Origin of the sequence: Epibacterium sp. MM17-32, from assembly GCF_022348205.1 — a bacterium.
Lineage (GTDB): Bacteria > Pseudomonadota > Alphaproteobacteria > Rhodobacterales > Rhodobacteraceae > Epibacterium.
In genome coordinates, this window is record NZ_JAKRFC010000005.1 from 1 (window position 1) to 112,053 (window position 112,053).

The 112,053-nt window shown below is 61.2% G+C and carries 112 protein-coding genes (1 of these 112 only partly in view); 65 read left to right on the forward strand and 47 right to left on the reverse strand.

All coding sequences use genetic code 11. The features are described from left to right. Positions 1-221: 221 nt before the first annotated feature. Entirely contained in the window at positions 222-1,526 is a 1,305-nt protein-coding gene (gene guaD, locus MHM88_RS09630) for a guanine deaminase (RefSeq protein ID WP_239363677.1), read from the reverse strand. Between the two features lie 123 nt (positions 1,527-1,649). Next, positions 1,650-2,909, reverse strand: a complete 1,260-nt coding sequence (locus MHM88_RS09635) for a urate hydroxylase PuuD (RefSeq protein WP_239363678.1) — start codon at positions 2,907-2,909, stop codon at positions 1,650-1,652. Between the two features lie 109 nt (positions 2,910-3,018). On the opposite strand from MHM88_RS09635, the gene MHM88_RS09640 reads away from it, so the two are divergent. Further along, positions 3,019-3,933, forward strand: coding sequence for a LysR family transcriptional regulator (locus MHM88_RS09640; protein WP_239363679.1), 915 nt, complete (start codon positions 3,019-3,021; stop codon positions 3,931-3,933). A gap of 62 nt (positions 3,934-3,995) precedes the next feature. On the opposite strand, the gene uraH is transcribed toward MHM88_RS09640, so the two are convergent. Then, on the reverse strand, positions 3,996-4,352 hold the full coding sequence (uraH, locus tag MHM88_RS09645; protein ID WP_239363692.1) for a hydroxyisourate hydrolase: 357 nt from the start codon (positions 4,350-4,352) through the stop codon (positions 3,996-3,998). A gap of 199 nt (positions 4,353-4,551) precedes the next feature. Here uraH and puuE point away from each other — a divergent pair, with 199 nt between their 5' ends. The 3 genes from puuE to MHM88_RS09660 all read left to right on the forward strand — a co-directional run bounded on the left by puuE (position 4,552) and on the right by MHM88_RS09660 (position 7,988). Further along, the gene (gene puuE / locus MHM88_RS09650; RefSeq protein WP_239363706.1) at positions 4,552-5,967 is read left to right on the forward strand and encodes an allantoinase PuuE; all 1,416 of its coding nucleotides are present in this window, start codon (positions 4,552-4,554) and stop codon (positions 5,965-5,967) included. Continuing rightward, positions 5,964-6,470 carry an ureidoglycolate lyase gene (locus MHM88_RS09655; RefSeq protein ID WP_239363709.1) on the forward strand — a complete coding sequence of 169 codons (507 nt, stop codon included), beginning with the start codon at positions 5,964-5,966 and terminating at the stop codon, positions 6,468-6,470. The genes puuE and MHM88_RS09655 overlap by 4 nt, the downstream gene beginning before the upstream one ends. Before the next feature lie 78 nt (positions 6,471-6,548). Next, the gene (locus MHM88_RS09660; RefSeq protein ID WP_239363716.1) at positions 6,549-7,988 is read left to right on the forward strand and encodes a uracil-xanthine permease family protein; all 1,440 of its coding nucleotides are present in this window, start codon (positions 6,549-6,551) and stop codon (positions 7,986-7,988) included. A 68-nt stretch (positions 7,989-8,056) separates the two neighbouring features. Here MHM88_RS09660 and MHM88_RS09665 read toward each other — a convergent pair whose 3' ends face one another. Continuing rightward, on the reverse strand, positions 8,057-8,887 hold the full coding sequence (locus tag MHM88_RS09665; RefSeq protein ID WP_239363718.1) for a bifunctional allantoicase/(S)-ureidoglycine aminohydrolase: 831 nt from the start codon (positions 8,885-8,887) through the stop codon (positions 8,057-8,059). A 185-nt stretch (positions 8,888-9,072) separates the two neighbouring features. Between MHM88_RS09665 and MHM88_RS09670 the strand changes: the two genes are divergently transcribed. After that, complete coding sequence (locus MHM88_RS09670) at positions 9,073-10,341, forward strand: glycerate kinase (protein WP_239363726.1); 1,269 nt, start codon at positions 9,073-9,075, stop codon at positions 10,339-10,341. On the opposite strand, the gene hpaR is transcribed toward MHM88_RS09670, so the two are convergent. Next, entirely contained in the window at positions 10,338-10,772 is a 435-nt protein-coding gene (hpaR, locus tag MHM88_RS09675; protein ID WP_239363729.1) for a homoprotocatechuate degradation operon regulator HpaR, read from the reverse strand. The two genes, MHM88_RS09670 and hpaR, sit on opposite strands and share 4 nt — an antisense overlap. Positions 10,773-10,900: 128 nt before the next feature. Between hpaR and MHM88_RS09680 the strand changes: the two genes are divergently transcribed. The 7 genes from MHM88_RS09680 (at position 10,901) to MHM88_RS09710 (ending at position 17,844) form a co-directional block, all read left to right on the forward strand. After that, complete coding sequence (locus MHM88_RS09680; protein ID WP_239363731.1) at positions 10,901-11,296, forward strand: 5-carboxymethyl-2-hydroxymuconate Delta-isomerase; 396 nt, start codon at positions 10,901-10,903, stop codon at positions 11,294-11,296. Further along, positions 11,293-12,804 (forward strand): 5-carboxymethyl-2-hydroxymuconate semialdehyde dehydrogenase, encoded by a 1,512-nt coding sequence (hpaE, locus tag MHM88_RS09685; protein WP_239363738.1) that lies wholly within the window; start codon positions 11,293-11,295, stop codon positions 12,802-12,804. The genes MHM88_RS09680 and hpaE overlap by 4 nt, the downstream gene beginning before the upstream one ends. Before the next feature lie 98 nt (positions 12,805-12,902). Beyond that, positions 12,903-13,883, forward strand: a complete 981-nt coding sequence (gene hpaD, locus MHM88_RS09690) for a 3,4-dihydroxyphenylacetate 2,3-dioxygenase (protein WP_239363741.1) — start codon at positions 12,903-12,905, stop codon at positions 13,881-13,883. A 102-nt stretch (positions 13,884-13,985) separates the two neighbouring features. Continuing rightward, positions 13,986-15,398, forward strand: coding sequence for a pyridoxal-dependent decarboxylase (locus MHM88_RS09695; RefSeq protein ID WP_239363756.1), 1,413 nt, complete (start codon positions 13,986-13,988; stop codon positions 15,396-15,398). Then, positions 15,398-16,255, forward strand: a complete 858-nt coding sequence (locus MHM88_RS09700) for a fumarylacetoacetate hydrolase family protein (RefSeq protein ID WP_239363759.1) — start codon at positions 15,398-15,400, stop codon at positions 16,253-16,255. The genes MHM88_RS09695 and MHM88_RS09700 overlap by 1 nt, the downstream gene beginning before the upstream one ends. Continuing rightward, positions 16,252-17,052: a 2-oxo-hept-4-ene-1,7-dioate hydratase gene (gene hpaH, locus MHM88_RS09705; protein ID WP_239363762.1), complete on the forward strand. Its 801-nt coding sequence runs from the start codon at positions 16,252-16,254 to the stop codon at positions 17,050-17,052. Before MHM88_RS09700 ends, hpaH begins: the two co-directional genes overlap by 4 nt. 12 nt (positions 17,053-17,064) lie before the next feature. After that, on the forward strand, positions 17,065-17,844 hold the full coding sequence (locus MHM88_RS09710; RefSeq protein WP_239363764.1) for an aldolase/citrate lyase family protein: 780 nt from the start codon (positions 17,065-17,067) through the stop codon (positions 17,842-17,844). An 81-nt stretch (positions 17,845-17,925) separates the two neighbouring features. Here MHM88_RS09710 and MHM88_RS09715 read toward each other — a convergent pair whose 3' ends face one another. The 4 genes from MHM88_RS09715 to MHM88_RS09730 all read right to left on the reverse strand — a co-directional run bounded on the left by MHM88_RS09715 (position 17,926) and on the right by MHM88_RS09730 (position 21,223). Further along, positions 17,926-18,249, reverse strand: coding sequence for a hypothetical protein (locus tag MHM88_RS09715; protein WP_239322082.1), 324 nt, complete (start codon positions 18,247-18,249; stop codon positions 17,926-17,928). 131 nt (positions 18,250-18,380) lie between these two features. Continuing rightward, a complete protein-coding gene (locus MHM88_RS09720; protein ID WP_239363766.1) occupies positions 18,381-19,715 on the reverse strand; it encodes a DUF4139 domain-containing protein in 1,335 nt (444 codons plus the stop codon). Further along, complete coding sequence (locus MHM88_RS09725; protein WP_239363768.1) at positions 19,691-20,035, reverse strand: DUF4140 domain-containing protein; 345 nt, start codon at positions 20,033-20,035, stop codon at positions 19,691-19,693. Before MHM88_RS09725 ends, MHM88_RS09720 begins: the two co-directional genes overlap by 25 nt. A gap of 165 nt (positions 20,036-20,200) precedes the next feature. Further along, positions 20,201-21,223 carry an aspartate-semialdehyde dehydrogenase gene (locus tag MHM88_RS09730; protein ID WP_239322084.1) on the reverse strand — a complete coding sequence of 341 codons (1,023 nt, stop codon included), beginning with the start codon at positions 21,221-21,223 and terminating at the stop codon, positions 20,201-20,203. A 308-nt stretch (positions 21,224-21,531) separates the two neighbouring features. On the opposite strand from MHM88_RS09730, the gene MHM88_RS09735 reads away from it, so the two are divergent. After that, positions 21,532-22,680, forward strand: coding sequence for a DUF3095 domain-containing protein (locus tag MHM88_RS09735; RefSeq protein ID WP_370687479.1), 1,149 nt, complete (start codon positions 21,532-21,534; stop codon positions 22,678-22,680). 99 nt (positions 22,681-22,779) lie between these two features. On the opposite strand, the gene MHM88_RS09740 is transcribed toward MHM88_RS09735, so the two are convergent. Next, a complete protein-coding gene (locus MHM88_RS09740; RefSeq protein WP_239322086.1) occupies positions 22,780-23,430 on the reverse strand; it encodes a carbonic anhydrase in 651 nt (216 codons plus the stop codon). Positions 23,431-23,626: 196 nt separating this feature from the next. Between MHM88_RS09740 and MHM88_RS09745 the strand changes: the two genes are divergently transcribed. From MHM88_RS09745 to MHM88_RS09755, 3 genes are all read left to right on the forward strand, one after another. Then, complete coding sequence (locus tag MHM88_RS09745; RefSeq protein ID WP_239322087.1) at positions 23,627-23,965, forward strand: hypothetical protein; 339 nt, start codon at positions 23,627-23,629, stop codon at positions 23,963-23,965. 131 nt (positions 23,966-24,096) lie between these two features. Next, complete coding sequence (locus tag MHM88_RS09750) at positions 24,097-25,515, forward strand: M17 family metallopeptidase (protein WP_239363774.1); 1,419 nt, start codon at positions 24,097-24,099, stop codon at positions 25,513-25,515. After that, positions 25,512-26,252, forward strand: coding sequence for an NlpC/P60 family protein (locus MHM88_RS09755; protein WP_239363776.1), 741 nt, complete (start codon positions 25,512-25,514; stop codon positions 26,250-26,252). Before MHM88_RS09750 ends, MHM88_RS09755 begins: the two co-directional genes overlap by 4 nt. A gap of 166 nt (positions 26,253-26,418) precedes the next feature. Here MHM88_RS09755 and MHM88_RS09760 read toward each other — a convergent pair whose 3' ends face one another. The 3 genes from MHM88_RS09760 to MHM88_RS09770 all read right to left on the reverse strand — a co-directional run bounded on the left by MHM88_RS09760 (position 26,419) and on the right by MHM88_RS09770 (position 28,211). Further along, on the reverse strand, positions 26,419-26,763 hold the full coding sequence (locus MHM88_RS09760) for a DUF2794 domain-containing protein (RefSeq protein ID WP_168593746.1): 345 nt from the start codon (positions 26,761-26,763) through the stop codon (positions 26,419-26,421). Between the two features lie 31 nt (positions 26,764-26,794). Then, complete coding sequence (locus MHM88_RS09765) at positions 26,795-27,508, reverse strand: helix-turn-helix transcriptional regulator (protein ID WP_239363779.1); 714 nt, start codon at positions 27,506-27,508, stop codon at positions 26,795-26,797. An 85-nt stretch (positions 27,509-27,593) separates the two neighbouring features. Then, a complete protein-coding gene (locus tag MHM88_RS09770; protein WP_239363782.1) occupies positions 27,594-28,211 on the reverse strand; it encodes a TetR/AcrR family transcriptional regulator in 618 nt (205 codons plus the stop codon). 237 nt (positions 28,212-28,448) lie between these two features. On the opposite strand from MHM88_RS09770, the gene MHM88_RS09775 reads away from it, so the two are divergent. From MHM88_RS09775 to MHM88_RS09790, 4 genes are all read left to right on the forward strand, one after another. Beyond that, complete coding sequence (locus MHM88_RS09775; RefSeq protein WP_239363794.1) at positions 28,449-29,381, forward strand: AEC family transporter; 933 nt, start codon at positions 28,449-28,451, stop codon at positions 29,379-29,381. A gap of 243 nt (positions 29,382-29,624) precedes the next feature. Then, a complete protein-coding gene (gene fghA / locus MHM88_RS09780; RefSeq protein WP_239364531.1) occupies positions 29,625-30,458 on the forward strand; it encodes an S-formylglutathione hydrolase in 834 nt (277 codons plus the stop codon). Between the two features lie 4 nt (positions 30,459-30,462). After that, entirely contained in the window at positions 30,463-31,977 is a 1,515-nt protein-coding gene (sthA, locus tag MHM88_RS09785) for a Si-specific NAD(P)(+) transhydrogenase (RefSeq protein WP_239363795.1), read from the forward strand. After that, positions 31,974-32,426, forward strand: coding sequence for a YaiI/YqxD family protein (locus MHM88_RS09790; protein WP_239363796.1), 453 nt, complete (start codon positions 31,974-31,976; stop codon positions 32,424-32,426). Before sthA ends, MHM88_RS09790 begins: the two co-directional genes overlap by 4 nt. A gap of 187 nt (positions 32,427-32,613) precedes the next feature. On the opposite strand, the gene gyrB is transcribed toward MHM88_RS09790, so the two are convergent. Then, positions 32,614-35,031, reverse strand: coding sequence for a DNA topoisomerase (ATP-hydrolyzing) subunit B (gene gyrB, locus MHM88_RS09795; RefSeq protein WP_239363797.1), 2,418 nt, complete (start codon positions 35,029-35,031; stop codon positions 32,614-32,616). Between the two features lie 84 nt (positions 35,032-35,115). Beyond that, positions 35,116-35,709 (reverse strand): NAD(P)H-dependent oxidoreductase, encoded by a 594-nt coding sequence (locus tag MHM88_RS09800; protein ID WP_239363798.1) that lies wholly within the window; start codon positions 35,707-35,709, stop codon positions 35,116-35,118. Positions 35,710-35,823: 114 nt separating this feature from the next. On the opposite strand from MHM88_RS09800, the gene MHM88_RS09805 reads away from it, so the two are divergent. Further along, positions 35,824-36,411, forward strand: coding sequence for a TetR/AcrR family transcriptional regulator (locus MHM88_RS09805; protein ID WP_239363799.1), 588 nt, complete (start codon positions 35,824-35,826; stop codon positions 36,409-36,411). Here the strand turns inward: MHM88_RS09805 and MHM88_RS09810 are convergent. The 7 genes from MHM88_RS09810 to mutM form a co-directional block, all read right to left on the reverse strand. Next, positions 36,404-37,024 carry a LysE family translocator gene (locus MHM88_RS09810; protein WP_239363807.1) on the reverse strand — a complete coding sequence of 207 codons (621 nt, stop codon included), beginning with the start codon at positions 37,022-37,024 and terminating at the stop codon, positions 36,404-36,406. The two genes, MHM88_RS09805 and MHM88_RS09810, sit on opposite strands and share 8 nt — an antisense overlap. Beyond that, on the reverse strand, positions 37,021-38,118 hold the full coding sequence (gene recF / locus MHM88_RS09815; RefSeq protein WP_239363810.1) for a DNA replication/repair protein RecF: 1,098 nt from the start codon (positions 38,116-38,118) through the stop codon (positions 37,021-37,023). Before recF ends, MHM88_RS09810 begins: the two co-directional genes overlap by 4 nt. Positions 38,119-38,185: 67 nt before the next feature. Continuing rightward, positions 38,186-39,307 (reverse strand): DNA polymerase III subunit beta, encoded by a 1,122-nt coding sequence (gene dnaN / locus MHM88_RS09820; RefSeq protein ID WP_239363817.1) that lies wholly within the window; start codon positions 39,305-39,307, stop codon positions 38,186-38,188. A 282-nt stretch (positions 39,308-39,589) separates the two neighbouring features. Continuing rightward, the gene (gene dnaA / locus MHM88_RS09825; RefSeq protein WP_239363829.1) at positions 39,590-41,002 is read right to left on the reverse strand and encodes a chromosomal replication initiator protein DnaA; all 1,413 of its coding nucleotides are present in this window, start codon (positions 41,000-41,002) and stop codon (positions 39,590-39,592) included. Positions 41,003-41,598: 596 nt separating this feature from the next. Beyond that, positions 41,599-41,862: a 30S ribosomal protein S20 gene (gene rpsT / locus MHM88_RS09830; protein ID WP_239322101.1), complete on the reverse strand. Its 264-nt coding sequence runs from the start codon at positions 41,860-41,862 to the stop codon at positions 41,599-41,601. A gap of 288 nt (positions 41,863-42,150) precedes the next feature. Beyond that, positions 42,151-42,927, reverse strand: coding sequence for an enoyl-CoA hydratase (locus tag MHM88_RS09835; protein ID WP_239322102.1), 777 nt, complete (start codon positions 42,925-42,927; stop codon positions 42,151-42,153). A 66-nt stretch (positions 42,928-42,993) separates the two neighbouring features. Beyond that, the gene (mutM, locus tag MHM88_RS09840; RefSeq protein ID WP_239363832.1) at positions 42,994-43,845 is read right to left on the reverse strand and encodes a bifunctional DNA-formamidopyrimidine glycosylase/DNA-(apurinic or apyrimidinic site) lyase; all 852 of its coding nucleotides are present in this window, start codon (positions 43,843-43,845) and stop codon (positions 42,994-42,996) included. An 86-nt stretch (positions 43,846-43,931) separates the two neighbouring features. Between mutM and ubiE the strand changes: the two genes are divergently transcribed. Next, a complete protein-coding gene (gene ubiE, locus MHM88_RS09845) occupies positions 43,932-44,684 on the forward strand; it encodes a bifunctional demethylmenaquinone methyltransferase/2-methoxy-6-polyprenyl-1,4-benzoquinol methylase UbiE (protein WP_239322104.1) in 753 nt (250 codons plus the stop codon). A gap of 3 nt (positions 44,685-44,687) precedes the next feature. After that, on the forward strand, positions 44,688-46,214 hold the full coding sequence (ubiB, locus tag MHM88_RS09850) for a 2-polyprenylphenol 6-hydroxylase (protein WP_239363836.1): 1,527 nt from the start codon (positions 44,688-44,690) through the stop codon (positions 46,212-46,214). Positions 46,215-46,324: 110 nt separating this feature from the next. Here the strand turns inward: ubiB and MHM88_RS09855 are convergent, their stop codons facing one another. After that, complete coding sequence (locus tag MHM88_RS09855; protein ID WP_239363841.1) at positions 46,325-47,500, reverse strand: acetyl-CoA C-acyltransferase family protein; 1,176 nt, start codon at positions 47,498-47,500, stop codon at positions 46,325-46,327. Between the two features lie 108 nt (positions 47,501-47,608). Here MHM88_RS09855 and MHM88_RS09860 point away from each other — a divergent pair, with 108 nt between their 5' ends. From MHM88_RS09860 to tdh, 3 genes are all read left to right on the forward strand, one after another. Then, the gene (locus MHM88_RS09860) at positions 47,609-48,175 is read left to right on the forward strand and encodes a helix-turn-helix domain-containing protein (RefSeq protein ID WP_065333564.1); all 567 of its coding nucleotides are present in this window, start codon (positions 47,609-47,611) and stop codon (positions 48,173-48,175) included. A gap of 164 nt (positions 48,176-48,339) precedes the next feature. Next, positions 48,340-49,524, forward strand: coding sequence for a glycine C-acetyltransferase (locus tag MHM88_RS09865; protein WP_239363842.1), 1,185 nt, complete (start codon positions 48,340-48,342; stop codon positions 49,522-49,524). Between the two features lie 16 nt (positions 49,525-49,540). Then, the gene (gene tdh, locus MHM88_RS09870) at positions 49,541-50,572 is read left to right on the forward strand and encodes an L-threonine 3-dehydrogenase (RefSeq protein ID WP_239364534.1); all 1,032 of its coding nucleotides are present in this window, start codon (positions 49,541-49,543) and stop codon (positions 50,570-50,572) included. A gap of 228 nt (positions 50,573-50,800) precedes the next feature. Here tdh and MHM88_RS09875 read toward each other — a convergent pair whose 3' ends face one another. Further along, the gene (locus MHM88_RS09875; RefSeq protein WP_239363843.1) at positions 50,801-51,535 is read right to left on the reverse strand and encodes a metallophosphoesterase family protein; all 735 of its coding nucleotides are present in this window, start codon (positions 51,533-51,535) and stop codon (positions 50,801-50,803) included. Positions 51,536-51,676: 141 nt separating this feature from the next. Here MHM88_RS09875 and MHM88_RS09880 point away from each other — a divergent pair, with 141 nt between their 5' ends. After that, positions 51,677-52,045, forward strand: coding sequence for a hypothetical protein (locus MHM88_RS09880; RefSeq protein WP_239363845.1), 369 nt, complete (start codon positions 51,677-51,679; stop codon positions 52,043-52,045). A 67-nt stretch (positions 52,046-52,112) separates the two neighbouring features. On the opposite strand, the gene serA is transcribed toward MHM88_RS09880, so the two are convergent. Next, positions 52,113-53,708, reverse strand: a complete 1,596-nt coding sequence (serA, locus tag MHM88_RS09885; RefSeq protein ID WP_239363848.1) for a phosphoglycerate dehydrogenase — start codon at positions 53,706-53,708, stop codon at positions 52,113-52,115. A gap of 93 nt (positions 53,709-53,801) precedes the next feature. Next, positions 53,802-54,947 carry a phosphoserine transaminase gene (locus tag MHM88_RS09890; protein WP_239363851.1) on the reverse strand — a complete coding sequence of 382 codons (1,146 nt, stop codon included), beginning with the start codon at positions 54,945-54,947 and terminating at the stop codon, positions 53,802-53,804. 235 nt (positions 54,948-55,182) lie between these two features. Between MHM88_RS09890 and serB the strand changes: the two genes are divergently transcribed. Both serB and MHM88_RS09900 read left to right on the forward strand, forming a co-directional pair. Then, on the forward strand, positions 55,183-56,058 hold the full coding sequence (gene serB / locus MHM88_RS09895) for a phosphoserine phosphatase SerB (protein ID WP_239363854.1): 876 nt from the start codon (positions 55,183-55,185) through the stop codon (positions 56,056-56,058). Between the two features lie 4 nt (positions 56,059-56,062). Next, a complete protein-coding gene (locus tag MHM88_RS09900) occupies positions 56,063-56,821 on the forward strand; it encodes a TSUP family transporter (protein WP_239322113.1) in 759 nt (252 codons plus the stop codon). Positions 56,822-56,839: 18 nt separating this feature from the next. Here the strand turns inward: MHM88_RS09900 and MHM88_RS09905 are convergent, their stop codons facing one another. Then, positions 56,840-57,847 (reverse strand): asparaginase, encoded by a 1,008-nt coding sequence (locus MHM88_RS09905; protein WP_239363856.1) that lies wholly within the window; start codon positions 57,845-57,847, stop codon positions 56,840-56,842. Positions 57,848-58,074: 227 nt separating this feature from the next. Between MHM88_RS09905 and MHM88_RS09910 the strand changes: the two genes are divergently transcribed. From MHM88_RS09910 to MHM88_RS09925, 4 genes are all read left to right on the forward strand, one after another. Beyond that, positions 58,075-58,608, forward strand: a complete 534-nt coding sequence (locus MHM88_RS09910) for an invasion associated locus B family protein (protein WP_239322115.1) — start codon at positions 58,075-58,077, stop codon at positions 58,606-58,608. A gap of 222 nt (positions 58,609-58,830) precedes the next feature. After that, entirely contained in the window at positions 58,831-60,024 is a 1,194-nt protein-coding gene (gene rlmN / locus MHM88_RS09915; protein WP_239363869.1) for a 23S rRNA (adenine(2503)-C(2))-methyltransferase RlmN, read from the forward strand. Between the two features lie 171 nt (positions 60,025-60,195). Then, positions 60,196-60,351, forward strand: coding sequence for a hypothetical protein (locus tag MHM88_RS09920; protein ID WP_239363872.1), 156 nt, complete (start codon positions 60,196-60,198; stop codon positions 60,349-60,351). 154 nt (positions 60,352-60,505) lie between these two features. Next, the gene (locus tag MHM88_RS09925; RefSeq protein WP_239322118.1) at positions 60,506-60,709 is read left to right on the forward strand and encodes a hypothetical protein; all 204 of its coding nucleotides are present in this window, start codon (positions 60,506-60,508) and stop codon (positions 60,707-60,709) included. Positions 60,710-60,915: 206 nt separating this feature from the next. On the opposite strand, the gene MHM88_RS09930 is transcribed toward MHM88_RS09925, so the two are convergent. Then, positions 60,916-61,764, reverse strand: coding sequence for a TIGR00730 family Rossman fold protein (locus tag MHM88_RS09930; RefSeq protein WP_239322119.1), 849 nt, complete (start codon positions 61,762-61,764; stop codon positions 60,916-60,918). 210 nt (positions 61,765-61,974) lie between these two features. On the opposite strand from MHM88_RS09930, the gene MHM88_RS09935 reads away from it, so the two are divergent. The 4 genes from MHM88_RS09935 to MHM88_RS09950 all read left to right on the forward strand — a co-directional run bounded on the left by MHM88_RS09935 (position 61,975) and on the right by MHM88_RS09950 (position 65,092). After that, positions 61,975-62,928 carry a threonine/serine dehydratase gene (locus MHM88_RS09935; protein WP_239363874.1) on the forward strand — a complete coding sequence of 318 codons (954 nt, stop codon included), beginning with the start codon at positions 61,975-61,977 and terminating at the stop codon, positions 62,926-62,928. A gap of 48 nt (positions 62,929-62,976) precedes the next feature. Beyond that, on the forward strand, positions 62,977-63,576 hold the full coding sequence (locus MHM88_RS09940; RefSeq protein ID WP_239363876.1) for a GntR family transcriptional regulator: 600 nt from the start codon (positions 62,977-62,979) through the stop codon (positions 63,574-63,576). 121 nt (positions 63,577-63,697) lie between these two features. After that, a complete protein-coding gene (gene dapD / locus MHM88_RS09945) occupies positions 63,698-64,525 on the forward strand; it encodes a 2,3,4,5-tetrahydropyridine-2,6-dicarboxylate N-succinyltransferase (RefSeq protein ID WP_239363878.1) in 828 nt (275 codons plus the stop codon). A 171-nt stretch (positions 64,526-64,696) separates the two neighbouring features. Then, positions 64,697-65,092 carry a glyoxalase/bleomycin resistance/extradiol dioxygenase family protein gene (locus tag MHM88_RS09950; RefSeq protein ID WP_239322123.1) on the forward strand — a complete coding sequence of 132 codons (396 nt, stop codon included), beginning with the start codon at positions 64,697-64,699 and terminating at the stop codon, positions 65,090-65,092. A 77-nt stretch (positions 65,093-65,169) separates the two neighbouring features. Here MHM88_RS09950 and hutU read toward each other — a convergent pair whose 3' ends face one another. From hutU to hutI, 4 genes are read right to left on the reverse strand one after another with little or no spacing between them, the layout of a single operon-like run. Next, positions 65,170-66,852, reverse strand: a complete 1,683-nt coding sequence (hutU, locus tag MHM88_RS09955) for a urocanate hydratase (protein ID WP_065321445.1) — start codon at positions 66,850-66,852, stop codon at positions 65,170-65,172. Further along, positions 66,849-67,625: an N-formylglutamate deformylase gene (gene hutG / locus MHM88_RS09960; RefSeq protein ID WP_239363886.1), complete on the reverse strand. Its 777-nt coding sequence runs from the start codon at positions 67,623-67,625 to the stop codon at positions 66,849-66,851. The genes hutU and hutG overlap by 4 nt, the downstream gene beginning before the upstream one ends. Next, entirely contained in the window at positions 67,622-69,145 is a 1,524-nt protein-coding gene (gene hutH, locus MHM88_RS09965; protein WP_239363888.1) for a histidine ammonia-lyase, read from the reverse strand. The genes hutG and hutH overlap by 4 nt, the downstream gene beginning before the upstream one ends. Next, positions 69,142-70,359, reverse strand: a complete 1,218-nt coding sequence (hutI, locus tag MHM88_RS09970; protein WP_239363890.1) for an imidazolonepropionase — start codon at positions 70,357-70,359, stop codon at positions 69,142-69,144. Before hutI ends, hutH begins: the two co-directional genes overlap by 4 nt. Before the next feature lie 76 nt (positions 70,360-70,435). On the opposite strand from hutI, the gene MHM88_RS09975 reads away from it, so the two are divergent. Then, complete coding sequence (locus MHM88_RS09975; protein WP_239363892.1) at positions 70,436-71,800, forward strand: formimidoylglutamate deiminase; 1,365 nt, start codon at positions 70,436-70,438, stop codon at positions 71,798-71,800. Here the strand turns inward: MHM88_RS09975 and MHM88_RS09980 are convergent. Then, positions 71,775-72,305, reverse strand: coding sequence for a HutD family protein (locus MHM88_RS09980; RefSeq protein WP_239363895.1), 531 nt, complete (start codon positions 72,303-72,305; stop codon positions 71,775-71,777). The genes MHM88_RS09975 and MHM88_RS09980 overlap by 26 nt on opposite strands. A gap of 37 nt (positions 72,306-72,342) precedes the next feature. Here MHM88_RS09980 and MHM88_RS09985 point away from each other — a divergent pair, with 37 nt between their 5' ends. Then, entirely contained in the window at positions 72,343-73,086 is a 744-nt protein-coding gene (locus MHM88_RS09985) for a GntR family transcriptional regulator (protein ID WP_239363898.1), read from the forward strand. Here the strand turns inward: MHM88_RS09985 and MHM88_RS09990 are convergent. Then, positions 73,080-74,660: a choice-of-anchor L domain-containing protein gene (locus MHM88_RS09990; RefSeq protein ID WP_239363901.1), complete on the reverse strand. Its 1,581-nt coding sequence runs from the start codon at positions 74,658-74,660 to the stop codon at positions 73,080-73,082. The two genes, MHM88_RS09985 and MHM88_RS09990, sit on opposite strands and share 7 nt — an antisense overlap. Positions 74,661-74,824: 164 nt before the next feature. Between MHM88_RS09990 and MHM88_RS09995 the strand changes: the two genes are divergently transcribed. Beyond that, positions 74,825-75,190 carry a hypothetical protein gene (locus tag MHM88_RS09995; RefSeq protein WP_239322132.1) on the forward strand — a complete coding sequence of 122 codons (366 nt, stop codon included), beginning with the start codon at positions 74,825-74,827 and terminating at the stop codon, positions 75,188-75,190. Between the two features lie 42 nt (positions 75,191-75,232). On the opposite strand, the gene MHM88_RS10000 is transcribed toward MHM88_RS09995, so the two are convergent. Both MHM88_RS10000 and MHM88_RS10005 read right to left on the reverse strand, forming a co-directional pair. Then, complete coding sequence (locus MHM88_RS10000) at positions 75,233-76,300, reverse strand: transporter substrate-binding domain-containing protein (RefSeq protein ID WP_239363903.1); 1,068 nt, start codon at positions 76,298-76,300, stop codon at positions 75,233-75,235. 70 nt (positions 76,301-76,370) lie between these two features. After that, a complete protein-coding gene (locus MHM88_RS10005) occupies positions 76,371-77,468 on the reverse strand; it encodes a Hint domain-containing protein (RefSeq protein ID WP_239363905.1) in 1,098 nt (365 codons plus the stop codon). A gap of 473 nt (positions 77,469-77,941) precedes the next feature. Here MHM88_RS10005 and dapE point away from each other — a divergent pair, with 473 nt between their 5' ends. From dapE to rnr, 3 genes are all read left to right on the forward strand, one after another. Next, positions 77,942-79,087, forward strand: a complete 1,146-nt coding sequence (gene dapE, locus MHM88_RS10010; protein WP_239363910.1) for a succinyl-diaminopimelate desuccinylase — start codon at positions 77,942-77,944, stop codon at positions 79,085-79,087. Beyond that, a complete protein-coding gene (locus MHM88_RS10015; protein ID WP_239363919.1) occupies positions 79,084-79,506 on the forward strand; it encodes a GNAT family N-acetyltransferase in 423 nt (140 codons plus the stop codon). Before dapE ends, MHM88_RS10015 begins: the two co-directional genes overlap by 4 nt. 106 nt (positions 79,507-79,612) lie before the next feature. Next, a complete protein-coding gene (rnr, locus tag MHM88_RS10020) occupies positions 79,613-81,898 on the forward strand; it encodes a ribonuclease R (RefSeq protein WP_239363927.1) in 2,286 nt (761 codons plus the stop codon). 187 nt (positions 81,899-82,085) lie between these two features. Here rnr and MHM88_RS10025 read toward each other — a convergent pair whose 3' ends face one another. After that, positions 82,086-82,799 (reverse strand): glutathione S-transferase family protein, encoded by a 714-nt coding sequence (locus tag MHM88_RS10025; protein WP_239363929.1) that lies wholly within the window; start codon positions 82,797-82,799, stop codon positions 82,086-82,088. A gap of 86 nt (positions 82,800-82,885) precedes the next feature. Here MHM88_RS10025 and MHM88_RS10030 point away from each other — a divergent pair, with 86 nt between their 5' ends. Continuing rightward, a complete protein-coding gene (locus tag MHM88_RS10030) occupies positions 82,886-83,578 on the forward strand; it encodes a YafY family protein (RefSeq protein WP_239363932.1) in 693 nt (230 codons plus the stop codon). A gap of 118 nt (positions 83,579-83,696) precedes the next feature. Continuing rightward, positions 83,697-85,064, forward strand: coding sequence for a lytic murein transglycosylase (locus tag MHM88_RS10035; protein WP_239363934.1), 1,368 nt, complete (start codon positions 83,697-83,699; stop codon positions 85,062-85,064). 85 nt (positions 85,065-85,149) lie between these two features. On the opposite strand, the gene MHM88_RS10040 is transcribed toward MHM88_RS10035, so the two are convergent. The 6 genes from MHM88_RS10040 to MHM88_RS10065 form a co-directional block, all read right to left on the reverse strand. Next, a complete protein-coding gene (locus tag MHM88_RS10040; RefSeq protein WP_239322141.1) occupies positions 85,150-86,325 on the reverse strand; it encodes an ABC transporter permease in 1,176 nt (391 codons plus the stop codon). A gap of 5 nt (positions 86,326-86,330) precedes the next feature. Next, on the reverse strand, positions 86,331-88,010 hold the full coding sequence (locus tag MHM88_RS10045) for an ABC transporter permease (protein ID WP_239363936.1): 1,680 nt from the start codon (positions 88,008-88,010) through the stop codon (positions 86,331-86,333). 139 nt (positions 88,011-88,149) lie between these two features. Then, on the reverse strand, positions 88,150-89,253 hold the full coding sequence (locus MHM88_RS10050) for an extracellular solute-binding protein (protein WP_239322143.1): 1,104 nt from the start codon (positions 89,251-89,253) through the stop codon (positions 88,150-88,152). A gap of 96 nt (positions 89,254-89,349) precedes the next feature. Continuing rightward, positions 89,350-90,450, reverse strand: a complete 1,101-nt coding sequence (locus MHM88_RS10055; RefSeq protein ID WP_239322144.1) for an ABC transporter ATP-binding protein — start codon at positions 90,448-90,450, stop codon at positions 89,350-89,352. Positions 90,451-90,764: 314 nt separating this feature from the next. Continuing rightward, positions 90,765-92,162, reverse strand: a complete 1,398-nt coding sequence (locus MHM88_RS10060) for an aspartate aminotransferase family protein (RefSeq protein ID WP_239363942.1) — start codon at positions 92,160-92,162, stop codon at positions 90,765-90,767. 65 nt (positions 92,163-92,227) lie between these two features. After that, positions 92,228-92,974 carry a GntR family transcriptional regulator gene (locus MHM88_RS10065; protein WP_239322146.1) on the reverse strand — a complete coding sequence of 249 codons (747 nt, stop codon included), beginning with the start codon at positions 92,972-92,974 and terminating at the stop codon, positions 92,228-92,230. Positions 92,975-93,060: 86 nt separating this feature from the next. Between MHM88_RS10065 and MHM88_RS10070 the strand changes: the two genes are divergently transcribed. From MHM88_RS10070 to MHM88_RS10090, 5 genes are all read left to right on the forward strand, one after another. Then, positions 93,061-94,146 carry a polyamine ABC transporter substrate-binding protein gene (locus tag MHM88_RS10070; RefSeq protein ID WP_239363945.1) on the forward strand — a complete coding sequence of 362 codons (1,086 nt, stop codon included), beginning with the start codon at positions 93,061-93,063 and terminating at the stop codon, positions 94,144-94,146. A 102-nt stretch (positions 94,147-94,248) separates the two neighbouring features. After that, the gene (locus MHM88_RS10075) at positions 94,249-95,376 is read left to right on the forward strand and encodes an ABC transporter ATP-binding protein (RefSeq protein ID WP_239363947.1); all 1,128 of its coding nucleotides are present in this window, start codon (positions 94,249-94,251) and stop codon (positions 95,374-95,376) included. Further along, positions 95,376-96,257: an ABC transporter permease subunit gene (locus MHM88_RS10080; RefSeq protein ID WP_239363949.1), complete on the forward strand. Its 882-nt coding sequence runs from the start codon at positions 95,376-95,378 to the stop codon at positions 96,255-96,257. Before MHM88_RS10075 ends, MHM88_RS10080 begins: the two co-directional genes overlap by 1 nt. After that, positions 96,254-97,072 carry an ABC transporter permease gene (locus tag MHM88_RS10085; RefSeq protein WP_239322150.1) on the forward strand — a complete coding sequence of 273 codons (819 nt, stop codon included), beginning with the start codon at positions 96,254-96,256 and terminating at the stop codon, positions 97,070-97,072. Before MHM88_RS10080 ends, MHM88_RS10085 begins: the two co-directional genes overlap by 4 nt. Further along, a complete protein-coding gene (locus tag MHM88_RS10090; protein WP_239363952.1) occupies positions 97,069-98,376 on the forward strand; it encodes an FAD-binding oxidoreductase in 1,308 nt (435 codons plus the stop codon). Before MHM88_RS10085 ends, MHM88_RS10090 begins: the two co-directional genes overlap by 4 nt. On the opposite strand, the gene MHM88_RS10095 is transcribed toward MHM88_RS10090, so the two are convergent. Genes MHM88_RS10095 through MHM88_RS10105 form a run of 3 tightly spaced genes read right to left on the reverse strand, consistent with a single transcriptional unit; the run spans position 98,349 to position 100,931 of the window. After that, the gene (locus MHM88_RS10095) at positions 98,349-99,233 is read right to left on the reverse strand and encodes a phosphotransferase family protein (protein WP_239363960.1); all 885 of its coding nucleotides are present in this window, start codon (positions 99,231-99,233) and stop codon (positions 98,349-98,351) included. The genes MHM88_RS10090 and MHM88_RS10095 overlap by 28 nt on opposite strands. A gap of 23 nt (positions 99,234-99,256) precedes the next feature. Further along, positions 99,257-99,955, reverse strand: coding sequence for a flagellar hook capping FlgD N-terminal domain-containing protein (locus tag MHM88_RS10100; RefSeq protein ID WP_239363962.1), 699 nt, complete (start codon positions 99,953-99,955; stop codon positions 99,257-99,259). A gap of 4 nt (positions 99,956-99,959) precedes the next feature. Further along, positions 99,960-100,931 (reverse strand): flagellar hook-length control protein FliK, encoded by a 972-nt coding sequence (locus tag MHM88_RS10105; RefSeq protein ID WP_239363964.1) that lies wholly within the window; start codon positions 100,929-100,931, stop codon positions 99,960-99,962. Positions 100,932-101,708: 777 nt separating this feature from the next. Between MHM88_RS10105 and MHM88_RS10110 the strand changes: the two genes are divergently transcribed. The 6 genes from MHM88_RS10110 (at position 101,709) to MHM88_RS10135 (ending at position 106,239) form a co-directional block, all read left to right on the forward strand. Further along, complete coding sequence (locus MHM88_RS10110) at positions 101,709-101,999, forward strand: rod-binding protein (RefSeq protein ID WP_239322155.1); 291 nt, start codon at positions 101,709-101,711, stop codon at positions 101,997-101,999. Next, a complete protein-coding gene (gene flgN / locus MHM88_RS10115) occupies positions 101,996-102,364 on the forward strand; it encodes a flagellar export chaperone FlgN (protein ID WP_239363967.1) in 369 nt (122 codons plus the stop codon). Before MHM88_RS10110 ends, flgN begins: the two co-directional genes overlap by 4 nt. A 215-nt stretch (positions 102,365-102,579) precedes the next feature. Next, positions 102,580-103,428, forward strand: coding sequence for a flagellin (locus MHM88_RS10120; RefSeq protein WP_239363976.1), 849 nt, complete (start codon positions 102,580-102,582; stop codon positions 103,426-103,428). Positions 103,429-103,511: 83 nt separating this feature from the next. After that, a complete protein-coding gene (gene flaF / locus MHM88_RS10125; protein WP_239322158.1) occupies positions 103,512-103,883 on the forward strand; it encodes a flagellar biosynthesis regulator FlaF in 372 nt (123 codons plus the stop codon). 2 nt (positions 103,884-103,885) lie between these two features. Then, on the forward strand, positions 103,886-104,290 hold the full coding sequence (gene flbT, locus MHM88_RS10130) for a flagellar biosynthesis repressor FlbT (protein ID WP_126136029.1): 405 nt from the start codon (positions 103,886-103,888) through the stop codon (positions 104,288-104,290). After that, positions 104,287-106,239, forward strand: coding sequence for a DUF1217 domain-containing protein (locus MHM88_RS10135; RefSeq protein WP_239363983.1), 1,953 nt, complete (start codon positions 104,287-104,289; stop codon positions 106,237-106,239). The genes flbT and MHM88_RS10135 overlap by 4 nt, the downstream gene beginning before the upstream one ends. A gap of 283 nt (positions 106,240-106,522) precedes the next feature. Here the strand turns inward: MHM88_RS10135 and MHM88_RS10140 are convergent, their stop codons facing one another. Further along, entirely contained in the window at positions 106,523-107,851 is a 1,329-nt protein-coding gene (locus MHM88_RS10140) for a FliI/YscN family ATPase (protein WP_239363986.1), read from the reverse strand. Between the two features lie 88 nt (positions 107,852-107,939). On the opposite strand from MHM88_RS10140, the gene MHM88_RS10145 reads away from it, so the two are divergent. The 9 genes in view from MHM88_RS10145 to MHM88_RS10185 are tightly spaced (at most 23 nt apart) and all read left to right on the forward strand, a layout consistent with a single transcriptional unit that may run on beyond the window. After that, on the forward strand, positions 107,940-108,329 hold the full coding sequence (locus tag MHM88_RS10145; RefSeq protein WP_239322161.1) for a FlgB family protein: 390 nt from the start codon (positions 107,940-107,942) through the stop codon (positions 108,327-108,329). 17 nt (positions 108,330-108,346) lie between these two features. Beyond that, a complete protein-coding gene (gene flgC, locus MHM88_RS10150) occupies positions 108,347-108,739 on the forward strand; it encodes a flagellar basal body rod protein FlgC (protein ID WP_239363989.1) in 393 nt (130 codons plus the stop codon). Between the two features lie 23 nt (positions 108,740-108,762). Beyond that, a complete protein-coding gene (gene fliE / locus MHM88_RS10155; RefSeq protein ID WP_239322163.1) occupies positions 108,763-109,059 on the forward strand; it encodes a flagellar hook-basal body complex protein FliE in 297 nt (98 codons plus the stop codon). Positions 109,060-109,062: 3 nt separating this feature from the next. Continuing rightward, positions 109,063-109,332 carry a flagellar biosynthetic protein FliQ gene (locus MHM88_RS10160; protein ID WP_239322164.1) on the forward strand — a complete coding sequence of 90 codons (270 nt, stop codon included), beginning with the start codon at positions 109,063-109,065 and terminating at the stop codon, positions 109,330-109,332. 3 nt (positions 109,333-109,335) lie between these two features. Beyond that, positions 109,336-110,052, forward strand: coding sequence for a flagellar hook-basal body complex protein (locus tag MHM88_RS10165; RefSeq protein WP_239322165.1), 717 nt, complete (start codon positions 109,336-109,338; stop codon positions 110,050-110,052). A 9-nt stretch (positions 110,053-110,061) separates the two neighbouring features. Then, positions 110,062-110,847 carry a flagellar basal-body rod protein FlgG gene (gene flgG / locus MHM88_RS10170; RefSeq protein WP_239322166.1) on the forward strand — a complete coding sequence of 262 codons (786 nt, stop codon included), beginning with the start codon at positions 110,062-110,064 and terminating at the stop codon, positions 110,845-110,847. Then, entirely contained in the window at positions 110,848-111,264 is a 417-nt protein-coding gene (gene flgA, locus MHM88_RS10175) for a flagellar basal body P-ring formation chaperone FlgA (RefSeq protein ID WP_239322167.1), read from the forward strand. Then, positions 111,264-112,001 (forward strand): flagellar basal body L-ring protein FlgH, encoded by a 738-nt coding sequence (gene flgH, locus MHM88_RS10180; protein ID WP_239322168.1) that lies wholly within the window; start codon positions 111,264-111,266, stop codon positions 111,999-112,001. The genes flgA and flgH overlap by 1 nt, the downstream gene beginning before the upstream one ends. Positions 112,002-112,013: 12 nt before the next feature. Next, positions 112,014-112,053, forward strand: the 5' end (the start) of a protein-coding gene (locus MHM88_RS10185; protein ID WP_239363991.1) for a flagellar basal body-associated protein FliL. It continues 485 nt past the right edge of the window; the window shows 40 of its 525 coding nt (coding positions 1-40); its start codon is at positions 112,014-112,016; its stop codon lies beyond the right edge, outside the window.

Genomic DNA, 112,053 nt, shown 5'->3' on the forward strand with positions numbered 1-112,053 from the left:
CCCGCACCACAAAACCTCAAACCAACCTCCCCCTCACACCCAAATCCCAAACCCAAACCCCTTATCCACAATCAAACCAAACTTACCCACAGACTCGGCGGCGGAAACAAATCGGAATCGCGTCCGAGACTCCCGACACGAATCCACCACCCCTCAAAAGAAACAGGCGCAGAGGGAAAACCCACCGCGCCCGTCGCATTCCATAAATACCTTGCTGGACGTCAGCTCCGTGGTTTCATCGCCTCGCCCGCCACATAGGTTTCTGCCACGGCCCGATCATCGCCGAGCATCTGCAGGATGAACAGCTCTTCGCTCAGCGAGGTGGCCGCCTCTGCCCTGAGTGCCATTGCCGGGGTGGCTTTTGCATTCAGCACTACGATGTCGGCCTCCGTTCCAGCATCCAAGGTGCCGATCTGATCGACCTGCCCCAGCACCTCAGCATTGCCACGGGTGATCCAGTGGAAGGCGCGCAGCGGGTGCAGCTTCTGGTTCTGCAACTGGAGGATCTTGTAGCCCTCGTTTAGAGTCTGCAGCATCGAATAGCTGGTGCCCGCGCCAATATCGGTGGCGATGCCATTAAGGATGCCCTTGGCGCGCAGGCCCGCATCATCGAACAGACCGCTGCCGAGGAACAGATTGGACGTCGGGCAGAACACCGGTTTGCCCCCGGTTGCGGTCAGAAGCTCAATCTCGCGCGGCTCCAGATGGATCGCATGCCCCAGCAGGGTCTTATCGCTCACAAGCCCGTAGCGTTCATAGATGCCAAGGTAGTCCGGCGCCTCTGAATAGAGGTTGAGGGTAAAGTCGATCTCGTCGCGGTTCTCAGACAGATGGGTCTGCACATAGGCGTCGGGGTGTTCTGCAACCAAGGCCCCGGCGGCCTCCAGTTGCGCGGGCGTTGAGGTAATCGCGAACCGAGGCGAAATCGCGTATGATGCCCGCCCCTTGCCGTGCCAGCGCTCGATCAGCGCCTTGGTCTCGTCATAGCCCTGCTGCGCCGTATCAGTCAGCCCCTCGGGTGCGTTGCGGTCCATCATCACCTTGCCGCCGATCATCCGCATATTGCGGCGGGCGGCTTCGGCGAAATAGGCGTCGGCCGAGGTGGGGTGCACGGAACAGAAGGCGACTGCCGTGGTGGTGCCATGACCCAAGATCAGATCGAAGAACCCGCGGGCCATCCGTTCCGCGTGCGCAGGGTCTGCAAACTGCACCTCCGCAGGGAATGTATAGGTGTTGAGCCAATCTAGGAGCTGTTCACCCCAGGAGGCGACCACCTGCACCTGTGGGAAATGCAGATGCAGATCGATAAAGCCGGGCATCAGGAGATGCGGGCGATGATCCACCACCTCTGCCTCGGGGGCTTGCGCAGAAACCGCGCTGTAGTCCCCATGTGCGGTGATAACGCCATCCTGGATCAGGAGAGCGCCGTCCTCGAGATAGCGATAGGCGGCGGTATCCTCGGGGCCAGCGGGTTCGGACAGGAAGCTCAGCGTGCGGCCACGCAGGATCTTGGCGGGAGAAGACATCGGTTAGCCTTTCACGAATAACAGGGTCGGAGGCCCCGCAGCCACGGCGCCGGTCGGAATGGGATAGGTCGGAGTGGTGAGTCGTCTGAGGGTGGACAGGCAGCCTAGGGGACCGGCTGGCTGTCAGTTGCCGGCCAGATAAAAGGGCAGCTCTGCCGCACCATCGGCATACCATTTGCGGATCAGCGCGCGCTCTTCCTCTTCCATATAGGTCACATTGGCGGGCGGCATTGCGTGGGTCGCGCCAGCCTGCAAGTAGATCTGACGCGCATATTTCGCCACATCCGCAGGGGTCTCCAGCAGCACGTTCTTGGGCGCGCGACGGATGCCCTCATAGTAGGGTTCGCGCGCATGGCACATGGCACAGCGCCCGGGCACCGTGCTCATGATGTCTTCGAAGTGCTCCGAGCCGGCAAAGGCCAGCTCGGTTTGGGTCAGCTCTCGTGCCTCGGAGTCCTCATAGGTGTCCTGCATCAGCGGCGCCTGGCTCAGCGCCATGATGGCAATGAACAACAGGATGGTCACGGGCCAGGTCCAGGTCGGATTGCCGGTGCCGGCGTGGCAGGTGTTGAAGTAATGACGGATCGTCACCCCCATCAGGAACACCAGCGCCGCGATCAGCCAGTTATACTCGGTGGCAAAGGCCAGCGGGTAGTGGTTGGACAGCATCAGGAAGATCACCGGCAAGGTCAGATAGTTGTTATGGGTCGAGCGCAGCTTGGCGATCTTGCCATACTTTGCATCCGGCGTGCGGCCTTCCTGCAGGTCTTTCACCACGATGCGCTGGTTCGGCATGATGATGAAGAACACATTGGCCGTCATGATGGTGGCGGTAAAGGCCCCCAGATGCAGCATCACGGCGCGTCCCGTGAAGATCTGATTATACCCATAGCCCATGGCCACCAGCAGCACGAACAGCAGCACCATCAGCAGCGTCGGCTTCTCGCCCAAGGGCGATTTGCACAGGAAATCATAGACCAGCCAGCCCACGCTGAGCGATGCGCCCGAAATCAGGATGCCCTGCCACAGGGCCAGATCGGCCTTTGACGCGTCGATCAGATAGAGCTCGCCGCCCGCCCAATAGACGATCATCAACAGGCCAGCGCCAGAGAGCCAAGTGGCGTAACTCTCCCATTTGAACCAGATCAGATGGTCCGGCATGTTTGCGGGCGCCACCAGATATTTCTGGATGTGGTAAAAGCCACCGCCATGCACCTGCCATTCTTCGCCATGGGCACCGACCGGCAAATGCGGCACCTTCCGCAACCCGAGATCCAGCGCCACAAAATAGAAGGACGATCCGATCCAGGCGATGGCGGTGATGACGTGTAGCCAGCGGACAGCAAAGCCCAGCCAGTCCCACATGATGACAAGCTCTTCCATAGCTCACTCCTTGCGCGTTTGCCCTGACCCTAGGCGAGCGGGTTATTTTCGTGTATCAGGAAAAAATTCCAAGCTGCTTCAAACATAAGCTAACAATGAAATCCCCGTCATGGCCTATCTGAACAATATCCGCACTTTCGTCCGCGTCTATGAGCTCGGCAATATGTCCGCCGCAGCGCGGGACATGCGCATTTCTGCCGCCGTGGCCTCGTCGCGGATTTCTCAGCTCGAAGAACACCTGAAAGTGCGCCTGTTCCAGCGCACCACGCGGCTGCTGCACCCCACGGAGCAGGGCCAGCTGTTCTATCATGGCGCGGTCAAGATCCTGGAAGCGGTCGAAGAGGCGGAGGCCGACATCTCCAATGTGACGCAAACCCCGCGTGGCACGCTCTATGTGGCAGCCCCGCTGGGATTGGGGCAGCGGCTGATCGCACCGGCGGTGCCGCAGTTCAATGCCGCCTACCCGCTCATCAATATCCGTCTGCGCCTGTCGGATCGCAAACTCGACCTCGCCGCCGAGGGTCTCGATGCGGCGTTCTTTCTGGGATTGCCCGAAGATTCCAATCTGAAGATTCGCAAGATCACCGATTGTCCGCGGGTGCTCTGCGCCTCGCCTGCCTATATCGCAGAGCGCGGCATGCCCGGCACAAGCGCCGAGCTGAAGACCGACGCCCATGATTGCCTCAACCTGCGCTATCCGGGTGCTCCGGAATTTCAATGGCCCCTGCATGGCCCGGATGGCATCCGCCGCATTGCCGTCACGGGTCCGTTTGAATCCGATCACGGCGATGTCCTGACCCAATGGGCGCTGGATGGCCACGGCATTATCCTCAAGCCGGTGTTCGAGATCTCTGAACATCTCGCTGCGGGGACGCTGGTGCCGGTGCTACCGGACGAGCCCCCTGCCACCATTCAGATGGCCTGCCTTTACATGCACCGCCGCCATCAGGACCCCAAGGTGCGGCTGTTCCTCGACTTCATGGTGGACCACATCCTGGCGTCCCTTCCGAGTGATGCGGCCTGAAACATGAACAAGGGGCGGCGCCTCCCGGCCCGCCCCTTCATCTTTTACCAAATACCTATTGGTCAGCTGCCCCGATAGGTGGAGTAGCCATAGGGCGACAGCAACAGCGGCACGTGATAGTGAGCGTCCGCATCACTCATGCCGAACCGGATCGGCACTTGATCCAGAAACAGCGGATCCTCCCCCGGCTGGCCTGTCTCGCGCAGATAGTCGCCGCAGAAGAAGATCAATTCATAGGTTCCAGTCTTGAACGTGTCTGTCGGCAAAATCGGGCTATCGGTGCGCCCATCGGCATTTGTCACCGTTTCGGCGATCTTCTTGTGGGAATTGCCCGTCACCCGATAAAGCGCGATCTTGATGCCCTGAGCCGGGCAGCCTCGCGCGGTGTCCAGAACATGTGTGGTCAGATATCCGGTCATCTCTCGCCTCTCTTGTCCGGCATCACAGGATCGCCCCGTTGCCAGTCATCTCTCGCTGAATTTGCCACTATATTGCGCGGGCCCGCCTTAGGATGCACGCAGAACCATCAAACAGCACTTTCAAAAATTGTGGTAAAGCCCCGCGCCCACTTTCAATGTATAACACGTAAACCACTTGCAAAGACCCGGAGACCGACACGTGACACGCTACCCTCGTGACATGCGTGGATATGGGGCGCATGCCCCCCATCCCGCCTGGCCCAATGACGCAAAGATCGCTGTGCAATTCGTGCTGAACTACGAAGAGGGCGGCGAAAACTGCACCCTGCATGGCGATGCGGCCTCCGAGGCCTTTCTCTCCGACATCCCCGGCGCGGCACAATGGCAGGGCCAGCGCCACTGGAATATGGAATCGATCTATGAATATGGCGCGCGCGCAGGCTTCTGGCGTCTGCACCGCCTGTTCACCGGCGCGGGCATCCCGTTGACCATCTATGGCGTCGCCACCGCCCTTGCCCGCAGTCCCGAACAGGTGCAAGCGATGAAGGACGCGGACTGGGAAATCGCCTCCCACGGCCTCAAATGGGTCGAACACAAGGACATGCCCGAGGATGAAGAGCGCTCCTCCATCAAGGAGGCGATCCGCCTGCATACCGAGGTGGTCGGAGACCGTCCGCGCGGCTGGTACACCGGTCGTTGCAGCGCCAACACCGTGCGTCTGGTCGCCGAAGAAGGCGGCTTTGATTATATCTCAGATACTTATGATGACGACCTGCCCTATTGGCTCGAAGTGGGCGACCGCGATCAGCTGATCATTCCCTACACGCTTGAGGCCAACGATATGCGCTTTGCCACGGCCCCCGGCTGGGTCACCGGCGAGGATTTCGGCAGCTATCTGACCGACGCCTTTGATGCGCTTTATGCCGAAGGCGACGCAGGCGCGCCCAAGATGATGACCATCGGCTTGCATTGCCGTCTGGTGGGGCGTCCGGGCAAAATCGCCGCGCTCAAACGCTTTATCGATCATATCCAGAGCCACGAGGGCGTCTGGTGCCCGCGCCGCCTGGAGATCGCTGAACATTGGGCCAGCACCCATCCCCATCAGCGTCGCACTCGTCCCAGCCAAATGGACCGCGAGACATTTGTGGCCACATATGGGTCGATCTTTGAACATTCCCCCTGGATTGCGGATCGCGCCTTTGACCTCGAACTTGGCCCGGCGCATGACTGCGCGGCGGGTGTGCACAACGCGCTCTGCCGCATGTTCCGCACCGCAAGCGAGGAAGAGCGCCTCGGCGTGCTGACAGCGCACCCCGATCTTGCGGGCAAACTCGCCGCCGCCGGTCGCCTGACAGCCGAGAGCACCTCGGAACAGGCCAGCGCCGGGCTGGACATGCTGACCGACGAGGAGCGCGAGACCTTCACCGCGATGAACAACGCCTATGTGGAGAAACACGGCTTCCCCTTCATCATCGCGGTGCGCGACCACGACAAGGCCTCGATCATGGCGGCGTTCCAGCGCCGCATCGACAATGACCGCACCACGGAATTTGCCGAGGCCTGCAAACAGGTCGAACGCATCGCCCAGTTCCGCCTGATGGACCTCCTGCCATGACCCGAGAGCTGCGCGCCCGCCCGCTGACTGCTGCCGCATTTGCCGCCTTTGGCGATGTGCTGGAGCCAAAGCCAGAGGCCGACAAGATTATCAATCAGGGCAAATGCGGGCGGCATCACGACCTTGCGCTGCTGGACTTTGCGGATGGCCGCGCAGGCATCAGCCTTTTTGACGCCGAAGCCCGCCACCTGCCCTACCGGGTGGAGCTGGTCGAACGGCACCCGTCCGGCAGCCAAGCCTTCGTCCCCCTCAACGGCGTTCCGATGATCGTGATCGTCGCCCCCGATGCGGGCGGCGCTCCCGGCACACCCCAAGCCTTTCTCAGCCAGCCGGGCCAGTCGATCAACCTGCACCGCGGGGTCTGGCATGGCGTCCTCGCGCCCTTTGAAGCGCCGGGTAAATACATCGTCGTCGACCGGATCGGCGACGGCGCAAACCTCGAAGAACACTGGTTCGATGATCCCTGGATCGTCACCGAGGTCTTATCGCACGCGGAGGGCTGACCTCCGTCCCAGCCACTGCGATTCATCCCGGCCCACCAAACGAGGCCGGAAGTGTCGCCAACCAACAGGGAACTGAAAATGTCTGATACGTCTATCGGGACGCCGGAGCAGCTCCGCGATCCCGACTACATGCCCCCATTGGGCAAAGCCATCCCGCTGGGCATCCAGCACGTGCTGGCGATGTTCGTCTCCAACGTGACGCCGGCGATCATCGTTGCCGGAGCGGCGGGTTTTGGGTTCGGATCGAACTCCCCCGACTTTCCGGAACTCCTCTACCTGATCCAGATGTCGATGCTCTTTGCCGGTATCGCCACATTGATGCAGACGCTGACACTGGGTCCAGTGGGCGCACGGCTCCCGATCGTACAGGGCACCTCCTTTGCCTTTCTACCGATCATGATCCCGCTGGTGGCGGGCAAAGGCGTCGATGCCCTTGCCGCGCTCTTTGGCGGGGTGCTGATTGGCGGCTTGTTCCATGCCTGCCTCGGCCTTGTCATCGGCAAGATCCGCTTTGCCCTGCCGCCGCTGGTGACCGGCCTTGTGGTCACAATGATCGGCCTCGCGCTGGTCAAAGTCGGCATCCAGTATGCCGCAGGTGGCGTTCCGGCCATCGGCACGCCGGAATACGGGTCACTGCTGAACTGGTCGGCGGCGCTGGTGGTGATTCTGGTGACGCTGGGGCTGAAGTTCTTCACCCGCGGCATGCTGTCGGTCTCCGCCGTGCTGCTCGGGCTCATCGCCGGGTATATCTACGCGCTCATGGTCGGCATGCTGAGCGTGGATTCGATCACCGGCAGCTGGGGCAATGCCGCCGCTTTTGCACTGCCGCAGCCGTTCAAATACGGGTTCGAGTTCTCCTTCGCTGCCATCCTGGGCTTCTGCCTGATGGCCTTTGTCTCTGCCGTTGAAACCGTGGGCGATGTCTCGGGCATCACCAAAGGCGGCGCGGGGCGCGAAGCCACCGATACCGAAATCGAAGGCGCGATTTATGCCGACGGGTTTGGCTCTGCCCTCGCCGGCGCCTTTGGCGCTATGCCCAACACCTCCTTCAGCCAGAACGTCGGCCTGATCGCCATGACCGGCGTCATGAGCCGCCACGTGGTGACCTGCGGCGCAATCTTCCTGATCGTCTGCGGCCTCATCCCCAAGGTTGGCGCGCTGATCCGCACCGTCCCGATCGAAGTGCTCGGCGGTGGGGTCATCGTGATGTTTGGCATGGTGGTCGCCGCCGGGATCTCGATCCTGTCGGATGTGGACTGGAACCGGCGCAATATGGTGATCTTTGCGATCTCGCTGTCCATCGGACTCGGTTTGCAACTTGAACCTGCCGCCTTGCAGCACATGCCGGACACCGCGCGGATCCTGCTGACCAGTGGCCTGTTGCCCGCCGCAGTGATCTCCATCACGTTGAACCTTCTGCTCCCCGACGACCTGACGGATGAGAGCACGGAAGAGGTTTCCGGTGGCCTCTCGGGTCACTCCAAAGGCTCGCTCGGGACCTCGCGCGACGCCCACTGACGGGCACCAGAATAACGCAAAAGGGCCGCATCACGCGGCCCTTTTTCCGTTTGATAACCTGCCTGCCCTCAGCGCAATGGCGCAAGCGGCATGTGGCGGTTCACATCCTTATAGAGCAGATAGCGGAACTTGCCCGGCCCACCCGCATAACAGGCCTGCGGGCAGAAGGCGCGCAGCCACATGTAGTCACCGGCCTCGACCTCGACCCAGTCCTGGTTGAGCCGGTAAACCGCCTTGCCCTCCAGCACATAGAGCCCGTGCTCCATCACATGGGTCTCGGCAAAGGGAATGACCGCGCCCGGCTCAAAGGTGACGATGGTCACATGCATGTCGTGGCGCAGATCCTCGGGATCGACAAAGCGCGAGGTCGCCCATTTGCCCTCGGTCCCCGGCATCGCCGTTGGTGTCACCTCCTGTTCGTTGGTGACAAAGGCCTGCGGCATGTCGAGCCCGTCAACCGCCTGATACGCCTTCCTGATCCAGTGAAACCGCACCGGCGCATCATTGGTGTTGGTCAGCTTCCACTCCGCCGATGGCGGCAGGAACGCATAGCCGCCCGCGCCCATTTCATGCGCCTGACCGTCGATGGTCAGCACCATCTGCCCCTCGACCACAAACAGGACCGCCTCAACCCCGGCCTCGGTTTCCGGCCGCTCGGAGCCACCACCGGGCAGCACTTCGGCAATGTAATGGGAAAAGGTCTCGGCAAAGCCGGACAGCGGTCGCGCGATCACCCAAAACCGAGATTTGCCCCAGAATGGCATCAGGCTACAGACGATATCGCTGTTGGTGCCCTTCGGGATCACCGCATAAGCCTCGGTGAACATGGCCCGGTCCGTCAGGAGCTGGGTCTGCGGTGGCAGCCCGCCATGGGGCGCATAATAGGTGGGTTTTGTCATCACATCGCCTTCTTGAAATCTCTCGCCCCATCAAACCGCGCCGCTGCGCTCAGGCCAATCCTTATGATGCTCCCAAAAGCATGAAGGATTATAAGGCTGCATTTGAAAGCCCGCGGCATTGACCCGGCCCGCTTGCTGTCGCCAGAATGCACCCAGCCGCCTTTCCGGGAACCAGGACCACTCCGATGCCACAAAGCCTGCAAGACACCGCGCTGGAGCTGTTCCGCTGCGCCATTGACCGCGCCGATCCTGCCGCCGCCGTGCAGGCCCAACTTAGCGCACAGCCACTTGCCCCGCTTGCGCCCGGTGGCCGTCGTATCGTGATTGCGGTGGGCAAAGCCGCTGTTCCGATGATGCGTGCGGCGCTTGCCACCCTGGCCGATGCGCGGTCCGAGGCGCTCGTCATCACCAACCCCGAAAACCGCGCAGACGTGCCCGGGGCCGAGGTCATCGCCGGCGCGCATCCCGTCCCGGATCAGACCAGTGCGGAGGCGGGGGCGCGGGTGCTCGACCTGCTCGAAGACCTCGGCGCGCAGGATCACGTCCTGATGCTGATCTCCGGCGGGGGGTCCGCCCTGATGGTGGCCCCTGCCCCCGGCCTGACCCTCGCGGACAAGGCGCGTGTGAATGAGGTTCTGCTGGCCTCGGGCCTCGACATCAACCGGATGAACCTGATCCGCCAGTCCCTCTCGGACCTCAAAGGCGGCGGTCTCTGCCGCGCCGCCGCCCCGGCCCGCGTCACCGCTTTCATTCTGTCAGATGTCATTGGCGACGATCTGCGCGCCATTGCCTCTGGCCCCACGGTTGCCCCCTTGGGCAGCAGAGGTGACGCCCGCGCCTTGCTGCAGTCCGAGGGTCTCTGGAACCAGCTCCCCGCTGCGGTTCAGGCGCATCTCAACACCCCGGAGGACAGCGCCAAAACACCCCCCGCACAGAATGTCCTGATCGGCTCCAATCGTTTCAGCCTGGAGGCGATGCGCTACCGGGCCAAGGCTGCAGGCTGGCATGTCCCCGATCTGGTGGATGATCTCACCGGCGATGTGTCGGACGCCGCCCAGCGCATTCTCGATGTTGCAACATCCACCACCACAGACCGCCCCACCGCGTATCTATTTGGCGGTGAGACCACGGTGCGCCTGACTGGAACGGGGCGCGGCGGGCGCAATCAGGAACTTGCGCTGAGGATCGCGCAGGCCACAGATAGGCTTCCGGGCGAGTGGGTCTTTCTTTCAGGCGGCACTGATGGGCGCGACGGGCCCACGGATGCGGCCGGTGGCCTTGTCACGCCGCAAACATGGGGGGCGATCACCAACTCAGGTGCCGATCCGGCGGCGCTCTTGACGAATAACGACAGCTACGCCGCCCTCAACGCCGCAGATGCTTTGGTAACTGTTGGCGGCACCGGCACCAATGTCGCCGATGTGCAGATCCTGCTGATGCGGCCCACTGCCTAGAGATCGAGCCCGTTGAGCTTGCGCAACAGATCCAGCAGCGCCTCGTAATCCTCTGCGCCCATCTTCTCGCGCGTGCGCTCGATCAGGGCGAGGCTGGCATCGATGTTCTCCTCGATCACCTGCATGCCAGACCCGGTCAGGGTAATCACCTGCCGCCGCCGGTCGGTCTCGTCCCGCGCCCGATCAATCAGACCCTTTTCCTGCAGCTTTTGCAAAATCCGCGTCAGACTCGGCAACAACAGGCAGGCCTGATCGGCAATCTGCGTCGGGTCGATCGGGCCACTTTCCTGCACCACCCGCAACACGCGCCATTGTTGTTCGGTCAGATCCTGGCCGTTCAACAACTGTCGCACCGGCCCCATCACCCGTTCGCGCGCGCGCAACAAGGCAATAGGCAAAGATCGGTCGGTTCTGGGCAATGCATGTGTCATGCAGACCTGTATCGCCGCCAAACCCTGCCTTGGCAATCACTTATCAAAGTTAAGTATTTTTCGCCGCACCCGTTGACAGGGATGCCGCACAAACATAACATGTTAAGCAGTTTGGGAGGAGGACCCGAATGCCCCATATCACCTTGGACTACGCGCCCCGGCTGGCGCAGCTTATCGACATGCAAGGCCTGTGCGACCACATCCGCCGCGCCGCCATCGACACCGGTATTCTGCCCATGGCGGGTGTGCGAGTGCGCGCCTTTGCCGCCGACTATGTCAGCATCGCCGATGGCAACCCCGACCACATGTATCTTGATCTCTCGGTGCGCCTGCGCGGCGGTCGCCCGCTTGGGGCCCGCAAGGCCGCCACCCAACAGATCTTTGACGCCGCCCGCGCCTTTCTCGCGCCTGCGATGGAAACCCACCCCATCGCGCTGTCGCTGGAGATGCGCGACATCGACCCCGAGCTTTCCCCGAAATGCGGCACCATCCGCGACCATCTGAGCACAGGAGACCCCGCATGAGCGACCTCGCCTCCAACCTCGACAAACTCGCAGGTTTTCTTGAAAAACACCGGGCATCCGGCATCACCAACCTGATCAACGGCGAGGCCCGCCCCGCCGCCTCTGGCCAAACGTTTGAAACGACCTCGCCTGTCGACGAAAGCGTGATCTGCTCGGTTGCCCGCGGTGGGTCCGAGGACATAGATGCAGCCGCAAAGGCCGCCAAAGCCGCCTTCCCCGCGTGGCGCGACCTGCCAGCGACCGAACGCAAGGCGATCCTGCACCGCATCGCCGACGGCATTGTGGAGCGGGCCGAGGAAATTGCGCTCTGTGAATGCTGGGATACCGGTCAGGCGCTGCGCTTCATGTCCAAGGCCGCCCTGCGCGGTGCTGAGAATTTCCGTTTCTTTGCCGACCGTGCGCTCTCGGCCCGCGATGGCCAGATGCTGCCCTCGCCCACGCTGATGAACGTCACCACCCGCGTGCCCATCGGCCCCGTCGGTGTCATCACGCCGTGGAACACGCCCTTTATGCTCTCGACGTGGAAGATCGCGCCCGCCCTCGCCGCAGGCTGCACCGTGGTCCATAAACCGGCAGAGTTCTCGCCGCTCACCGCCCGCATCCTTGCCGAGATTGCCCATGACGCGGGCTTGCCTGCGGGGGTCTGGAACCTCGTCAATGGCTTGGGCGAAGAGGCCGGCAAGGCGCTCACCGAACATCCTGACATCAAGGCCATCGCCTTTGTCGGCGAGAGCAAAACCGGCTCGATGATCATGGCTCAAGGCGCGCCGACCCTGAAACGGGTGCATTTTGAACTTGGCGGCAAAAACCCGGTGGTGGTCTTTGACGACGCCGATCTGGACCGCGCGCTCGATGCCGCGATCTTCATGATCTATTCTCTGAACGGCGAACGCTGCACCTCTTCCTCGCGCCTGCTCATTCAGAACAGCATTGCCGAGGAATTTGAGACCAAACTGATCCAACGCGTAAACAGCATCAAGGTCGGCCACCCGCTTGATCCCAAAACCGAGGTCGGCCCCCTCATCCACAAGGTCCATTTCGACAAGGTGACCTCCTATTTCGACATCGCGCGGCAGGACGGCGCAACCGTCGCCGCAGGCGGCAGCCGCCACGGCGACACCGGCTGGTTTGTGACGCCCACGCTCTTCACCGGGGCCACCAATCAGATGACCATCGCCCGCGAGGAAATCTTCGGCCCGGTCCTCACCGCCATCCGCTTCACCGACGAGGAAGAGGCGCTGAACATCGCCAATGACACCCAATACGGCCTCACCGCCTATGTCTGGACCAACGATGTGACCCGCGCCATGCGCTTCACCAACCAGCTTGAGGCCGGGATGATTTGGGTGAATTCGGAAAACGTCCGCCACCTGCCCACGCCTTTTGGTGGTGTCAAAGCATCCGGCATCGGGCGCGACGGCGGCGACTGGAGCTTTGAGTTCTACATGGAACAAAAGCACATCGGCTTTGCCACCGGGCACCACAAGATTCCCCGCCTCGGCGCCTGAGGCCTTCAGATTCTCCCAAATATTCCGGGGAGCGCGAGGGGCAGAGCCCCTCGTATGTCGCCCTAACATTCGGCCTGTCCATTCGGAGGAGACCCGACATGCCCATTCCCGCAGCAAACCTCTATCCGCCCTTCAACATCACCCGCCTCAGCCATGTTGAATATGGCGTCACCGACCTTGCCGCCTCGCGCGCCTTCTACGTCGACATCCTCGGCTTGCAAGTGACCCACGAAGACCAGAGCCGCGTCTATCTGCGCGCGATGGAGGAACGCGGCCATCACTGCATCATCCTGCGCCAATCCGACACGGCGGGTGTCTCCTGCCTCGGCTTCAAACTTTTTGATACCCCCGAACTCGATAAGGCCGCCGCCTTCTTTGAGGGCAAGGGCCTGCCGGTGGAGTGGATCGAACGCCCCTTCATGGGGCCCAGCTTCCGCACCCGCGATCCATGGGGTGTGCCGCTGGAGTTTTACGTCAAGATGGATCGCCTGCCCCCGATCCATCAGCAGTACAGGCTCTATAATGGCGTCAAACCCCTGCGCATCGACCACTTCAACATGTTCTCGGCCAATGTCGACGAGGCCATCGCCTTTTATGGCGAGATGGGTTTTCGCGTCACTGAATATACCGAGGATGACGAGTCCGGCCGCGTCTGGGCGGCCTGGATGCACCGCAAAGGCGGCGTGCATGATGTGGCCTTCACCAATGGAACCGGCCCGCGTCTGCACCACACCGCCTTTTGGGTGCCAACCCCGCTCAACATCATCGACCTCCTCGATCTGATGTCGACCACCGGCTATGTCGCCAATATCGAACGCGGCCCCGGTCGCCACGGTATTTCCAACGCGTTTTTCCTTTATGTGCGCGACCCTGACGGCCACCGGATTGAGATTTATTGCTCGGACTATCAGACCTGCGACGCGGATCTGGAGCCGATCAAATGGTCCCTCACCGACCCGCAGCGCCAGACCCTCTGGGGCGCACCCGCACCGCGCAGTTGGTTCGAAGAAGGCTCGCTGTTTGACGGTGCAGAAATCCGCGAAAGTGACCTCAAAGCGCAGCCGATCATCGCGCCGTAACACACCAGAGGGCGGCGCCTGACCTTGGGGAGGCGTGAAGCGCCTTCCCGGGGGGAAGGTCAGGCGCTGTCCGTGCCTTCGGCACGAACAATGGAGCATTACATGAACTGGACCGATTTCGCATCCTGGGGCCGCAAGGTCGCCGATTGGGCGCAAGACTATCACCTCACCGTGGGCGAACGCCCGGTGCGCGCGCAGACCAAACCCGGCGATATGCTGAACGCCCTGCCCGAAACCCCGCCGGAACACGGCGAGGGCATGGAGGCGATCTTTGCCGATTTTGAGGAAAAGGTGATGCCCGGTATCACCCATTGGCAGCACCCGCGCTTCTTTGCCTATTTCGCCTCCAATGCCGCCGCGCCCTCGGTACTGGCGGAATTCCTGACCTCTGCCATCGCCCCGCAATGTATGCTCTGGCAGACCTCTCCGGCGGCGACCGAGATGGAGACGCGGATGATGGACTGGCTGCGCCAATCCCTTGGCTTGCCGAGCGAATTTCGCGGCGTCATTCAGGACAGCGCCTCCTCCGCCACCCTTGCCGCCGTCCTGACCATGCGGGAACGCGCGCTCAATTGGCAGGGCAATCAACAGGGGCTCGCGGGTCAGCCGACCTTGCGGATCTATTGCTCGGCAGAGGTGCACACGTCGGTGGACCGCGCCATCTGGGTTGCGGGCATCGGTCAGGCCAACCTCGTGCGCGTACCAATCAAAGGCGACTGGCGCGGCATGGACCCCGCCGCCCTTGACGCCGCCATTGAGGCCGACAAGGCCGCAGGCCTTCACCCCGCTGGGGTCATTCTCTGCGTCGGCGGTACCGGCACCGGCGCCACGGACCCCATCGCGGACTGCATCAAAGTGGCGCAAAACCACGGGCTTTACACCCATGTGGACGCGGCATGGGCGGGTTCCGCGATGATCTGCCCGGAGTTTCGCACCTATTGGCCGGGCATTGAGGGGGCGGACAGCATCGTCTTTAATCCGCATAAATGGCTCGGCGCGCAGTTTGATTGCTCGGCACATTTTCTGCGCAATGCAGACGATCTGGTGCGCACCCTCGCCATCAGCCCGGAATACCTCAAAACTCACGGCCACGACGGCATCATCAACTATTCGGAATGGTCTGTACCCTTGGGCCGCCGCTTCCGCGCGCTGAAGATCTGGTTCCTGATCCGCACCTACGGCATTGAAGGATTGCGACAACGTATCCGCAATCACGTTGCATGGTCGCGCCAACTTCACGACGCGCTTGCGCAAGAGCCGGATTTTGAAATCGTCACCCCGCCGATGTGGTCGCTCTGGACCTTCCGCTTTGCGCCTGATGGGGCCACGGACCTTGATGCGCTGAACCTTGAGCTGGTCAACAGGATCAACGACGACGGTCGCATTTACCTCACCCAGACCCGCGTTGATGGCGCGCTGGTGATCCGGTTTCAGGCGGGCGCGTTTGAAACAACCGAGGCTGACATCATGCGCGCCCATGATGTGATCACAGAACTTGCACGAGGACTGACCTGATGCGTTTTGCCACCTACACCGCCGCCACTGAAACCTTCTATGGCGTCATCACCGACGCAGGCGCAATCGCCCTCTCGCCAGAGTTCCCTGAGTGGCCCACCTTACGGGAGGTCATTGAAAACAAGGGCCTCCACACCCTCGCCCAAGCTGCGCAGGGGCGGGATGTGACCCATCCACTCGACCAGATCACCTATCAGATCCCGGTGCCCCGCCCGGAAAAGATCATCTGCGTCGGCGTCAACTTCCCCAATCGCAACGAAGAATATAAGGACGGACAAGACGCCCCGCCGAACATGTCGCTGTTTCCACGATTTGCGCGCAGCTTTACCGGGGCGGACCGTCCCCTGATCCGCCCGCCGGAGAGCCTGCAACTGGATTACGAGGGCGAGATCGCCATTGTCATCGGCAAGGGCGGGCGCCGCATCTCTGAGGCAGACGCATATGACCATATTGCCGCGATAACCCTCTGTAATGAAGGCACAATCCGCGACTGGGTGCGCCATGCCAAATTCAACGTGACGCAGGGCAAGAACTGGGACAGCTCCGGTGCCATCGGCCCGTGGCTGGTGCCCTTCACCGCGCCAGCGCAGCTTGATGACGTGCGGATCACCACCAAGGTCAATGGCGAGCTGCGCCAGGATGATCGCACCTCCCGGATGTTGTTCCCGATCCGCCGTCAGATCGCCTATATCTCCACCTTCACCACGCTGGTTCCGGGCGACATCATCGTCACCGGCACCCCTACCGGCGCAGGCGCACGGTTTGATCCGCCAAAGTTTCTCAAACCCGGCGACGTGATCGAGGTCGAGGGCGAAGGCATCGGCATTTTGCGCAACACCGTGGAGGATGAGGCATGACCCCGGATCAACACGCCGAGGCCGCCGCCCAGCTGCTGCGCGCCGAGGAGACAGGTCAGCAATGCGGGCTCTTGTCGCTCGCCTATCCGGGCATGACACTGGATGACGCCTATGCGGTGCAAAAGGCGCTGGTGGCGCAGAAACTGGCGCAAGGTCGCCGTAAAATCGGCTGGAAGATCGGCCTCACCAGCCGCGCCATGCAGCAGGCGCTGAATATCACCACGCCGGACTCGGGTGTGCTCCTCGATGATATGGTGTTTGAGAATGCCAGCACCGTGCCAGAGGGGCGTTTTATCCAACCCCGCGTCGAGGCCGAGATCGCCTTTGTGATGAAATCCCCGCTTGCGGGCCGCGATTGCACCCGCGATGACATCCTGAAAGCCACCGACTATGTGGCCCCGTCGCTGGAGATCCTCGACACCCGCATCCTGCGCGCCGATCCCGCCACGGGGCAGGCGCGGATCATCACCGACACCATCAGCGACAACGCCGCCAATGCGGGCATTGTGATGGGCGCAAACAGGCACGCGGTCGACGCCTTTGATCTGCGCCGCGTCGGTGCGATCCTGAAACGCGATGGCGTGGTGGAGGAAACCGGGCTGGGTGCAGGCGTGCTGGACGATCCGGTCACCTCCGTGTTGTGGTTGGCGCGGCGCATGGCGGACTATGGACAACAGATCGAGGCGGGCGATATCGTCCTGTCGGGATCGTTCATCCGCCCTGTTGAGTGCCCGCCCGGAACCCAGATACACGCCGATTTTGCCGCTTTCGGCACGGTCGAGATTTCATTTGAATAAAAGAGGTTAGACATGGCCGCGCCGAAAAACCACTTCAAACAGGCCCTCGCCGAGGGCCAGCGTCAGATCGGCTGCTGGTGCAGTTTCGGCGAGGCGATCACCACCGAATTGATGGGCACTGCGGGGTTTGACTGGCTGGTGATCGACGGCGAACATGCGCCCAATGACATCCGCTCGATCCGCGACCAGTTGCTGGCGCTCGCGACCTCCAGCGCCGAAGCGGTGGTGCGGGTGCCGATCGGCGAGACATGGATCATCAAACAGGTACTGGATGCCGGCGCGCAGACCGTGCTGGTGCCGATGGTGGAAACCGCGGATCAGGCCGCCGAACTGGTGCGCGCCTGTCGTTATCCGCCCGAGGGCACACGCGGTGTCGGCGCCGCCGGAGCGCGCGCCACCCGCTTTGGCGGCACGCCGGAGTATATTCAGACCGCAGACGCGCAGATCTGCCTGTTGTTGCAGGTGGAAAACCGCATCGGCATCGAGAACCTCGATGCCATCCTCGCGGTCGAGGGGGTCGACGGGATCTTTATCGGCCCGGCGGATCTGTCCACCGACATGGGCCATCAGGGCAACTCCGCCCATCCGGAGGTCCGCGCGGTGATCGCCGACGCCATCACAAGGATCAAGGCCGCGGGCAAGGCGCCCGGCATTCTTGGCGTTACCGAAGAGGCGACGCAGGCCTATGCAGACATGGGCGCGAAGTTCCTCGCGGTCGGGATCGATGTGGTCTTGCTGGCACAGAGCGCACGCGCGCTGGCATCAAGATGGTCAGCGCACGGCACCGACTGAAGCAAGGTCTCTGCCAATGCGAACAACCCGCCGTTCCGCTTGCCCAAGGGAACGGCGGGTTCGTTTCATCGGGCAGCGGCTTCAATGCATTTGAGGCAGACCGCCGAAACGTTTCTCCAGCTCCACGCGCGGGTGACCCAGCAAACCGAAGGTACAGATCTCCACCCGGCTTTGCAGATCCACCAGACGCAGACGCCCGGCACGCGGTTTCATGTCAAACCCCTTGCCGCGCAGCATCTCGCGCAGAGTCGGCCAGCTGTCCGCCTTGGTCATGGGCTCGCTGAGATTGGCCCGCAGAAGCATCATCGATTCCGAGTCCAGACGCGCCCGCGTGCTTGCACATCCCCACGCGGTCTGCCCGTAGGCGAGGTCCTCGTTTTCGGTGGTCCGATCATCATAACTCATGGTTCACCCTCCAATCCACTCTGGTTCAAGGGTACCTGTATGAGAGGCGAAATTGGGGCACTCTATTGGTTCCTTCGCGGCCCAAAGGTACAGTTTTCTATACTCTTGAAAGATCGCGCACCCCGCATGCGCTACCGCAGAACCTTGCCTTCGGGCCAATCCAAACGGGTATTGAGCGTGATGATCCGAACCGATCCGGGCTGCATCTCCAGGTCCCACGCAAGGATGCCGCGCTGTTTGTCGACGTTTTCTTCTGAGGGCGTGGGGCTGGCAGACCATGTGATTTCCAGATCCTCCTGTTCGCTGAACGGCACCAGATCAAGCACCCGCACCGGCCAGACCTGACCGGTGAGGTTTTCCACCTCGATCTCCGCCACGGTGTCGCGCTGGTTGCTGCGCGAAATCACGCCGCGCCCGCCTTCGCTCTGATCCAGAAGATCCCGTTTGATGCGCAAGCCATCAATGGGGCCAAAGCCCAGATCCCGCTCGGCCTCGGGGGGCAGCCCCTCGAAATACCCGGACCCGATCAACTCTCCGTCGACAAGAAAGCGGCTGTTGGCGCTGGCGAGCAACTCCTCGCCGCTGGTGTTCGCAACGCGCGCGATGCGAAACGCGGTGGGATCGCGGCGCGGCACCGCCCGGGCGGAGACCTCTGCGCTCAGGGTGACAGCCGGAAGATTTAGATAGGCCAATTCCGCCCCCGAGCGCAGGCTGACAGGCGCATCAAAGCTGTAAGAAACCCCCGCCTCGCTGGCGACGACACCAAGAGAGGCGCCACGGGTCTCGGCAGCACTCGGGGCCTCGATGAGGGGCTCGGCAAGGTTGCCCATTTCGCTCTCGAGGGCCATGTCGGCTGTGAACCGCTGCTTGGCCTGTTGTTCGTCCTCGATCCAGCGCCGATTGGGGCGCAAGTCATGCGGATTGATCCGCTGATCCGGGGTCGAGGTAGAGACCCGCAGTGCCACATCCACCCAGTCCTCGCCGGTGGCCTGCTGGATCATCACATCCCGGCGCAAGGTAACCTGCGGCCTCACCCCTGTTTCCAGATTGAACTCGTAAGACGGCCCCCATGACACCGCATCATTGGGGTAGCTGAGGCTGAGCGGCACCGTCACCTCCTCATCCGCCTCGACATCCAGTGCGAGGAACATCTGTTCTTCATCCTGCTGCGACAGCGCCTGAAGCTCTGCCTGTGCACGGGCCAGATCTGTTTCCAGATCCTTCATTTGGCGCTGAAACCCGCGCCCCTGCGCTTTGGCCCGCAAAATAGTCTCGCGCGCCTCGGCGGTTTCCTCGCGCACCGTGCTCACCAGCGCGCGAAGCTGATCGGGATCGGGCAGTGCCGCCCCCTCGCCCCGCTTAAGCGCATTGAGAAAGGCGATCGCCGCCTCTGCCCCTTCGGCCGCCAGTCGCGCCTCCTCCGAGGTCCGGCGCAGCGCGTCTATCTGGTCCTCGATTTCTGCCACGCGCGCCTCAGCCGCCCTTGCTCGGGCGTTGAAGCGTCTTCCAGGACCGGGAAGCTCTCACGCAGATAAAGCCCGATCCGGCGCACGCCGGGATGGCTGACCCGAAGGCTCTCGATCTCATCCACGAAAGGCATGCCGCTAATCACGATCCGGTGGCGGCCTGCGGGCAGCGTGACTTCGGCGGTACGGGTAATCAATGCCTCGCTGGGATAGACGGTCACCGCGCTGACGCGGCTGGTGGCGGAAAAGGTCTCCGCCAATGCGGTCGTGGACAGCAGGGCCGCAGCCCCAACAAGGACAGAAGAGAGAACAAAGCGCATCAAAATCACCAAGCTGACAATAGGATGCGGCGAGCGTCTTCTGCGCAGGACAAAAAAGCAAGAGGCGCCCCCGTGGGACGCCTCTCGATGATCGGATATTGGCCGATGGAAGGTAGTCACCGTCCGGCCGATAGGTCGGGCGCTGTCCTTCTTTCTAGCTGGCGATCAGCCCTTCTTCAGAACCTCACGGCCCAAGAGCTCGGCGATCTGTACCGCGTTCAGCGCGGCCCCTTTGCGCAGGTTGTCAGAGACACACCACAGGTTCAGACCGTTATCCAGCGTCGAGTCCTGACGGATACGGCTGATGAAGGTGGCAAAATCACCAACGCATTCTTTCGGCGTCACGTAGCCGCCGTCTTCGCGCTTGTCGATCACCATGATGCCCGGTGCCTCGCGCAGAATGTCGCGGGCCTCGTCTTCATCAAGGAAGTCCTCGGTTTCGATGTTGATCGCCTCAGAGTGGCCCACAAACACCGGCACGCGCACACAGGTCGCAGTCAGCTTGATCGACGGGTCGATGATCTTCTTGGTTTCCGCGACCATCTTCCACTCTTCCTTGGTGGAGCCATCGTCGAGGAAGACATCGATATGCGGGATCACGTTGAACGCGATGTCCTTAGGGTAGACCTTGCGCTCGTAATCATCGGTCGGGTTGTAATGCGCCTTGGTCTGATCCCAGAGCTCGTCAATGGCGTCCTTGCCGGAGCCGGAGACCGACTGATAGGTCGACACCACGACGCGTTTGATCTTGGCGCGGTCATGCAGCGGCTTCAGCGCCACAACCATCTGCGCGGTCGAGCAGTTGGGGTTGGCGATGATGTTTTTCTTGGAATAGCCGTGCACGGCCTCCGGGTTCACCTCGGGCACGATCAGCGGGATGTCCGGATCGTAGCGATAGAGCGACGAATTGTCGATCACGACGCAACCGGCCTCTGCAGCCTTGGGCGCGTATTTCTTGGTCGCGTCAGAGCCAATAGCAAACAGCGCCATGTCCCAGCCGGTGAAATCGAAGGTGTCGAGATCCTGGGTCTTCAATGTCTTGTCGCCGAATGTGACCTCAGTGCCCAGCGAGCGACGGGACGCCAGAACGGCAACCTCATCCACCGGGAACTGGCGCTCGGCCAGGATGTTCAGCATTTCACGGCCCACGTTGCCCGTGGCGCCGGCGACAACGACGCGATAACCCATGTTTGTTTCTCCAATATTGTCCGGCCTCATGACCGGCTCGCGGTGTGATATAGTTTCTGCGCCTGCATTGAAAGGCGCGATTCAGCAACAAACGCGTTCAAGGCGTGAATTGTTCCCCTGTTTCTGGCGAATTATCCGGTATCTTGACGCTCATCGCCGCAAGATTGGAAATACCACACGGATATGGTGCGTCCACAGCCTGTCACGGCTGCGCGAGTCCCCCTTGTCGCATGCCCCGGATGCTGCATCTATCACGCAGGCCCCCGCCGCGGGGATGCGCCGCCCGTATTGGAGACCGCCCCAAGATGATGATCGAGGATCCGTTCTACGCTCAGCTTCCAAAGGTGCGCACCTTTGCCAATCTGACCCGCGGGGATCGCTTTGCACCACTGCCTCACGACTGGGTCGTGGGGTGCTGCGACATCGTGGATTCGACAGGGCTGCTGGCGCAGGGGCACTACAAGACCGTCAATATGGTGGGGGCCTCCTCCATCGCTGCGCTGATGAATGCCTTTGACCACGCGCCGTTTCCCTTTGTGTTTGGCGGCGATGGCACCTCTTTTGCGCTGCCGCCGCAGTTCGCGGACGTTGCCCGGCAAGAGCTTGCCAAACTGCGCGCCTGGGTGGCGCAGGAATTTGCGGTCGAATTGCGCGCGGCGCTCTTGCCCGTAGCGGAGGTTCGTCGCGCCGGCCGTGACGTGCGGGTGGCCCGCTTTGCCGCGTCCGAGCATCTGGACTATGCAATGTTCGAGGGCGGCGGGTTGGCCTGGCTTGAAGAGCAAATGAAAGCGGGCCGTTTTGAAATCGCCCCGGCAGACCCGGTTCAATCCCCAGATCTGACAGGGCTGTCTTGCCGCTGGAACAGCGTGCCCGCGGTCCATGGCCAGATCCTGTCGCTGCTGGTTCTGCCCCATCCCGACGCCTCGGCAGAAGAGTTCGACGCATTGGTGACAGAAATCCTGTCCGAGGTCGCCGGATCGGAACGCGCAGGCCACCCGCTGCCGGAAACCGGGCCCGACATGCAGTTCCCGCCCCCCGGCTTGCGCGTGGAGGCGCGATTGTCGCGCCGCAATACACCTGCAATTTTCAGAACAGTCTCGCTGTTTTTCCAATCCGCCTTTGCGGCGCTGATGTTCCTGCGCAAACGCCCGACCGGCGGGTTTGATCCAACGCACTATCGCAACACGATCACCGCCAATGCAGATTTCCGCAAGTTTGATGACGGGTTGAAGATGACACTGGATTGCAGTGACGAGACCCGTATGGCACTCGAAGCACTGCTGATCCAGGCGCAGGCCAAGCGTATCGCCCGCTACGGGCTGCACGCGCAGGACGAGGCCCTTGTGACCTGCATCGTTCCCTCGCCCATGCAGGACGATCACATGCATTTCGTTGATGGCGCCTCAGGCGGCTATGCGCAAGCGGCCCAAATGCTGAAGGCGGCGAAGCAGACCTGACCTTCTGCAGCCGCAGCCCCCCCCGCCCGCGCCCGGGTCGGGGCTTTGCGCTGTCCGGAATCGGGGATATCCGGGGCCGTCAGCGGGTCGCTTGTCCTCTCAAACCGGGTGAAAGGTGCTCGATTTCGGGTCGTAGCACTCCAGCCCGCCTTCGCCGATGTCGGTCCAGAGCCCATGCAGGCTCAGCTCGCCGGACTTCACCGCGCTCTCGATAAACGGGAAGGTCATCAGGTTTTCAAGGCTGGCCACAACCGCCTGACGCTCAAACTGACGCGCCTGCTCCTGCTCATCCACGATGTCCTCCACCGCGGTAAAGCGCGGCTTCAGAATGTCCATCCAGCGCCCGACAAAGCTGGTCTTTTCCTCCAGCGCCGGTGCGTGCCCCTTGCACATGTCGATACAGCCCTGAACGCCACCACATTGCGAATGGCCCAGCACGATCAGATGCGCCACCTTCAGCACCGTCACCGCATATTCGACCGTGGCCGAGGTGCCGTGGTGGTCGCCATCGGGCGCATAGGGCGGCACCAGATTGGCAATATTGCGGTGGATGAAGAACTCGCCCTGATCCGCCCCGAAGATCGAGGTCACATGCACCCGGCTGTCACAGCAGGAAATCACCATGGCACGCGGGCGCTGGCCCTCCTTGGCCAGGCGGCGATACCAGCCCTGGTTCTCCTCGTAGGCGGTCGCTTTCCAGCCATGGTAACGGGTTACCAGATAGTTCGGCAGGGGCTTTGCATAGTCCATGTCATACACCTCGGATTATCGACTGTCGGGTGTGATAACCGCAATTCACACCAAATTCGAGAGATATACGTTTCGGATCGAAACCTTTTGACAACCAGTGCGGCGCAGATTGGGCCTATGCCGTGGGGGCATACCGAATACGGGGTGAATAGTGGTGGCTAACATACTTACAGTCAATCATAGGGAAAACGTCCACTTGGACCCGCAAAAGCTGACTGATCTTTATTCACAGCTTGGCGAGACAAGTGCCGAGGACGTCGTCTGCCGCGCCATCGAGGAACTTGCTGTGCGCCTGACGCATTGCGAGCGCCTGTGGCGCCAGAGCGACGTGGACAACCTGCGCAAGAGCGCGCGCTCGCTGATCGCGATCTCGGAACAGATCGGCATGATGGCCATGGCCAATATCGCACGCGATGTGACCAACGCCATTGATGCCGAAGATTCTCCGGCGGTGGCAGCAACGCTGTTCCGCCTGATCCGCGTTGGCGAAAGCTCGCTGACGGCGGTCTGGGAACAACACGACCTTTCGGTCTGACGGACTCGCCGCCAGCGCGGCGCATCCATGTGGGTTTTGAGTACGGCCCGGTTGGGCTTGCGGCGGCGGCTGCGACGGATACTCTGGTGGCAAGAGGTGATAGACCCAAGCCATACCAAGAGGACCTGTCCATGCAGCCCCATTTTGCCGTGCCCAATCTGGCCGTTCCAACCTTTGCCCCCGCCTCCGACGCGGGGCTTCCCCTGCACATCGTCACTGAACGCACACTGGACGCCTGGCTGGCGAAACAGGACGGCACCACTGCAGGCTGGGCGCGCTCCATGGGCTTTGCCGGCGCATGGGGCCAGGTTGTGGTGCTGCCGGGTGCAGATGGCACCATCCGCGGCGCATTGATCGGTGCAGGCACGCCCAAAACCCGCCAGCGCCAGCGATTCCTTTTGGCCGCAGCCGCTGCAAAACTGCCCGAAGGCACCTATGCGCTGGCCTCGGATCTGCCCGCGGATCTGTCGGCAGAGGTCGAATGCTTTGGCTGGTTGATGGCGCAATATGCCTTTGATCGCTATGCAAAAACCACCGGAGCCAAGGCCCGCCTGATCGCCCCCGACGGCGTTGATGCCGCTCGCGTGGAGGCGATGGCCGCAGGCGAAACCTTCACCCGCACGCTGATCAACACCCCCGCCGAGGACATGGGACCGGCAGAGTTGCAGCAGGCCGTCGAATCGCTGGCCGAGGTGCACGGAGCCACCGTGAGCACTGTGATCGGCGAGGATTTGCTGGCGCAGAACTTCCCGCTCATTCACACCGTGGGCCGCGCCGCGAACCGCGCGCCGCGCCTGATCGACATGCGCTGGGGCAACGAGGGGCCGACGCTGACGCTGGTGGGCAAGGGCGTGTGTTTCGACACCGGTGGTCTGAACCTCAAACCCGGTGCCAGCATGGCGCTTATGAAAAAAGACATGGGCGGCTCTGCAAATGTGCTGGGCTTGGCGCATATGATCATGGCGACCGGTCTCAGACTGCAATTGCGGGTGCTGATCCCGGCGGTCGAAAACGCCGTCTCTGGCCCTGCCTTCCGCCCCGGTGATATATTCACCTCCCGCAAGGGGCTGACGGTTGAGGTCAACAACACCGATGCCGAGGGCCGTCTGGTGCTGGCCGATGCGCTGGCGCTGGCTCAGGAAGACACTCCCGATCTGCTGATTTCCATGGCGACCCTGACCGGAGCGGCACGGGTGGCTGTCGGCGCAGACATTGCCCCGTTTTTTACCGACCGCGAGGGCGATGCGGTGACACTTGCAAGCAACGCACAGGACGCGGCAGATCCGGTCTGGCGGCTGCCGTTTCATGACCCCTACGAGGCGATGATCGAGCCCGGTATTGCCGATCTGGACAATGCCCCAGCGGGGGGATTTGCCGGGGCGATCACCGCCGCTTTGTTCCTGCGCCGCTTTGCCGGTGATGCGCGCTACATGCATTTCGACGTCTTTGGCTGGAGCCCCTCCAGCCTGCCCGCACGGCCCAAAGGCGGCGTTGGTCAAGGCACCCGCGCCTTGTTTCAGGCCCTACCAGAAATGCTGGGGCTGTCATGACCCGCACCCGCATCTCCCGCCCCGTTGCAGACCTGTGCAAAGCGCCGAATGGCGCGCGCGACCGGCAATTGCTGATGGGCGATCACGCCGAGATCCTGTCGCGTCAGGACGGCTGGTGCCACCTGCGCGCCGAAAAGGATGGCTACACGGGTTGGGTCGCCGAAGATCATCTGGCAGACCCGCTTGCCATGACCCATTGGGTCAGCGCTCCCGCCACCCATGCCTATACGCGCGCGGATCTGAAATCGCCGGAGCTGACCTCGCTCAGCCTTGGCAGTCAGCTGGCGGTTCGGGGCACAGAGGCGCGTTTTGCCCAAACAGATCAGGGGTTTGTGCCGCTGGTTCATCTGACCCCGCTGGACACGCGCGCGCCTGATCCGGTGGCAGTCGCCGAAACGCTCTTGGGTACGCCTTATCTTTGGGGGGGCAATAGCCGCTTTGGCATTGATTGTTCCGGTCTGGTGCAACTGTCCTGCCATGCCTGCGGTATCGACTGCCCCGGCGACAGCGGCCCGCAGGAGGCGTCTTTGGGCAGGCTTTTACCAGAAGGCAGCCCATATGAGCGGGGGGACCTCTTGTTCTGGAAGGGCCATGTGGGGTGGGTGCGCGACCCGCTGACGTTGCTGCATGCCAATGCCCATACAATGGCGGTCACGCTGGAGCCCCTTCAGGCCGCCATCACCCGCATTTTAGAACAGGGTGACGGGCCGGTAACGGCCCATAAACGCTTGGGCTGAACCGCCCTTAATGCATGGCTGGCGAAAACCTCGCAATTAAGAGACGGTCGGATCGCGCAAGCGATCCGATCCGGGCCGGGGCCGCGCGGGGCCAGAGGCCCCGCGCGGCCCCGGCCATCCCCCACAAAACCCGTGAACTGCGGCGCAACCGCCGTTTAATCCACTGCTATTCCACGGCGCGGATCAATTTGCGCTCCAGAACCCGAAGCACTGTTTTGAGATCATTGCCGCGTTTCAGGATCTGGCCATCCATCCCGACAACCGAATATTGCCCCTGCCGAGTGCGCAGCTTGGGGCGTTTCTCAATCCGATAAAGCGGGTTCTCAGCGGTGCGGCGAAATACGGAAAACACGGCCATTTCGCGCAGATGCGACAGGCCGTAGTCACGCCATTCCCCGGCGGCAACCATGCGACCATAAAGCGACATGATCACGGAGAGTTCGCTCCGGTGGAAAACGATCTGCTCAGGCGGTGGCGAAGGCGGGAAAGCCCCGGTGCTCTGTTGGTTCATCCTTCTAAGGTCCGCGCATTTGCGCTGCAAATCAAGCCTCTTCGCAGCTTTTGAGACCTGAGAGCCCCGCAAGTGCGCTGCCAAGGCCTAGCCGCTCCTCCAGGGCGCGGTGCCCCGGTGTGGTCACCTCCAGCCCACGTCCGCGCAGCGGACGCCGCAGCCATCCCGCCTCCAGCGCATGGGTCAAGATCTGCCGCCCCATGGGACCGGCGATATGCAAACGCCGCTCTGTCCAGTCCATACAGGGCCGTGCAAAGGGCGCGCGCGTAACACGGTCTGGCAGGCACACGCCCAACCCCGCCCAGATCTCGCCCGCAACAGGATGAAAGCCGCCGCCTTCTTCGCGCAGATGACCGCGCGCGATCAGCGCATCGGTCATCGCCACCGCAAGCGGTCCCGCGAGGTGATCATAACAGCTGCGCACCTGCGCCAGCCCACCTGCCTTGCGCCGCTGCGCCCGGTAAAGGCTGTCCATCGGCGCAATCGCCGCGAGCTGTTCCAGCGCCTGCGCGACCTCCGGTCCGGACAGGCGATGAAACACACAGCGCCCGCGTTTTTCTGCCACCACGAGACCCGCATCCTGCAACAGACGCAAATGCGCCGACGCGGTCTGCGGCGTGACCCCGGCGGCGCCGGCCAGTTCCTTATTGGTGAAGGAGCGCCCCTCCATCAGCTCGCAGAGCATCCGGGTGCGACTGGCATCCGCGATGGCCTGCCCGATGATATCAAAACGTGGTGTTGCCATGGGATCACCCTAGCGCTGCTGCAGGGAGTTGCCCACGACAAACACTTCGCCCAGCGCCGAAGTCTCAGCGCGCGGGATCGTTCCGTCAGACCCCGTAGCGGGCGAGGAACATGTCGACGGTGGCGTCCGCGACGCGGTGAATTTCAGCCTCCGCAACGCTGTCGCGCAGGTTAAAGATCATCCGCGGGAACAGATCGGTGCGCAGCAAGGCCGCCCATTGCTCGGTTGCCATATCGAAATCCTCGATCTGCAATTCGCCCCGTGCGGTGGCAGTGCGCAGATAAGATTTGAGCTTTTCGCGCTCGACCTGCGGGCCGCTGGCAAAGAACTCCCGCCCCAGATCGGGGAAGCGTTCGGTCTCGGCCACACAGATGCGATAGATCTTCTGGCCCACGTCAGACAGGATCACCGACAGGATATGGCGTGCCACCAGCGTCAGCACCTGACGCGGGCTGGAGCCTTCGGGAAAGTCCTGTTGCTGGGTGGCATGTCGGGCACATTCATTGCGCGCCACTTCCATAAACAACAAGCGTTTATCGGGGAAATAGCTATATAGGGTCGCCTTGGAAACACCGGCTTCGCGGGCAATATCGTCAACACTGGCGCCTTCAAACCCGTCAGCCAAAAAGACCTTGCGAGCCCCATCCAGCACCTGATCAAACTTCCGCCCCCTGCGCACGACAGCTGCGCTCTGGTTCGTCACTCTTTCCATCCTCCTCCCGCGCAACCGGGGCCGTCCCTTGCCCCCTTTGACTGCGCTAGCCCTAACGTCTGGCACTCCACCTGCCCAAAGGGCTTTTTCAAGCCCCTGTGGCGGACTGCAGTTTTTCAGCCATACCGTACCCGACAGCAGCAGGAAAGCGACAGTCGCGTGATCGCCCTGAAACCTGAAAGCAAAAACTCTTTTTCTTCTGGTCAACTCAGGTTACCAATTTCCGCGATGGCCGAGATTTTCTTTCGCACACTTCCGTTCTTTGCAATCATCGGCCTTGGCTATTGGGCAGGGCGCACCCGGTTTTTCACCGATGAGGCGACAGCCTATCTTACGAAATTCGTGTTCTTCTTTCCGCTCTCGGCGATGATCTTTCGCTTTGCCGCGAACCTGTCTGTTGCAGAGATTTTCGACCCCAATCTGATCATCGGCTATCTGGCGGGCACGCTTGGCGTCTATCTGGTGGCGACCGTGGTGGCGATGCTGCGGCGGCAGGATATATCGACCGCCGCGGTCGAGGCCCAATGCGCGGCGATCGGCAACGTGGGCTTTCTTGGCATCCCGATGATGGTGATCCTCTTTGGAGAGGGGGCTGTCGGACCGATGATGCTGGTGCTGGCGGTGGATCTGGTGGTGTTTTCCTCACTGATCGTGGTGCTGATCAACGCTCATCGCGGCGCGGGGCTGAGCCTTGCAACGCTGCGACTGGTGGGCGTGGGGCTGCTGAAAAACCCGATGATCCTGTCGATTGTGGCCGGTCTTGCATGGTCCGCAGGGCAGGTGCCGATCCCGACGCCGATGAATGATTTCCTGGCTATTTTGGGAGGGGCAGCCACCCCCGGTGCGCTGTTTGCGATTGGCGCATCACTGGCTTCCAAATCCGCGGAACGGGTGGAGGTCGCAGGCTGGCTGTCGTTTGCCAAACTGGTATTGCACCCCTTGGGCGTATCAGCGGGGGTGCTGTGGTTGATGCCGGTTACGCCCTTTTCTGCGGCGGCGGCGATTTCTGCGGCGTCGCTGCCGGTGGCGGGCAATGTTTATATGCTGGCGCAACACTATGGCGTTGCACCGCAACGGGCCTCGGCAGCGATCCTGATTTCGACCGTGGTGTCGATCATGACGGTGCCCTTTGTCATCGCTTGGGCGAATACGCTGTTATAACGCCACAGAGGACAGCCCCCGACCTCGGGTGGGGGTGAAGCCCCCTCCCTTGGGGGAGGTCGGGGCTGTCCGACCTATCGGCCGGACGCACTTTATCGCACATCGGAAAAGCGATCTTTAGCCAATTACAAGCTTCTCTGGCGCAAAAACGGGCCGAGGCGACGTGCCAGCACTGGATTAATTCGCCCTGCCCCGTTAGCGATGAGCCAACACCGAATTATGGAGGTCTCGATGGCAACTTCGATGGAAACCCTGGTCGAGAACCGGGCCTTTGGCGGCACACAGGGCGTCTACCGCCACGCCAGTTCAGCCGCCAACTGCGACATGACCTTTGGCCTGTTCCTGCCGGAAGACGCCAAGGACGGCCCGGTGCCGCTGCTGTGGTATCTTTCCGGCCTCACCTGCACCCATGAAAACGCCATGACAAAGGCCGGCGCGCAGGCGTGGTGCGCCGAGCAAGGCATCGCCATGGTGTTTCCCGATACCTCCCCACGCGGCGAAGGCGTCGCGAATGACGAGGCCTATGATCTGGGACAGGGTGCGGGATTTTACGTCAACGCCACCCAGGATCCATGGGCGCCGCATTTCCAGATGTGGGATTATGTGGCCGAAGAACTGCCCGCGCTCTTGGGCGAGCGGTTCAACCTCGACATGTCCCGTCAGGCCATCACCGGCCATTCCATGGGCGGTCACGGCGCGTTGACGCTGGCGATGAACCTGCCGGGGCGCTACCGGTCGGTGTCCGCCTTTGCGCCGATCTGCAACCCCACCAACAGCGACTGGGGCCGCAAACAGCTCAGCGCCTACCTCGGTGCGGATGAAAGCCTCTGGGCCAAACATGACGCGTCCCTCTTGATGCGCGATGTGGGCTTTGATGGCCCCGTTCTGATCGACACCGGCACGGCGGATCAATTTGGCGACTTGCTGAAAACCGAAGCGCTCGCCAGTGCCATCGCGGAACGCCGTCAGGAGGCCACCTTGCGGATGCAGAATGGCTATGACCACAGCTACTTCTTTGTCTCCACCTTCATGGAGGAGCATGTCTCCTTCCACGCAGACGCCCTCTACCGGGAGTAACACCATGACCGAGACCCCTTCCAAGTTCGACTATGACCTGATCGTCATCGGCTCCGGCCCCTCTGGCCGCACCGCCGCCATTCAGGCCGCCAAGCTCAAGCGCCGGGTGCTGGTGATTGACCGCAAGGATCGCCTGGGCGGGGTCTCTGTTCATACCGGCACGGTGCCCTCCAAGACCCTGCGGGAAACCGTGCTGAACCTCACCGGCTGGCGCGAGCGCAGTTTTTATGGTCGCGCCTACCGGGTGAAGGATCAGATCAAGGCCGAAGACCTGAAGGCGCGGCTGCATATGACGCTCGATCACGAGGTCGACGTGCTGGAACATCAGTTCAACCGCAACCACGTCGATATGCTGGCGGGCATGGCGCATTTCACCGGCCCAAATGAGGTCGAGGTGGAAGTCGAGGCGGGCGACACCACCCGTGTCACCGGCGAGAAATTCCTGATCGCCACCGGCACCCGCACCTATCGCCCCGATACCGTGCCCTTTAATGGCAAGACCGTGGTGGATGGTGACGAGTTTCTGGAAATGGCGGAAATCCCGCGCTCGCTGATCGTCGTGGGGGCAGGCGTCATTGGCGTGGAATATGCCACCATGTTTTCGGCGCTGGATGTGCGCGTCACCCTGATCGAGCCACGCGACAGCTTCCTTGATTTCATCGACCAGCGGCTGATCGAGGAATTCACCCACCAGATCCGCGAAAACGGCGTCGATCTGCGGCTTGGCTCTGCGATCGAGAGCATCGAGGATGAAGGCAGCCATATCGAGGTGACGCTGGAAAACGGCCGCCATGTGCGCGGCGAGATGCTGCTGTTTGCCGCCGGGCGCATGGGCAATACCGACCGGCTGAACCTCAAGGCCGTGGGGCTGGAGACCGATCATCGCGGCCGTCTCGAGGTGGAGCGCAAGACCTATCAGACCAAAGTGTCCCATATCTACGCCACCGGCGATGTGATCGGCCATCCGTCGCTGGCCTCCACCTCGCTGCAGCAGGGCCGCGTTGCGGCCTGTCATGCGATGGATGTGCCCACCGTGCCCGAGAGCCCGTGGTTCCCCTATGGCATCTACTCGGTGCCGGAAATGTCCACCTGTGGGATGTCCGAAGAAGAGCTGAAAGAGCGCGGCGTCCCGTATGAGGTCGGCATCGCGCGGTTTCGCGAAACCTCGCGCGGGCACATCATGGGGCTGGAGCACGGCATGCTGAAGATGCTGTTTTCGCTCAAGACCCGCCGGGTGCTGGGTGTGCAGATCGTCGGCGAAGGCGCGACTGAGCTTATTCACATCGCCCAGGCGGTGCTGAACCTCAAAGGTACGGTGGATTACTTCGTCCAGAACACCTTCAACTATCCGACGTTGGCCGAGGCCTATAAGATCGCCGGGCTTGATGCCTTCAACCGGATGCCAATCCCGGATGAATACAAGGACCTGCGCGCGCCCTCCAAGGCCAAGAAAGCCCCGGCAAAGAAGGCAGAGGCGACAAAAGACGCCCCCGCCAAAAAGGACAAGGCAGCAGAGTGAGCGCGCTATACATCGACGCCGATGCCTGCCCGGTCAAAGCCGAGGCCGAGCGGGTCGCCACCCGCCACAAATGGCGCATGTTTGTGGTCTCCAACGGGGGCCTCAGGCCCTCGCAAAACCCGCTGGTGGAAAACGTCATCGTCGATGCAGGCGCGGATGTGGCCGACATGTGGATCGCCGAACGCTGCGGGCCGGGCGATGTGGTGGTGACGGGAGACATCCCGCTGGCCGCCAAATGCATTGTGGCCGGCGCACGGGTGCTGCGCCACAATGGCGAGCGCTTTACCGAGGCCAATATCGGCCAGCAACTGGCGATGCGCGATCTGATGACCGATTTGCGTGCCGCCAACCCTTTGGGGATGCAGGGCGGCGGCAAAGGGTTCTCGAAGGCGGATCGGTCGCGGTTCCTCGACTCGCTGGAGCGGGAGATCCGGGCTGCAAAAAGGTAACCCGGCTCAGGCCAACGCCCCCGGCATCAGTCGCGGGACCGTCAATCCCGCAGCCGGGCTGCACTCTGCGCCTCAAGTGTCGCAGAGCATACGTTTCTCGGACATTCCGTCTACTTTCGCGCAGGACCAAGCGAAACGCGCACAACGGAGCGGGGATCGCGCAATTGCATGCGCGATCCTGTAAGCACTAGAAGTCGAGGTTTTCGACGCTCAGCGCGTTTTTCTGGATGAACTCGCGGCGCGGCTCCACGATGTCGCCCATCAGTTTGGTGAACAGATCATCCGCTTCGATCATGTCATCCACGCGCACCTGCAGCAGGGTCCGGGCATCCGGGTCCAGGGTGGTTTCCCACAGCTGATCCGGGTTCATCTCGCCCAGACCTTTGTAGCGCTGCAAGGTCAGCCCCTTCTCGCCTTCTTCCAGGATAGCCTTGAGCAGGTCGAGCGGGCCATAGATGGCCTGCTGGCGATCCTTGCGGTGCAGCACGGCAGGTGTGCCATAAATCTCTTGCAGGGATTTGGTGAAGCTGCCGGTCTTGCGCGCCTCACCGGATCGCAGCATCGGGCCGTCCAGAGTCCGCACCTCTTCCACACCGCGCAGGATACGCGCCAGGCGGATACCGTGATCCTGCGTGATCCGTCCCTGCCAGCCACGCTCGTATTCCAGCGCAATCAGGTCAAGGCGACTTGCCACCTTGTCAGCGACACCTTGCAGGTCGCTGTCCACCGCACCAGGGACAAACGCCCCCGCGATCGCGGCCTGTTCGAGAATATGGCGCGGATAATGGGTCGGGAACGCATCCAACAGACGCTTCAGACGGCGCGCCTCGTCCACCACACGGGTGAGATCCTGACCAGCGATTTCAGAACCGTCGCCGAGACGCAGGATCGCACCATCAACCCCCTGGCTGATGAGGTAATCCTCCATCGCGGCCTGATCCTTCAGATAGACCTCGGACTTGCCGCGGCTCACCTTGTAGAGCGGTGGCTGCGCGATGTAGAGATACCCGCCTTCGATCAGCTCCGGCATCTGGCGGTAGAAGAACGTCAACAGCAGCGTCCGGATGTGCGCGCCATCGACGTCCGCGTCGGTCATGATGACGATCTTGTGGTAACGCAGCTTTTCGATATTGAATTCATCGCGACCGATACCGGTGCCAAGCGCCATTACCAAGTTGCCGATCTCCTGACTGGAGAGCATCCGGTCAAACCGGGCGCGCTCCACGTTCAGGATCTTGCCTTTCAAGGGCAGAATAGCCTGGGTCTGACGGTCACGTCCGGTTTGCGCAGAGCCACCCGCAGAGTCCCCCTCGACGAGGAAGACTTCGGTCTTCGAGGGGTCTTTCTCGGAACAATCCTTGAGCTTGCCGGCGAGGAAGTTCACGTCCATCGCAGTTTTGCGGCGGGTGAGTTCACGCGCTTTGCGAGCAGCTTCGCGGGCCAGGGCGGCCTCGATGATCTTGCCGACCACCTGTTTGGCGACATTGGGGTTTTCTTCGAACCATTCCGCGAGCTTTTCGCCCATCAGGCTCTCGACCACCGGGCGCACCTCGGAGGACACAAGCTTGTCCTTGGTCTGAGAGGAGAATTTCGGATCCGGCACTTTCACCGACAGCACGCAGGTCAGACCTTCGCGGGCATCATCGCCGGTGAAGGAGACCTTTTCCTTTTTGGCGATGCCAGAGGATTGCGCATAGCTGTTGATGGTCCGGGTCAGCGCCCCCCGAAAACCCGCCACATGGGTGCCGCCATCGCGCTGGGGGATGTTGTTGGTAAAGGGCAGCACGGTCTCGTGGTAGCTGTCGTTCCACCACATGGCGATCTCGACACCGATGTCGTCCTTTTCGCCCTTGATGTAGATCGGCGCGTCCATCACCGGGGTCTTGGAGCGGTCGAGGTATTTGACAAACTCGTTGACGCCACCCTCGTAGAACAGCTCGCTCTCGAGCCGCTCAGCCGGGCGTTCATCCGCCACGACAATACGCACGCCAGAGTTCAGGAACGCGAGTTCCCGCAGGCGTTTTTCCAGCGTCTCGAAAGAGTATTCGAGGTTGGAGAAGGTGTCGGTCGACGCAAGGAAGCGCACCTCGGTGCCGGTGCGATCACCGCAGTCGCCCACAACGGTCAGATGTTTCACGGTATCACCGCGCTCAAAGCGGGCAACGTGTTCCTTGCCATTGCGCCAGATGCGCAGCTCCAGCCAATCAGAGAGCGCGTTCACAACCGAAACACCAACGCCGTGCAGACCACCGGACACCTTGTAGGAGTTGCTGTCGAACTTCCCGCCCGCGTGCAGCTGGGTCATGATGACCTCGGCCGCGGAAACGCCCTCTTCGGCGTGAATATCGACAGGGATACCGCGGCCATTGTCGCTTACAGAGACGCTGGAATCGGCGTGGATCGTGACCGTGACGCGGTCCGCATGCCCGGCCAGTGCCTCGTCGATACCGTTGTCCACCACCTCATAGACCATATGGTGCAGACCGGAGCCGTCGTCGGTGTCGCCGATGTACATTCCGGGCCGTTTGCGCACGGCCTCCAACCCCTTGAGAACCTTGATGGAATCTGCGCCATATTCTGCCGGAGTTTGCTCGTTTTCGGACATTCACGCCTTCCTATTCTTAACTGTCGATTTTATACGCGTTCCAGGGCGGGATGTCACGCGCAAGCCCCCTTTTTTCTTAGGGAATCATGCGGCTCGCTCTCCCAGTCTTGAAGCTTTCTGACACCAGGCCGCCACGGTCGAAGCGACCGGGTGCGAAGCGGGCGCAAAAGACGTGAAACGGGTGGGCCGGACCCCCACAAACCCGAGTATCTGGCGCGACAGGATCTTCTTGACCGCGTTGCTGTAAAACAGCCGCAGGAACACCGCGGGCGTGTCGGAGGTCAGCAGGACCCGGGCCGTCTTCCCCGTCAGCATCGGCGCCGGCAAACCCAGCATCGAGGTGTTGCGCGTGTCAAAGGTGCGGCCCGGCAGCAAGGCCCGGTCAAACACGCCCTTGAGCTTTGCCGGAAGCGCGCCCCACCACAGCGGCGTCGTGAGCACCACATGTTCGGCCCACTCCAGATCCGTCAGGAAAGCCTCCAGATCTGGTTCGAGGGGTTTGTAGTTATGGTATCCGCCAATGCCATAATCCATGTCGAATTCCATGGCAGAGAGGTCATGGTAGCGCACATCGTGGCCAGCGCCCTTCGCGGCATCGCGATAGGCTTCTGCCAGTGTCTTGTTGAGGGATTCTTTGCCAGGGTGGCCGTTCAGTATGATGATCTTTCGTGTGGACATGAGGTCCTCCGCATTGCTAAATGTGACTTCGGTCATTTTATTGACTGAAAATTCGACCACGGTCAATTTAATAATTGACCGTGGTCACAATATTTAGCCGGGGGAGCATCACACATGTCACGCGCGCCGCAGAAACGTCGTTTGGAAACAAGGGCGAAGCTACTGTCCGTTGCGGAAGACATTATCAACGCCAACGGTGTCTCCGCGTTGCGGGTCGAGGATGTTGTCGCTGGTGCCGGGGTCGCCAAGGGGACGTTCTTTTCCCATTTCGGCGACAAGGACGGGCTGCTGGCGGTGATTCTGGGGGCCCGCGTGATGCAACACATCGAGACCATGGAAGCCGCGCCAGAGCCCCGGACGCCACAAGAGATCGCGCACCGTCTTGCGCCGTTGTTGGATTTCATTGCCCAGGACAGAATGATCTTCGATCTGTTGCTGCGCTACTCCGGCACCACTGGAGCCGAGGTGGACGAGGTGGTCACGCAGGGTTTTATGCGCCAGATCGCCCTGTTTGCAGGCTGGATTGCCCGGATGCAGGCCGCCGGCACCCTGCCCGCCCACTCCAGTCCGGAGATACTGGCCGAAGGCATCCAGGCCTTTTTGAACCACGTGCTTGCAACGGGGTTCTGCATGGAACATGGCGACATGCCCCCCCCTGCCGAAGCGCTTGTGCCCTATCTGGAGCAGTGGCTGCTCAGGTAAAGGGAATGATGCAGGCAAACGCGATCAACAGGTAGCCAGCCCCTAGGTTCATGCGCCTCAGTGCGGTGGGGGACGACAACAGCAGCCGCACACGGCTGACACAGCCAGCCAAGATGACATTCCCGATCAACGGCACCGCCATCGACACCGCGACAATCGCCGCGATGTCCTGTGCTGTTGTCGCGGTCAGATCAAAGAACCCCGGCAAGATCCCCATGTAGAACAGCGCCGCTTTCGGGTTGCCCAGAATAACGATGACCCCGGCGACAAACCCCGCCCAGCGCCCCGGTCTGGTCAACTGGCGATTGGCGGCAATCGGCTGCCCTGCGCTGCGGATCGTACTGATCCCCATCACGAGGAACATCACCACCGCCACCCCTTTCAAAACCACCGCGATCAGTTCTGACGCCGCAGAGATGGAACTGACCCCGACAACCGCAATCAGCGGCCAGAAGACGTCGCCAACCGCGACGCCGAATGCCAGCGGCCAGCCCGCGTGAAACCCGCCCGCCATGGAGCGCGCCACCAGTGCAAGCCAGACCGGCCCCGGCGTCAGGAACAGAACAAATACAGCGCTGGCATATATGGCGAGATCCCAGATGGTCAGCGTCATTCCTGAATCACTTCGCTTGTCCCATCCTGATCGGTGACCTTCAGATGCTGTGCCCGTTGACCCAGTTCCTGAAACAGTTCCGGACCGGTTCCCGTCATCCAGGCCTGCGTGCCAAGCGCGCAAATCTCGTCATAGAGTGCGGCGCGACGCCCCGCATCCAGATGCGCTGCCACCTCATCCAGCAGGAGGATCGGTGCAGCCCCTTCCTCGGCTAGCAACGCCCGTGCATTGGCAAGGATCAGCGACACCAGAAGCGCCTTTTGCTCACCTGTAGAGCAGTCCTTTGCGGGCAGACCCTTGGCCGCATAGGCCCCCATCAGGTCACTGCGATGCGGCCCCACCAACGTCCGCCCGACTGACAAGTCCCGCATGCGCCCTGCATCCAGCGCGGCACGCAACGCATCGGCGCTCGCGGGCATCTCACCCTCGGCCTGGATCAGCTTTAAATCGGCCACCGGAAAAGCGGTTTCCGCCTCTGCCTGCGCCGCGACCAACCGGTCTACCGCATCGACGCGGGCCTGATGGATGCGAAACCCGGCCTCCGCCATCTGCCCTTCCAGCACGCGGTACCATGCAGCATCGCGCACATTGTCCTTGAGCAGGCGATTGCGTTCGCGCATGGCCTTCTCATAGGTCAGCGTCGCCTCGGCATGGTCAGGGTCAAAACTGAGCGCAATCCGATCCAGGAACCGCCGCCGGCCCTCGGCGCCCTCAATCCACAGACGATCCATCGCCGGAATCAACCAGACCACGCGCGCGATGCGCCCCAAGGCGACCTGACTGGCGGCTTTGTTGTCGATCTTCACCTGACGGGCATTGCCCGCCTCCGAGGAGGTCTCGACCTCAACGGCCTGGCCGCGGGCCTGTAGCACCCCCTTCAGCTTCCAGCCCAGAGCTTCGGGTTGGCGCGCCATATCCGCAGCCGACGCCCGCCGCATTCCGCGTCCCGGCGAAAACAGCGACACCGCTTCAAGGATATTGGTCTTGCCCGCACCATTGTCGCCGTGGATCGCAACAGGGCGCGCATCCAAATGCAAATCCGCCCGCAGATGCGAGCGGAAATGAGACATGAACAGGGACGTCAGTGCCAGCACGGGCCTTCATCTTTTCCAAAATACCTCCGCCGGAGGCCGGGCCGTCAGGCCCGTTCCAACCGATGCGTCAGACGCGCATCGGCATGACCACATAGACTGCGCTCTCGTCGCTGCCTTCGCGCATCAATGTCGGATCGCCAGAGGAGTTGAACATGAACACGGCGTTTTCGCGGTCCACCTGATTGGCGATCTCAAGGAGGTACTTAGCGTTAAAACCAATCTCCAGCCGCTCGTCGCTATAAGCTACAGCAAGCTCTTCTTCTGCGGCACCGCTATCGGGGGCGTTCACCGACAGGACCAGGCGGTCCTCGTCCAGCTGCAGCTTCACCGCGCGGGAGCGTTCCGAAGACACCGTCGCAACCCGATCCACCGCCTTGGCGAACTCGCTCGCATCAACTTCGAGACGGCGGGTGTTGCCGACCGGAATAACGCGAGTGTAGTCGGGGAATGTGCCGTCGATGACCTTCGAGGTCAGGGTAATGTTCGGCGTCGCAAAGCGCACCTTGGTTTCGGAGACGGACACAGCGATATCCATCTCGTCATCATCCAGAAGCTTGCGCAGCTCGCCCACGGTCTTGCGCGGCACGATGACGCCGGGCATATCCTCTGCCCCCATCGGCAGGTCCGCATCAATGCGCGCCAGACGGTGTCCATCGGTCGCCACACAGCGCAGAGCCTTACCACCGCTCTCGCCTGTGGCCACATGCATGTAGACACCGTTCAGGTAATACCGCGTCTCCTCGGTGGAAATCGCGAACTTCGACTTGTCAAACAAGCGTCGCAGCATCGCTGCGTTGGCGGTGAAGTTGGAGTGATACTCCGACGTGGCCATCACCGGGAAATCCTCGCGCGGCAGCGTCGCCAGCGAGAAGTTCGACCGGCCGGCCTCTACCGTCAGGCGACCAGTGGCCGCATCCGCAGTCAGGGTGACCAATGCGCCATCCGGCAGCTTGCGCACAATTTCATGCAGGGTGGTGGCTGCGACGGTGGTGGCTCCGGCACGCTCCACCTGTGCGGGCGCCTTGTCGACCACCTCGATATCGAGGTCGGTGGCGCGGAACATCACATCGCTGCCCTCGGCCTCGATAAGAACATTTGCGAGGATCGGAATGGTGTTGCGGCGCTCAACCACCGACTGCGCCTGCGCCACAGCCTTCAGAAGCGTTGCGCGTTCAATGCTGATCTTCATTTCCCTCTATCCTCTTCGGCTGGCAGTCTTTGGAAACATGTGGTTCGAGCGGAGCGGCAGATTAACGCCCTGACCCTTCAACACAAGGTTTTTATTGATTTCTCCAAGGGATTGCGGCGGGGGTCAAGAGCAGAGAGCCACGCCACCACCGAAAGTCGTAAATCCCCTTGGGGATGCGTCTGATTTGCCGCGTCCCAAACAAAGACGGCCCCGGTGGGCATTCCGGGGCCGTGATCTCCTGACAGGCAAAGTTGAGGCGCAGCCTGTCGATATATGGCGACCTTACGCCTCGAGCGCGCGCCGCAGCATTTCGACGTCTTCGGCGATCTGCCCGTCGATGGTCTTCAGCTCTTCGATGCGACGCACCCCGTGCATCACGGTGGTATGGTCACGCCCTCCGAACCGACGGCCGATTTCCGGCAGCGAGCGACTGGTCAGCTGCTTGCACAGATACATCGCCACCTGACGCGGCCGCGCGTAAGACCGCAGACGCTTGGGTCCGATGATGTCGGACATGCGGATGTTGTAATACTCCGAGACCTTGCGCTGGATTTCCTCCACCGTGATCTTGCGCTCGGAGGCACGCAACACATCCGCCAGACAATCCTGGGTCAGATCCATGTCGATCTCGCGCCCCACGAGCGAGGCAAAAGCGAACAATCGGGTCAGCGCGCCTTCAAGCACCCGCACATTGGTCGAGATGCGATGCGCAAGCAGCTCCAGCACACCATCGGCGATTTTCAGATCCGGGTAGTTCTTGCGGTTCTGCTGCACTTTGGTCTGAAGAATGCCCAGACGCAGCTCATAATCGGTGGGATGCAGATCCACCACCAGGCCGCATTGCAGGCGGGATTTCACACGATCCTCAAGATCCTTGATCTCGCCGGGGGCGCGATCCGCGGAAATGATGATCTGCTTGTTCTGATCCACCAGCGCATTGAAGGTGTGGAAGAACTCTTCTTGGGTGGAATCCTTGCCGGCGATGAACTGAACGTCATCCACCATCAGCACGTCCACGGAACGGAACAGGTGTTTGAAGTCCATCATCTTGCGCTCGCGCAGGGCCTGCACAAAGCGATACATGAACTGCTCTGCCGACAGGTAGAGAACGTTCAGGTCCGGATTGCGCTCTTTCAGCTCCCAGGCGATCGCATGCATCAGGTGCGTTTTACCAAGACCCACGCCGCCATAGAGCACCAGCGGATTGAAGGTCACGGGTCCGCCCTCGGCAACGCGGCGCGCGGCCGCATGGGCAAGCTCGTTGGGCTTGCCGACGACAAAGCTGTCGAACGTGAAGCGCGGATCCAGAGGCGCGGCTTGCAGGTCTTCCAGGGGCGATTTCACAGCGACAGCCCCCTCCTGCGACCCACCTTGGTCCACCACCGGCGCAGACACGGGCGCTGGCGCTTCAATGGCTTCGGTTACGGACGGTTGCACCGGCCGAGTCGGAGAATTGGCAGCGACCTTGAACGCGAGGCGCTGAACGGGTTCACCCGACATGTTGAATTCATGCAGGATCAAATCCGCAAAGTTCTGGCTGACATAGTTGCCCATGAAGTTCGTGGGCACGTGAAAGGTGGCAACCCCACCGTCAACCTGATCCAGCTCAAGCGGCTCAATCCATGTTGTAAAGTTGTTCTGCCCGACCGTCTTTAGCAAACGTTTTCTTAGTAGACCCCATGTGTCCTCTGTCATGCTGCGCCTCACGCATCCTGTGTTATGGCCGGATTTTCGGCCTATCGTTTCGTCCCAGTCTGACTGTTCCCTTCAGAACAATCCGGTGGCGATCGGGCACAGAAAGAACGCCGCCAGCCTGCAAGCAAACTGGCCTTCACGTGTTTCGAAAACCGAAAACAACGTTGTAAAACGCGCGGCAACACACAAAAGTCCGCGACGAAAAAACGCTCGCCCTTTATTCGCTGTGATGGGACAGATGCCAAAAGCACGGTATCGGCCAAAGACGCCGATAGAATACCGTTGCCAGTGCCACGCGCAGCGCGCGGATCACCGGCCATAACAACCCTAATGCCCGTTAGGATTGTTGCGAGCAGCCTGTCCCCCCAGCGAATGAATCGCTGGAACAGTGGTAGCAATTTCCGGCGTGGAGCGGCAACGAAACTATGATGTTGACTCGGGCTTCCCCGGCAAAGAATCTCTGCGACTCGACGGAAGTGACCGAAATCCTTCAAACAAAAAAGCACCGCCTCTGGCGGTGCTTTTTATGTTGAAATCCGGATAGAGCTCGCTAGCGCTGTGCCCCCGGAATCGCCTGTCACAAAGCCTGCTGTGGCTTATGCCAGCGCCTTCACACGCGCGGACAGACGGGAGATTTTACGGGACGCCGTGTTCTTGTGGTACACCCCTTTGGTGACACCGCGCATCAGCTCGGGCTGCGCCGCGCGCAGAGCTGCGGTTGCGGCTTCCTTGTCGCCGGATGCGATGGCTTCTTCGACTTTACGCAGGTAGGTGCGGATGCGCGAACGACGAGCTTTGTTGATGGCAAAGCGCTTTTCGTTCTGACGTGCGCGCTTCTTGGCCTGAGGAGTATTTGCCATGATATGGTGACCTTATGTTCGGGTTCATTGTATTCAAGTATGGCGAATGCCAGCCGAACCCGGATCGGATCACCGGTCGTGATTCTAGCCTGAGCGGGCTGCACGCGCATGTATGACGGCGGTCGATACTGGATTCGCGCACAAAGCGCAAGCCACCATTGCCCCAGGACCCGACAACCGCCACCCCTCAACAAAAAAGCGGGCCCAAAGCCCGCTTTCCCGATGCGCCAGACGTGACGCGAATTGATGTGGTCACAGCAAACGCAGCGACGCGCAGCTGGCCGCGTGTTACTTGTCGCGGAATTGCGCTTCGCGCTTTTCAAGGAACGCCGACATGCCTTCTTTCTGATCTTCAGTTGCAAACATGGAATGAAAGACCCGGCGTTCAAACAGCATGCCCTCGCTCAAGGGCAGCTCATAGGCGCGATTGACCGACTCCTTGACCCCCATCGACGTCAGAACCGATTTCTCTGCGATCTTCTGGGCCGCGCCCATCGCCTCGTCCATCAGCTTTTTCGCCGGCACCACGCGCGAGACCAGACCGGCGCGCTCTGCCTCTTCGGCAGTCATGAAACGACCCGTCAGGTTCATGTCCATGGACTTCGACTTGCCGACAAACCGCGTCAGACGCTGGGTGCCGCCCATACCGGCCACAACACCAAGGTTGATTTCCGGCTGACCGAACTTGGCGGTGTCGGCCGCGATGATGAAGTCGCACATCATTGCCACTTCGCACCCGCCGCCAAGCGCATAGCCAGAGACCGCCGCAATAATCGGTTTGCGCACCGCCGAGATCCGGTCATTTGCATCGGCAAAGAGGTTGGTGGTGAAGACGTCCACAAAGCTCATCTCCGACATCTCCTTGATGTCGGCGCCGGCAGCAAACGCCTTTTCCGAGCCGGTCAGCACGATACAGCGCACCTTGTCGCTGGCGTCCGCTTCTTCCAAAGCGGCACACAACTCGCCCAGAAGGACAGAATTGAGCGCGTTCAACGCTTCAGGCCGGTTCATCTTGATGAGGCAGACGTGGTCCTGAGTATCGACGTTGATCGTCTCATAGGCCATGGCAATTCGCTTTCGGTTGTTGCTCCTGAACCATCAGTCCTTATCACGGCGGTTCGCTCTTTCAAGCTATCTTTGGCACTTGCCACAGTAGAAGGACGACCGCCCCGACTGGGTGATTCTGCTTACGATACCGCCACACTCGGCACGGCGACAGGGGTGGCCCTCGCGCCCGTAAACATCAAAGGTATGCTGAAAATATCCAAGCTCTCCATTGGCTTGGCGAAAATCCTTCAGCGAGGATCCCCCCGCCGCGATGGCATCCTGCAAGACCTCGCGGATGATCGGGACCAGGGTTGCGACGCGCGCGGCGCTGATCCGGCCCGTTTCGCGACGTGGCGAAATTCCGGCACGGAACAAGGCTTCGCAGACGTATATATTCCCAAGACCTGCGATGATTCCCTGATCGAGCAGCGCTGATTTCACCGGCGTCCGGCGCCCTTTGAACGCAGCAATCAGGTGCTGCTCGTGAAAATCGTTGCCCAGCGGTTCCGGCCCCAATACCGCGAGCAGCTTGTGCGTCTCCGCCGTTGCGGTCTCCAGCAGGTCCATCGCGCCGAAGCGGCGCGGATCGTTGAAGGTAACACGGGCGCCGTTGTCCATGTGGAACACCACATGGTCGTGTTTCTCCTGCGCTGGGTGGTCGTGCACGAATTGCCCCAGGGGATCGCCCGAAACGGTCATCCGCCCGGACATGCCGAGATGGATCAAAAGCGTCTCGCCGCTATCAAGATCCGCAAGGATGTACTTTGACCGCCGCCGCATCGACATGACACGCCGCCCCGACAGACGCTCCGCCATCCGGTCCGGGAACGGCCAGCGCAGATCGGGGCGGTTCACATCCGCGCGCGCGATCACGGCGCCTTCCATCGAAGGGCGCAGGCCGCGCATCACCGTCTCGACCTCGGGCAATTCAGGCATTAGAGGACTCCCCTGACAGAAGGGCGCATTGTGCCGCCCCGTGAGCGCTCTATAACAAGGGCGAAACTGCGAGGACGACAAGGCCCATGACCGAGAAATCTGACAGCACCACCCATTTCGGCTTTCAATCCGTGCCGGAGCACGAAAAGGCAGGCCGGGTGCAGGGGGTCTTCAACTCCGTCGCCTCGAAATACGACATCATGAACGATGTGATGAGCGTCGGTATCCACCGGATCTGGAAGGATGCGATGATGGACTGGCTGGCCCCGCGCCCCGGTCAACGCCTGCTGGATGTGGCGGGTGGCACCGGCGATATTTCGTTTCGCTTTCTGAAACGCGCGGGCTACGGACACTCCACCGTGCTCGACCTCACCCGGCCGATGCTGGAAGAGGGGCGCAAGCGGGCCGAGGCCGCGCAGATGGCCGACAGTCTGGATTGGGTCACCGGCGACGCCATGGCGCTGCCGTTCAAGGACAACACATTCGACGTCTACACCATTTCTTTCGGCATCCGGAATGTGACCCGCCCGCAAGAGGCTCTGAACGAAGCCTTCCGCGTGCTGAAACCCGGTGGCCGCCTGATGGTGCTGGAGTTCAGCCAGCTGCCGAACGACGGGATGCAAAAGCTCTATGATCTTTATAGTTTCAACGTCATTCCCCGTATGGGTCAGGTGATCGCCGGCGATTACGACAGCTATCAGTATCTGGTGGAATCGATCCGCAACTTCCCGGACCAGGACACGTTCCTCGGGATGGTGAAACAGGCTGGATTTGAAAACGCCAAATACCGAAACCTGTCGATGGGCATTGCCGCTCTGCATTCGGGCTGGAAGATCTGATCGATGCGCGGACCTCACAACATCATTCGCCTGATCCGAACAGGCGCCACCTTCGTGCGGACCGGAGCCATGAATGTGGTGCTTGATGCCTTTGACGCGCCTGCGCCCCTGCGCATGGTGGCCTATACCCTCGGCTGGCCGTTCCAGTGGCTTGGCTACAAGGGCGACCCATCCATGCCGCCGGCAACCCGCGCGATCACCGCATTGGGACCTGCCTACATAAAATTCGGTCAGGTGCTCTCAACCCGCCCCGACGTGGTGGGCGAGGATATGGCGCGGCAGTTGCGCGTCTTGCAGGACAAGCTGCCTCCGTTCCCCCGCGAAGTCGCCATGGATGAGGTCGCCAAGGAACTGGGCCAATCCGTGGACGAGATTTTCTCGGAGTTTTCCGAGCCGATCGCCGCTGCCTCCATTGCGCAGGTCCATCATGCCAAGCTTGCTGAAACCGGCCAGGACGTCGCCGTCAAGGTGCTCCGCCCGGGTGTCGAACGCGCCTTTCGCAAGGACGTGGACGCCTTCTATTTCGCCGCCCGCATCGCAGAACTGTTCGCACCCGGCGCCAAACGCCTGCGCCCCATGGATGTCATCACCCATTTTGATGGCGTTGTCCGTGGCGAATTGGACCTGCGCCTTGAAAGTGCGGCCGCCTCAGAGTTCGCGGACAACACCTCCAATGACGCGGGTTTCCAACTTCCGCCAGTGCTGTGGAATTACTCTGCCCGCCGGGTGATGACGCTGGGCTGGGCCGACGGGTTGCCGATCGGCGACAATGACGCGCTGGATGCCGCAGGCCACGACCGGCACGCGCTGGGTCAACGGGTCTTGTCGCTGTTCCTGAACCATGCGCTGCGCGATGGCTATTTCCATGCTGACATGCACCAGGGCAATATGAAGGTCGCCGCCAATGGCGACATCATTGCCTATGACTTTGGCATCATGGGCCATATCGACCTTTATACCCGCCGGGTCTATGCCGAGATCCTCTATGGTTTCATCAAACGCGACTATAAACGCGTGGCCGAAGTCCATTTCGAGGCAGGCTACGTGCCTGCCACGCAGGATGTCGACGAGTTCGCCCGCGCATTGCGGGCCGTTGGAGAGCCGATCTTTGGCATGGACGCCACGCATATCTCCATGGGGCGGCTCTTGAACTACCTCTTTGAGGTGACAGAGCGTTTTGGCATGGAAACCCGTACCGAGTTGATCCTGTTGCAGCGCACCATGGTGGTGGTCGAAGGCGTCGCCCGCTCGCTTGATCCGCGCATCAACATATGGGACGTCGCAAAACCGGTGGTGGAGGACTACATCAAATCCTCGATCGGCCCCCGCGCTATCGCGTCCGATCTGGGCAAGACTGCGCTGGTCTTGGCCCGCTTTGGCCCGCGTCTGCCGACGTTGGTGGAACGCGCCCTGATCGCGCAGGCGCAGGAACCTGAAGATACCTCAGCCCGTCGCCCATGGAAACGTGCCGCAGCCGCAGGCGCGACCGTTGGTGTCCTCGCCACTCTCATCATCACGCATCTGGCGTAACAAGGCGTAACAAAAAGGGGGCCGACGATCTCAGCCCCCTCTTCCAACCTAAATATCCTGGGATGAATGCGCGCCAGCGCAGAGGGGCAACGCCCCTCCGCCCGATCAGGTCAAAGACGCTCGATTGCCAGTGCAATCCCCTGACCACCACCGATACACATGGTGATGATCGCCCGGCGACCGCCCGTGCGTTCCAGCTCATACAGCGCTTTCACGGTGATGATGGCTCCGGTTGCACCTACCGGATGCCCCAATGCGATCGCACCGCCATTGGGGTTCACCTTGGCGGCGTCCAGTCCGAGTGCCTTGTTCACCGCCAGTGCCTGTGCTGCAAAGGCCTCGTTTGACTCGATCAGGTCGAAATCCCCGACTGTCATATCGATGCGCTTCAACAGCTGCTCCACCGCCGGAATCGGACCAACGCCCATGACCTCTGGCCGTACGCCCGCATGGGCATACCCCAGAACGCGTGCCTTGGGTTTCAGACCGGCCTTTTCCGCCGCCTCACCGGTTGCCAGCACCAGTGCCGCCGCGCCATCGTTGATCCCCGACGCATTGCCCGCCGTGACACGGCCCTCCTTCTGAAACACCGGGCGCAGGCCTGCGAGCGCTTCCAGCGAGGTCGCCTTGGGATGCTCATCCACTTCAAACGGCACCATATCGCGTTTGACCTTCACCTCGACCGGTACGATCTGGCTTTGGAAATAGCCTGCCTCAATCGCCGCTGCGGCGCGGGTCTGGCTGGCCATGGCAAATGCGTCCATCTGTTCACGGGTGATCTCATGCTCGTCCGCGACATTCTCTGCCGTCACCCCCATATGGCCGGTCCCAAAGGGGCAATTGAGCGCGCCCAGCATCATGTCGAGCGATTTCACATCGCCCATTTTCTGCCCCCAGCGGGTCGAGGGCGTAATGAAAGGACTGCGCGACATGTTCTCGGCACCGCCGGTAAGTGCAAACTCCGCGTCGCCCAGCATCAAGGCCTGAATGCCCGAGACAATCGCTTGCGCGCCCGATCCACACAGCCGGTTCACATTCATCGCCGGTGTGGTCTCGGGAATACCTGCCTGCATCGCGGCCACCCGCGACAAATACATGTCGCGCGGCTCGGTGTTGATGACATGGCCGTAGACCACGGTGCCGATTTGAGCAGGCTCTACGCCGGAACGCTCCATTGCTGCCTTGGCCACCGTCGCGCCCAGATCGATCGGCGCAGTTTGCGCCAATGCGCCACCAAAGGTGCCGATCGCCGTGCGTGCGCCGTCCAGAATCACGATATCCGTCATGTCTCACTCCTCATGTCCATTTGCGCTAGTATGCACCCGCAGCATAAACCTGTCCCGCAGGACGTCCCGTCATTGACAGGCACTGCGGCGCGCGCCACTACTTCCGCCATGACGGACACGACAGACGATATCCTGACCCTTTTGCCCGCCCGCCTGAAAGAGGCACGCCGGGCGCAAGGGTTGAGCCTGGAAGCGGTGGCGAACCTTTCCGGGGTCAGCCGCTCAATGGTGAGCCAAATCGAACGGGGGGAGAGCTCTCCCACGATTGCTACGCTGTGGAACCTTACCCGCGCACTTCAGGTGGATTTCGCCGGCCTGCTGGAAGCCAGCGAGACGGTGGACCGCATCGATGTCCTGCGCGCGCGGGATGTGCCGGTGATCGACAGCAAGGCCGCGCAATGCACCATCGCCATCCTGTCTCCGCCCGAAGATGTCGGCGGTCATGAGGTCTATGACATCAGCTTTGCTGCCGGAGGCGCCTTGATCAGCCAACCACACACGCCCGGCACGCGGGAACAACTGACGGTGCTCGAAGGAACGGTTGTCTTGACCTCCGGTACGGCGGAGGATCGCCTCTCGCCAGGAGATACCGCCCGCTATGCGGCCGATGTTTCGCACGCGATTGCCGCCCCGGACGGCGCTGCGCGTGTATTCCTGATTGTGAAGAACAGTTGAAGGGCGCGGCTCCTCTTGGCCTCTCGGCCAATTCACCCCGGGATATTTTCGGTGAGAAGGTCAGAATTCCGTGATTGCGGATTTTTTTCCGCAAAGCTGAAATTCCACCTTTACGGACACATGTCCACTATGACAGACTTCGGGAAACAACCGGAGTCGTGCTCATGTCCAATGCTTTTCTCAGCCACATCAGCGAAGCCCTGACGCAGATCGAAGCGGACGGTCTTTACAAGCGCGAACGAATGATCACCTCGCCCCAGGCGGGCGAGATCCACGTGGGCGACCGCGCGGTCATCAACCTCTGTGCCAACAACTATCTTGGCCTGGCCGATCATCCAGATCTGATTGCCGCTGCAAAGGCTGTGATGGACGACAAGGGCTATGGAATGGCCTCGGTCCGTTTCATCTGCGGCACGCAGGATCTGCACCGCGCGCTGGAGCAGCGCATTGCAAAATTCCTGGGCAAGGACGATTCGATCCTGTTTGCCGCCTGTTTTGACGCCAATGGCGGACTGTTCGAACCCTTGCTTGGGCCGGAGGATGCGATTGTCTCCGACAGTCTGAACCACGCTTCGATCATCGACGGCATCCGCCTCTGCAAGGCCCAGCGCTACCGCTACGCCAACAACGACATGGCGGATCTGGAGGCCAAGCTGAAAGACGCCCGCGCAGCCGGTGCACGCCACATCATGGTGGCCACCGATGGCGTGTTCTCCATGGATGGCTATCTGGCCAACCTGCCTGCAATCCGAGAGATAGCCGACCGTTATGATGCGGTGGTTATGGTCGATGACTGTCATGCGACGGGGTTCATGGGGCAGCATGGGGCCGGTACGCCGGATCATTTTGGCGTCGACGTCGACATCCTGACCGGCACGCTGGGCAAGGCGCTGGGCGGTGCGATCGGCGGCTATATCGCCGGACCGCAGCCGGTGATTGACCTGCTGCGTCAGCGCGCACGGCCCTATCTGTTCTCGAACTCGTTGCCGCCTGCGGTCGTGGCGGCGGGCCTGGAAGCGATCCGTCTGGTTGAAGAGGGCGAGGATCTCCGCAAGCAGCTGTTCGAGAATGCCAAATTCTGGCGTGAGGGCCTGACCGAACTGGGGTTCGACCTGCTGCCCGGTGAACACCCGATCATCCCGGTGATGCTGGGAGATGCCAAGCTCGCACAAGCCATGGCGGCCAGGCTCTTTGACGAAGGCGTCTATGTCTCCGGCTTCTTCTTTCCCGTCGTGCCCAAGGGCCAGGCCCGCATCCGCACCCAGATGAATGCCGCCCTGACCCGTGAGGAATTGACCCGAGCCCTCGGCGCGTTTGAGCGTGCGGGCAAAGCCTGTGGAGTGATCTGACATGCTGCCCAACACAATGAAAGCCCTTGAAAAATCCAAACCCGAAGAGGGTCTCTGGATGGTGCAGGCGCCGGTACCGGACATCGGGCCGGATGATGTGCTGATCAAGGTCAACAAAACCGGCATTTGCGGCACCGACATTCACATCTGGAACTGGGACGACTGGGCCGCACATACCGTGCCCGTGCCGATGATCACCGGCCATGAATTTGCAGGCGAGATCGTGGAGCTGGGGCGGAACGTGACCGGGCTCTCGGTCGGGCAGCGGTGTTCGGGCGAGGGGCATCTGATCGGTACCGAGAGCCGTCAGTCACGTTCCGGCAAGTTTCACCTGGATCCCGGCACGCGCGGGATCGGGGTCAACGAGCAAGGCGCATTTGCGCAATATCTGCGCCTTCCCGCGTTTAATGTGGTGCCCCTGCCCGACGACATTCCAGACGAAATCGGCGCGATCCTCGACCCGCTGGGTAATGCCGTGCACACCGCGCTGAGCTTTGATCTTCTGGGAGAAGATGTGCTGATCACCGGCGCTGGCCCCATCGGCATCATGGCAGCAGCCGTCGCCCGCCACGCCGGGGCGCGACATGTGGTCATCACCGATGTGAACGCTGACCGTCTGGCCTTGGCGGAACAGGTCGCACGGGTGCGTACCGTCAACGTGGCCAAGGAAGACCTGAATGACGTAAAGCACGAGCTGGGTCTGAAAGAAGGCTTTGACGTCGGGCTTGAGATGTCCGGCAACCAGCAGGCGCTGGACCAAATGGTTGAGGCCCTGGTGATGGGTGGCAAGATCGCGCTTCTTGGGATTCCACCGGGCAAATCCCCGGTCGATTGGTCGCGCATCGTCTTTAAGGCGATCACGCTCAAGGGTGTCTATGGCCGTGAAATGTTTGAAACCTGGTACAAGATGATCGCCATGCTGCAAAACGGCCTGGATGTCAGCCGGGTCATCACCCACCGCTTTAACGTCGATGAGTTTGCCCAGGGCTTCGCCGCCATGAAGTCAGGGCAGAGCGGCAAGGTTGTGCTGGACTGGACCGGGCATTGATCCTTGCAAAAAAGTGGCAGGCTACCCTGATCGGAGAGCCTGCCACAGTCAGGACAACGTGAAGCATAACGCGACGCCACCGGCGACAGGGAGCTGCCGTGCAGGGGAATGCAAACAGGTCGCGACGTCAGTCATGCCCCTCTTGCTACACCTATTGCGCGAGCAATATCAACAACACTCTTCCAAAAAGGGTGCAAGGATAACACTCGACCCAGAATATGGATGTGTCTATGCGGCAGGACGCAGGGGCTGTCGCCCTTCTTCTGTCAAGCACCAGGCCTCTCGCCCTTCGAACACCACCGGCACCAATGTCCGACCGTAGCCCGCGCCGCAGTCGATATCGATCCGATTGCCATAGTGGACCGGGCGTTCTTCGGCGGTGTGACCATGCACGATCAATCGCGGGTGCGCAGCAGCATGTTCGAGGAACCCCTGCCTGATCCAGAGCATGTCCTGTTCGACCTGCTCCGAGAGTGAAACACCCGGGCGAATGCCCGCATGGACAAAAAACAGCTCCTCAGTCTGGTGGCACAGGGGCAACTGATCCAGCCACTCCAGGTGGGTGCTTGGCACCGCAGCACGCGCCTTTTCATGCACCAGCGACGTCCGGTCCCGCGGCTGACAGCTCACCCCATAGGAGGCCAGCGTCGCCGCACCACCGATGCGTTCCTGCAGATAATAGAGCTCTACCGGCAGATGCGGGTCTTCACGCGGAAACTCTTCGAGAAACCATGAGAACATCCGGTCGTGATTGCCCTTGAGGCACGTCCAGTTGCGCCCCGCCGCCTGACCTTCCATCAGCTGGTCAATCACGCCCCGGCTGTCCGGGCCCCGATCAACGTAGTCGCCGACAAAGACCACCTCCGCGTCCACGCCGCCATCCATCGCGATCAATTCCAGCGCGCGGTTCAGTTGCGCGGTCTGTCCGTGAATGTCGCCAATGGCATAGATGGGTCTGGTCATAGTGGTTCTTCTTTCAGTTTTTCTGCAAGCCCCGTTCTTATCCGGGTAAGATCACGGAGAGATAACATCTCGACCGGTAACAAAGGCAAACGGGACACCGAGGGCAAGGTGAAAACCCGTCACCCAGGGAAGGAACGCGGAATGAAGGGAATTGCATTCGGATTCATGGTTCTGGCTGTTTGTTTGGGCATACTCGGAATGATCTGGGGCATCCAGATGGCGGCCTCGCAGGATCACACTTTGGCAAATGCTCATGCGCATCTGAACCTGATCGGTTGGGTCGGTTTTGCGCTCTATGGGCTTTATTATCACGTGGTACCCGCTGCCGCACAGGGTCGGTTGCCGCGCCTGCACCTGGCGATTTCGGTGCTGGCGGTGGGCACCATCGCGCCGGGGATCGCCATCGCCCAAAGCGGCGGCGGTGATGCGCTGGCGATTCTGGGCAGTTTTCTCACGCTTGCCAGCGCCCTGATCTTCCTGCTCACGGTGCTCCGCAGCCGTGCCGCGTGACGCAGGTTGGGATCCGCCATCCCTGGCGAACCCGTTCCTTTCATAGGTCTGCCTGCACAAGCGCAGCTCAGGCGACGTCGAATTCGAGCGGCTTGATCTGGGTGAACAGCCCGGTTTCCGCCAGCTTTGCGCGTGCATCCGCGGGGACAGGCGCATCCACATACAGCAATGCGATTGCTTCACCGCCCACGGTCGAACGACCAAGGGTGAAGTTGGCAATATTCACATCCATGTCGCCCATGGTGCGCCCCAATGCGCCGATGATGCCCGGCACGTCATTGTTGGTGGTATAGAGCATGTGCTGCCCCACCTCGGCGTCGATATTGATTCCCTTGATCTGGATGAACCGGGGCTTGCCGTCGGAAAACACTGTCCCTGCGACGGACCGCTCCCGTTTCGCCGTCACAACGGTCACCTTGACGTAGCCGTCAAAGGCCCCGGATTTGTCCTGATTGGTGGTGGAAATCTGGATGCCACGTTCCTTGGCCACCACCGGCGCGGACACCATGTTCACGTCCGGGTTCACCTTCTTCATGATGCCGGCCACGACAGAGCAGTTGAGCGCTTCGAGATTCATCTCCGCCGCGACACCATCATAGAGAATATTGATCGCCTTGATGGGCTCGTCCGTCATCTGGCCGGCAAAGGCACCGAGGTGATCGGCAAGCTTGATCCACGGCCCCATGACCTTGGCTTCTTCGGCCGTGACCGACGGCATGTTGAGCGCGTTTTCAACCGCCCCGGTCAGCAGATAGTTGGCCATCTGGTCCGCGACTTGCAGCGCCACGTTTTCCTGGGCTTCGCTCGTTGCGGCGCCGAGGTGCGGCGTGCAGACCACATTCGGCAGATCGAAAAGCGGGTTTTCCTTGGCCGGCTCCACCGAGAACACATCAAAGGCCGCGCCTGCAACGTGGCCCGACGTCAGGGCCTCTGCCAGTGCCGCCTCGTCGACCAGACCGCCACGAGCACAGTTGATGATGCGCACGCCCTTCTTGGTCTTGGCGAGGTTTTCACGGCTCAGGATGTTCTTGGTCTGATCGGTCAGCGGCACATGCAGGGTGATGAAATCGGCGCGGGTCAGCAGCTCGTCCAGCTCGACCTTTTCGACCTGCATCTTCTTGGCCTTTTCCTCAGAGAGGAAGGGATCATAGGCCACAACCTTCATCTTCAGGCCACGGGCACGGTCGCAGACGATGCCACCGATATTGCCCGCACCGATCACGCCGAGGGTCTTGCCGGTCAGCTCGACGCCCATGAATTTGGACTTTTCCCATTTCCCGGCATGGGTGGAGGCGGAAGCCTCCGGGATCTGACGCGCCACGGCGAACATCATCGCGATGGCATGTTCGGCAGTGGTGATCATGTTGCCGAAGGGGGTGTTCATGACGATCACACCCTTTTTCGACGCGGCTTCCTTGTCGATATTGTCGGTACCGATCCCGGCACGGCCAATCACCTTGAGGTTGGTGGCCTGTTCCAGAATGGTCGGTGTCACCTTGGTGGCGGAGCGGATCGCGAGGCCATCATATTGGCCGATGATTTCAGCCAGCTTTTCCTTGTCCTTGCCCACGTCGGGCAGGAAATCCACGTCGATGCCGCGGTCACGGAAGATCTGAACGGCGGCGTCCGAGAGTTTGTCGGAGATGAGTACTTTGGGGGCCATTTGCGTTGGTCCTTTGTCTGCGGGGGCCGGGGTGCGGCCTGAAATAGCGGGAGTGGTTTGGCGCAGCCTGGGCTGACGCCCAGACGCTATCCTTTAGCCTTGCGCGGCGATCTCGGCCTCAAAGGCCCATGCGAGCCACGGCAGCATGGCCTCGATATCGGCCGTCTCGACCGTGCCGCCACACCAGATCCGAAGACCGGCAGGCGCGTCACGGTAAGCGCCGATATCGTAGGCGATGCCCTCGGCCTCCAGCCGCTTGGCCACAGCCTTGGCAAAGCTCGCGCCATCCTTGATCCGCTTGTCCGTGAACTTCAGACACACAGAGGTGTTTGACCGCGTCGCCGGATCATTGGCGAGGTTTTCAATCCAATCGTTGGCATAGGCAAAGGCGTGGATCGCATTGGCATTGGCATTGGCCCGACCAATCAGCCCCTCAAGGCCGCCAACCGACCGCGCCCAATCGAGCGCGAACAGATAGTCCTCAACCGCCAGCATCGACGGCGTATTGATGGTTGCACCGGTGAAGATCCCGTCGATCAGCTTGCCACCTTTGGTCAGGCGGAAGATCTTCGGCAGCGGCCATGCGGGCGTGTAGCTCTCCAGGCGCTCGACTGCGCGGGGGCTGAGGACGATCACGCCATGTGCCGCTTCGCCGCCGAGCACTTTTTGCCAGGAGAAGGTCGTCACATCGAGCTTTTGCCACGGCAGTTCCTGTGCGAAGGCGGCAGAGGTCGCGTCACAAATCGTCAGACCTTCGCGGTCGTCTTTGATCCAGTCGCCATTGGGAACCCGCACGCCGGAAGTGGTGCCGTTCCATGTGAAAACCACATCATTATCGGTGTCCACCGTCGCCAGATCGACGATGTCGCCATAGTCGGCGGTCTTGACCTCGGCGTCGATTTTCAGCTGCTTCACCACATCGGTGACCCAGCCCGCGCCAAAGCTTTCCCAGGCGAGCATCTCGACTTTGCGCTCACCCAGCAGGTTCCACATCGCCATCTCGACCGCGCCGGTGTCGGACGCGGGCACGATGCCGATCTTGTAGTCTGCGGGGATGCCCAGAACCTCGCGGGTGCCTTCGATGGCGGCGAGGAGCTTTTCCTTGCCGACGGCAGCGCGGTGGCTGCGACCCAGAGGCGCGCCAGCGAGTTTGGACAGATCATAGGTGGGGGGTTTGGCGCAGGGGCCAGAAGAAAAACGCGGATTGGCCGGCCGCGATGCCGGTTGTGCAATAGCCATCAATGCTACCCTTCCAGATAAGCGCCCCTCGTTGGGGAGGGGTGTCCCACTGACAGCGATATGCGGGGGTGCGATTCCGCGCAACTGGGAAAATCGACTGTTTGCGCCGCTTTGGAAAATTTTTGCGACCCCGAGTGACGCCAATCGGAAACTTCGGGGGCCATGCCTCTCCGGGCTGGTGCCACGGGTGAGCCCTCGTTAAGAGAAGACAACCCGCCCTGAACGGAGAACACCCATGTATGTCGCCACCCTGCTCGTGAACCCTGCCAATCCCACGCTGGAGCCTTCATTGGTCGAGTCGCTGAGGAACGCTTGGGGCGGTGGTGAGGCGCATTGGCTGAACCCCGGCATTGCGGCGGAGTTCACGCTGGACGCACTTCCCGACAATCAATGGGAGGTCTGGAACGACCTGCAAGGCATGGGCGTCGATCTGGTGCTGCAACCTACTGAGGGACGGCGCAAGAAGATGCTGCTGGCAGACATGGACTCGACCATGATCCAGCAGGAATGCATCGACGAGCTGGCGGATGAGGCAGGCGTTGTCGCGCGCGTCAAAGACATCACCGCCCGCGCCATGAACGGCGAATTGGATTTCGAGGGCGCGCTGACCGAACGTGTGGGTTTGCTCAAGGGTCTTCCCGAATCTGTGATCACTGAGGTTCTGAACAACCGCATCACCTTTATGCCGGGGGGCCGCGCACTCTTGGCGACGATGAAAGCCGATGGGGCATACGCGGCGCTGGTTTCTGGTGGATTTGCCGCCTTTACCGCGCGTGTCGCGGCAGAACTGGGGTTTGACGAAAACCGCGCCAATACTCTGATCGTCGCAGAGGGCACGCTGACAGGCGAGGTGGGCTGCCCAATCCTTGGCCGCGAAGCCAAGGTCGAAGCGCTCGAACAAATCACTGCACGCCTTGGTATTTCTGAGGCAGACGTGATTGCGGTTGGTGATGGGGCCAATGATCTTGGCATGTTGACCCGTGCGGGGGCTGGCGTGGCGCTGCACGCCAAACCCTCGGTCGCGGCAGAGTGCAACATCCGCATCAATCACGGCGATCTGACGGCTCTCTTGTATGTGCAGGGCTACAGCCGGGACGATTTCAAAGGATAATTGAATGTTCGAAGTCACCTTCGAGGTGCTGCTGCTGTTGATGGCAGCAGGCTTTGCCGCTGGTTTTATTGACGCGGTCGCCGGTGGCGGCGGGCTCATCACGGTGCCCGTCCTGCTCATTGCAGGTGCCAACCCGGTCACGGCGCTTGCGACCAACAAGATCCAGGGGCTGTTTGGCGCGGCCACGGCGGCGATCACCTATGCCCGCGGCGGCCATGTGGATCTTCGCACACAATGGAAACCTGCAGTGATCGCCTTTTTCGCCTCCATCGGCGGGGCGCTTTTGGTGTCGGTGCTGCCGGTCGATCTGATCCGCTATGCCTTGCCCGTCCTATTGATCGGGATCGCAGTGTTTTTTGCCACCAAGAAGGGGCTGAATGATGTGGACCGCGCACGCCGTCTGTCGCCTGCGGTGTTTGCGGCCACCATGGTGCCGCTCTGTGCAGCATATGACGGTTTGCTCGGTCCCGGTGCGGGCAGTTTCTATATGCTCGCCTTTGTGGGGCTTGCAGGCTACGGCGTACTGAAAGCGACCGCGCACACAAAGCTGTTGAACTTCGCATCAAACGCGGGCGCGCTGGCGGCCTTTGCAGTGGTGGCGACGCCGTGGTGGTTCACCGGCATTGCAATGGGGATCGCCCAGATCGCAGGCGCGCGGGTTGGAGCCGGACTTGCCCAAAAACAGGGGGCAAAGGTGATCAAACCACTGTTGGTTCTGACGACCGTCACCCTTGCCCTGAAACTGATCTGGGATCTTCTGTAACCTGCAAAATCTGGGCAGTTAGAACTGCAGGCCAGCGGCGGGGCGCATGTCGCCACAGTGGATGCCGTTCCAATTGGTGATCGGCGCCGTCATATAGGCCTTGGCCGAGGGGCTGTTGCCATCAAGCGCGCCTAGGCTGACAAGCAAGGTGGTGATGGCGTTCTCCGCCGCGCGCGTGGTGCCATCCACGACCTTCAGCGCGATGCCCAGCTCTTGCTCGGGGAGGATGGCGACAAACACGCCTTCCGCCCCGGTTTTGACAGCGACCTTGCCGCCCATATCCCGCATCAGCGCCGTGCAGGCGCGCCCCTCTCCCGCAACCAGCTCGGGGTGCAGCGCCATGGCGTCGCGCAACTGTACCGCCGCATCATCAGCGCGCCCGTTGCGGGTGTGTGCCGAAGCAAACCAGCCCATGGCCCGTGCAAGTCCCGTGATGGTGCAGGCGAAATTCGGGGCGGAACAGCCGTCAATGCCGTAGGTGGGGCTGGTTTCCCCGGTGGCTTCCTCGAAGGCCTCCTGACAGGCCTGCTGAACCGGATGGTCGATCTCTACATATTCAGCCCCTGCCCCCAGATGCTGCGAAAGAGTCAGGAATCCCGCGTGTTTGCCCGAGCAATTGTTGTGGATCTGGCAGGGGCTGTCATCCTGTTTGATGAGCCCATGCATCACCTCCTTGTCGCGTGGCATCTGTGCGCCGCAGCGCAAATCCCGCTCGCTCAGCTGGAGCTGTTCGAGCCAGGTGGTCACCCGGTCGACATGAATACGGGCGCCGTTGTGTGAAGCACAGGCCAGCGCCAGCTGTTGCGATGTCAGCCCGTAGCGCGCCGCCGCGCCCGAGGTCAGAAGGGGCAGCGCTTGCACCATCTTGCAGGAACTGCGCGGATAGATCACCTGCTCCGGATCACCCCAGGCACGCACCACCTCGCCTTTGCCATTGCAAATCACGGCATGACCGAAATGCTGGCTCTCGAGCAGCTTGCCCCGCCAGATTTCGGTGAACGGAGCGGGTGCATTCGGACGGGTCATGGCGCGGGCTCTTTGCTTTGGTGTGTATTCGGCGCTAGCTGACAATCAAATCCCCGGGTTTTCAAGGAAAAGACGGCAGAATCCCGCCAAACCCGGCATTTGCGCATGGCCCTTGTTCCGCTAATATGCTTGTGTCAAGGATCATGAGGCATGGGCTAAGACGGTGTGGAAAACACCGCGGGCGCCCGGGGACATTAATGAAAAAGACAGTCTTGGAGGCGGGACGCATGGCATTGAAATTCGGTCGCTTGGCAAGCGCGCTCTTGGTGGCTGGCATGGCCACCGCTGCAGCCGCGCAGCAGGAAACGACGGAAAATCGCGTGGGCGCTCATGTGGATTGGAGCGTATTCGAGGAAACCTCTCCGCGCGAGTGTATTGGCGTTTCGGCGCCCAAGGAGACGGTGAACACCCGTGATGGCCGTGTTGTAGCCGTCCGCCGGAGTGAAATCCGGCTGTTCGTGTTCTATCGCCCCGACAGCGAGAACAAGGGACAGGTCACATTCACCGGCGGTTACCCGTTTGCACCGGGCTCCACGGTGAATATGCAGATTGGTGATTCCGAGTTCGAACTGTTCACAGAAGGCGAATGGGCTTGGCCCGCGACGCCGACCGATGATGCCAAAATCATCACCGCAATGAAACGTGGTACGGACGCGACGCTTACAGCCCGCTCCTCGCGCGGGACCCAAACCAAGGACACGTTTTCGCTGCTTGGCTTCACAGCCGCGATCGAAGACGCGGAAAAACGCTGCGCCGGCTGACAGACCCGGACATCCTGCACGAATGTGGCGGCGAAGCACGGGCTTCGCCGTTTGCTTTTGTGGCGCACAGCTCGCACTCGGAGGTGTTTTCGGTTAGACCATTGGGGCGGCGCGCGACCAACGCATAGCGGGGTTGAGCGAGAATCCTTTTGATCTGGGCCCAATCTCCTATATAGAGCCGCATCCAGCCCCGTTTTGACACAAGCCAGCGAGACCCGTCTCATGACAGCCTCAGCGCCGATCACCCAAGATGTTCTGACCCTGCCCCGCAAGGAGCCGGAAAGCGGCAAGATCAACCTTGTCGGTCTGACCCGCGACCAGATGCGTGCGGTCCTGATCGAGAACGGCACAGCCGAAAAGCAGGCCAAAATGCGCGTGGGGCAGATCTGGCAGTGGATTTACCAATGGGGCGTGCGCGACTTTGCGGAGATGACCAATCTCGCCAAGGCCTATCGCGCCCAGCTTGAGGAAAAATTCGAGATCCGCATTCCAGAGGTGGTGTCGAAACAGGTCTCCACTGATGGCACCCGCAAGTATCTGGTGCGGATCAACGGCGGCCACGAGGTCGAGGTCGTTTATATCCCCGAGGATGATCGCGGCACCCTGTGCATCTCCTCGCAGGTTGGTTGCACACTGACCTGTTCCTTCTGTCACACGGGCACACAGAAACTGGTGCGCAACCTGACGCCTGCCGAAATCATCGGTCAGGTGATGATGGCCCGCGATGACCTCGAGGAATGGCCGACACCCGGCGCGCCAAAGGACGAGACGCGCCTTCTGTCCAACATTGTTCTGATGGGCATGGGCGAGCCGCTCTACAACTTTGAAAACGTGCGCGACGCGATGAAGATCGCGATGGATCCCGAAGGGATTTCGCTCTCGCGTCGTCGCATCACGCTATCGACCTCCGGGGTGGTGCCCGAAATCGCGCGCACCGCCGAGGAGATCGGCTGCCTGCTGGCGATTTCCTTCCACGCCACCACAAACGAGGTGCGTGATGTGCTGGTGCCGATCAACCGGCGTTGGAACATTGATGAGCTGTTGCAGGCGCTATCGGACTATCCCAAGGTCTCGAATTCCGAGCGGATCACCTTTGAGTATGTGATGCTGGATGGGGTGAACGATTCCGATGAGGATGCGCATCGGCTGCTGGACCATATCAAGCGCTACAATATCCCGGCCAAGATCAACCTCATTCCCTTTAACGAATGGCCCGGCGCGCCTTACAAGCGGTCCTCGAACAACCGTATCCGGGCCTTTGCGAACATCATCTATCAGGCGGGCTACGCGTCGCCGATTCGCAAAACCCGTGGCGATGACATCATGGCCGCCTGCGGGCAGCTCAAATCCGCAACCGAGCGCGCCCGCAAGAGCCGCAAGCAGATCGAGGCCGAGGCGGGTGTCGCCAAAGGCTGATTGGCCTGCGACCTTCTTTGGTGTTGCTGTGGTCACGGCACTGGATCTTCCTGTGCACAAACCCCGATCCTGTACCAGGAACGACATGATTGATCGGTCCTGAACAGGTGGGCGCGGGCGCGGCTGCTATCGCAAACATGCAACCTTGCCTCAGATCACAAGAGCGCCCGCATGAAGCCTCTGACCTCGCTTCCTGCCGTTGCCCTCGGCACTGGCATAGCAGCGACCGCAGTGTCCGACGCCCCGTTGCGCAACGCCACCGTGCCGGACCTGAGCCCGGAGCGCCTTGTCGAGATCGCGACGGACATCCTGACCCTGGCCGATTGATCTTTCGCCCCGCTGCGACGTCGCGCCCATCAGAGCGCGCCTTATTATTTCCCAATTTTAGCAAAAATTGCGCCATTTGCCGCCGACAATCTCTGAATCAGAAACAGTGAGCGGACATCAACTTCGCACGACAATCAGAGCAAGGGGCAGACAGATGATTGGACAGCAGACCGCAACAATGGACGACGGCATTCTCTCGCTGGTGCGAGAGGAGCGGCGCAAGGCCTTGAGCCCGCGTGAATGGCAGTTCCGCCTGCGCGGCTACGGGTATGCCATCCGCGACGAAGACGGGATGCAGGTGCTGACTCGTCTGCCGCGCGGCGAGGCCCTTGGTGTGCTGCCTGCTGACATGAGCTGATCGCGCAGCCATGCGCCCATAGACTTATGGTCTGGTCGACTCCCGACGTTCCCACAAACGTTCCCACCCCACCCACAAGGGACACCCCCATTTGACCATAAGCTTCCGCCCTTACGGGCGGACCCGCGCGCCGGGCCCATTGGGCCCGGCGCGCGGCCGTTCACCGCAGGCGCTGACGCTTCTATGGGACGGCCGGAGCGAAGTCGTCAGCGCTCCCGACCGGGAAGGTTCTGCCGGGCCGGTACCGGGTTCCAGGCGTCGATCACCGCGATCGCTTCATCTGCGCTTTCGACGAATTTGAACAGGTCGAGATCCTGTTCTGAAATGGTACCAGCGTCGGCAAGCGCCTCCCAGTTGATGATCTTTTCCCAGAAGCTGCGGCCAAACAGCAGGAAGGGCACCGGTTCCATACGTCCGGTCTGGATCAGTGTCAGCGCTTCGAACAGCTCATCAAGCGTGCCAAACCCGCCGGGAAAGACGCAGATCGCCTCTGCCCGCATCAGGAAATGCATCTTGCGGATCGCAAAATAGTGGAAGTTGAAACACAGCTCCGGTGTCACGTATTCATTTGGCGCCTGCTCATGCGGCAACACGATGTTGAGGCCGATCGACTCGCCCCCCGCATCGACGGCACCGCGGTTGCCAGCTTCCATCACACCGGGGCCGCCCCCCGTTGCCACCACATGACGGCGCCCGCCGGTGGCCTTTGACTTTTCCGTCATCTTCTGCGCGAAACTGCGGGCTTCGTCGTAGAAATGGCTCAGGTCGGCAAGTGTTTGGGTGCGCGCCTTGTCCTTGTCACGCGGCGCCGGGATACGGGCCCCGCCAAACATCACCACGGTGCTTTCGACGCCTTTCTCATCCAGCATCAACTGCGGCTTCAACAGTTCCAGCTGCAAGCGCACCGGGCGCAATTCCTCGCGACACAGGAACCCCTCGTCGGCAAAGGCAAGCTGATAGACCGGTGACTGGGTTTGCGGTGTCACTGGAACATGTTCCGCACGGCTGCGGTCGGCGCGGGCATCCGGGAAACGGCTGTGGCGGTCGTCACTCATATCAAATCTTGCCTGTCTTGGGGTCAAAAAGGTCAGACCCCCTCATAGCCCGGAAGCAACACTCAAACCAGCGCCGTGATCGCGCCAATCCAGATGATCCCGACAAAACGCCCCCAGCGGCGAAGCGGCCATCCCCTCTGCGCATCTGGTTGCGAAATTAAAGGTTCGTGCCTAGGGTTCGGCGCAAATACACTGAGGCGAGGTATGACGATGGACTGGACACCCCTGATTTCCGGCGCGCGCAACAGGATTGCCGCGCATGTGGTGAAAACCCCGACTGTCTCGGTCCAGAGCTTCGGCCTTGCCTTCCCGGTGGAGTTGAAACTCGAACATCTGCAACACGCCGGCAGTTTCAAGGCACGCGGCGCCTTCAACACCCTGTTGTCGGAACCGGTACCGGAGGCCGGTCTGGTCGCGGCCTCCGGCGGCAACCACGGTGCGGCGGTGGCCTTTGCCGCGCGCGCTCTTGGTCACACTGCCAAGATCTACGTGCCCGAGATTGCCGGGCAGACCAAGATCGACCTGATCCGCTCTACCGGTGCAGATTTGGAGATTGTCCCGGGAGCCTATGCCAATGCGCTGGAAGCCGCCCAGGATTGGGAACTGCAGACCGGAGCCATGCAGATCCACGCCTATGATGCCCCGGCAACGGTCGCGGGTCAGGGAACGCTGTTTGCAGAATGGGACGAGCAGGGGCTCGAAGCTGACACTGTTCTGATCGCAGTGGGGGGCGGTGGCCTGATCAGCGGCGCATTGGGCTGGTTCCAGGGCAACCGCAAGGTGGTGGCCGTAGAACCCGCAACCTCCTGCGCGCTGAAGTCGGCGCTCACAGCGGGCACCCCCACCAATGTCGAGGTCAGCGGTATCGCCGCCAATGCGCTTGGCGCGCGGCGTATCGGGGACATCTGTTTCGACCTCGCCCAGAACGCTCGCACGCCCAGCGTCATTGTTCCCGATGCCGCGATCGAGGCCGCGCAACATGCGCTCTGGCGGGACCATCGTCTTCTGGTGGAGCCTGCCGGGGCGACCGCGCTCGCGGCCCTGATGTGCGGCGCCTATCTGCCTGCACGGGGCGAAAAGGTTGCTGTCCTCCTGTGCGGTGGCAATATCGACCCCGAGCCCCTGAGCGATCCCGCCACACAGCTTGATGTCTCCTTCACCTGATCATCAGAAAACCTTGCGGCGCCGCGCGCGGCCCCCTATCGAACGGGCATGAGTGAAACCGCAGTCGACAAGATCTTTCGCGCGCTGATGGAGCGGATCGTCACCGGCGACCTGCCCGCGGGCGAGAAACTGCGGCAGGACCATATCGCGCGGGACTACGAGGTCAGCCATGTTCCCGTGCGCGAGGCGTTTTTGCGGCTCGAAGCAAAAGGCCTGGCGAAATCCATCCCGCACAAGGGGATGCGCGTCACCGCACTGGAGCCTACCGAGATCCGCGAGGTGATCGAGATGCGGGTGGCGTTGGAAGTGCTGGCGCTGACCCACGCGATGCCCCGGCACGATGCCGAGAGCGTCTCCACCGCCGAAGCAGCCCGCCGGGACTGCGACGCGGCCACCGACATGGTGACTTGGGACCGCTGCAATCGCCGCTTTCACCTTGCGTTGTTGGCGCCCTGCGCGATGCCGCGCCTGCTGGCCTCGATCGAGGATCTGCACATCACCGCCGCCCGCCACATGTTCGCCAATTGGCGAACACGCTGGGCCCCGCGCCCGGATGGCGATCACGCCGCACTCATGACAGCTGTGCAGGCGCAGGATCTGGCGCAGGCCTGCGATCTCTTGCGGCGTCACCTGCGTCGGGTCAGCTAACCCGGCAGGCGTCGCTCCGCCCCCACCTTGAGGCGCGTTCAGGGCATGACGCAGGTGGGTTTTGCGGCTATAAGCGCCCGAATCCAACAGAACATCCAACCAAAACCCGGAGCCGGAACATATGTCCAACGCGCAGCTGGAAACCGCAATCGAGGCCGCCTGGGAGGCCCGCGATACCATCACCCCCGCCACGACAGGCGAAACCCGCGACGCCATCAAGGCGACGCTCGCCGCCCTCGACAGCGGCAAACTGCGCGTGGCGGAAAAGCAGGACAGCGGCGACTGGCACGTGAACCAGTGGGCCAAAAAGGCCGTGCTGCTGGGCTTTCGCCTGAAGGACATGGAAGAGCAATCCGGCGGCCCGCAGGGCTCCGGCTGGTGGGACAAGGTCGACAGCAAGTTCAAGGGCTGGGAGGCGTCTGACTGGCAATCCGCAGGCTTCCGCGCGGTGCCGAACTGCGTCGTCCGCAAATCCGCCTATATCGCCCCCGGCGTGGTGCTGATGCCGTCTTTCGTGAATCTCGGCGCCTATGTCGACGAAGGCACCATGGTGGACACATGGGCCACTGTCGGCTCCTGCGCGCAGATCGGCAAAGGCGTGCATCTCTCCGGTGGTGTCGGCATCGGCGGCGTGCTGGAACCGATGCAGGCGGGCCCGACCATCATCGAGGACAACTGCTTTATCGGCGCGCGCTCCGAAGTGGTCGAAGGCGTGATCGTGCGCGAAGGGTCCGTGCTCGGCATGGGGGTCTTCATCGGCCAGTCGACCAAGATCGTCGACCGTGAAACCGGCGAAGTGATGTATGGCGAAGTGCCGCCCTACTCGGTCGTCGTGGCAGGCTCCATGCCCTCCAAGAACGGCATCAACCTCTATTGTGCGGTGATCGTGAAACGCGTGGACGAAAAGACCCGCTCCAAAACCGGGATCAACGAGCTGCTGCGCGACTGACCCTCAGGCATCTGCGCAAAGCACACAGAGAATTGAAACCAGGCAGCGCCGGCTGTCTGGTTTTTTATTACCAAACGAATCGCGTTTGTGGAATATTTGAAAAGTTGCGATAGATTATTGTATGGACGGTCAGAGTCCGCCCGGATGTGAGATGTAGAAGGAGTTGCCCCAATGCCAGCATCCTGGAAACCAGACGGTTACCCTTCTCTTAGCCCCTATCTGGTGTGTCACGATGCCGAGGGGACGATCGCCTTCTTGGAAACGGCCTTTGGCGCGGTTGTGTTGCGCCGGCTAGATCGTGACGACGGCAGCCTGATGCACGCCGAAATTCGCCTCGATGACAGCGTACTCATGATCGGTGGCTTGCCCGAAGCGAGTGAGAACGAGGCCCATATCCACCTCTACGTGCCCAACGCGCAGGCGACGTTTGATCGCGCTGTTGCCGCCGGGGGAACCGTCGTGCAGGAACCCATTCGCAAACGCCCGAACGACGACATACGCGGCGGCATCAAGGGCCCGAGCGGCACCACCTGGTGGGTGGCGACGCAGGCAACCAGCCCCGCCTGAGTAACAAGGAAAGGCGTGGCTTCGCGGCAAAGAGAGCCTTGGGTCAAGGCTCTCTCAAGTAATGTGGGCCCGCACGGTCAGCCAAGGATGCCGGGCAGGTTCAGGCCATGTTCCTTGGCACAATCCTTTGCGATGTCATATCCCGCATCCGCATGCCGCATGACGCCCGTGGCTGGATCGTTCCACAGAACGCGACCGATGCGACGATCTGCATCCTCGGTTCCGTCACAGCAGATCACCACGCCGGAGTGCTGCGAAAAGCCCATGCCGACGCCGCCGCCGTGGTGCAGCGACACCCATGTCGCGCCAGATGCGGTGTTCAGCAGTGCGTTCAACAGCGGCCAATCCGACACCGCGTCAGAGCCATCCATCATCGCCTCGGTCTCACGGTTCGGCGATGCCACGGAACCAGAGTCGAGGTGGTCGCGGCCAATCACAACCGGTGCGGACAACTCGCCATTGCGCACCATCTCATTGAACGCGAGGCCAGCCTTGTGGCGGTCGCCCAGACCAATCCAGCAGATCCGAGCCGGCAGGCCCTGAAAGGCGATCCGCTCATCCGCCATGTCGAGCCAGCGATGCAGGTGCTCGTTCTCGGGGAACAGCTCCTTCATCTTGGCGTCGGTCTTCTTGATGTCCTCGGGATCACCCGACAGCGCACACCAGCGGAACGGGCCGATACCCTGGCAGAACAGCGGACGAATATAGGCGGGCACAAAACCGGGGAAGGCAAAGGCGTTCTCAAAGCCCTCTTCCAGCGCCATCTGACGGATATTGTTGCCATAATCGACTGTGGGGACGCCCATATCGTGGAACGCCACCATCGCCTCAACTTGCACCCGCATCGAGGCACGCGCGGCTTTCTCGACTGCCTTCTTGTCGGTCTCGCGCTTCTCTTTCCACTGCGCCATGGTCCAGCCCTGCGGTAGGTAGCCATTGACCGGGTCATGCGCGGAGGTCTGGTCGGTGACGATATCGGGGCGCATGCCGCCCGCTTTGGCGCGCTCCACCAGTTCGGCAAAGACGTCCGCCGCATTTCCCAAGAGGCCCACGGATTTCGCCTCGCCCGCCTTGGTCCAGCGGTCGATCATCTCCAGCGCCTCGTCCAGCGTCTCGGCCTTTTCGTCGAGGTATTTGGTCCGCAGGCGGAAATCGATCGAGTCGGGGTTACACTCCACCGCCAGGCAGCAGGCACCAGCAAAAACAGCCGCCAGCGGCTGTGCACCGCCCATGCCGCCGAGACCACCGGTCAAAATCCATTTGCCGGTCAGATCGCCCCCGTAGTGCTGACGGCCTGCCTCGGCAAATGTCTCATAGGTGCCCTGCACGATGCCTTGGGTGCCGATGTAGATCCAGGACCCGGCGGTCATCTGGCCGTACATCATCAGGCCTTTTTTATCGAGCTCGTTGAAATGATCCCAATTGGCCCAATGCGGCACCAGATTGGAGTTTGCAATCAACACACGAGGCGCGTCCTTGTGGGTCTGGAAAACGCCAACTGGCTTACCCGACTGCACCATCAAGGTCTGATCTTCATCCAGATTCTTCAGCGTCTCGACGATCAGGTCGAAATCCTTCCAGGTGCGTGCGGCGCGGCCAATACCGCCGTAGACCACCAATTCATGCGGGTTTTCAGCCACATCGGGGTGCAGGTTGTTCATCAGCATCCGGATTGGTGCCTCGGTCAGCCAGGACTTTGCGGTGATCTCGGTGCCAGTGGCCGGATAGATGTCGCGGGTGTTCTTGCGGGGATCGCTCATGCGGGCCTCCATTCAGTCAGATCGGTGAGAATTTGGGTCAGATGTGTGCGCAGCCGGTCGGCGCGTGCGGGGTCATAGCTCCAGGGCGGGGTCTCGTCGCAATAGGTGGCTTGGGCGAGTTCCATCTGGATCGCGTGCCAGCCCTCGTCGGGACGTCCATAGTGGCGCGTGGTCCAGCCCCCCTTGAAACGACCATTCAGCACAGAAGAATACCCTTCCGCACGCTGACAGTGATTAAAGACCATCACCTCAAGATCGCGCGCGCAGGTGGTGCCGAGGTTGGTGCCGACGTTGAAATCCGGCAGGCGGCCATCAAACAGGTACGGAATGTCACCCCGGATCGAGTGGCAATCATACAGAATGGCAAAGCCGTGGATGCCTGCCACCCGCTCCATCTCTGCCGTGAGCGCGGCATGATAGGGCGCGTGATAGCTCTCGCGGCGGCGGGCGATTTCCACCTCATCCGGCTCACGAGTCCAGATCGGATTGCCATCAAAATCTGTCAGCGGCACCAGCGTGGTGGTGTTCTGGCCGGGATAAAGGCTGACGCCTGCGGGATCACGGTTCACGTCGATCACATAGCGATGGATGGGGGTGCGCACGGTGGTCACACCCTCCACCAGATCCGCATACAGGTCGTGAATATGCCAGTCCGTATCGGCAAGACCATGACCACGTTCGTTCAGATCCTTGGCCACCTCTGCAGGCACCTCGGTCCCCGTATGCGGCAGACCAAGGACCAGCGGCGAGGAACCTTGCGTAACCTCGATCATATCGCGACCTCCACGCCTGCGGCCTGAGCCACGCGACCGGCACGCACCATGGCGCTGGCGGCTTCGATCTCGGGTGCGAGATAACGATCTTCGCCCAGGCTGGGGATTTCACCGCGCAGCATGGTCAGCAAATCCTGCAACCGGGCGGAGGTTTTGAGCGGCGCGCGCGCCTCCACACCCTGCGCGGCGCAGAGCATTTCCACCCCGAGGATCACCGAGAGGTTCGCTGTCATCTTCGCTAGGCGCAGCGCGCCGTGGGCCGCCATGGATACATGATCTTCCTGGTTGGCAGAGGTCGGCGTGGAATCGGTCACGCAGGGGTTTGCCAGATGCTTGTTCTCGCTCATCAGCGCCGCGGTGGTGACCTCGGCGATCATGAAACCGGAGTTCAGGCCGGGGTTCGGCGTCAGGAAGGGCGGCAGATCATGGCTCAGGGTCGGATCGACCATCAAGGCGACCCGGCGCTGTGCAATCGCGCCGATCTCGGCCACAGCGAGCGCAATCTGATCGGCAGCGAAGCCCACATATTCGGCGTGGAAGTTGCCGCCCGAAACAATCCGACCAGCCTCGACCAGCACCAGCGGGTTATCGGTCACCGCGTTGGCCTCAATCTCCAGCGTGCGCGCGGCCATGCGCAGCACGTCAAGCGCCGCGCCCACCACCTGCGGCTGACAGCGGATGCAATAGGGATCTTGTACACGGGTGTCGCCCTCACGGTGGCTTTCCCGAATTTCCGACCCGTCCATGATGTCGCGCATCACCTGCGCCACATCGATCTGCCCCGCATGACCACGCAGCGTGTGGATGTCGGCCACCAGCGGTGCGGTAGAACCCATGATCGCATCGGTCGTCAGAGACGCAATTGCCATGGATGCCCGCGCCAGATCCAGCGCCTGAAACAGCCCAGCCAGCGCGCAAGCGGTCGAGAACTGCGTTCCGTTGATCAGGCCGAGACCTTCTTTCGGCCCCAGCACGATGGGGTGCAGGCCGGCGCGTTTCAGCGCTTCGGCTCCGGACAGGCGCTCGCCTTCAAACGTCGCCTCACCCTCACCAATCATCGCCGCAGTCATATGCGCCAGCGGAGCAAGGTCGCCCGATGCGCCCACAGATCCTTGCGACGGCACAACCGGGGTCACCCCACGCGCCAGCATCTCCTCAATTTGGTTGATGACCAACCAGCGCACACCTGAGGCACCGCGTCCAAGCGACAAGAGCTTCAACACCATCATCAACCGCACTTTGTCTTCGGCCAATGGCTCACCGACGCCGCAGGAATGGCTGAGGATCAGGTTCCGCTGAAGTGTCGCGGTATCTTCGGATGCAATCTTGGTCGAGGCCAGTTTGCCAAATCCGGTGTTGATGCCATAGACAGGCGCCTCGCCAGCGGCGGCCTCGGCCACCATCGCGGCTGCCGCTTCGACACCTGCGCGGGCAGAGGCTGCCAGACGTGCGGGGGTGCCATTGCGCCAGATCTGCTCCAACGTGGCGAGGGTTACGGTGCCGGGGATCATCTCAATCATGTGCGAACCTCCAGTTTGCCGCCCATGACGCGGGCATGCAGCGGGTTAAATCCAATGCGATAGGCCAGTTCCGCCGGGCGGGCGACGTCCCAGACCACAAGATCTGCGCGCAGACCGGGCGCGATACGTCCCCGATCCGACAGGCCCAGCGCGCGAGCCGCATGTGTCGTTACCCCTGCCAATGCCTCTTCGGGTGTCAGCCGGAACAGGGTGCAGCCCATGTTGAGCGTCAGGAGCAACGAGGTCAGCGGTGAGGAGCCGGGGTTGCAATCGGTCGCCAAAGCCATGGGCACGCCATGGGCGCGGAAATGCTCCATCGGCGGCAATTGCGTTTCCCGGATCGTGTAGAAAGCACCGGGCAAGAGCACAGCAATAGATCCGGAGGCCGCCATCGCGCGGGCGTCTTCCTCGGTCGCGTATTCCACGTGATCGACGGACAATGCGCCGCGGTCCGCCGCCAGCTTGCTGCCCCCTTGATGGGACAACTGTTCAGCGTGGAGCTTCACCGGCAGACCCAGCTCGGCCGCAACATCAAAGACACGCGCCATCTGTTCGGCAGAAAAGGCGATGCCCTCGCAAAAGCCATCCACCGCATCCACCAGTCCCTCGGCATATGCAGCGCGCAATGTCGGCAGGCAGACCTCATCCAGATATTCATCCGCACGGCCTGCATATTCCGCCGGGACCGCATGCGCGCCGAGGAAAGTGGTCTTGACCGTTACATCCCGCAGTTCGCCCAAACGGCGCGCCGCGCGCAGCATGTTAAGTTCGGTCTCGCGATCAAGCCCATAGCCGGATTTCACCTCGACCGAGGTCACCCCCTCAGCAAGCAGCGCATCCAGACGGGGCAGTGCGCCAGCAACAAGTGCGTCCAGATCCGCCGACCGGGTTGCCGTCACCGTGGATACGATACCGCCACCCGCCTTTGCGACCTCTTCATAGCTCGCCCCATTGAGGCGCATTTCAAACTCGCCAGCGCGGTCACCGCCAAAGACAATATGCGTATGGCAATCGATCAGCCCCGGCGTCACCAGCCGTCCGCCCAGATCCTCATGCGGCCAATTCTTATACTCCGCCGGAAGGGAGTCTTCAGGACCGCACCAGACGATTGCAGCGTGATCGATGGCGACCGCCCCCGCTTCGATCATCCCATATGGCGCGCCCGGCTCCATCGTTGCCAGCCTGGCTCCACTCAACACGTATTTGTCGCGCATCTCGCCCCCTCAGAATCCTCTTGCTCCACAAACGGTATGCGCTTATTCTCATTATGTCTATACATAAGAGGGCCAGATGCAGACAATTTTTGCCGCAACCGCCTGCCTGCCCGAGGGCTGGGTTCAGGATGTCCGCCTGACCGTTGAGGGCGGCAGCATCACACGCATCGAGAGCGCCGCCATCGCCGCACCCGGCGATACGCGCGTCGATGTCTTGCTGCCCGCACTTGCGAACCTGCATTCTCATAGCTTTCAGCGCGCCATGGCTGGCCGCACGGAGTATCGCGCGGGTGGGCAGGACAGTTTCTGGACATGGCGGGAGCTGATGTATCGCTTCCTCGACCACCTCACCCCCGAACAATACGAGGCCGTGGCGGCGCTGACCTTCATGGAGATGTTGGAGGCAGGCTATGCGTCTGTCGGCGAATTCCATTATGTCCATCATCAGCCCGGCGGTGCGCCCTATGAGAGCCTCACCGAACTCAGCCAGCGGGTGATGGCGGGCGCTCAACACACCGGCATCGGCCTCACACATCTGCCCGTGCTCTACACCTACGGCGGTGCGGAAAGACAGCCACTTGCGGGCGGGCAGCTGCGGTTTGGCAATGATGTTGAGCGTTTCTCGCGTCTTGTCACCGAGGCCCGCGAGGCGGCGCAAGAGCTCGGGGGCGACACGCGCGTCGGTATCGCGCCGCATTCCTTGCGGGCCACCTGCCCAGAGGATCTGGCCGCGGTGTTGCCGGTCGCCGCCGAAACCCCCATCCATATCCACATCGCCGAACAACCGCGCGAGGTGGCCGAGATCAAGGCATGGCTCGGCGCGCGCCCGGTGGAATGGCTGCTCGCGAATGCACCTGTCGATGACCAATGGTGCCTGATCCATGCCACCCATATGACGGAAGAGGAGACCCGGCGCATGGCAAGATCCGGCGCCGTGGCGGGCCTCTGCCCCGTGACAGAGGCAAACCTCGGCGATGGCCCCTTCAATGGACCGGAGTTTCTGGCGGAGGCCGGGCGCTTTGGCGTTGGCTCGGATTCCAACGTGCGGATTTCATTGGTCGAAGAGTTGCGCACGCTTGAATACTCACAACGCCTCCGCGATCTGGCGCGCAACGTGCTGGTTCCCCACGAAGGCTCCGTCGGTGAAACGCTCTATCTGGGCGCGGCCAAGGGTGGGGCACAGGCGCTTGGCCGGAACGCCGGACGGCTGGAGGTTGGCGCACTTGCGGATCTCGTTGCGATTGACCGAAACCATCCCGCCCTGTTTGGCTTGCCAGAGGCGCAAATTCTGGATGGATTGTGTTTTGCCGCTGACGACCAAACTGTCACCGATGTCTGGGCCGCCGGTCGTCACATGGTGCAAGAAGGACACCACATCGCCCGTGACGCCATCGTCAAAACCTACCGAACGGCAATCACATCGCTTCTTGCAAAGCTTTGATCTGAACATGCAGCACCGTGCCCTCGACTACACCTTGGGCCGGTGCCTCCAGCTCGCAGCCTTGCGCGGCGACGAAATGATCCCTGCCAAGGTGCAACGCGCCGTCGATCACAAAGGCCAGATCACCCGCCTGCCCAGCAAAATCCCCTTGATGCACCTGAGCCTTCACCTGCACGTACCGTGGGTCAAAGATCACGTTCACGGCGCGGCACGGGCCATCAATCAGCCGCGCCTCCAATGCCAAACCTCCGTCAAACTCCAGCGGCGTCAATGGCTTGGCCTCTCGCTCTGCGTCTGTACCGTGCAAACACAGCCCTTTGCCTGCGATGATGGTATGAACACGCCACAGCCCAGGAAACGCAGAAAACGGCCCATTCTGCGCAATCTCCGCAAGGCTCAGACGCCAGATTAGGCCGCGCGCCCCTTTGCGCACCGCAAGCTCTCGCGTGGTGCCGCCACCGTTCTTCCATGGCATCGGTTCGATCTGCGCAGCGTCAAAGCGCATGGGCTCTCCTTTACAAGTGCGATTTAAGGCAGACATAATGGCATTTAGCCAGAGTTATTATTCAGCGCGGAGCCCTGAAGTGCAACAACAGAAGAAAACCAGCTTTCAGGACGTACGTGACGAGGTTATGCGCCGGATCGAGGCAAGGGTCTGGGATCAGGGCGCGCTCCTGCCGACCGAGGCCGATCTGGCAGAAGAGTTTGGCTGCGCCCGCGCCACTGTCAACCGCGCACTGCGCGAACTTGCAGACCGCGGTATTATTGACCGCAAGCGCAAGAGCGGCACGCGGGTTGCGACGCTCCCGGTCAAACAGGCCAAACTGGAAATCGCCACCACCCGCCGGCTTGTGGAAGAGCGCAACGCCACCTATCGCTATGCGCTGGTCTCTCGTAAGGTGCAGACGGCGCCGGGTTGGCTCAGCTCACAAATGGACCTGCCCTTTGACGCCCGCGTTCTGCACATGGACGTAATGCATTACGCCGATGGCCAGCCGTTTCAGTTCGAGGATCGCTGGATCAATATTGCCGCGGTTCCGGACAGCGAAATGGCGGATTTTTCGGAAACGCCCCCGGGGGAATGGCTGCTGGCGGCGGTACCGTTCTCCAATGCGGAGGTCAGCTTTTTCGCCAGCGCCGCAGATGCCACCCTCGCAGACTATATGTCCTGTGCGCCCGGCGCGCCCTTGTTCCAGATGGAGCGTGCAACTTGGTTCCAGGCGCAGCCGGTGACCTTCGCCCGGATGAGTTTTCACCCCGGCTACCGCATGCGCAGCCGTTACTGAAGATCGCCCAAAAGCACCTGGGATTCGTATGATTTCAGGGTCGGGCGCGCCATGTTCTTGTAGCTGCGCCAGCTGTCGCCCATGAGATCAAAGAATTCCGCCCGCGTATCGGCGTCCAGACCTTTTAGGCTGGCGGCTCCGGGATGATAGCTTTCGCTCTCCAACCCGTTGCCACGAATGATCTCGTGTTTCTCGAACAACAGGTGGAAGTAGGTCACAGCCTGCCCATCTGATCGCCGGCGGATGGTGCTGTCATTGATCAGGTGATGCGCAGGCACAAGCACCTCGTCCTGGCCGAACAGCATCTCGGCTGAGGCCGAGCACAACAGCACCCGATGGCTCGGTGACAGTTCGATCTCGTCATGCTGCCCCAGCGCATTGGCGGCGATCCGCACCGGCGCATCCTTGCCGGAGGCAGTCCGCTCACTGCGCCCGATCCAGCGGATCGGCTGCGCCCCGTGATCGCGCGTCTGCACCATCATACCCACTTCGAGCGCCTCGACGGCGACCGGTCCCTGCGTGGTTTCGATCAGGGTGCCCGCCACAAAGCACGGGGTGGTGGTCAGATTGACAAACGCGACATCGGAGTTCCCGTCATCGTCTTCGACCGTGTAGGTAAAGACCGTGGTCTCGTCATCATCGACGTCATCCTGACCGGTGATGTCAAAGGTGCCATCTTCGTTGAGCGTGACGATCTCGCCATTGGCGAGGGTCACCGAACTGCCGGCGGTCACGGGCTGGTTGTTGATGTGGGTGATGGTAAGCTGGGTGCCGTCGACCTGCTCATCATTGGCCAGCACATCCAGCGTCGTGGTGGTGCCTTCCTGCAATGACACATCGTCATCGCCTGCGATCAGCGCGGTCTGGATCGAATCGCCTGCGATCAGGAGGTTGGAGTCATAGCTCGCATCCCCGGTATCGGCGATCGCGATCTTGATCGAATTGACCTCACCGGGATTGACGGGGGCCGTCAGCTTCAACGTGACCGTGAAGCCGTCCATCTCGGTGTTGTAATTGTCCTCGTCTTCCGGGTTGTCGACATAGAGGTTCTCGTTCGAGCCATCGTTGATGTTGTTGATGGTGATGTCCCCATCGCCCACCACAAGCTGCGCCTCGACACCATTGACCCAAACCGAAACGGCATCGTTGAACCCGGAGCCGACATATTCCAGGTATTCCTCCGAAGAGAACACAAACTGCATCGACAGGGTTGAACCTTCGGGAACAAAATCCGCCTCGAACACTGCCGCGTCATAGGTGGTGCCGCCCGCGATCGCGTCCAGATCCGAATCGCCTGCGGTGCCATGCTGGGTTGTCGTGCTTGCAGTTGTGTTGGTGTTGGTCGTGCCCGAACTGTTGGTGAAATCGGTCGCGTTGCCGGTCGACAGGATGACACCGCTGTCCGAAGGCGTGACATCCGGAGCCACCGTATCGCCATCGCTGTAGATACCGGAAGCCCCGCCAGCACCGGTGTAGCTGGCCGATTCAATGGAAATTCCATTGCCGAACATTGCCTCGGCCATTTCCTCGGCTGAGGCATTTGTATTTACGGGCAGTTCTTGAGCAGTCGCCATAATATGATCACCAAGATTGGTCGCAACACCGAGGATTATAAACGCGGTTCCCCATACGCGCCCTTTAGATGCGCTTCAAATATGGTCAAACCGGGGCAGGAATTGGGCACAATTGTATGCAAATTGGTTTGACCTTCCCCGCTTGGCCCAGCTAATGCAAGCCCATGACCCAGAAAAAACCCTCCCGCCAGCAGGTCTACACGCTGCTCGTCCAGATTGGCCGCAAAGACGGCGATGGCCTGCCCGACGGGGCAACCGGCGCGGCGCTCATGGTGTATGCGTCGGGCGTCGACGAGGCAGAAGCCGTGCGCGAAACCGTCGCCATCCTGAAACAGGCGGATACCGCCCCGCTGGATGTGACCGGCTACGGCACGCTCGCCGAGCGTGAAGCCGAGGGCCACGAGATTGCGGACGAAGAACGCGATCTGATGCAGCGCGCGCTGGATGAAAACGCGGTGATCGTCGCGCAGATGACCCCGTTTTTTGGGGACGAACTGCAGCACGACAGCGACACGGACGCCTTGCACTGAAGTTCACGGCGGCCGCGGTGACGGACCAGTACTGCTGAGCGCTCAGGACCGGCTGCCAAACCATTTACGATAGAGCGTTTCGTAGGTGCCGTCTTCCTGCATGGACAAAAGCGCCCGATTGGCCGCCTCGACCCGGTCTGATCCCTGCGGGAAGATGATACCGTAGTATTCGGTCAGAAACTTGCGCCCCATCACATGCCCGATCCCCGCACCATCGGTCTTTACATAGTGGTTCAGCACGGGCGAATCGAACACGACGATGCGGGTTTCGCCGGCCTCGAAATCCTTTAGCAGCTCGCCCAGGCCCGGAAAGGCGACATAGTCGATTTCACGCCGGTCCAGAAAGCCCGCTGCGGTCGACCCCTGGATGGTCCCGACCCGTTTGCCGTAGAGATCGTTGACGGAATTGACCGATCCGTTGATCGCTTCGACCGTCATTGCGGCCGTGATCTTGGCCACGAAAACGGAGACCACGAACAGCGAGGACAACACCAGCAGCACGCCAAAGATGCGGCCGAGGAAACTGCGCGGAACCCGTTCCTCAAAGCCGCCATTCACAACCAGGTTGAGCGCCCACCAGAACGACGGGAACCATGCCTCTTTCAACGGGCGATCAAAGTAGGGCTGCGCGCGGCGTTCGAAAATCCACATCAGCATGCCCCCGACCAACAGGATCACAAAGGCAATGCCGATGGCAGCAAACAGGTCCCAGGACAACAGCGCCGCAATCAGGCTCGGCTCTGATATGTCATCCTCGTGCAGCATGATTTGCAGGCCGCTCTCAAAGATGGGCTGGCTGAAGTCCATGACCGCCTCACGCCCCGCCGTGATCGAGATATTGGCCGCCGCCATGTCCGCCTCGCCGCGCTCGACCTCTTCGAGCATCTGCACAAAACTGTCGACACGGTTGATTTTGATGTCCCAGGTCAGGCGCCGCGCGACCTCTCGCATCAGGTCCATGGTAAAGCCGACGTCCTGCCCACCGACCTGCATCGAGAACGGCGGGCGCGTGACTGTGTTGACAACAACCTGCTCCTGCGCACGCAGCGGAAGCGCGGGCAGGCTCATCAGAACTGTTATCAGGCAGAACCAAAGGGAACGCAGGGTCATGATCTAGGTCTCGAATCCAATGTCCGACCTGCCTTAGAAGGGCTGCGCCGTGATTCTCAAGCCCCAGCGCTCAGGCGGTACGCTGTTCGGCCAGAACTGCGGCATCAAACGCGCGCACCACGGGATATCGCGGGTGGGCATGTTCCGGCAGGCTGTTGCGGTCCAGATCCGCAAGGAGGCTCGCGGCGAGTGCTGGTCGATCACGGCGAATCCGGCCGAGGAACAGGCTTTCGACCCCCAGTCCAGCCGCCATCGGCACCTCATGCCCGGGCAAGATGACCTGCATATAGGTTGCCAAAGCACCGGCGGCGGGCTCGGGATGCGCCGTGCGCGTGCCCGCTAGGGTCTCGGCCGGCGCCAGCACCGCCTCGCAGCCGAACAGGTAGTCCACATCTGACCCCGTCAGCACCATGCGCTGGAACGGCGCGACCACAATGTCCTGCGCCAAACCAAAATAGGGCGACCGCACCCGCACGGGATGAAAGCTGCCCAGCGCAGGCACCTGCCGGCGGATCACATGCAGCACCGGCACCAGCGCACCGCTGGCGCAGCGTAGCAGATCGCCCCGTCGCAGATCCCGGATCGGACGCATCCCGGTGTCTGTCGCCAGCGGCGTCTCCGGCGTCAGGCCCGGCATCGGGCCAACCGGCTCCTGGCAATCTGACAGCGCGATATAGTCGACATCAGGGGCAATGTAGCACTGTGGCGTGCCGCTCATCAGGGCCCGGAGATCCTCCAGCCGCCACGGGCGCGGGGCGTCGATCGGCATGATGTCAGCCCGCCCACCGTCGAGATGTTCCAGCGCCAACTGACCGCGAAAGGCTGGCGCATCCCAACTGTAGGTCAGGCGCACCTGGTCGGTGCGACCCCGTCTGGTCGGGTTCATGGTTTTGTGCAGCACGGCGCCATATTGCTCCAGCACCAGATTGATGCCGCCGCCAGGCACCGCCGAGACCTGGAAGCGCACCGGCCAATCGCCGCCGCGCTCAAACAAGACCAGCGGTTCGGGTTTGCGCAGTTCCGGCAGGCTGATCTCCAGCACCAGCGCGCCGGTCGCCAGCAGCGCGTTCGGTTCACGCAACAGCAGACAGCGCTGCGCACCTTCGGGCGTCAATCCGGCAGGATCAAACACCTGCGCTTGATTGTGCCACAGGCCCAGCCAGCTCATGCATGCCCCCAAGTCGGGGCACCAACATCGTGCCGTCTGTATCCTGCCATCTACACCTCACAGCGCATCTATGTCGTGCCCCGGGCGGGTGGCGCATGCGTCGGCCTTATTGGTGCCCGGGGCGTCCCTCAGTTTCAGTCCCGATGTTCCCGGTCAGGGACGCCATGCGGCGCAGAAGGGTGACACAGCGCGACAATCGGGTTCGGTGAATCAGGTGATCCAACGGTCCGCCTCTGTTCGCTTTGGTAGTCCTGCTCGTCGCACGTCCGGGCGATCTTGTCGCCGTCCCGTTCCATGCCTCGGTCTGTTATTCCCTCCACCCTAGCACGCGCGGCGCGCCCTGTCAGGGCACGATTGCCCACGATGCGACTGCCCGAGCATTTCGGCCACAGGTCCCCGCAAAGCGCGATGACAATTGCACCGCCTCCGCAATTCGCGCTAGGTCACTGACGATGATTTCAGGAGGACCCCGCATGACCGCCACCGATCCCGTCCAGTTGACCGCGGACCTCGTTCGCTGCCCTTCGGTCACACCTGTCGAGGGCGGCGCATTGGTGTTGCTGGAACGACTGCTGAGTGATGCGGGCTTTACCTGCACCCGGATGGATCGCGGAGGCGTCTGCAACCTCTTTGCCCGCTGGGGCGACAAGGGCCATGCCAAGACCTTCGGCTTCAACGGCCACACCGATGTCGTTCCCGTCGGTGACGAGGCCGCATGGACCCACGACCCCTTTGGCGCCGACGTGGTCGATGGGGTGATGTACGGTCGGGGCACCACCGACATGAAATCCGGCGTTGCGGCCTTTGCTGCTGCCGCCATCGACTTTGTGCGCGAGACACCGCCCGACGGCGCCGTGGTTCTGACCATCACCGGCGATGAAGAAGGCGACGCGGTAGATGGAACCACCGCTTTGCTCGATTACATGGACCAGACAGGCGAAAAGATGTCCGTCTGCCTCGTGGGTGAACCCACCTGCCCCAATCACATGGGCGAGATGATCAAGATCGGCCGCCGTGGCTCCATGACCGCATGGTTCACGGTAACGGGCGTGCAGGGGCATTCGGCCTATCCGCATCGTGCCAACAATCCCTTGAATGGCCTGTCGCGCCTGATGGATCGCCTCGCCAGCCATCAGCTTGACGAGGGATCCGAGCATTTCGACGCCTCCACCCTGGCGATCGTCACCATTGATACCGGCAATCCGGCGACCAATGTGATCCCTGCGCAAGGCCGCGCAGCAGTCAATATCCGCTTCAATGATCTCCACTCGGGCACATCGCTCACCGATTGGCTGCAAGAGGAAGCGGACAAGGTGGCCGAAGAGTTCGGTCTCAGGATCGACATGGACGTCAAGATCTCTGGCGAGAGTTTTATCACCCCTCCCGGCGATCTGTCGGAACTGGTCTCAAAGGCAGTGCAGACCGAAACCAACCAAGTGCCAGAACTATCGACCACCGGCGGCACATCCGACGCGCGTTTCGTCAAGGCGCATTGCCCGGTCGTGGAGTTCGGTCTCGTGGGCAAAACCATGCATCAGGTGGATGAGAATGTTGAGGTCGCCCAGATCCATCAACTGAAGGCCATCTACACTCGCATTCTGACGGATTACTTCGCATGAGCCTGTTGATCGCGGAAACGGAAGATCTCGACACCTGCCTGGAGCTGCGCTTCGAGGTGTTTGTCCGAGAGCAGGGCGTTCCCCCCGAGGAAGAGCGCGATACGCTCGATGACTCTGCCACGCATCTTCTGGCGACGCAGGATGGCACACCCGTGGGAACCGCGCGGATTGTGTTTCAAGGCGATATTGCCAAGATCGGGCGGGTCTGTGTGGTAAAATCCGCGCGGGGTACGGGGCTTGGTGCACGGCTGATCGAGGCTTGCGTCGACGTTGCCAGAGAGCGGCAGGGGATCACCCGTGCCAAACTCGGTGCGCAGATCCACGCCATTGGTTTTTATGAGAAGCTTGGCTTTGAGGCCTTTGGGCCTGTTTACCTCGATGCGGGTATAGATCACCGGGATATGGTAAAACCTCTGTAGGGCACTCAGCAGGCGCCATCTGGTAAAAAGGTTGGTCCATATTTCGCCGCCCGGCGTTTGGTGTTTTCAGCATGACGTTCCCTGCGCGCCATGCTACGGCAGATCTATGGCGCGTATTCCCACAAAGGCCGAGATTCTGGACTGGATCTCCGCCCACCCGACACAGACCTCCAAACGTGACATTGCCAAGGCTTTTGGCATCAAGGGCGCTGAGCGGATCGACCTCAAACGCCTCCTGAAGGAGTTGGAGGCCGAAGGGCATCTGGAAAAGCGCAAGCGCAGTTACACCGACCCGGATCGTTTGCCGCCGGTCACGGTTCTGCTGGTCAAAGCCCCCGATGACAATGGCGATCTGTTTGCCCAGCCGCTGGAATGGCATGGCGAAGGGGTGGAACCCATCGTGATGGTGATCCCGCGTGCGTCTGATCCGGCCCTGGGCGAGGGCGACCGTATCCTTGCGCGCCTGACCGTGGTGCAGGAAGAGGATCACAACTATGAGGCTCGCCTGATCCGTCGCATCGGGACCAACCCGAAGCGCATTCTGGGTATTTATCGCCAGGGGTCCGAAGGCGGGCGCATTGTTCCCATCGACAAGGCGGGCTCCAACGAGTGGCAAGTGCCCGAAGCAAATACGCATGGCGCCAAGGACGGCGAATTGGTCGAGGCCGAGCTTGCCGGACCAAAGGCCCGTATGGGTTTGCCCAAAGCGCGCATCGTCGAACGGCTCGGTGATCCGTCCGCCCCCAAGGCGGTGTCGCTGATCGCAATCCACCAGCATGGCATTCCCGATCACTTCCCCGATGCGGTTGTTGCCGAGGCTGACAGCGCCAAACCGATGGGCCTCAAAAGGCGCGAAGATCTGCGCGATCTGCCGCTGATTACCATCGACCCTGCCGATGCCCGCGACCACGATGACGCCTGCTTTGCCCATGCGGATGACGATCCCAAGAACCCCGGTGGCCACGTGATCTGGGTCGCGATCGCCGATGTCGCGGCCTATGTGACGCCCGGTTCGGCGCTGGACCGCGAAGCACGCAAACGCGGCAATTCCAGCTATTTCCCTGATCGGGTGGTACCGATGCTGCCGGACCGGCTTTCGGGCGATCTCTGTTCTCTGCACGAGGGTGTGCCACGTCCCTGTCTGGCTGTGCGCATGCAGATCGACGCCGAGGGCAACAAGATCGCGCACCGCTTTGTGCGCGGCCTGATGAAATCGCAGGCCTCCTTGCACTACGGCGAGGTGCAAGACGCCGTGGATGGTCGCGTCACCGCGCGCACGGAACCGTTCCTGGAAGACGTCATAAAACCACTTTATGCCGCCTATGAGGCGCTCAAAGCCGCCCGTGGCGCGCGCCAGCCGCTGGATCTCGACCTGCCAGAGCGCAAGATCGTGCTCGACGACAAGGGCAAGGTGGCCTCGGTCAATTTCCGTGATCGCCTCGATGCGCACCGGCTGATCGAGGAATTCATGGTGCTGGCCAATGTGGCCGCCGCCGAAACCCTGATCAAGAAGCGCCAGCCGCTGTTGTTCCGGGTGCATGAAGAACCCGCTCAGGACAAACTGGACGCGCTGCGCGACACAGCACAGGCGGCGGGTCTGAACCTTGCCAAAGGACAGGTGCTGCAAACGCGGCATCTGAACGCATTGCTGAATGCCGCCGCGGGAACCGATGATGCGGAGCTGATCAATATCTCCACGCTGCGATCGATGCAGCAGGCCTATTACTACCCGGAGAATTTCGGCCATTTTGGTCTCGCGCTGCGCAACTATGCGCATTTTACCTCGCCGATCCGCCGCTATGCCGACCTGATCGTGCACCGCGCGCTGATCACGGCCCATGGGTGGGGCAAAGACGGGCTTTCGGCTGACGAGGTCGAGCGGCTGGAGGACACCGCGACCCATATTTCCGCGACCGAGCGGCGCTCGATGCTGGCGGAGCGCGACACCACGGACCGCTATCTTGCGTCTTATCTGGCGGAACGCGTGGGCAACGAGTTCACCGGTCGGATCTCCGGCATTGCCCGCTTTGGCGCCTTTGTGAAACTGGATGAAACCGGGGCCGATGGGCTGGTGCCGGTGCGCTCGATCGGACGGGAGTATTTCCATTTTGACGCGCAGGCTGGAACGTTGATGGGGTCTGACACCGGGTTGATCATCGCCATCGGCCAACGAGTCACGGTGCGTCTGACCCAGGCTGCACCGGTGACCGGCGGGTTGGAGCTGGAATTGCTGGCCCTTGAAGATGCGGAACTGCCAAAAGGGCGCGGCGATGCCGGCAAAGGCGGTCGCCGTCGCAGCCCGGCGGGCCGCACCGTGTCTCGCAGCAAGGCCGCAAAATCAAAGCACAAGGCGGCCAAGGTAAAACGCAAGGTGAACCGAAAACGCAAATAACCCGATCACGTCGCGCGCCTCCAGGGTTCGCGCCAGAGGTTTTGCGCTCCGCTTTGCGGATCGCCGGGGGGCAGGCCGCGCCTTCGGCGCGGCCTGCCCGGCCCAAGGGGCGCCCTTGTATTTCAATGCAAAGGCGACGCGCGGGAGCCCCCCCGGCCCCTAGAAGGCGTCATCAACTGCGCGAAACCTACGCCGCCTGCGGGAGTGTCAGCGCGCCCTGCTCCAGCACACGGGACACATAGGCCAAGAGGTTCCCGTGGCGCTGTGTCACCGCCACCACCTGCGGCGCAGCAGGTGTACGGGACATGGCCTCAATCATCGGCGCGGCAGAGCAATCAGCGGCGGTCATCTGATCCCCAAACAAGAAACGCTGATCGCCCAAGATACTCTCAATCGCCGTTAAATCCTGCTCCAGCCGCTGCAGACGCTCCGCCCGGTCGAACCGCGAATGCCCCGTGAAGTGCAGACCGTCCAGCACCTTGGCGCGAAAGCTGTTGACGGGCTCTTCAGGTACACCGGCAAAAACCGTCTGCAACATCCCCGCCCAGCCGTCATCTTCGAGCCAGCGGGCACACATAAGCTGCAACCACAGCGTCTCGTCCACCATGCGGATGAGCGCCCGTGACTGACCTTTTTGCACAGCACTAAGACCCGTATCGAACTCTGCGCCCCGGTCTTCGAGGAAACCACGGATGCCTTCGCTGTCGGGGATCAGGGTACCGTTCTCGTCCCGCACCACGGGAAGCTTGCTGTGCGGCATCCGTGCGAGATCTGCCGGGTCGTGCACATCCTGCCGCTGCCAGTCCTCACCAGACATCTGCAGCAGCAGCGCCGCTTTGGTACAAAACATGCTGTAGCTGTAAAAACCGTCGCCACCGCCGTGGGTCAATAGGGTCAACATCGTCTCTCTCCATTTGGGATGTGATGAGGATGTGCTACACGGGCCTGTTGTCAGTTTTTGTCATCAGGGACAGGTACACGCAGGGTATGACCAGAACAGAACGCCTCTTTCGCCTGATGCAGACCCTGCGCCAGCTACCGCCACCGGTGACGGCCGAACAGCTCGCCCAGGATCTTGGTGTCTCTGGTCGGACCATCCATCGCGATATTGACGCGCTCCGGGCCTTGGGGGCCGTGATCGACGGGGCCGCGGGATTTGGCTTCACGCTTGTCGAGGATGCAACGCTGCCCCCGCTCGGGTTTGGAGCCACCGAACTGGAGGCGCTGGTGCTGGGCCTGTGCGAGGTTCAGCAGAAGGGCGATCCCGATCTGGCAGATGCGGCCCGCACTGCCCTGAAAAAACTGCGCGCCCGCCTGCCCAAGAGCCAGGCCGACCGATTGCAGCACGCGGTCCTCTCTGCGCATAGCTTTGCGCCGCCGCACGCCCCGACGGTGGATGCAGCCGAACTGAGACAGGCGACGTGGGACGAGCGCGAGGTGGGGTTTGATTATGTGGACGCCAAAGGGGCAAGCACATGGCGACAGGTGAAACCGCTTGGACTGGTCTACTTCGACAATTCCTCGGTGCTGATTGCATGGTGCCTCCTGCGTCGGGACTTTCGGGTGTTTCGCCTGGATCGCATGCAGGGGCTTGAGGTGACGGAGACGTCCTTTCGCCCGCATCGTGTTCGGCTTTATCGCGCCGCGCTCGACCATCTTCGCAGCCAGGCCTATGGCTGAGGGTGGCCCACAGGCAGAGGAACGCTGAGGAGCGGCGACGCCTGTCTGAGTTCTTTTGCCCGCGGCCCAGTCACGCTACAGTTGATGTCAATAAACAGAGCAGGTGTTGAGGTTCAAAATGCGCAGTTGGGTTAAAAGAGCGCTATGTGTCGGGTTCACCCTCCCGGCATGGATGGCGCAAGCAGCCGTTTCGGAACAACAAATCCTCACGGAGACGCCGCGGCCACAGGCGCGTCCCGCCGGTCCCGAGGCGCACGCGGCGCGCATTCAGCTCGCCACCGCCACCACACTTCGTCCGGTGGCACGCACCAGCGTCGCCGCCACGACCGAAGCTGCGCTGTCGGCCCCCCGCTCGGCCCACGATAAAGACGTACACTTCAAAACCTGGCTCAGCGACTTCGCCTCCCGCGCGCAGGCACAGGGCATTCGGCCGGAGACCTTGAACCGCGCGCTCGACGGCGTCACCTATGACGCCTCCGTCATCGAGCGGGACCGCAACCAGTCCGAGTTCACCAGAACGATCTGGGATTACCTAGATCGTGCTGCCTCCGACAGTCGTGTGCGCAATGGCAAGGCGGCCCTTCAAGGCCAACGGGATACGCTGGCACGGATAGAGGCGCATTACGGGGTCGAAAAGGAAGTGGTGGTTGCCGTCTGGGGTCTGGAAAGCAGCTATGGCAGCTTTCGCGGAGATATGGACATCATCCGTTCCCTGGCTACGCTCGCCTTTGATGGTCGGCGCGGCGCCTTTTTCGAAGAGCAGCTGATTGCCGCGCTGAAGATCCTACAATCCGGCGATGTGGCGCCCCGGGAGATGACCGGCAGCTGGGCCGGCGCAATGGGACACACGCAGTTTATCCCAACATCCTACCTCGATTACGCGGTGGATTTCACCGGCGACGGGAAGCGGGACATCTGGTCCGATACCCCGACGGATGCCCTCGCGTCGACCGCGGCCTATCTGAAGAAATTCGGCTGGGTCTCCGGACAGCCCTGGGGGGTGGAAGTGACGCTGCCCGACACCTTCGACTTCACGCTGGCCAACCGCAAGATCAAGAAAAGTCCGGAGGCATGGGCTCGGCTTGGTGTGCGTGCGATGAATGGCCAGCCGGTGCCCAACCATGGTGAGGCCTCGATCCTGCTGCCGGCTGGCGGCAAGGGTGCCGCCTTCATGATCTTCAAGAATTTCTCTGTGATCGAGCGCTACAACACGGCCGATGCCTATGTGATCGCCGTCGGTCACCTGAGCGACCGGCTGCGCGGCGGCGACAAGATCAAGGGCGGCTGGCCGCGTGGAGATCGCGCATTGACCTTTGCCGAGCGTAAGGAATTGCAGCAACGTCTGACACGCGCCGGTTTCAGCACCGATGGCATCGACGGGCGCATCGGACCCAAGACCGTGGCCGCTGTGCGCGCCTATCAAAGCGCCAAGGGGTTGATGCCGGACGGCTATGCCTCGCTGACATTGCTGGAGAAGCTACGCTAACACCCCATACCCCCTCAGGGCGCTCAGCCCCTGCACACAAAAAAGCCCCGCTCGATGGCGGGGCTTTTTCTTGTCATGAGGTGGATCAGCTCGGGCTCATGCCGCGCAAACGCTCACTGCGGCGACGCAAGAGCTCAACCGTGGTCAGCAAGCAGATCGAGATCGCCACAAGGATCGTCGCCACCGCCAGAATGGTGGGCGAGATCTGTTCGCGCAGGCCGGTAAACATCTGCCATGGCAGTGTTTTCTGGCCAGCAGACCCGACAAAGAGCACCACCACAACCTCGTCAAAGGAGGTGATGAAGGCAAACAGCCCCCCGGAAATCACGCCGGGCAGGATGAGCGGCATCTGCACCCGGAAGAAAGTGGTGATCGGCCCGGCCCCCATATTCGCCGCGGCACGTGTCAGGGAGCGATCAAACCCCACCAGAGTCGCAGTCACCGTAATGATGACGAAGGGGATACCGAGGGCGGCGTGGGCCAGGACAACGCCGAAATACGTCCCCTGCAGACCGATACGGCTGTAGAAGAAATACATGCCCGCAGCCGAAATGATCAGCGGCACGATCATCGGCGAGATCAGCACCGCCATGATCGCCCGGCGGAACGGCACATGCGGTTGGCTCAGGCCGATCGCCGCAAGCGTGCCGAAGCTCACCGACAGGAAGGTCGCCATAGGCGCAATCCGCAGCGAATTCCACAGCGCCTGCTGCCAGTCATCGTTGCTGAAGAAATCCTGGTAGTGCTTGAGGGAATAGCCTTCCGGGTCAAACCGCAGCATTTCCGGTGTGAAGGTAAAGAAGTTCTCGGCGTTGAACGAGAGCGGCATCACCACCAGAATCGGCGTGATCAGAAACACGAAGATCGCGCCGCAGATCACCCGAAAGCTGTAGTACCACAGAACCTGACCGGGCGTCAGATAGGGGGGCAGGTGCTTGCGATAGCTCGACGTGGCGAGCCAGAAGATGAACCAGCCCGCGAACCAGCCGAACAGTGCCCCCACCACAAGGGCGGGCAGACCGCCGAGCAGGAACCCGGCGATTGCAAATACGGCGACTGTGGCCCAACGCACGGGTTTCTCCTGCGCCAGCAGGTTGCAGTACACAAAGCCCATAGCGCCCAGGAGAACCGCGCCGATCACAAGCCCGAGCAGGCCCGATCCCTGCGCCGTGCCCACGAAGAGGCCGAAGAAGCCCCCTGCGGCAGCGGACACAGCAGCGGTGAAGGCGGGAGTTTGGTTTTGAACAGGTGTCAGTGCCATTTGGTTTATCCCAGCTTCACGTTGTCGATGCCGACGATCTTGTCATAGGCCCAGTAGAGCAACAGCACGACCGCCAGGAGGATACTCCCGAGCGCCGCCGCCAGACCCCAGTTGAGCGAGGACGAGATATGATAGGCAATCCGGTTGGAGATAAAGACCCCCTTGGTGCCGCCCACGATCTCGGGCGTGATGTAGTAGCCGATCGCCAGAATGAAGACGAGAATCGACCCCGCGCCGATCCCCGGGACCGACTGCGGGAAATACACCCGCCAGAACGCCGTCCAGTTGGTCGCACCCAACGACTTTGCCGCGCGCAGATAGGACGGGTTGATGGTCTGCATCACCGAATACATCGGCAGGATCATGAACGGCAGCAGGATGTGGGTCATCGCCACGATAGTGCCGAACTGGTTGTTGATCATCACCAGCCGCGCCGCGTCATCGACCAGTCCCAGCCAGACCAGCACATCATTGATAACCCCCTGTTGCTGCAGCATGACCTTCCAGGCCGATGTCCGGACCAGAAGCGAGGTCCAGAACGGCAGCAGCACCAGGATCATCAGGATATTGGCTGATCGTGTCGGCAGGTTGGCCAGGATCCAAGCAACCGGATAGCCCAGCAGAATGCAGGACCCGGTGATCACCAGCGACATGACCAGAGTCCGCTGGAACAGCGTGATATAGATCTGCTGGTTCTCGGGCCGCGGCTCTGCGCCTTCGGGGCCTTTCTGCATGTCGATGGAGTTCAGGAAATACCCGCTGGTGTAATTGGGGCTGTAGGTCTGGATGGTGCGCCAGTTGCCCAGATCGCCCCAATCCTCATCCATGTCGAGAAAGGCGGCCTTAAAGGAAATCGGCTCCAACTCCGCCAGTGCCTCGGCTGCGGCCGTCAACTCGGCTGCGCCCGGGCCCGTGTAGCTTGCGAGCTTTTCCGCACCGTCAGCCGACTGAACGGCGGTGGCAAAGGCCACAAAAACGGTTTCCCAAGGATCTTCTTCAGCGACGACATCCTCTTCCGCGATTGCCGTGAACAGAGCAAAATCCGTGTAGGCTGTCGCCATGCGGGGAAAGAGTGCGCTGATCTCGGCGCCTGGCACAAAGCCAATATCGCCGGCAAAGCTGTCACCGGTCAGCTGGCTGAGCTTGGCCCGCTGCGCGTCCAGAAGGCCGGTGTTGCCCTCGGCGCTGCTGCCCCCGGTCATGATTTCAAACCAGAGCGCCTCGTCCTTCAGAGCACCATCATTGGCGCGTTCGATGGCCTTGACGTGGTCCTCACCAACGTCATCAACCTTGCGCCCGCTGCCGCGGAACAGAGATGAAATCCCGGTTTCCTCATAGTTCAGACGCGTGCCGAGCTTGGTGTGTTCCTTGGCTTCCGCAGCAACGAAGAGATCATAATAGAGACTCTCATACACCGCCTCGCCCGGAGCCTCGTCACCGAGGGCATCCCAGTCTTTCAGGGTCACCACGGTTTCGGAAAGCGTGTCTGACACGATTCGGTTCTCGACCGAGCGGAACAACATATCCGCGATCGGGAGAATGAAGGTGAGGAGGATGAAGACCAGAAGCGGCGCGATCAGCATCAAGGCCCGCATTTTCTGCATCCTCAACGCGCGGGCCAGGCTGCGCTTCAACGGCGTACCGTCAGCCGCTAGGACCGGGCCGGATTGAGTTGTGTCACTCATGATTGTCCCTGTTGTCTTCCCGCGTTTTTCAAATCTGCGGGGTGGAGGTCTCCGCCGCGGCGGCGCCCTGGGGACGCGGCGCCGGAGAGGGAGCCGGAGAGCGCAGACCGCTCTCCGGCATCGGCATCATCAGATCCGATTACTTGGCCAGCCAGGCCTGGAACTTCGCGTCGATGTCGTCGCGATAGTCAGCCCAGAACTCGTAGTTGTACAGGAACGTGTTCTGTGCGTTTGCCGGATCGGTCGGCATATGCGGCGCCATCTCGATGCCAAGCTCGGCATGTTTGCCGACGAGCGGTGCGGAAGAGGCACGCGCCGGGCCGTAGGAGATGTATTTCGCCTGATCCGCCAGACGCTGAGTGTCGGTGGCGAAATAGATGTAGTCCAGGGCACGTGCTTTGCGCTCATCCGAGAGACCTGCCGGAATGATCCAGCCGTCGAGGTCGAACACCTGTGCGTCCCAGAGCATCGCCACCGGCTGATCCTGCTCTTCGATCACCGAGAACAGGCGGCCGTTGTAGGTGGAGCCCATCACAACTTCGCCATCGGCGAGCAGCTGCGGCGTGTCGGCACCGGCGGACCACCAGATCACGCTGTCCTTGATGGTGTCGAGCTTCGCCAGCGCGCGCTCCTGACCTTCTTCGGTTTCCAGCACGTCATAGACTTCGTCCTTGGCGACGCCGTCGCAGAGCAGAGCCCACTCCATGTTGTTGATCGGGCGCTTCTCAAGCGCACGCTTGCCCGGATAGGCTTCGAGATCAAACACGTCGCAAACGCTTGTCGGCGGGGTGTCACCGACCAGATCGGTGCGATAGCCGAAGGTGGTGGAATAGACGATCTGCGGGATGAAGCAGTCGGACACCAGCAGTTCACCGAAGTCTTCTTCGGCAGAGGTGCCGTCCGGCGCAGCCGCCAGGTGCTCATCGGGATCGATTTCCATCGCCAGACCTTCGTCGCACAGACGCATTGCGTCCGCAGCCACAACGTCGACAACATCCCAGGTCACATTGCCCGCTTCGTTCATTGCACGCAGCTTGGCGACGGCCTCGTTGGAGCTTTCGTCATTGATGATCTTGACGCCAGTCTTTTCGGCGTAGGGCTCGTGATAGGCCTTGAGCTGAGAGTTGGAGTAGGCTCCGCCCCAGGACACGATGGTCATTTCATCCGCCATATCCGCGGCAAAAGCCATCGGCGCGCAGAGAGCGGTCGTGGCGGCGAGTGCCGTCAGTTTACGCAGTTTCATATTCGTATTCTCCTTGTTGAGACACTGATTATTCATGTGTTTGGCCCCCCGATCCATTCAGCACCGCCGGGGGTTCCTATGCGCAACCGGTCGCGATCAAGCGTCCAGCGCGCGGCAGTCCTCGGGCAGCCAGCCGATTTCGATCTGCTGTCCGGGCTGTAGACGAACCTGATCCGGCGCGTTGCGGGTCTTGATGATGAACTCATCGTTGCCCGCGACCTTCAGGCGCGTGCGGAAGATGTCACCCATGTAGATGAATTCCAGCACTTCGGCCTTGAGGGTATGCACGCCTTCTTGCAGGCGATCCTTGTTGTATTCCACCCGTTCCGGGCGGATCGATACGCGTGTGCGCTGTCCCACCTCGGACACGTTGATGGGCATGGCGTCGATCAGTTCCCCACCGTCGAGCTGCACCAGGGCGCGGCCATCGGAGATTTCCTTGATCACACCTTCCAGCGTGTTGTTCTCGCCGATGAACTGGGCCACGAAACTGTTTGCCGGCTCTTCATAGAGCTGATCCGGCGGCGCCAGCTGCTGGATGCGACCATCGTCGAACACGGCGACGCGGTCCGACATGGTCAGCGCCTCGGTCTGGTCGTGGGTCACATAGACCGTGGTGATCCCGAGCTGGTGCGCCAGATGGGTGATCTCGAACTGCATCTTTTCGCGCAGCTGCTTGTCGAGCGCGCCGAGCGGCTCGTCCATCAGCACCAGTTCCGGCTCGAACACAAGGGCCCGGGCCAGTGCGACACGTTGCTGCTGGCCACCGGACAGCTGCGCCGGGCGACGGCCGCCAAAACTGCCCATCTCCACCATGTCGAGCGCACGTTTGACTTTTTCTTCACGTGTGGATTTGCCCATTCCACGCACCTCGAGCGGAAAGCTCAGGTTCTCGGCAATGGTCATATGCGGAAACAGGGCGTAGTTCTGGAACACCATGCCAATGCCACGCTTGTGCGGCGGGATGTTGTTGATCGAGACACCGCCGAGGCGAATATCGCCATGAGTGGCGGTCTCGAAGCCGGCCAGCATCATAAGGCAAGTGGTTTTCCCCGACCCCGACGGACCAAGCATGGTCAGGAATTCGCCCTTGGGCATGGTGAGGTTCAAGTCTTTGACGACGAGTGTCTCACCGTCATAACTCTTTTGCACGCGTTCGAATTCAACGAACGCGTCAGTATTCGACGCATCGGCCAAATCAGGCTCCCCGTATATGTTCTTATCCCGGCGGCTTTGATCCGCTCTTTGTTCATTAGTGTAAGCACAGCGGCACTCCACTGTGCAACCGGATCAATCGGCTCCGGCTCGGCGTCCCGGTGGGTTTCTCAACTCTCCCGGAGGAATGGATCGCAAACCCAGACGCTTTGCGACCTTTACTTGCTTGTTTGCGCCATTTTTGGACATTTTTACCCCTAAGCACAACAGCTGACGCGATGATTTTTTTTGCATGCGCACAAAAAAGGGACCGCTAACGGTCCCTTTTGATGATTCGAATCAGGTGAACAACCGGATCAAACCGCTTCGGCAAGCAGATCCTGCGCCTTAAGTTCGGCGTAGCATTCATCGAGCGACTTGGTTGCGCGCGCAACCAATGTGTCGATCTCGTCCGTCGTGATCACCAGCGGCGGAGAGATAATCATGCGGTCGCCCACATGGCGCATCACCAGATTGTTGGCAAAGCAACGCTCGCGGCAAATGAAGCCCACCGTTCCCGCGTCCGATGCAAAGGCTGCGCGGGTCGCCTTGTTTGGCGTCAGCGCGATGGAGCCCATCATCCCGACGATCTTGGCTTCGCCGACCAACGGGTGATCGGTCAGTGCCTCCCATTTTTCCTTGAGATAGGGCGCGGCAACGTCGCGAACGTGCTCCAGAACCTTCTCCTCTTCAAGAATGCGGAGGTTCTCCAGCGCCACAGCAGCCGCCACCGGGTGACCGGAATAGGTGTAGCCGTGGTTGAATTCGTCCTGTGCAATCACACCGGCCACCTCGTCCGAGACGATGGAGCCTCCGATGGGCGCATAGCCCGAGGACAGCCCCTTGGCGATGGTCATGATATCGGGCCGGATCCCCATAGTCTCGGAGCCGAACCAGTTGCCTGTGCGCCCAAAACCGCAAATCACCTCATCCGCGATCAGTAGGATGTCATACTTGTCGCAAATGCGCTGGATCTCGGGCCAATAGGTTGCGGGCGGCACGATCACCCCCCCGGCCCCCTGGACCGGCTCGGCGATAAAGGCCGCCACACGGTCTTCGCCCAGTTCCAGAATCGCCTTTTCCAGCTCCTGTGCGCGCGCCAGACCGAACTCTTCGGGATTCGTATCCCCCCCTTCGGCCCACCAGTTCGGTTGATTGATATGGAGCACATCCGGGATCGGCAAGCCACCCTGCGCGTGCATCGCCGACATGCCACCAAGAGACCCAGACCCGACCGAAGAGCCGTGATAGGCGTTCTTGCGCGAGATGATGATGGATTTGGTCGGCTTGCCCTTCATGGCCCAGTAATGCCGCACCATCCGAATGTTGGTGTCGTTGGCCTCAGACCCGGAACCGGCGAAGAACACATTGTTCAGATCCCCCGGCGCCAGTTCGGCGATCTTGGCGGCCAGCGCGATGGCCGGGACGTGAGTGGTCTGGAAGAAGGTATTGTAATAGGGCAGCTCGCGCATCTGGCGCGCCGCCACCTCGGCCAGTTCATCACGGCCGTAGCCGATGTTGACGCACCACAGCCCCGCCATCGCATCCAGGATCTCGTGCCCTTCGCTATCGGTCAGGGTGACGCCATTGGCGCGCGTGATGACCCGCGCGCCCTTCTGCGCCAGACCGCCGTTTGCGGTGAACGGATGCATGTGATGCGCCGCATCCAGCGCTTGCAGTTCTGCGGTGGGCAGATGATTGGTAATCGTCGTCATTGGGGACACTCCTGAACGGAAAGCTTTCGTCCAGAATATGATCAAAAATCACACTGTCAATCGAATCAGTTGATCGGCGTCAGCCCCGCCCGGACCTGTTCCATGCCCTGCAACACGTCCCGTTCCATGGCCAGCGCCACCAGATCCGCATCTTTTTTACGCAGCCCCTCAAGGATGTCCTTGTGACGGTCTGGAAAGCTCTGCGTTCCGAAGCGTCCGCAGACCACCCGGAGCGAGGGACCAAAGCGCAGCCAAAGCCGGTCAGCGAGATCCGCAAGGATGGGCGCACCCGCATGGGCGTTCAAGGCGGTGTGGAACTGGTAGTTCAGCTCAAGATAGCCCGCCACATCCCCGGATGAGATCGCCTTGTCCAATGTCAGATCCAACGCCTCCAACTTGTCCACCTTGGGCGCAGGCATGCGTGTTGCCGCGCGACGCGCCAGCTCACACTCTATTGTTTTTCTTGCATAAACCAGCTCATCTATATCCTCGGCCCGCAGTTCGGGCACCGATACGCGACGGTTGCCCTGAAACACCAGCGCCCCGTCTGAAATCAGCCGGCGGATCGCTTCGCGCACCGGTGTCATGCCGCTCTCCAGCGCCTCCACCAGCCCCTGTATCGTGACCGCCTGTCCGGGGGCCAGTTCCCCGAACAAAATCTGCGCCCGCAAACGCTGGTAGACCTGCTCGTGAGCGGGCAGTTTTGCCCCCCCTTCCGACGGGGGCCCGGATGGCGGATTTGGCACATTCAACGAACTTGGATCCTTCTCGTTTTCGGGCAGCTTGCACCAACGAAATGCAGATGAAAACATAAAGTGTCTTGCCGGATGAGGCAAAACTTGATCAAAATAGCCCACAGCCGGACAGAAAGACGCCGGCATGCACAGGGGAGATTCTCATGACACTCAAAACGGCCACCATCGTGTCCGCCATCGCACTCAGCGCGGCAGCCGCCTCGGCAGATGAGGTGCGCGTCTACAACTGGTCCGACTATATCGACGAGTCGCTGCTGGAGAAATTCGAGCAGGAAACCGGTATCGACCTGATCTACGATGTCTTCGATTCAAACGAATTGCTGGAGACCAAGATGCTCGCAGGGGGATCCGGCTATGATGTCGTCGTGCCCACCGGCTCTTTCCTGCAACGTCAGATCCAGGCCGGCGTGTTCCAGAAAATCGACAAGGACAAGCTGGAAAACTACGGCAACGTCTGGGATGTGATCCAGGACCGCACCGCCCGGTTTGACCCCAACAATGATTACTCGATCAACTACATGTGGGGCACCACCGGGATTGGCGCCAACACCGGCAAGGTAAGCGAAGCCCTGGGTGAGGACGCCCCGATCGACAGCCTGGCGCTGGTCTTCGACCCTGCCAACATGGAAAAGCTCTCCGAATGCGGTGTGCATTTCCTCGATGCTCCGGATGAGATGATCCCTGCCGCGCTGACCTATCTCGGGCTTGACCCGAACAGCCACGACAAGGATGACCTGGAAAAAGCGGCCGATGCGCTCGAAGCGGTGCGTCCCTATGTTCAGAAGTTCCATTCGTCCGAATACATCAACGCGCTCGCCAATGGTGATATCTGCGTGGCCTTCGGCTGGTCCGGCGACATTCTCCAGGCCCGCGACCGTGCTGCCGAGGCCGACAATGGCGTCAATATTACCTATAACGCGCCGTCTGAGGGTGCTCTGATGTGGTTCGACCAGATGGCGATCCCGGTGGATGCGCCGAACCCGGAGGCTGCGCACAAGTTCCTGGACTTCATCCTTGACGCCGAGAACATGGCCGCCGCGTCGAACTATGTGTACTACGCCAACGGCAACAAAGCCGCGCAGGAGTTCCTTGCCGAGGACGTGATCGGAGATCCGGCGATCTATCCGACCCCCGCGGCGCTGGACAACACCTACATCAAGGGCCCCTACCCGCAGAAGGTCCAGCGTGTCGTGACGCGCCTGTGGACCCGTGTGAAATCCGGCACCTGAGACCCATCAGGCCGACCCTTCCGGCAGGGCGCATCCAAGCGCCCTGCCCCGACTGACAGACGATAACGGGCAGGTTTCGAGCCGCCCGAATGGGGGCACACTTTGGCATTACCGGTATTTGAACCCTGGACGGATCCGCAGGCAAAGCCGCTGATCCAGTTCCAGAACGTGACCAAGCGCTTTGGCGATTTCACCGCGATCGACGACCTGACCATCGACATCTTCGAGCGCGAGTTCTTTGCGCTACTGGGGCCGTCGGGCTGCGGCAAGACCACGATGATGCGGATGCTCGCCGGGTTCGAAGCCCCCACAGAGGGCAAGATCTTTCTCGCCGGGCAAGATATTGCACCCGTTCCCCCAAACCAGCGCGCCGTGAACATGATGTTCCAGTCCTACGCGCTGTTTCCTCACCTCAGCGTCTGGGAAAACATCGCCTTTGGCCTGAAACGCGAAGGCATGCCCCGCAACGAGATCAGCGCCCGCGTCGAAGAAATGCTGCGCCTGACCCGGCTGGAAAAATTCGCCCGTCGCAAACCGCATCAGATTTCCGGCGGACAACGCCAGCGGGTGGCACTGGCCCGCAGTCTCGCAAAAGCGCCCAAACTGTTGCTGCTGGATGAGCCGCTCGGCGCCCTCGACAAGAAGCTGCGCGAGGAAACCCAGTTCGAGCTGATGGACATTCAGGAAAAGACCGGCACCACCTTTGTGATCGTCACCCACGATCAGGAAGAAGCCATGACAGTGGCCAGCCGGGTCGCGGTGATGGACAACGGCAAGGTGATGCAGGTCGCCACCCCTGCAGATATCTACGAGGCACCAAATTCCGTCTATGTCGCTGATTTCATTGGCGACGTGAACCTGATCAAGGGCACGGTCACCGCAACCGGCGAAGCCACCTACGCGCTGCACTGGCGCGAGGGTGCCGCACCATTGGTCGTGAAATCGCCAAACACAATCTCTGATGGCCAAACCGCACATCTGGCGATCCGCCCGGAGAAGGTGACCATCAGCGCCGACAAACCCGACGGCGCTGACAACGTGGTCCAGGGCAAGGTCCTGGATATCGCCTATCTCGGCAACCTCTCGACCTACCACGTGGAACTGCCCACCGGCGATGTGATCAAGGCACAAACCGCCAACACCCGCCGCATTTCGCGTCGTGCCTACACATGGGAAGACACCGTCTGGCTGTCCTGGACAGCCACCGGCGGCGTCTTGCTGGGTGAGTGATGCGCCGTTTCTTTCTGATCGCAGTCCCCTACGTCTGGCTTCTGGCACTGTTTCTGGTGCCCTTCGTCATCGTCCTGAAGATCTCGCTGTCGGATGCGGCCATCGCCCGCCCGCCCTATTTCCCGCAGTTCGACTGGGCCGCAGGCATTGGTGCGTTTCTTGCTGAGCTGGATTTTGAAAATTTCACATGGCTCATCGAGGATGACCTCTACTGGAAAGCCTATCTCAGCAGCCTCCAGATCGCGCTGACCTCAACTCTGCTGACGTTGATCGTGGGCTACCCCATCGCCTATGGCATGGCACGCGCGCCCGAAGAATGGCGACCGACGCTGATGATGTTGGTGATTCTGCCGTTCTGGACCTCGTTCCTGATCCGCGTCTATGCGTGGAAGGGCATCCTGTCGAACGAAGGCTTCCTCAATCAGGTCCTGATGTGGACCGGCCTTGTATCCGAACCCCTGCAGATCCTGAACACCACCACCGCCGTCTATATCGGCATCGTCTACACCTATCTGCCGTTCATGATCCTGCCGATCTATGCGGCGCTGGAACGGATGGACGACAGCCTGATCGAGGCGGCCGAGGACTTGGGCTGTTCTCGTCTGTCTGCCTTCTGGCTGGTGACCATCCCCCTGTCCAAAGGGGGCATCATCGCGGGCTGTTTCCTGGTCTTCATTCCTGCCATGGGCGAATTCGTGATCCCTTCGCTGCTCGGCGGATCTGATACGCTGATGATCGGCAAAGTGCTGTGGGAGGAGTTCTTCTCCAATCGCGACTGGCCGGTGGCGAGTGCGGTGGCGGTGATCCTGCTTTTGATCCTTGTGGTGCCGATCGTGCTGTTCCAGCGCAATCAGCAAAAAGAACAGGAGGGCGACGCATGAAACGTCTGAGCGCATTCAATGTGGTCTCGCTGACGCTGGGCTTTGCCTTCCTCTATATCCCGATGCTGATCCTGATCCTGTTTTCCTTCAATGAAAGCAAACTGGTGACGGTCTGGGCGGGCTTTTCGACCAAATGGTATGCCGAATTGATGCAGAACGAGGCCATGCTGCAGGCCGCATGGGTCACGGTAAAGGTTGCAGTGTTCTCTTCGACCATCGCGACCGTGCTTGGAACCATGGCGGCTTACGTCATGGTGCGCGGCGGGCGCTTTATGGGCCGGACGTTGTTTTCCGGCATGATCTACGCGCCTTTGGTCATGCCCGAGGTGATCACCGGCCTGTCGCTCTTGTTGCTGTTCATCGGCATTGGGTTGGACCGTGGCGTACTCACCATTGTGCTGGCACATACCACCTTCTCCATGTGCTACGTCTCTGTGGTGGTCTCTTCGCGACTGGCGACATTTGATCGTTCACTGGAGGAAGCGGCGCTGGATCTGGGTTGCTCGCAGGCGCAGGCTTTCCGCTTGGTGACATTGCCGATTATCGCGCCGGCTGTGGTCTCCGGCTGGCTCTTGGCCTTCACCCTGTCGCTTGACGACCTGGTGATCGCCTCCTTCACCACCGGTCCGGCCGCCACGACCCTGCCGATCAAAATCTTCTCGGCTGTGCGACTCGGTGTCAGCCCGGAGATCAACGCGCTCTCGACCATTATGATCGGCATCGTCACTGTCGGCGTGATCAGCGCATCGCTCGTCAGCAAACGGGCCCTGGTCAAGCAGCGACGCGAAGAACAGGAAGCGGTGCGCACCGCATGATGCGCCGCATCTTTTCCGACTACGCCTATGGGGCAGGTCCACGCAGCACCTGCTGGTGGGATGAGACCTGCCCCGCGCCCGTCTGGCCAGAGCTTCAGGGGGATCAGACCGTTGATGTGGCGATCATCGGTGGCGGGTTCACAGGGCTTTCGGCTGCGCTGCATATGTCGGAGGCCGGGCTGAATGTTGCGGTTCTGGAGGCCGAAACACCCGGGTGGGGTGCATCAGGGCGCAATGGCGGATTTTGTTGCCTCGGCGGCGCCAAACTTGGCACGCGCGCCATGGCGCGCGTCTACGGCAGCACCGAAACACAGGTCTATCAGGCGAGCGAGGAGGCCGCTGTCCACTTGGTGGAACAGTTGATCGCCCGCCATCGGATCGATGCGGATACACATTCACAGGGCGAAACCGTCATGGCGCATTCCGCCAAGGCCCGCGCCGCCCTGATGCGAGAGGCCGAAAATGAACAGGCCGAGTTCATCGACGCCCCGCAACTGGCTGCACAGGGTCTTGGTGGAGCATTCCACGGTGCCCTCACCACACCTGTGGGCTTTGCCCTCAACCCACGCAAATACCTCTTTGGTTTGGCACATGCTGCGCAGACGGCAGGTGCAGATCTCTATCAGAACAGCCCTGCGATCAGCCTGCACCATGACGGCAAACACTGGCACGCTGTCACGCCAACAGGTCGGTTGCGCGCCTCACGGATGGTCATCGCGACCAATGGGTATTCCAGCGAAAACCTGCCCGATTGGCTTGCAGGCCGCTACATGCCGGCCCAGTCCACGGTGATGGTCACGCGCCCCATCACGCCGGATGAACAGGCACGGCAAGGCTGGACCTCAGCGCAGATGGCCTATGACACCCGACATATGCTGCATTATTTCCGCCTGATGCCGGATGGGAGGTTTCTCTTTGGCATGCGCGGCGGGCTGACGTCCTCACCCCGCGCAGAGAAAAAGATTCGCGCGGTGCTGCGCAGCCATTTTGAACGGTTGTTTCCGGCCTGGCGGCATGTGGACACCACACATAGTTGGTCCGGGATGGTCTGCCTGTCGCGCAACCTGGTCCCTTTTGTCGGCGCCGTTCCTGATCATCCCGGACTGTTTGCAGGGCTGTGCTATCATGGCAATGGCGTTGCCATGGGCAGTTATTCCGGCGCGCTTCTGGCTCAGCTCGTGCAGGGAAGCACACCGGACATGCCCTATTCAAAGGTCATGCAGCGCCTGCCCCGGTTCCCGCTGGGGCGTGCGAGGCGCTTGCTGATGCCCCCGGCCTACGGGCTGCTCGGGCTCATGGACTGAAGCGCCACCATCTCCAGATCCCGCGCCTCCAGATCCCCCCGCCACTGACAATAGGCCGCCATGCGCCAGTGAAACCAGGGTTTGAGGGCATAGTACCGCGCCACAACTTCACGCGCGGGGTAGGCGGAGGTGAACTCTGTTTCTTCGTCCGGTGACAACACCGCACCCCGATAGAGAAACTGCATCGCCGGGGACAGGAACAGCGCAAGGTCTTCTGCCGGATCTCCGCGTTGTGGGCACTGCCAGTCAATCAGCGCCAATCTGGTCTCACGCACAACCAAGTTTCCGGGTACGGCGTCACCATGGATCAGGCAAAGATGTCGGGTGGGCGGCACCGCTCCACGAGGAGCAACTTGGTACAGATCGTCCGGCGCCGCGCATTCGGCCAGTATCGCCCCGGTTTGCGCCGCCAGATCCTGCGAACCGTTACACCCTGCCGGCAACCCGGAAAAGCCAGCCTGTTGGTGCAACACCCCGAGGAAACGTGCAACCTGCGCGGCGCCTCTTCGCCAGGGGGTCCCTAAAACATGGCGGTAGATCAGCCAGTCCCGACCCTGCCACCGGCCATGTCCGAGAAAGCGCGGCGCAATGCCGGACCCGCCCAGCGCCAGGAGCGCCGCCCGCTCCCGCACAGGGTCATTTGCAAACAGCGGGTTGGCGCGCTGTCGACGATAGAGTTTCACCACCACATCGCCTGCGCGCCAGACGTAGTTGCTCCGCCCCCCGTGCAAGGGGACCGGCTCTGAAAGCGACCAGCCCTGCTGCGCCAGATGACGAAACAGGGCTGGTTGTATCTGCAAGGTGTCCAGTGTCAGGATCAGGACTCCGATATCCGGATCGCCCCTTCTCCCCGGCATCCATAGGGACCGGCACCAATTGGTCAGGAGTTCCCCGAGGTTCCTTCGGGATCCCGCAGGGCGGTGACCGCAGAGGCAAGGATGGCGCTTCCGCTCTCCATGATCAAGGCCACTTCACCATTGACGTTCTGAGTCTCCTCAACGCGCCCATAGACCTCTGCAACCTCGGACAGGATCACCTCGTCATTGGAGTAGCTTTCCACGACAAATGTGTACGATCCCTCGGGGAGTGTGTTGCCATCGCCGTCCTCACCCGACCACTGGTAGGGCTCGGCCGAGACGGGCAGATCGATCCGACCGACCTCGTTTTCTTCGGCATCATAGACGACCATCTTGACCTCATCCGCCACCGCAGCGGGGTTGGGTGCAACCGCCACCGGCGTGGAACCATCAAAATGCGCCGCGGCCTGCGCGCGAACCTCTTTGCCCACCCAGCCGGTCAGCTGGGACATATTGCCCAGAGACAGCGCCGACAGCATACTGGACAGGGTCTCATTGGTGAGCACCTGCTGCTCGACCGAGGAGAACTGTGCCAACTGCGCCGTATAGTCGGAGGAATCCATCGGCTCCAGCGGGTCCTGATATTTGGCCTGCGTGGTCATGAGGTTCAGGAAGGTTTCGAAATCAGAGGTCAGTGCGCTGGTGGCGGACTGGCTGGCGGCTGCGCTGCCGCTCCCCCCGGTGGCTTGCTGGGTTCCAAAGCTCGATACTGGTGTGGTCATTTTTTCATATCCTCATGTCCAGCCCATCGGCTGCAATGTTGAGTTGTTGGGACGGCAGCTGATCTGCCCGCTCGCCGATATTTGCGCCCGCGTCATCATCCGAACCGCGTCCGCCAGAGCCGGAGGCAGATGCACCGTCATCCTCTGCGGTATCACCGGCCTGCGTATCCGAGCCGAACTGAAACGAGATATCGCTGAACCCCATTTCCTTGAACTCGCGGGCAAGATCCTGAATGTGACGCCGCATCAGGTCCTCGGTTTCGGGCCGTTCCGCATTGATGGTCACGGTCACCCCGACATCGGTCGTGACCAGGCGCATATTCACGTGACCAAGTTCGCGCGGGTTGAGTGACACATCCACGTTGCGACGCCCTGCCGTGGCCACGGCTTCGGCCAATTGCTGCGCCACATGCCGTGGGGTTTCGGCGCGATAGTTTGCGGCCCCCGAACGTACAGATGCTTCTGCCAGCAATTGCGGCAGGGCAAAACTCTCCGCGCCGCGTTGTGTCAGCACATCCTCTCCGACGCGCGCACTGTCACTGGCTCCCAAAACACCTGCGACGACAGAGGACGGTGTTTGCAGCACAGATGTGCCAGAAAGGGACTGCAGAGCCCCTCCCGCTGGCGTTGATCCGGTTATCGACGGTGCTGCGGTCCGGGCCGCCGCCGGCGTCACAGTCGCGCGCATCGGAGGCGTGGCTGATGTAAACTGAGCCTGCTGCCCGGTGAGCGGCATGTCACGCAGGCGCAGCGGCGTCGCATCCTTGTCCGCAGTCGGTTGCGGGATCAGCCCCGGTATCGCCGCCTCCTGTTGCGGCGCGCTGCGTGTCTTTGGCGGCGACGCGGGCATATCCGTCGGCTGCCCGCTCAAGCCGGCAACCTGGCGCCGTTGCATATCGCGGTGCTGCTCGAGCGGAACCGAGGTTGCATTGCGGGTTTCCTGCGCCGCCATCTGATCCGCCCGCACCGCGGCCATCGGATGATCGGCCTTGTCCGCGCGCGGACCCGTTCCGCTCTCTTTGCCTTCACCCGCAGCAACGGCGGGTTGGGCTCCGCCAGCCTCAGAGGTCGCTGGGGTTGCCGTGTTTTGCTGTGCAGCGGTACCGCCAGTGCCACGCGATGTGTCAGCAGACGCGTTGGCGTCAGCTTTTGCACCAGCGGATCCATCCGGGTTCGCAGCAGGTGACGCCGCGGTCTGTTCCTCTCCTGCCGCGGGAGCAGCCGCAGCGGGATTGGGCGTCGCATCCGCTTTGCCAGAGGCCTCAGCTTTGCCAGAGGCCTCAGCCGGGCTGTCCGCCTGTGGAGCAGCCGTCGGCTTGGTTTCCTGAGCAGAATCAGTAAGCGCGACCAACTCCGCTTCCGGGGTCTCCTCCTCACTTTCAACAGCATCAGCGCTCTCTCGTCGCCCGTCGGTGTCTGCACGCCGATCCGTGCTGGCACCGGCCTGATCCACCTCTGCTGAGGTGTCTTCCGTCGCCTCGCTTTGCTCCGCAGGTTGGTCTTGCTGATCTGTACCGCGCGCAAGAACGGACTCAAAGGAATCACCTTGTCGACGGGACGGTTCGGAGCGCTGCGACTCGGCTGGCCCTGAGCCAACTGCCTGAGTCGAAAGGATGTTCACAATCATGATCCACCGGATGTTCTATCTCGTGTGACTCATGAATATCGCAAACCGGTTACGGCATTTTTAACCGGTTTTTGTTCAAAGTGCAGAAATCGAAGAATTCGACACAGTACAGAGGACTGAGGCAAAATGCCCATACCAAGTGTTTCCCTGCCGCCAGCGGCAGCTTCTTTGCAGCACGCTGCCGATCCGAAGGATGCCGCGTTGCGCGAGGCAGCGATCGACCTCGAAGCCTCCTTTCTATCTGAAATGCTGAAAGCCGCCGGTCTCGGCAAATCCCCCGAAGCCTTTGGTGGCGGCGCGGGAGAGGACCAGTTTTCCGGCCTCCTCGTAAACGAGCAAGCACGCGCCATGGCCGAAGCTGGCGGCATCGGCCTGGCCGAATCCATCTACAACTCTCTGAAGGACTCTCAAGAATGAGCACACTTAGCGATCAATCCCCGCAAAGCCTTATCGATGCACTCGACGCGCTGCTGGAAGAAGAACGCGCAGCCCTGACCAAAGGGGAACTGAGCAAACTCGAAGACATCCTGGAGCGCAAGGAAGCGCTGTTTGACCAGCTGAACCGGATTTCCGACCTGGAACAGGAGAGCCTCAACGACGTCCACGGCAAGGTCACCCGCAACCAGGCGCTGCTTGGCAGCGCCATGCAGGGGATCAAGGCTGTGGCAACGCGAATGGCGGAGCTGCGCAAGGTGCGCAAGGGGCTCGAGGTCTATAACCGGTCCGGTCAACGCACCAGCTACACAACCAGCGGCAGTCTGAAACTGGAGAAGCGCGCGTAAGCCCTGTGGAGGTCGGGACAATTTTAAAAATGCAAATTGCACCATTAGCACTCTCTTAGCACCTGATACGCCAATGTCGCCTTGCATCTCAAGCGAGGTGGCGCGGAAACCGAAAGGTGAAGCACGGTCAGAACGACGACAGAGAGAGCCCCGGTGACGGGGTTGGGATTACCAAATCAGGGGCTAAATTGCCCTAAATCAAAGGAACTCATGCTATGTCCAGCATTCTGACGAACAATGGTGCAATGGTTGCTCTGCAGACCCTCAAGTCTGTGAATGACGACCTGACCGACACGCAAAACGCCATCTCCACCGGTAAAGAAATCGGCACTGCCAAAGACAACTCCGCTGTCTGGGCGATTTCCAAGACCATGGAATCCGACATCGCCGGTTTCGAAGCCATCGAAGAAGGCCTCGCCGTTGGCGAAGCGACCGTCGCAGTGGCCTCGGCCGGTGCCGAACAGATCGTGGAAAAACTGACCGAAATCAAAGAGCTGATCGTCTCCGCTCAGTCCGAGAACGTGGACCACGGCAAGATCCAGACCGACATCACCTCCAAGGTCGAGCAGGTCGAAGCGATCATTTCCGCGGCCCAGTTCAACGGTGCGAACCTCCTGGCCACCGATATCGATGGCAACACCACCACGCAGATGGGCGTTCTTGCATCGCTTGACCGCGTTGGCGCCGGTGGCACCGTGTCTGCCGTGGAGATCACCATCGCGACCGTTGATTTCGAATCCAGCCTGAACCTCAGCACCAGCCTGACCTCGATCACCGATACCACCTCCGCGGCGTCCGCGCTGGGTGAAATCGAGACCTACCTCCAGACCGCCATCACCGGCGCTGCTGCCCTGGGTGCGTCTGCCGCACGACTGGAGGATCAGTCCATGTTCGTGGCCGATCTGGTGGACTCGATGACCCTCGGTGTGTCGACGATGACCGACACCAATATGGAAGAAGCGTCGGCTCGATTGAGCGCCCTGCAGACCCAGCAGGAACTTGCGGTGCAGTCCTTGACCATCGCCAACGAGGCGCCGGGTTCGCTGCTGCAGCTCTTCCGCTAACCGCCTTTTGGTTGGGGCGCTCCAGCGCCCCAACCAGCTTACTTCTCTGAGAATCAGTGAACAATAATACGTTAGGATAACACGTGAATGCCCTTCTAAAGGCGAAGAGCGCCTACGCGGCGGCAAAAGCCCCGACCCGTACAGCACGGAACACCGAATATGAGATCCTTGCGCGCATCACGCATCGGATGATCGTGGCAAACAGCAAGGGTTCGGACGGATTCAAGGAGCTCGTCGCAGCTGTTTCCGATAATCGAAAACTCTGGACGCTCTTCACTTCGGATCTGGCCAAGGACGGCAACAAACTGCCAACCGAGTTGAAACAACGTCTGTTTCATCTGGCCCGCTTCACGCGTGAACACAGCAGCAAGGTCCTCGCCCGCAAGGCTTCGGTCCAGCCGCTGGTAGAAATCAACACGGCCATCATGCGTGGCCTCAGAAGCGGAGCGACCTGAAAATGAGTGGATTGGTCCTTAAACTCGCGCCCAAAGAGCGCGTCCTGGTCAACGGAGCCGTGATCGAAAACGGAGATCGCCGCAGCCGCTTGTCGATCGTCACCCCTGATGCGCATATCCTGCGCCTGCGGGATGCGATCCACCCCGAACAAGCGAATACGCCGGTGCGCCGTGTGTGCTATGCTGCACAGCTGGTCCTGTCCGGCGACGTCGACCCCGAAGAAGATCGCCTGCCGATGCTGCGTCGTATCGAAGAGCTGAGCCAGGTCTTTACCGACCCGGATAGCCGTGCGGCCCTTTCGGAGGCCACGGAGGCGGTGATCAGCAACAACCACTATCGCTGCCTCAAGGCCTTGCGGGCCTTGCTGCCTCGCGAGGAGCGGCTGATGGCCGTCAGATCACAATGAGCTTCACACCGCATATTCCGTCTTCGGGGGTCGCGGGCTGGAACTTTTTGCAATCGACCTATGACCGGCAATACGATGCTTTCATCAAGTCCGGACAGTTAAAGAACGACAGCGAGTACTTTGCCGAGAATATCGGCAAAGTGACCTCCAGCGATGACTTGCTCAATGACCGCCGCCTGCTTCAGGTGGCGGTCAAGGCGTTCGGGTTGGAAGAGGAAATCAACTACCGGGCCTTGCTCCAGCGCGCGCTGAACGAGGGCACGTCAGCGGATGATGCGCTTGCCAATACCATGAATGACGAGCGCTACGTGGATTTCTCCGAGGCCTTCGGCTTTGGTCCGGGGCAATCGCCCATGACCGGCGACAAAAAGGCCATGCAGGCCGTCATGGACAAGTTTCAGTCCGCTTCCTTCGAAGAAGCCGTGGGTGAAGTCGATGATACAATGCGCACGGCCCTGTTTGCCAAACGAGCCATGCTCGAGGTCTTTGGCGAGCCGGACGAGGACGATGTGTCCCAGCTGAGCGTGAAAGAGCGCGCGCTGCGGGAATTCGACCTCACCCTGAAGGAAATCAACGGCGCTGAAGATGGCCCGCAAGGGGTGACCTCGGTTGAGGATCAGTGGAAAGACATCGTTCAGCGGGACGTGCTGACCGATTTCTTCAACACGACGCTGCGACTGCCGCCTGCCGCTGCGGGGCTGGAAGAGGACGAACTGATCCAGACCTATCGGGATCGGGCGATGATCGTGTTTGGCAGCGACGATCCCACGGTGTTCTTTTCTGCGGACAACAAGGCGACAATCATCTCCGGCTATAAAACACGTGCAACGGTGGATGGTGATCTGAGCGAAGATATCGCAAAGACTGCGACTCTCGCGGAGAATATCCTGGACCAGTTGGTATCACGGGACGCTGCTCTGAACGAGGAATGGGACTTTATCTCCCGTCAGGATCCGCTGGCCGACTTCATGAAGGTGGCCCTGGATCTTCCAGATGACATCGCCGAACGTCCCACCAGCGAAGCCATGCGAATTTATCGCGAAAAGGCGATCGAGGAATTCGGCACCGATGACCCTAATATCTTTGCCAGCAGCGATCAGCTCGATGCAACCCTTGCGGTCTATCGGGAAAAAGCCTCTGCCGCCGGCATGCGCAACAGCGAAATCTCTTCCAACCTGAGAACGGTTGAGACCATCTTTGAATTTTCCTTCGACTCCACCGATGTGGTCGATGAAGACGGGGAAAATGCAGCCGCAGCGGCCGAAATTGATGCCGGCTGGTACAGTATCATGGGGCAAACCGGTGTCCCGCGGTTCCTGCAAACCGCTCTGGATGTGAATTCGGCGCTCGACGCAGGGGAGGTGTTTGACGACCTGACCATCGACGAACAGTTGACCATCTACAAAGACAAGGCAACCGAACTGTTTGGCACCGAGGATCTGAACGAGCTGACCGGCCCGTATCAAATGGGCGCGCTCAGCGATGCGTATCGGACCAACGCAGAGGCTGCTGGTGAAAGCGAGTTCTTCATCACCTACTACACGCAGATCGCAGAGCGGGAATTGAACACCCTGTTCCAGACCGATGACACGGATGCGGAGCAGGAGTTCGAGGATGCGCTGGAAGAGCTGCGCACCATGAATGACGAAGATGACGGGCCCAGCGCCAGCTCGCAGTGGTTCACGATCATGGGGCAACAGGCCATGACCGACTTCATGCAGGTCGCACTCGGCCTGCCCAAGGAAGTGGGCCAGATGGACATTGACCAGGCTGTCGAGGTTTACAAACGCAAGGCCAAGGATGTCCTGGGCACTGACAAACCATCCGAATTCATTGCAGGCGACAAGATGGATGATCTTGTGAACCTGTACCTGACACGCGCCCAGATGAATTCGATCAACAGCGGCTACAGCTCCGGCAACGCCGCGCTGATGATGTTGCGCAGCTAGGTTTGAAAGAGCGAACGGTCATCACTTAGAAACGTTCTTCGAGTGATGACCGTTGCCCTTTCCGCACGCCGTTGTGTTGCCTCCGACGACCCAGCGTGTACCGCGAGCGTTTTTCTCTCTTCCTACTTGGGGATATGCCATCGCGCAGGCAGGTCGCAGCGCCTGATCGCCTGATCCTGTTCCCACAGGCGAGGCAGGCCGCGCTTTCATCTACATGACAGCGACACGGCTGGCGCGACCCCGCCAGCCTTATCATGATCGGTTACTGCAATGGCATTTAGCCTCAGCGACCGGATCCGATTCGGCGCAGCAACAAGGCAAGTCGATTGAAGCTGCCTTTGATGCCGTCCACTTCCGCTCGCCCGAAGAAACTATCAAGTTCCGGCCAGACCTTGACGGCCTGGTCGAGCACAAGATCGTTGCCTTCGGAATAGAGCCCCGCACGGATCATCACTTCAGATTGCTCGTAGGCACCGAGGAATTTCCTCACCGCCAGAATCATCTCGTTCTCATCTTTGCTGGCCGCCGCGGGCAGGCTGCGCGACACCGACCGCGACACGTCGATCGCCGGGAATCGGCCGCGCTCCGCAATTTCACGGTTAAGAACGATGTGACCATCCAGGACGCCTCGCAAAATATCCGCGATCGGCTCGTCCATATCGGACCCTGCGACAAGCACACTGAAGACCGCTGTAATGTCACCCTGCCCATCAGAGCCGGGGCCCGCACGCTCGCAAAGCCCGGTAATCAGCGGCGTCACGGAGGGAGGAAAGCCGCGCAGGGCAGGGGCTTCTCCCGATGCCACCGCGATTTCACGATGCGCTTCTGCAAATCGGGTGATGGAATCGGCCATGAACAAGACGTTCAGCCCCTGATCGCGGAAATGCTCTGCAACGGACATCGCCGCCCAGGCACATCGCCGCCGCACCAGTGCCGATTGGTCTGACGTGGCCGCAACCACGACGGCGCGTTTCATCCCCTCCGGGCCGAGCACCTCCTTGACGAAGTGATTGACCTCGCGGCCACGTTCGCCAATCAGCGCCATGACGACGACATCGGCCTCCATGTTCTGTGCCAGCTGGGCCATCAAGGTGGATTTACCAACGCCTGACCCCGCAAAGAGACCAACACGCTGACCGTTCACGATCGGGAGAACGGTATTCAGAATCGCAAGCCCGGTGGACAAACGCGCGCCAAGCCCACGCCGTGCCGCGGCCTTTGGTGGGCTTGCCATGATATCGCGACTGTCTACGCCACGCAGCATCGGCTTGCCGTCCAGCGGTTCGCCAAATGGGTCGATGACCCGTCCGATCCAACTGTCGTCGGGTGCAAACTCTGGTGTCGGAAACAGCAGCACCGCATCGCCGATCGAGGCGCGCTCGGGCGCGGTATCGGGCAGCATGCGGATGTGGTCACCGCCAATCGCTAGAACCTCGCCATGCAGATCGTCCTTCTTGCCGCGCCGCAACAGCAGCCGGTCACCGATGCGGGCCTGCCCTTCTAGTCCAGAAACCTCAATCTCGCCGCCGGAAATTCCGGTCACCCGCCCCATCGGGGCCGCGAGACGTGTATTGGCCAGTTCCTGACTGAGCGCCTGGATCGATTTCATCATCTGCGGGTTCTCCAACATTCCTCTGAAAACAATTTCTAAAGGAATCAGGGTTAAGCCTTGATTGAAATTGATCGAGGGAGAAGCCCCGGTGTTCGAAAGACTGAATGTTTTTAATATCGCCTATTCCATGGCGACTCATGCGGGCAAGCGTCAGGCGCTTGTCTCGGAAAATATCGCAAACGCGGATACCCCCGGGTATCACGCCAAGGATATCAAACCCTTCAAGGAAGTCTTTGCCGCAGGTGAAGCGCAGGGGGACATGATGTCCTCCCGTGGTTCACACATGCATGGTGTGGACGGCTCGGGATTTGACTGGGCGGTGACGACGAATGAATCGTCTGTCGACCCCAACAACAACTCCGTTTCGATCGAAGAGCAGATTCTCAACGGTGTGGATGCCAAGCGCCAGCACGACCGCGCGCTCGCCATCTACAGGTCATCGATGAACATCCTACGCGCCAGTCTTGGTCGCAGCTGATCGACGGAGTTTGAACCATGAGTGATTTTTCCAAATCCCTGTCTGTAACCGCCAGCGCCCTGCGGGCCCAGGCCGCGCGTCTGACCCATGTGTCGGAAAACATCTCGAACGCGGATACCCCGGGTTACCGCCGCAAGACGGTTTCCTTTCAGGCCGTGCGCGATCTTGAGACGGATGTGAGCCAGGTCCGGGTCGGTCGCGTGTCGCTGGACAGAACCGAACTGGAAAAGGTCTATGATCCTTCGCACCCGATGGCCGATGAAACCGGTCATTACGAAGGGTCGAACGTCGATCTGATGATCGAAGTTGCCGATGCGCGTGAGGCGCAGCGGACCTACGAAGCAAACCTGAAAATGTTCGATCAGACCCGGCAAATGTCGGCCTCACTGATGGATCTGTTGCGTCGCTAACCTGAAACGAATGGAGATCCAGAATGGATATTCGTGCTATCAACGCCACCTCCGGCTATGCAGCCGCCCGCCCTGCCACACAGGTTGATCCGGAATACACTCCCGGCACCTTTCAGGAGCAGGCCAAGACAAGCTTTGAGGATTTCACCAACACGCTCGCAAACAGCGAACAGGTGTCCGTGCAGGCCATGACCCAAGGCGCAGATCCGCACGCGCTGGTACAGGCCCTGGCCCAGACCGAACTGGCTGTGGAAACCGCGGTAACGGTGCGCAACAAAGTGGTCGAGGCCTACCAGGAAATCCTCCGGATGCCGGTCTGAGCCATGATGACCGAAGGTCTCTTTTACGACACGCTGCGTCAGGCAATCCTCGCCGCCATTTCCATGGCAATGCCGATCCTGGCAGCCGCATTGGTCATTGGTCTCGTTGTTGGCCTGTTTCAGGCGCTGACCTCGATCCAGGAGATGTCACTGACCTTCGTGCCGAAACTGGCCGGGGTGCTCATCGTCGTCTGGCTGACGATGGGCATCATGACACAAACGCTGGTCGCATTCTTTAGCGGCCACGTCATTCCGCTGATTCAAGGAGGATAGGATATGGGCTCCATCGGTTATGCGACCCTGTCGCGCCAATCCGGCCTGCTGAACGAAATGCAGGTCGTGGCCAACAATATCGCGAACTCCGCCACCACCGGGTATCGCTCCGAAGGTCTGATCTTTTCGGAATATGTAAAATCTGCCCCGGGGCAGGAAAGCCTTTCGATGGGGCGGGCGAACATTCGCAACACCTCGCTGGAACAGGGCACCCTGAGCCAGACAAACGGCAGCTTTGACCTCGCCATCGAAGGGGATGGGTTCTTCATGGTGGAGACCCCGGCCGGCAATCGTCTGACACGGGCCGGTAACTTCACGCCCAACGCCGCAGGGGACCTGGTCACGGCGGATGGCTACCGAGTGCTGGATGCCGGACAAGCGCCGTTGTTTGTCCCCGGTGACGCGGAATCCATTGCCTTCGGCGCCGACGGCACGCTGAGCGCGGATGGTCGGCAATTGGGCCAGATCGGTCTGTTTCAGCCGGATGAAGAGGCTCAAATCCTGCGCGAAGACGGGGTGATGTTCCGCGTCGAAGGCGAGACCATTCCGGCTGACGGTGCCCAGGTGCTGCAAGGCTTCCTCGAAGGGTCCAACGTCAACACCATTCACCAGCTGGCCCGCATGATCGAGGTGCAGCGCGCCTACGAAATGGGACAGAGCTTTCTTGACCACGAGGATAAACGCATCCGCGCGGCCATCGACAACCTTATGAAATCATAGGAGATCATCATGCGTGCACTTAAAATCGCCGCCACGGGGATGAGCGCGCAACAGCTGCGCGTCGAAACCATCTCCAACAACCTCGCCAATATGAACACCACCGCCTACAATGCACGGCGGGCCGAATTCGCTGACCTGCATTATCAGCAGGTCTCGCGCGCCGGCACCGTCAATGCATCTGACGGCACGGTCTTGCCGACCGGTGTCCAGGTTGGCCTTGGTGTACGTCCTTCGGCGGTTTCGGTCTATCTGAACCAGGGCGCCCTGTCGCAGACCGGGAATGACCTGGATCTGGCGATCGACGGCAACGGCTACTTCGAAGTGACCCTGCCGTCGGGAGAGACTGCCTATACCCGTGATGGTTCGTTCAAACGCTCTGCCGAAGGTCTGGTGGTGACCAGCGACGGTTACCCGGTTTCGCCCGAGGTCACCGTGCCGGAGGACGCGACATCGCTGTCGATCAATGCCGAAGGCGAGCTCTACGCCTATTTCAGCGATACGGTGGAAGCGGAACTTCTGGGCCAGTTCACCCTTTCGGGCTTCACCAACCCCAAAGGACTGGAGGCCGTCGGGAGCAACCTGTTCAAACAGACCGAAGCCTCTGGTCAGCCCATCACCACCGAACCCGGTGCAGACGGTCTGGGCACACTGAGACAGGGCTATCTGGAAGACAGCTCCGTTGATGCTGTGCGCGAGATCACGGATCTCATCGAAGCCCAGCGCGGCTACGAGATGAACTCCAAAGTGATCTCCGCCGTTGACCAGATGATGTCGGCAACCACACAGGTGCGTTAAATGAAACTCCTGCCCGTCCTCATCGGCCTTCTCTTCGCCCAATCCGCCCTGGCAGATGTGCTCGTGCCAGTTCGGACCATCCGGGCAAAGGAGATCATCGCCGCCGAAGATCTGGTGTTCAAGAACATCCAGTCGCCCGGCGCCTTGAGCGTACCGGAAGAGCTGATCGGGCAGGAAGCACGGGTTGCGCTTTATGCAAGCCGTCCCATTCACGCCGGCGACATTGGACCGCCGGCGCTGGTGGACCGCAACGATCTGGTAAAGCTGATCTTTCGCCACGGCGGTCTCGAAATCACCACGGAAGGCCGTTCGCTCGGCCGCGGCGCCGAAGGCGAACTGATCCGTGTCATGAACCTGTCTTCGCGCACGACGGTCACTGGCCGGATCAGGGCCGACGGCAATATTGAGGTAAACTGATGAAACCCATTCTCGCAGTCAAATGTGCAGTCCTCGGTCTCGGCCTTCTGGGCGGATGTGCACGTCTGGATCACCTGGGCAAACCGCCGAGCTTCACGCCCGCGAACGAAACGCAGGAGCACGTTGCGATGCTCTATCAGGGCTTGCCCCTGACCTCGCAGCCACAGCGCGCTGTCGACAATGCCTCGTTGTGGAGCCGGTCCCGGCAATCCTTGCTGGGGGACCGTCGTGCCACGAAAAAGGGCGATATCCTGACGGTCGTGATCGAAATCGACGAAGAGGCGTCCATCTCCAATGACACCGAACGCTCGCGCACGTCTTCCGAGAGCATGCAGGTGCCTCAGCTCCTTGGCCTGCCCCAGCGCCTGAACGAGGAATTGCCGGACGGCGCCTCCAGTGCGGATCTTGTGGACCTTGGGTCCTCCTCCTCCTCGGGGGGCAGCGGCTCGGTCAGCCGGAGCGAAAAGCTGGAGCTGCGCGTTGCGGCCACCGTTGTCGACGTGCTTCCCAATGGTGTCTTGGCCATCAGCGGGTCGCAGGAGCTTCGGGTGAACTTCGAACTGCGCGAGCTTCTGGTGTCCGGGTATGTGCGTCCCGATGACATCAGCCGCCAGAACGAGATCACCTATGACAAGATCGCGTCTGCACGGGTGTCCTATGGGGGCCGCGGACAAATCACCGATGTTCAGCAACCCCGCTACGGTCAGCAGGTGCTGGACGCCGTCCTGCCGTTCTGAGGTGAACTTGTGATGTCAAAACTGCTTCCAGTCATCATGCTGATCATCGGAC

Bases quoted from the DNA above. Each gene is read 5' to 3' on its own strand.
- guaD (WP_239363677.1), bottom strand. From the start codon at position 1,526: ATGTCTTCTCCCGCCAAGATCCTGCGTGGCCGCACGCTGAGCTTCCTG.
- MHM88_RS09635 (WP_239363678.1), bottom strand. From the start codon at position 2,909: ATGGAAGAGCTTGTCATCATGTGGGACTGGCTGGGCTTTGCTGTCCGC.
- MHM88_RS09640 (WP_239363679.1), top strand. From the start codon at position 3,019: ATGGCCTATCTGAACAATATCCGCACTTTCGTCCGCGTCTATGAGCTC.
- uraH (WP_239363692.1), bottom strand. From the start codon at position 4,352: ATGACCGGATATCTGACCACACATGTTCTGGACACCGCGCGAGGCTGC.
- MHM88_RS09655 (WP_239363709.1), top strand. From the start codon at position 5,964: ATGACCCGAGAGCTGCGCGCCCGCCCGCTGACTGCTGCCGCATTTGCC.
- MHM88_RS09660 (WP_239363716.1), top strand. From the start codon at position 6,549: ATGTCTGATACGTCTATCGGGACGCCGGAGCAGCTCCGCGATCCCGAC.
- MHM88_RS09665 (WP_239363718.1), bottom strand. From the start codon at position 8,887: ATGACAAAACCCACCTATTATGCGCCCCATGGCGGGCTGCCACCGCAG.
- MHM88_RS09670 (WP_239363726.1), top strand. From the start codon at position 9,073: ATGCCACAAAGCCTGCAAGACACCGCGCTGGAGCTGTTCCGCTGCGCC.
- hpaR (WP_239363729.1), bottom strand. From the start codon at position 10,772: ATGACACATGCATTGCCCAGAACCGACCGATCTTTGCCTATTGCCTTG.
- MHM88_RS09680 (WP_239363731.1), top strand. From the start codon at position 10,901: ATGCCCCATATCACCTTGGACTACGCGCCCCGGCTGGCGCAGCTTATC.
- hpaE (WP_239363738.1), top strand. From the start codon at position 11,293: ATGAGCGACCTCGCCTCCAACCTCGACAAACTCGCAGGTTTTCTTGAA.
- hpaD (WP_239363741.1), top strand. From the start codon at position 12,903: ATGCCCATTCCCGCAGCAAACCTCTATCCGCCCTTCAACATCACCCGC.
- MHM88_RS09695 (WP_239363756.1), top strand. From the start codon at position 13,986: ATGAACTGGACCGATTTCGCATCCTGGGGCCGCAAGGTCGCCGATTGG.
- MHM88_RS09700 (WP_239363759.1), top strand. From the start codon at position 15,398: ATGCGTTTTGCCACCTACACCGCCGCCACTGAAACCTTCTATGGCGTC.
- hpaH (WP_239363762.1), top strand. From the start codon at position 16,252: ATGACCCCGGATCAACACGCCGAGGCCGCCGCCCAGCTGCTGCGCGCC.
- MHM88_RS09710 (WP_239363764.1), top strand. From the start codon at position 17,065: ATGGCCGCGCCGAAAAACCACTTCAAACAGGCCCTCGCCGAGGGCCAG.
- MHM88_RS09715 (WP_239322082.1), bottom strand. From the start codon at position 18,249: ATGAGTTATGATGATCGGACCACCGAAAACGAGGACCTCGCCTACGGG.
- MHM88_RS09725 (WP_239363768.1), bottom strand. From the start codon at position 20,035: ATGCGCTTTGTTCTCTCTTCTGTCCTTGTTGGGGCTGCGGCCCTGCTG.
- MHM88_RS09730 (WP_239322084.1), bottom strand. From the start codon at position 21,223: ATGGGTTATCGCGTCGTTGTCGCCGGCGCCACGGGCAACGTGGGCCGT.
- MHM88_RS09735 (WP_370687479.1), top strand. From the start codon at position 21,532: ATGATCGAGGATCCGTTCTACGCTCAGCTTCCAAAGGTGCGCACCTTT.
- MHM88_RS09740 (WP_239322086.1), bottom strand. From the start codon at position 23,430: ATGGACTATGCAAAGCCCCTGCCGAACTATCTGGTAACCCGTTACCAT.
- MHM88_RS09750 (WP_239363774.1), top strand. From the start codon at position 24,097: ATGCAGCCCCATTTTGCCGTGCCCAATCTGGCCGTTCCAACCTTTGCC.
- MHM88_RS09755 (WP_239363776.1), top strand. From the start codon at position 25,512: ATGACCCGCACCCGCATCTCCCGCCCCGTTGCAGACCTGTGCAAAGCG.
- MHM88_RS09760 (WP_168593746.1), bottom strand. From the start codon at position 26,763: ATGAACCAACAGAGCACCGGGGCTTTCCCGCCTTCGCCACCGCCTGAG.
- MHM88_RS09765 (WP_239363779.1), bottom strand. From the start codon at position 27,508: ATGGCAACACCACGTTTTGATATCATCGGGCAGGCCATCGCGGATGCC.
- MHM88_RS09775 (WP_239363794.1), top strand. From the start codon at position 28,449: ATGGCCGAGATTTTCTTTCGCACACTTCCGTTCTTTGCAATCATCGGC.
- fghA (WP_239364531.1), top strand. From the start codon at position 29,625: ATGGAAACCCTGGTCGAGAACCGGGCCTTTGGCGGCACACAGGGCGTC.
- sthA (WP_239363795.1), top strand. From the start codon at position 30,463: ATGACCGAGACCCCTTCCAAGTTCGACTATGACCTGATCGTCATCGGC.
- gyrB (WP_239363797.1), bottom strand. From the start codon at position 35,031: ATGTCCGAAAACGAGCAAACTCCGGCAGAATATGGCGCAGATTCCATC.
- MHM88_RS09800 (WP_239363798.1), bottom strand. From the start codon at position 35,709: ATGTCCACACGAAAGATCATCATACTGAACGGCCACCCTGGCAAAGAA.
- MHM88_RS09805 (WP_239363799.1), top strand. From the start codon at position 35,824: ATGTCACGCGCGCCGCAGAAACGTCGTTTGGAAACAAGGGCGAAGCTA.
- MHM88_RS09810 (WP_239363807.1), bottom strand. From the start codon at position 37,024: ATGACGCTGACCATCTGGGATCTCGCCATATATGCCAGCGCTGTATTT.
- dnaN (WP_239363817.1), bottom strand. From the start codon at position 39,307: ATGAAGATCAGCATTGAACGCGCAACGCTTCTGAAGGCTGTGGCGCAG.
- dnaA (WP_239363829.1), bottom strand. From the start codon at position 41,002: ATGACAGAGGACACATGGGGTCTACTAAGAAAACGTTTGCTAAAGACG.
- rpsT (WP_239322101.1), bottom strand. From the start codon at position 41,862: ATGGCAAATACTCCTCAGGCCAAGAAGCGCGCACGTCAGAACGAAAAG.
- MHM88_RS09835 (WP_239322102.1), bottom strand. From the start codon at position 42,927: ATGGCCTATGAGACGATCAACGTCGATACTCAGGACCACGTCTGCCTC.
- mutM (WP_239363832.1), bottom strand. From the start codon at position 43,845: ATGCCTGAATTGCCCGAGGTCGAGACGGTGATGCGCGGCCTGCGCCCT.
- ubiE (WP_239322104.1), top strand. From the start codon at position 43,932: ATGACCGAGAAATCTGACAGCACCACCCATTTCGGCTTTCAATCCGTG.
- ubiB (WP_239363836.1), top strand. From the start codon at position 44,688: ATGCGCGGACCTCACAACATCATTCGCCTGATCCGAACAGGCGCCACC.
- MHM88_RS09855 (WP_239363841.1), bottom strand. From the start codon at position 47,500: ATGACGGATATCGTGATTCTGGACGGCGCACGCACGGCGATCGGCACC.
- MHM88_RS09860 (WP_065333564.1), top strand. From the start codon at position 47,609: ATGACGGACACGACAGACGATATCCTGACCCTTTTGCCCGCCCGCCTG.
- MHM88_RS09865 (WP_239363842.1), top strand. From the start codon at position 48,340: ATGTCCAATGCTTTTCTCAGCCACATCAGCGAAGCCCTGACGCAGATC.
- tdh (WP_239364534.1), top strand. From the start codon at position 49,541: ATGAAAGCCCTTGAAAAATCCAAACCCGAAGAGGGTCTCTGGATGGTG.
- MHM88_RS09875 (WP_239363843.1), bottom strand. From the start codon at position 51,535: ATGACCAGACCCATCTATGCCATTGGCGACATTCACGGACAGACCGCG.
- MHM88_RS09880 (WP_239363845.1), top strand. From the start codon at position 51,677: ATGAAGGGAATTGCATTCGGATTCATGGTTCTGGCTGTTTGTTTGGGC.
- serA (WP_239363848.1), bottom strand. From the start codon at position 53,708: ATGGCCCCCAAAGTACTCATCTCCGACAAACTCTCGGACGCCGCCGTT.
- MHM88_RS09890 (WP_239363851.1), bottom strand. From the start codon at position 54,947: ATGGCTATTGCACAACCGGCATCGCGGCCGGCCAATCCGCGTTTTTCT.
- serB (WP_239363854.1), top strand. From the start codon at position 55,183: ATGTATGTCGCCACCCTGCTCGTGAACCCTGCCAATCCCACGCTGGAG.
- MHM88_RS09900 (WP_239322113.1), top strand. From the start codon at position 56,063: ATGTTCGAAGTCACCTTCGAGGTGCTGCTGCTGTTGATGGCAGCAGGC.
- MHM88_RS09905 (WP_239363856.1), bottom strand. From the start codon at position 57,847: ATGACCCGTCCGAATGCACCCGCTCCGTTCACCGAAATCTGGCGGGGC.
- MHM88_RS09910 (WP_239322115.1), top strand. From the start codon at position 58,075: ATGGCATTGAAATTCGGTCGCTTGGCAAGCGCGCTCTTGGTGGCTGGC.
- rlmN (WP_239363869.1), top strand. From the start codon at position 58,831: ATGACAGCCTCAGCGCCGATCACCCAAGATGTTCTGACCCTGCCCCGC.
- MHM88_RS09920 (WP_239363872.1), top strand. From the start codon at position 60,196: ATGAAGCCTCTGACCTCGCTTCCTGCCGTTGCCCTCGGCACTGGCATA.
- MHM88_RS09925 (WP_239322118.1), top strand. From the start codon at position 60,506: ATGATTGGACAGCAGACCGCAACAATGGACGACGGCATTCTCTCGCTG.
- MHM88_RS09930 (WP_239322119.1), bottom strand. From the start codon at position 61,764: ATGAGTGACGACCGCCACAGCCGTTTCCCGGATGCCCGCGCCGACCGC.
- MHM88_RS09935 (WP_239363874.1), top strand. From the start codon at position 61,975: ATGGACTGGACACCCCTGATTTCCGGCGCGCGCAACAGGATTGCCGCG.
- MHM88_RS09940 (WP_239363876.1), top strand. From the start codon at position 62,977: ATGAGTGAAACCGCAGTCGACAAGATCTTTCGCGCGCTGATGGAGCGG.
- dapD (WP_239363878.1), top strand. From the start codon at position 63,698: ATGTCCAACGCGCAGCTGGAAACCGCAATCGAGGCCGCCTGGGAGGCC.
- MHM88_RS09950 (WP_239322123.1), top strand. From the start codon at position 64,697: ATGCCAGCATCCTGGAAACCAGACGGTTACCCTTCTCTTAGCCCCTAT.
- hutU (WP_065321445.1), bottom strand. From the start codon at position 66,852: ATGAGCGATCCCCGCAAGAACACCCGCGACATCTATCCGGCCACTGGC.
- hutG (WP_239363886.1), bottom strand. From the start codon at position 67,625: ATGATCGAGGTTACGCAAGGTTCCTCGCCGCTGGTCCTTGGTCTGCCG.
- hutH (WP_239363888.1), bottom strand. From the start codon at position 69,145: ATGATTGAGATGATCCCCGGCACCGTAACCCTCGCCACGTTGGAGCAG.
- hutI (WP_239363890.1), bottom strand. From the start codon at position 70,359: ATGCGCGACAAATACGTGTTGAGTGGAGCCAGGCTGGCAACGATGGAG.
- MHM88_RS09975 (WP_239363892.1), top strand. From the start codon at position 70,436: ATGCAGACAATTTTTGCCGCAACCGCCTGCCTGCCCGAGGGCTGGGTT.
- MHM88_RS09980 (WP_239363895.1), bottom strand. From the start codon at position 72,305: ATGCGCTTTGACGCTGCGCAGATCGAACCGATGCCATGGAAGAACGGT.
- MHM88_RS09985 (WP_239363898.1), top strand. From the start codon at position 72,343: ATGGCATTTAGCCAGAGTTATTATTCAGCGCGGAGCCCTGAAGTGCAA.
- MHM88_RS09990 (WP_239363901.1), bottom strand. From the start codon at position 74,660: ATGGCGACTGCTCAAGAACTGCCCGTAAATACAAATGCCTCAGCCGAG.
- MHM88_RS09995 (WP_239322132.1), top strand. From the start codon at position 74,825: ATGACCCAGAAAAAACCCTCCCGCCAGCAGGTCTACACGCTGCTCGTC.
- MHM88_RS10000 (WP_239363903.1), bottom strand. From the start codon at position 76,300: ATGACCCTGCGTTCCCTTTGGTTCTGCCTGATAACAGTTCTGATGAGC.
- MHM88_RS10005 (WP_239363905.1), bottom strand. From the start codon at position 77,468: ATGAGCTGGCTGGGCCTGTGGCACAATCAAGCGCAGGTGTTTGATCCT.
- dapE (WP_239363910.1), top strand. From the start codon at position 77,942: ATGACCGCCACCGATCCCGTCCAGTTGACCGCGGACCTCGTTCGCTGC.
- MHM88_RS10015 (WP_239363919.1), top strand. From the start codon at position 79,084: ATGAGCCTGTTGATCGCGGAAACGGAAGATCTCGACACCTGCCTGGAG.
- rnr (WP_239363927.1), top strand. From the start codon at position 79,613: ATGGCGCGTATTCCCACAAAGGCCGAGATTCTGGACTGGATCTCCGCC.
- MHM88_RS10025 (WP_239363929.1), bottom strand. From the start codon at position 82,799: ATGTTGACCCTATTGACCCACGGCGGTGGCGACGGTTTTTACAGCTAC.
- MHM88_RS10030 (WP_239363932.1), top strand. From the start codon at position 82,886: ATGACCAGAACAGAACGCCTCTTTCGCCTGATGCAGACCCTGCGCCAG.
- MHM88_RS10035 (WP_239363934.1), top strand. From the start codon at position 83,697: ATGCGCAGTTGGGTTAAAAGAGCGCTATGTGTCGGGTTCACCCTCCCG.
- MHM88_RS10040 (WP_239322141.1), bottom strand. From the start codon at position 86,325: ATGGCACTGACACCTGTTCAAAACCAAACTCCCGCCTTCACCGCTGCT.
- MHM88_RS10045 (WP_239363936.1), bottom strand. From the start codon at position 88,010: ATGAGTGACACAACTCAATCCGGCCCGGTCCTAGCGGCTGACGGTACG.
- MHM88_RS10050 (WP_239322143.1), bottom strand. From the start codon at position 89,253: ATGAAACTGCGTAAACTGACGGCACTCGCCGCCACGACCGCTCTCTGC.
- MHM88_RS10060 (WP_239363942.1), bottom strand. From the start codon at position 92,162: ATGACGACGATTACCAATCATCTGCCCACCGCAGAACTGCAAGCGCTG.
- MHM88_RS10065 (WP_239322146.1), bottom strand. From the start codon at position 92,974: ATGTTTTCATCTGCATTTCGTTGGTGCAAGCTGCCCGAAAACGAGAAG.
- MHM88_RS10070 (WP_239363945.1), top strand. From the start codon at position 93,061: ATGACACTCAAAACGGCCACCATCGTGTCCGCCATCGCACTCAGCGCG.
- MHM88_RS10080 (WP_239363949.1), top strand. From the start codon at position 95,376: ATGCGCCGTTTCTTTCTGATCGCAGTCCCCTACGTCTGGCTTCTGGCA.
- MHM88_RS10085 (WP_239322150.1), top strand. From the start codon at position 96,254: ATGAAACGTCTGAGCGCATTCAATGTGGTCTCGCTGACGCTGGGCTTT.
- MHM88_RS10090 (WP_239363952.1), top strand. From the start codon at position 97,069: ATGATGCGCCGCATCTTTTCCGACTACGCCTATGGGGCAGGTCCACGC.
- MHM88_RS10095 (WP_239363960.1), bottom strand. From the start codon at position 99,233: ATGCCGGGGAGAAGGGGCGATCCGGATATCGGAGTCCTGATCCTGACA.
- MHM88_RS10100 (WP_239363962.1), bottom strand. From the start codon at position 99,955: ATGACCACACCAGTATCGAGCTTTGGAACCCAGCAAGCCACCGGGGGG.
- MHM88_RS10105 (WP_239363964.1), bottom strand. From the start codon at position 100,931: ATGGCCGCGGTGCGGGCGGATCAGATGGCGGCGCAGGAAACCCGCAAT.
- MHM88_RS10110 (WP_239322155.1), top strand. From the start codon at position 101,709: ATGCCCATACCAAGTGTTTCCCTGCCGCCAGCGGCAGCTTCTTTGCAG.
- flgN (WP_239363967.1), top strand. From the start codon at position 101,996: ATGAGCACACTTAGCGATCAATCCCCGCAAAGCCTTATCGATGCACTC.
- MHM88_RS10120 (WP_239363976.1), top strand. From the start codon at position 102,580: ATGTCCAGCATTCTGACGAACAATGGTGCAATGGTTGCTCTGCAGACC.
- flbT (WP_126136029.1), top strand. From the start codon at position 103,886: ATGAGTGGATTGGTCCTTAAACTCGCGCCCAAAGAGCGCGTCCTGGTC.
- MHM88_RS10135 (WP_239363983.1), top strand. From the start codon at position 104,287: ATGAGCTTCACACCGCATATTCCGTCTTCGGGGGTCGCGGGCTGGAAC.
- MHM88_RS10140 (WP_239363986.1), bottom strand. From the start codon at position 107,851: ATGATGAAATCGATCCAGGCGCTCAGTCAGGAACTGGCCAATACACGT.
- flgC (WP_239363989.1), top strand. From the start codon at position 108,347: ATGAGTGATTTTTCCAAATCCCTGTCTGTAACCGCCAGCGCCCTGCGG.
- fliE (WP_239322163.1), top strand. From the start codon at position 108,763: ATGGATATTCGTGCTATCAACGCCACCTCCGGCTATGCAGCCGCCCGC.
- MHM88_RS10160 (WP_239322164.1), top strand. From the start codon at position 109,063: ATGATGACCGAAGGTCTCTTTTACGACACGCTGCGTCAGGCAATCCTC.
- MHM88_RS10165 (WP_239322165.1), top strand. From the start codon at position 109,336: ATGGGCTCCATCGGTTATGCGACCCTGTCGCGCCAATCCGGCCTGCTG.
- flgG (WP_239322166.1), top strand. From the start codon at position 110,062: ATGCGTGCACTTAAAATCGCCGCCACGGGGATGAGCGCGCAACAGCTG.
- flgA (WP_239322167.1), top strand. From the start codon at position 110,848: ATGAAACTCCTGCCCGTCCTCATCGGCCTTCTCTTCGCCCAATCCGCC.
- flgH (WP_239322168.1), top strand. From the start codon at position 111,264: ATGAAACCCATTCTCGCAGTCAAATGTGCAGTCCTCGGTCTCGGCCTT.